The 112,820-nt window shown below is 63.8% G+C and carries 105 protein-coding genes, 1 other RNA gene and 1 pseudogene (1 of these 107 running past the window's edge); 42 read left to right on the forward strand and 65 right to left on the reverse strand.

Annotated elements, in window-relative coordinates:
- The first annotated feature begins 197 nt into the window (after positions 1-197).
- Together ACLEJP_RS20395 and ACLEJP_RS20400 are read left to right on the forward strand one after the other, a co-directional pair.
- On the forward strand, positions 198-1,451 hold the full coding sequence (locus tag ACLEJP_RS20395) for an OprD family porin (RefSeq protein WP_289130572.1): 1,254 nt from the start codon (positions 198-200) through the stop codon (positions 1,449-1,451).
- A gap of 151 nt (positions 1,452-1,602) precedes the next feature.
- Positions 1,603-2,115, forward strand: coding sequence for an Mpo1 family 2-hydroxy fatty acid dioxygenase (locus ACLEJP_RS20400; RefSeq protein WP_440809276.1), 513 nt, complete (start codon positions 1,603-1,605; stop codon positions 2,113-2,115).
- Positions 2,116-2,169: 54 nt separating this feature from the next.
- Here ACLEJP_RS20400 and pcaC read toward each other — a convergent pair whose 3' ends face one another.
- The 9 genes from pcaC to pcaR all read right to left on the reverse strand — a co-directional run bounded on the left by pcaC (position 2,170) and on the right by pcaR (position 11,761).
- Positions 2,170-2,562 (reverse strand): 4-carboxymuconolactone decarboxylase, encoded by a 393-nt coding sequence (gene pcaC / locus ACLEJP_RS20405; protein WP_047583944.1) that lies wholly within the window; start codon positions 2,560-2,562, stop codon positions 2,170-2,172.
- Positions 2,563-2,572: 10 nt separating this feature from the next.
- Positions 2,573-3,364, reverse strand: coding sequence for a 3-oxoadipate enol-lactonase (gene pcaD / locus ACLEJP_RS20410; RefSeq protein WP_440809280.1), 792 nt, complete (start codon positions 3,362-3,364; stop codon positions 2,573-2,575).
- An 11-nt stretch (positions 3,365-3,375) separates the two neighbouring features.
- The gene (locus tag ACLEJP_RS20415) at positions 3,376-4,728 is read right to left on the reverse strand and encodes a 3-carboxy-cis,cis-muconate cycloisomerase (protein ID WP_440809282.1); all 1,353 of its coding nucleotides are present in this window, start codon (positions 4,726-4,728) and stop codon (positions 3,376-3,378) included.
- Positions 4,729-4,737: 9 nt separating this feature from the next.
- The gene (locus ACLEJP_RS20420) at positions 4,738-6,027 is read right to left on the reverse strand and encodes an MFS family transporter (RefSeq protein ID WP_289130581.1); all 1,290 of its coding nucleotides are present in this window, start codon (positions 6,025-6,027) and stop codon (positions 4,738-4,740) included.
- Between the two features lie 174 nt (positions 6,028-6,201).
- On the reverse strand, positions 6,202-7,407 hold the full coding sequence (gene pcaF, locus ACLEJP_RS20425; protein WP_440809432.1) for a 3-oxoadipyl-CoA thiolase: 1,206 nt from the start codon (positions 7,405-7,407) through the stop codon (positions 6,202-6,204).
- Positions 7,404-8,183, reverse strand: a complete 780-nt coding sequence (locus tag ACLEJP_RS20430; protein WP_440809285.1) for a CoA-transferase subunit beta — start codon at positions 8,181-8,183, stop codon at positions 7,404-7,406. The genes pcaF and ACLEJP_RS20430 overlap by 4 nt, the downstream gene beginning before the upstream one ends.
- On the reverse strand, positions 8,180-9,040 hold the full coding sequence (locus tag ACLEJP_RS20435; protein WP_225779103.1) for a CoA transferase subunit A: 861 nt from the start codon (positions 9,038-9,040) through the stop codon (positions 8,180-8,182). The genes ACLEJP_RS20430 and ACLEJP_RS20435 overlap by 4 nt, the downstream gene beginning before the upstream one ends.
- Before the next feature lie 158 nt (positions 9,041-9,198).
- Entirely contained in the window at positions 9,199-10,545 is a 1,347-nt protein-coding gene (locus ACLEJP_RS20440) for an MFS transporter (protein ID WP_440809286.1), read from the reverse strand.
- Positions 10,546-10,870: 325 nt separating this feature from the next.
- Complete coding sequence (gene pcaR / locus ACLEJP_RS20445; protein WP_225779105.1) at positions 10,871-11,761, reverse strand: pca regulon transcriptional regulator PcaR; 891 nt, start codon at positions 11,759-11,761, stop codon at positions 10,871-10,873.
- 485 nt (positions 11,762-12,246) lie between these two features.
- On the opposite strand from pcaR, the gene ACLEJP_RS20450 reads away from it, so the two are divergent.
- Together ACLEJP_RS20450 and ACLEJP_RS20455 are read left to right on the forward strand one after the other, a co-directional pair.
- The gene (locus ACLEJP_RS20450; protein WP_440809288.1) at positions 12,247-12,447 is read left to right on the forward strand and encodes a hypothetical protein; all 201 of its coding nucleotides are present in this window, start codon (positions 12,247-12,249) and stop codon (positions 12,445-12,447) included.
- Positions 12,448-12,757: 310 nt separating this feature from the next.
- Positions 12,758-14,230, forward strand: coding sequence for an inorganic phosphate transporter (locus ACLEJP_RS20455; protein ID WP_289130595.1), 1,473 nt, complete (start codon positions 12,758-12,760; stop codon positions 14,228-14,230).
- A gap of 91 nt (positions 14,231-14,321) precedes the next feature.
- Here the strand turns inward: ACLEJP_RS20455 and ACLEJP_RS20460 are convergent, their stop codons facing one another.
- On the reverse strand, positions 14,322-15,797 hold the full coding sequence (locus ACLEJP_RS20460) for a helicase HerA-like domain-containing protein (protein WP_440809290.1): 1,476 nt from the start codon (positions 15,795-15,797) through the stop codon (positions 14,322-14,324).
- A gap of 166 nt (positions 15,798-15,963) precedes the next feature.
- Between ACLEJP_RS20460 and ACLEJP_RS20465 the strand changes: the two are divergent.
- From ACLEJP_RS20465 to ACLEJP_RS20485, 5 genes and pseudogenes are all read left to right on the forward strand, one after another.
- Positions 15,964-16,980: pseudogene (locus ACLEJP_RS20465) on the forward strand (HAMP domain-containing protein); the annotation flags it as partial.
- A 93-nt stretch (positions 16,981-17,073) separates the two neighbouring features.
- Positions 17,074-17,838: a methyl-accepting chemotaxis protein gene (locus tag ACLEJP_RS20470; RefSeq protein ID WP_440809435.1), complete on the forward strand. Its 765-nt coding sequence runs from the start codon at positions 17,074-17,076 to the stop codon at positions 17,836-17,838.
- Positions 17,839-18,013: 175 nt separating this feature from the next.
- Positions 18,014-19,135, forward strand: a complete 1,122-nt coding sequence (locus ACLEJP_RS20475) for a glycosyltransferase family 4 protein (RefSeq protein WP_440809293.1) — start codon at positions 18,014-18,016, stop codon at positions 19,133-19,135.
- Entirely contained in the window at positions 19,128-19,892 is a 765-nt protein-coding gene (locus ACLEJP_RS20480) for a DUF2334 domain-containing protein (protein WP_440809295.1), read from the forward strand. The genes ACLEJP_RS20475 and ACLEJP_RS20480 overlap by 8 nt, the downstream gene beginning before the upstream one ends.
- Entirely contained in the window at positions 19,889-20,881 is a 993-nt protein-coding gene (locus tag ACLEJP_RS20485) for a lysylphosphatidylglycerol synthase transmembrane domain-containing protein (RefSeq protein ID WP_440809297.1), read from the forward strand. The genes ACLEJP_RS20480 and ACLEJP_RS20485 overlap by 4 nt, the downstream gene beginning before the upstream one ends.
- A gap of 257 nt (positions 20,882-21,138) precedes the next feature.
- On the opposite strand, the gene purU is transcribed toward ACLEJP_RS20485, so the two are convergent.
- Positions 21,139-21,990, reverse strand: a complete 852-nt coding sequence (gene purU / locus ACLEJP_RS20490; RefSeq protein WP_023662871.1) for a formyltetrahydrofolate deformylase — start codon at positions 21,988-21,990, stop codon at positions 21,139-21,141.
- Between the two features lie 285 nt (positions 21,991-22,275).
- Here purU and mvaT point away from each other — a divergent pair, with 285 nt between their 5' ends.
- Positions 22,276-22,653: a histone-like nucleoid-structuring protein MvaT gene (gene mvaT, locus ACLEJP_RS20495; RefSeq protein WP_170032265.1), complete on the forward strand. Its 378-nt coding sequence runs from the start codon at positions 22,276-22,278 to the stop codon at positions 22,651-22,653.
- An 84-nt stretch (positions 22,654-22,737) separates the two neighbouring features.
- On the opposite strand, the gene sbcB is transcribed toward mvaT, so the two are convergent.
- The 3 genes from sbcB to ACLEJP_RS20510 all read right to left on the reverse strand — a co-directional run bounded on the left by sbcB (position 22,738) and on the right by ACLEJP_RS20510 (position 25,079).
- Positions 22,738-24,171 (reverse strand): exodeoxyribonuclease I, encoded by a 1,434-nt coding sequence (gene sbcB, locus ACLEJP_RS20500; RefSeq protein WP_440809299.1) that lies wholly within the window; start codon positions 24,169-24,171, stop codon positions 22,738-22,740.
- A 41-nt stretch (positions 24,172-24,212) separates the two neighbouring features.
- Complete coding sequence (locus tag ACLEJP_RS20505) at positions 24,213-24,572, reverse strand: PilZ domain-containing protein (RefSeq protein ID WP_225779114.1); 360 nt, start codon at positions 24,570-24,572, stop codon at positions 24,213-24,215.
- Between the two features lie 123 nt (positions 24,573-24,695).
- Positions 24,696-25,079 (reverse strand): tetratricopeptide repeat protein, encoded by a 384-nt coding sequence (locus ACLEJP_RS20510; protein WP_440809302.1) that lies wholly within the window; start codon positions 25,077-25,079, stop codon positions 24,696-24,698.
- A 206-nt stretch (positions 25,080-25,285) separates the two neighbouring features.
- On the opposite strand from ACLEJP_RS20510, the gene pyk reads away from it, so the two are divergent.
- Positions 25,286-26,740: a pyruvate kinase gene (pyk, locus tag ACLEJP_RS20515; RefSeq protein ID WP_289130614.1), complete on the forward strand. Its 1,455-nt coding sequence runs from the start codon at positions 25,286-25,288 to the stop codon at positions 26,738-26,740.
- A gap of 138 nt (positions 26,741-26,878) precedes the next feature.
- Here the strand turns inward: pyk and ACLEJP_RS20520 are convergent, their stop codons facing one another.
- Entirely contained in the window at positions 26,879-27,799 is a 921-nt protein-coding gene (locus ACLEJP_RS20520) for an iron-sulfur-binding ferredoxin reductase (RefSeq protein ID WP_440809305.1), read from the reverse strand.
- Between the two features lie 250 nt (positions 27,800-28,049).
- Between ACLEJP_RS20520 and ACLEJP_RS20525 the strand changes: the two genes are divergently transcribed.
- A complete protein-coding gene (locus tag ACLEJP_RS20525) occupies positions 28,050-29,573 on the forward strand; it encodes a fumarate hydratase (protein ID WP_440809307.1) in 1,524 nt (507 codons plus the stop codon).
- 121 nt (positions 29,574-29,694) lie between these two features.
- Here ACLEJP_RS20525 and ACLEJP_RS20530 read toward each other — a convergent pair whose 3' ends face one another.
- Positions 29,695-30,567 carry a carbon-nitrogen hydrolase family protein gene (locus tag ACLEJP_RS20530; protein ID WP_440809310.1) on the reverse strand — a complete coding sequence of 291 codons (873 nt, stop codon included), beginning with the start codon at positions 30,565-30,567 and terminating at the stop codon, positions 29,695-29,697.
- Entirely contained in the window at positions 30,564-31,154 is a 591-nt protein-coding gene (locus ACLEJP_RS20535; RefSeq protein ID WP_170032288.1) for a GNAT family N-acetyltransferase, read from the reverse strand. Before ACLEJP_RS20535 ends, ACLEJP_RS20530 begins: the two co-directional genes overlap by 4 nt.
- Positions 31,155-31,269: 115 nt before the next feature.
- On the opposite strand from ACLEJP_RS20535, the gene ACLEJP_RS20540 reads away from it, so the two are divergent.
- On the forward strand, positions 31,270-31,668 hold the full coding sequence (locus ACLEJP_RS20540; protein ID WP_440809312.1) for a nuclear transport factor 2 family protein: 399 nt from the start codon (positions 31,270-31,272) through the stop codon (positions 31,666-31,668).
- 132 nt (positions 31,669-31,800) lie between these two features.
- Here ACLEJP_RS20540 and ACLEJP_RS20545 read toward each other — a convergent pair whose 3' ends face one another.
- The 6 genes from ACLEJP_RS20545 to ACLEJP_RS20570 form a co-directional block, all read right to left on the reverse strand.
- The gene (locus tag ACLEJP_RS20545; protein WP_440809315.1) at positions 31,801-32,379 is read right to left on the reverse strand and encodes a DJ-1/PfpI family protein; all 579 of its coding nucleotides are present in this window, start codon (positions 32,377-32,379) and stop codon (positions 31,801-31,803) included.
- A gap of 51 nt (positions 32,380-32,430) precedes the next feature.
- Positions 32,431-33,588: a phospholipase D-like domain-containing protein gene (locus ACLEJP_RS20550; RefSeq protein WP_440809316.1), complete on the reverse strand. Its 1,158-nt coding sequence runs from the start codon at positions 33,586-33,588 to the stop codon at positions 32,431-32,433.
- Between the two features lies 1 nt (position 33,589).
- Positions 33,590-34,171, reverse strand: a complete 582-nt coding sequence (locus ACLEJP_RS20555) for a YceI family protein (RefSeq protein WP_170032296.1) — start codon at positions 34,169-34,171, stop codon at positions 33,590-33,592.
- A 44-nt stretch (positions 34,172-34,215) separates the two neighbouring features.
- Positions 34,216-34,512 (reverse strand): amidase, encoded by a 297-nt coding sequence (locus ACLEJP_RS20560; RefSeq protein ID WP_440809319.1) that lies wholly within the window; start codon positions 34,510-34,512, stop codon positions 34,216-34,218.
- Positions 34,509-35,588, reverse strand: coding sequence for a serine hydrolase domain-containing protein (locus ACLEJP_RS20565; protein WP_440809320.1), 1,080 nt, complete (start codon positions 35,586-35,588; stop codon positions 34,509-34,511). Before ACLEJP_RS20565 ends, ACLEJP_RS20560 begins: the two co-directional genes overlap by 4 nt.
- A 70-nt stretch (positions 35,589-35,658) precedes the next feature.
- Positions 35,659-36,546, reverse strand: a complete 888-nt coding sequence (locus ACLEJP_RS20570) for an acyl-CoA dehydrogenase (protein ID WP_440809322.1) — start codon at positions 36,544-36,546, stop codon at positions 35,659-35,661.
- A gap of 158 nt (positions 36,547-36,704) precedes the next feature.
- Here ACLEJP_RS20570 and olsB point away from each other — a divergent pair, with 158 nt between their 5' ends.
- Together olsB and ACLEJP_RS20580 are read left to right on the forward strand one after the other, a co-directional pair.
- On the forward strand, positions 36,705-37,460 hold the full coding sequence (gene olsB, locus ACLEJP_RS20575) for an L-ornithine N(alpha)-acyltransferase (RefSeq protein WP_440809324.1): 756 nt from the start codon (positions 36,705-36,707) through the stop codon (positions 37,458-37,460).
- A complete protein-coding gene (locus tag ACLEJP_RS20580) occupies positions 37,460-38,248 on the forward strand; it encodes a lysophospholipid acyltransferase family protein (protein WP_440809327.1) in 789 nt (262 codons plus the stop codon). The genes olsB and ACLEJP_RS20580 overlap by 1 nt, the downstream gene beginning before the upstream one ends.
- Positions 38,249-38,265: 17 nt before the next feature.
- Here ACLEJP_RS20580 and ACLEJP_RS20585 read toward each other — a convergent pair whose 3' ends face one another.
- The gene (locus tag ACLEJP_RS20585) at positions 38,266-38,892 is read right to left on the reverse strand and encodes an ACP phosphodiesterase (RefSeq protein ID WP_440809329.1); all 627 of its coding nucleotides are present in this window, start codon (positions 38,890-38,892) and stop codon (positions 38,266-38,268) included.
- A gap of 150 nt (positions 38,893-39,042) precedes the next feature.
- On the opposite strand from ACLEJP_RS20585, the gene ACLEJP_RS20590 reads away from it, so the two are divergent.
- Both ACLEJP_RS20590 and ACLEJP_RS20595 read left to right on the forward strand, forming a co-directional pair.
- Complete coding sequence (locus ACLEJP_RS20590) at positions 39,043-39,345, forward strand: ArsR/SmtB family transcription factor (RefSeq protein WP_289130647.1); 303 nt, start codon at positions 39,043-39,045, stop codon at positions 39,343-39,345.
- Positions 39,346-39,362: 17 nt separating this feature from the next.
- Entirely contained in the window at positions 39,363-40,412 is a 1,050-nt protein-coding gene (locus tag ACLEJP_RS20595) for an alkene reductase (protein WP_186685286.1), read from the forward strand.
- 122 nt (positions 40,413-40,534) lie between these two features.
- Here the strand turns inward: ACLEJP_RS20595 and ACLEJP_RS20600 are convergent, their stop codons facing one another.
- The 3 genes from ACLEJP_RS20600 to ACLEJP_RS20610 form a co-directional block, all read right to left on the reverse strand.
- Positions 40,535-41,404 carry an ATPase gene (locus ACLEJP_RS20600; protein WP_440809331.1) on the reverse strand — a complete coding sequence of 290 codons (870 nt, stop codon included), beginning with the start codon at positions 41,402-41,404 and terminating at the stop codon, positions 40,535-40,537.
- Positions 41,405-41,491: 87 nt separating this feature from the next.
- Positions 41,492-42,487, reverse strand: a complete 996-nt coding sequence (locus tag ACLEJP_RS20605) for an NAD-dependent epimerase/dehydratase family protein (RefSeq protein ID WP_440809332.1) — start codon at positions 42,485-42,487, stop codon at positions 41,492-41,494.
- Between the two features lie 49 nt (positions 42,488-42,536).
- Entirely contained in the window at positions 42,537-43,427 is an 891-nt protein-coding gene (locus tag ACLEJP_RS20610; protein WP_440809334.1) for a LysR family transcriptional regulator ArgP, read from the reverse strand.
- Positions 43,428-43,527: 100 nt separating this feature from the next.
- Between ACLEJP_RS20610 and ACLEJP_RS20615 the strand changes: the two genes are divergently transcribed.
- Both ACLEJP_RS20615 and ACLEJP_RS20620 read left to right on the forward strand, forming a co-directional pair.
- Entirely contained in the window at positions 43,528-44,127 is a 600-nt protein-coding gene (locus ACLEJP_RS20615; protein ID WP_440809336.1) for a LysE/ArgO family amino acid transporter, read from the forward strand.
- Positions 44,128-44,421: 294 nt separating this feature from the next.
- The gene (locus ACLEJP_RS20620; RefSeq protein WP_003255187.1) at positions 44,422-45,018 is read left to right on the forward strand and encodes a superoxide dismutase; all 597 of its coding nucleotides are present in this window, start codon (positions 44,422-44,424) and stop codon (positions 45,016-45,018) included.
- 118 nt (positions 45,019-45,136) lie between these two features.
- On the opposite strand, the gene ACLEJP_RS20625 is transcribed toward ACLEJP_RS20620, so the two are convergent.
- Positions 45,137-45,886, reverse strand: coding sequence for a hydroxypyruvate isomerase family protein (locus tag ACLEJP_RS20625; RefSeq protein ID WP_440809339.1), 750 nt, complete (start codon positions 45,884-45,886; stop codon positions 45,137-45,139).
- Between the two features lie 193 nt (positions 45,887-46,079).
- Between ACLEJP_RS20625 and ACLEJP_RS20630 the strand changes: the two genes are divergently transcribed.
- The 11 genes from ACLEJP_RS20630 (at position 46,080) to ACLEJP_RS20680 (ending at position 63,793) form a co-directional block, all read left to right on the forward strand.
- Positions 46,080-46,982, forward strand: coding sequence for a GntR family transcriptional regulator (locus ACLEJP_RS20630; RefSeq protein ID WP_440809341.1), 903 nt, complete (start codon positions 46,080-46,082; stop codon positions 46,980-46,982).
- A gap of 211 nt (positions 46,983-47,193) precedes the next feature.
- Positions 47,194-49,650 (forward strand): membrane-bound PQQ-dependent dehydrogenase, glucose/quinate/shikimate family, encoded by a 2,457-nt coding sequence (locus tag ACLEJP_RS20635; protein WP_440809343.1) that lies wholly within the window; start codon positions 47,194-47,196, stop codon positions 49,648-49,650.
- Positions 49,651-49,840: 190 nt separating this feature from the next.
- Positions 49,841-50,578 carry a TSUP family transporter gene (locus ACLEJP_RS20640; RefSeq protein WP_440809346.1) on the forward strand — a complete coding sequence of 246 codons (738 nt, stop codon included), beginning with the start codon at positions 49,841-49,843 and terminating at the stop codon, positions 50,576-50,578.
- A gap of 29 nt (positions 50,579-50,607) precedes the next feature.
- The gene (locus ACLEJP_RS20645) at positions 50,608-51,576 is read left to right on the forward strand and encodes a TauD/TfdA family dioxygenase (RefSeq protein ID WP_440809349.1); all 969 of its coding nucleotides are present in this window, start codon (positions 50,608-50,610) and stop codon (positions 51,574-51,576) included.
- 421 nt (positions 51,577-51,997) lie between these two features.
- Positions 51,998-54,052, forward strand: a complete 2,055-nt coding sequence (locus ACLEJP_RS20650; protein ID WP_440809351.1) for a putative bifunctional diguanylate cyclase/phosphodiesterase — start codon at positions 51,998-52,000, stop codon at positions 54,050-54,052.
- Between the two features lie 157 nt (positions 54,053-54,209).
- Entirely contained in the window at positions 54,210-55,547 is a 1,338-nt protein-coding gene (locus ACLEJP_RS20655; protein ID WP_440809354.1) for an imelysin family protein, read from the forward strand.
- Between the two features lie 196 nt (positions 55,548-55,743).
- The gene (locus ACLEJP_RS20660) at positions 55,744-57,171 is read left to right on the forward strand and encodes a di-heme oxidoreductase family protein (RefSeq protein WP_440809357.1); all 1,428 of its coding nucleotides are present in this window, start codon (positions 55,744-55,746) and stop codon (positions 57,169-57,171) included.
- Positions 57,172-57,190: 19 nt separating this feature from the next.
- Positions 57,191-58,255 (forward strand): imelysin family protein, encoded by a 1,065-nt coding sequence (locus ACLEJP_RS20665; RefSeq protein WP_440809359.1) that lies wholly within the window; start codon positions 57,191-57,193, stop codon positions 58,253-58,255.
- 2 nt (positions 58,256-58,257) lie between these two features.
- Positions 58,258-59,355, forward strand: a complete 1,098-nt coding sequence (locus tag ACLEJP_RS20670; RefSeq protein WP_440809361.1) for a DUF1513 domain-containing protein — start codon at positions 58,258-58,260, stop codon at positions 59,353-59,355.
- A gap of 232 nt (positions 59,356-59,587) precedes the next feature.
- The gene (locus tag ACLEJP_RS20675) at positions 59,588-60,736 is read left to right on the forward strand and encodes an efflux RND transporter periplasmic adaptor subunit (protein WP_440809364.1); all 1,149 of its coding nucleotides are present in this window, start codon (positions 59,588-59,590) and stop codon (positions 60,734-60,736) included.
- 12 nt (positions 60,737-60,748) lie between these two features.
- Positions 60,749-63,793, forward strand: a complete 3,045-nt coding sequence (locus ACLEJP_RS20680) for a multidrug efflux RND transporter permease subunit (protein WP_440809366.1) — start codon at positions 60,749-60,751, stop codon at positions 63,791-63,793.
- A 105-nt stretch (positions 63,794-63,898) separates the two neighbouring features.
- On the opposite strand, the gene ACLEJP_RS20685 is transcribed toward ACLEJP_RS20680, so the two are convergent.
- The 5 genes from ACLEJP_RS20685 to colR all read right to left on the reverse strand — a co-directional run bounded on the left by ACLEJP_RS20685 (position 63,899) and on the right by colR (position 67,602).
- Positions 63,899-64,132 (reverse strand): hypothetical protein, encoded by a 234-nt coding sequence (locus tag ACLEJP_RS20685; RefSeq protein ID WP_440809368.1) that lies wholly within the window; start codon positions 64,130-64,132, stop codon positions 63,899-63,901.
- A complete protein-coding gene (locus ACLEJP_RS20690; RefSeq protein ID WP_440809369.1) occupies positions 64,129-64,830 on the reverse strand; it encodes a lipopolysaccharide kinase InaA family protein in 702 nt (233 codons plus the stop codon). The genes ACLEJP_RS20685 and ACLEJP_RS20690 overlap by 4 nt, the downstream gene beginning before the upstream one ends.
- Positions 64,831-64,836: 6 nt before the next feature.
- Positions 64,837-65,520: a class I SAM-dependent methyltransferase gene (locus ACLEJP_RS20695; RefSeq protein ID WP_440809370.1), complete on the reverse strand. Its 684-nt coding sequence runs from the start codon at positions 65,518-65,520 to the stop codon at positions 64,837-64,839.
- A 107-nt stretch (positions 65,521-65,627) separates the two neighbouring features.
- Positions 65,628-66,929 carry a sensor histidine kinase gene (locus tag ACLEJP_RS20700; protein ID WP_440809373.1) on the reverse strand — a complete coding sequence of 434 codons (1,302 nt, stop codon included), beginning with the start codon at positions 66,927-66,929 and terminating at the stop codon, positions 65,628-65,630.
- Complete coding sequence (gene colR, locus ACLEJP_RS20705; RefSeq protein WP_440809374.1) at positions 66,919-67,602, reverse strand: two-component system response regulator ColR; 684 nt, start codon at positions 67,600-67,602, stop codon at positions 66,919-66,921. The genes ACLEJP_RS20700 and colR overlap by 11 nt, the downstream gene beginning before the upstream one ends.
- Positions 67,603-67,783: 181 nt before the next feature.
- On the opposite strand from colR, the gene ACLEJP_RS20710 reads away from it, so the two are divergent.
- Positions 67,784-68,512 (forward strand): phosphatase PAP2 family protein, encoded by a 729-nt coding sequence (locus tag ACLEJP_RS20710; RefSeq protein ID WP_440809375.1) that lies wholly within the window; start codon positions 67,784-67,786, stop codon positions 68,510-68,512.
- Positions 68,513-68,612: 100 nt separating this feature from the next.
- Here the strand turns inward: ACLEJP_RS20710 and groL are convergent, their stop codons facing one another.
- The 5 genes from groL to ACLEJP_RS20735 form a co-directional block, all read right to left on the reverse strand.
- Positions 68,613-70,253: a chaperonin GroEL gene (groL, locus tag ACLEJP_RS20715; protein WP_170032376.1), complete on the reverse strand. Its 1,641-nt coding sequence runs from the start codon at positions 70,251-70,253 to the stop codon at positions 68,613-68,615.
- Positions 70,254-70,302: 49 nt separating this feature from the next.
- Positions 70,303-70,596: a co-chaperone GroES gene (locus tag ACLEJP_RS20720; protein WP_003260750.1), complete on the reverse strand. Its 294-nt coding sequence runs from the start codon at positions 70,594-70,596 to the stop codon at positions 70,303-70,305.
- Positions 70,597-70,920: 324 nt separating this feature from the next.
- A complete protein-coding gene (locus ACLEJP_RS20725; protein WP_440809378.1) occupies positions 70,921-71,382 on the reverse strand; it encodes an FxsA family protein in 462 nt (153 codons plus the stop codon).
- 67 nt (positions 71,383-71,449) lie between these two features.
- Positions 71,450-72,181, reverse strand: a complete 732-nt coding sequence (locus tag ACLEJP_RS20730) for a HugZ family protein (RefSeq protein WP_440809380.1) — start codon at positions 72,179-72,181, stop codon at positions 71,450-71,452.
- 87 nt (positions 72,182-72,268) lie between these two features.
- A complete protein-coding gene (locus tag ACLEJP_RS20735; protein WP_440809381.1) occupies positions 72,269-73,279 on the reverse strand; it encodes a DUF481 domain-containing protein in 1,011 nt (336 codons plus the stop codon).
- 152 nt (positions 73,280-73,431) lie between these two features.
- Between ACLEJP_RS20735 and ACLEJP_RS20740 the strand changes: the two genes are divergently transcribed.
- Complete coding sequence (locus tag ACLEJP_RS20740) at positions 73,432-73,785, forward strand: MGMT family protein (RefSeq protein WP_440809384.1); 354 nt, start codon at positions 73,432-73,434, stop codon at positions 73,783-73,785.
- Positions 73,786-73,828: 43 nt separating this feature from the next.
- On the forward strand, positions 73,829-75,376 hold the full coding sequence (locus ACLEJP_RS20745) for an AmpG family muropeptide MFS transporter (protein WP_440809387.1): 1,548 nt from the start codon (positions 73,829-73,831) through the stop codon (positions 75,374-75,376).
- 52 nt (positions 75,377-75,428) lie between these two features.
- On the opposite strand, the gene ACLEJP_RS20750 is transcribed toward ACLEJP_RS20745, so the two are convergent.
- The 3 genes from ACLEJP_RS20750 to ACLEJP_RS20760 all read right to left on the reverse strand — a co-directional run bounded on the left by ACLEJP_RS20750 (position 75,429) and on the right by ACLEJP_RS20760 (position 78,229).
- Positions 75,429-76,673 (reverse strand): MFS transporter, encoded by a 1,245-nt coding sequence (locus tag ACLEJP_RS20750; protein ID WP_440809388.1) that lies wholly within the window; start codon positions 76,671-76,673, stop codon positions 75,429-75,431.
- 114 nt (positions 76,674-76,787) lie between these two features.
- On the reverse strand, positions 76,788-77,630 hold the full coding sequence (locus ACLEJP_RS20755; protein WP_440809391.1) for a mechanosensitive ion channel family protein: 843 nt from the start codon (positions 77,628-77,630) through the stop codon (positions 76,788-76,790).
- Positions 77,631-77,743: 113 nt separating this feature from the next.
- Positions 77,744-78,229 (reverse strand): YajQ family cyclic di-GMP-binding protein, encoded by a 486-nt coding sequence (locus ACLEJP_RS20760; RefSeq protein ID WP_054884610.1) that lies wholly within the window; start codon positions 78,227-78,229, stop codon positions 77,744-77,746.
- A 100-nt stretch (positions 78,230-78,329) separates the two neighbouring features.
- On the opposite strand from ACLEJP_RS20760, the gene ACLEJP_RS20765 reads away from it, so the two are divergent.
- From ACLEJP_RS20765 to ACLEJP_RS20775, 3 genes are read left to right on the forward strand one after another with little or no spacing between them, the layout of a single operon-like run.
- Positions 78,330-79,247 (forward strand): putative 2-dehydropantoate 2-reductase, encoded by a 918-nt coding sequence (locus ACLEJP_RS20765; protein ID WP_440809393.1) that lies wholly within the window; start codon positions 78,330-78,332, stop codon positions 79,245-79,247.
- A 38-nt stretch (positions 79,248-79,285) separates the two neighbouring features.
- A complete protein-coding gene (locus ACLEJP_RS20770; protein WP_440809396.1) occupies positions 79,286-81,316 on the forward strand; it encodes a sensor histidine kinase in 2,031 nt (676 codons plus the stop codon).
- A gap of 1 nt (position 81,317) precedes the next feature.
- Entirely contained in the window at positions 81,318-81,884 is a 567-nt protein-coding gene (locus ACLEJP_RS20775) for a cob(I)yrinic acid a,c-diamide adenosyltransferase (RefSeq protein ID WP_440809398.1), read from the forward strand.
- A 38-nt stretch (positions 81,885-81,922) separates the two neighbouring features.
- On the opposite strand, the gene ACLEJP_RS20780 is transcribed toward ACLEJP_RS20775, so the two are convergent.
- From ACLEJP_RS20780 to secA, 4 genes are all read right to left on the reverse strand, one after another.
- On the reverse strand, positions 81,923-82,867 hold the full coding sequence (locus ACLEJP_RS20780) for a Nudix family hydrolase (protein WP_440809400.1): 945 nt from the start codon (positions 82,865-82,867) through the stop codon (positions 81,923-81,925).
- The gene (locus ACLEJP_RS20785; RefSeq protein WP_225779158.1) at positions 82,864-83,496 is read right to left on the reverse strand and encodes a glutathione S-transferase family protein; all 633 of its coding nucleotides are present in this window, start codon (positions 83,494-83,496) and stop codon (positions 82,864-82,866) included. The genes ACLEJP_RS20780 and ACLEJP_RS20785 overlap by 4 nt, the downstream gene beginning before the upstream one ends.
- A gap of 137 nt (positions 83,497-83,633) precedes the next feature.
- Positions 83,634-84,851 (reverse strand): bifunctional glutamate N-acetyltransferase/amino-acid acetyltransferase ArgJ, encoded by a 1,218-nt coding sequence (gene argJ / locus ACLEJP_RS20790; RefSeq protein WP_440809403.1) that lies wholly within the window; start codon positions 84,849-84,851, stop codon positions 83,634-83,636.
- A 172-nt stretch (positions 84,852-85,023) separates the two neighbouring features.
- A complete protein-coding gene (gene secA, locus ACLEJP_RS20795) occupies positions 85,024-87,759 on the reverse strand; it encodes a preprotein translocase subunit SecA (protein WP_440809406.1) in 2,736 nt (911 codons plus the stop codon).
- A gap of 391 nt (positions 87,760-88,150) precedes the next feature.
- Here secA and ACLEJP_RS20800 point away from each other — a divergent pair, with 391 nt between their 5' ends.
- Positions 88,151-88,606: a DUF721 domain-containing protein gene (locus ACLEJP_RS20800; RefSeq protein WP_170034271.1), complete on the forward strand. Its 456-nt coding sequence runs from the start codon at positions 88,151-88,153 to the stop codon at positions 88,604-88,606.
- 191 nt (positions 88,607-88,797) lie between these two features.
- Here ACLEJP_RS20800 and lpxC read toward each other — a convergent pair whose 3' ends face one another.
- From lpxC to rsmI, 18 genes are all read right to left on the reverse strand, one after another.
- Entirely contained in the window at positions 88,798-89,709 is a 912-nt protein-coding gene (gene lpxC / locus ACLEJP_RS20805) for a UDP-3-O-acyl-N-acetylglucosamine deacetylase (RefSeq protein ID WP_112250319.1), read from the reverse strand.
- A gap of 112 nt (positions 89,710-89,821) precedes the next feature.
- The gene (gene ftsZ / locus ACLEJP_RS20810) at positions 89,822-91,018 is read right to left on the reverse strand and encodes a cell division protein FtsZ (RefSeq protein ID WP_003251871.1); all 1,197 of its coding nucleotides are present in this window, start codon (positions 91,016-91,018) and stop codon (positions 89,822-89,824) included.
- A 55-nt stretch (positions 91,019-91,073) separates the two neighbouring features.
- Positions 91,074-92,330, reverse strand: a complete 1,257-nt coding sequence (gene ftsA, locus ACLEJP_RS20815; protein WP_015271706.1) for a cell division protein FtsA — start codon at positions 92,328-92,330, stop codon at positions 91,074-91,076.
- Positions 92,331-92,344: 14 nt separating this feature from the next.
- Positions 92,345-93,214 carry a cell division protein FtsQ/DivIB gene (locus ACLEJP_RS20820; RefSeq protein ID WP_186675142.1) on the reverse strand — a complete coding sequence of 290 codons (870 nt, stop codon included), beginning with the start codon at positions 93,212-93,214 and terminating at the stop codon, positions 92,345-92,347.
- Between the two features lie 5 nt (positions 93,215-93,219).
- Complete coding sequence (locus ACLEJP_RS20825; RefSeq protein ID WP_440809409.1) at positions 93,220-94,176, reverse strand: D-alanine--D-alanine ligase; 957 nt, start codon at positions 94,174-94,176, stop codon at positions 93,220-93,222.
- Positions 94,173-95,621: a UDP-N-acetylmuramate--L-alanine ligase gene (murC, locus tag ACLEJP_RS20830; protein WP_225779162.1), complete on the reverse strand. Its 1,449-nt coding sequence runs from the start codon at positions 95,619-95,621 to the stop codon at positions 94,173-94,175. The genes ACLEJP_RS20825 and murC overlap by 4 nt, the downstream gene beginning before the upstream one ends.
- Complete coding sequence (gene murG / locus ACLEJP_RS20835; protein ID WP_440809412.1) at positions 95,614-96,693, reverse strand: undecaprenyldiphospho-muramoylpentapeptide beta-N-acetylglucosaminyltransferase; 1,080 nt, start codon at positions 96,691-96,693, stop codon at positions 95,614-95,616. The genes murC and murG overlap by 8 nt, the downstream gene beginning before the upstream one ends.
- Positions 96,683-97,897 carry a putative lipid II flippase FtsW gene (gene ftsW, locus ACLEJP_RS20840; RefSeq protein WP_440809414.1) on the reverse strand — a complete coding sequence of 405 codons (1,215 nt, stop codon included), beginning with the start codon at positions 97,895-97,897 and terminating at the stop codon, positions 96,683-96,685. The genes murG and ftsW overlap by 11 nt, the downstream gene beginning before the upstream one ends.
- Positions 97,894-99,240 (reverse strand): UDP-N-acetylmuramoyl-L-alanine--D-glutamate ligase, encoded by a 1,347-nt coding sequence (murD, locus tag ACLEJP_RS20845; RefSeq protein ID WP_440809437.1) that lies wholly within the window; start codon positions 99,238-99,240, stop codon positions 97,894-97,896. The genes ftsW and murD overlap by 4 nt, the downstream gene beginning before the upstream one ends.
- Positions 99,241-99,246: 6 nt before the next feature.
- Complete coding sequence (gene mraY / locus ACLEJP_RS20850) at positions 99,247-100,329, reverse strand: phospho-N-acetylmuramoyl-pentapeptide-transferase (RefSeq protein ID WP_440809416.1); 1,083 nt, start codon at positions 100,327-100,329, stop codon at positions 99,247-99,249.
- A complete protein-coding gene (locus ACLEJP_RS20855) occupies positions 100,329-101,696 on the reverse strand; it encodes a UDP-N-acetylmuramoyl-tripeptide--D-alanyl-D-alanine ligase (protein WP_440809419.1) in 1,368 nt (455 codons plus the stop codon). Before ACLEJP_RS20855 ends, mraY begins: the two co-directional genes overlap by 1 nt.
- Complete coding sequence (locus ACLEJP_RS20860) at positions 101,689-103,179, reverse strand: UDP-N-acetylmuramoyl-L-alanyl-D-glutamate--2,6-diaminopimelate ligase (protein ID WP_440809421.1); 1,491 nt, start codon at positions 103,177-103,179, stop codon at positions 101,689-101,691. Before ACLEJP_RS20860 ends, ACLEJP_RS20855 begins: the two co-directional genes overlap by 8 nt.
- A complete protein-coding gene (locus ACLEJP_RS20865) occupies positions 103,176-104,918 on the reverse strand; it encodes a peptidoglycan D,D-transpeptidase FtsI family protein (RefSeq protein WP_440809439.1) in 1,743 nt (580 codons plus the stop codon). Before ACLEJP_RS20865 ends, ACLEJP_RS20860 begins: the two co-directional genes overlap by 4 nt.
- A complete protein-coding gene (ftsL, locus tag ACLEJP_RS20870; protein WP_056801817.1) occupies positions 104,918-105,211 on the reverse strand; it encodes a cell division protein FtsL in 294 nt (97 codons plus the stop codon). The genes ACLEJP_RS20865 and ftsL overlap by 1 nt, the downstream gene beginning before the upstream one ends.
- Positions 105,208-106,155, reverse strand: coding sequence for a 16S rRNA (cytosine(1402)-N(4))-methyltransferase RsmH (rsmH, locus tag ACLEJP_RS20875; RefSeq protein ID WP_440809425.1), 948 nt, complete (start codon positions 106,153-106,155; stop codon positions 105,208-105,210). The genes ftsL and rsmH overlap by 4 nt, the downstream gene beginning before the upstream one ends.
- Entirely contained in the window at positions 106,152-106,607 is a 456-nt protein-coding gene (gene mraZ / locus ACLEJP_RS20880; RefSeq protein WP_029612140.1) for a division/cell wall cluster transcriptional repressor MraZ, read from the reverse strand. Before mraZ ends, rsmH begins: the two co-directional genes overlap by 4 nt.
- Before the next feature lie 307 nt (positions 106,608-106,914).
- Positions 106,915-107,274, reverse strand: an RNA gene (gene rnpB / locus ACLEJP_RS20885) — RNase P RNA component class A.
- Positions 107,275-107,341: 67 nt separating this feature from the next.
- The gene (rsmI, locus tag ACLEJP_RS20890) at positions 107,342-108,217 is read right to left on the reverse strand and encodes a 16S rRNA (cytidine(1402)-2'-O)-methyltransferase (protein WP_289130745.1); all 876 of its coding nucleotides are present in this window, start codon (positions 108,215-108,217) and stop codon (positions 107,342-107,344) included.
- A gap of 186 nt (positions 108,218-108,403) precedes the next feature.
- Here rsmI and ACLEJP_RS20895 point away from each other — a divergent pair, with 186 nt between their 5' ends.
- The 5 genes from ACLEJP_RS20895 to ACLEJP_RS20915 all read left to right on the forward strand — a co-directional run bounded on the left by ACLEJP_RS20895 (position 108,404) and on the right by ACLEJP_RS20915 (position 112,166).
- On the forward strand, positions 108,404-110,221 hold the full coding sequence (locus ACLEJP_RS20895; protein WP_440809429.1) for a penicillin-binding protein activator: 1,818 nt from the start codon (positions 108,404-108,406) through the stop codon (positions 110,219-110,221).
- Complete coding sequence (locus ACLEJP_RS20900) at positions 110,221-110,592, forward strand: YraN family protein (RefSeq protein ID WP_289130748.1); 372 nt, start codon at positions 110,221-110,223, stop codon at positions 110,590-110,592. The genes ACLEJP_RS20895 and ACLEJP_RS20900 overlap by 1 nt, the downstream gene beginning before the upstream one ends.
- 86 nt (positions 110,593-110,678) lie before the next feature.
- Positions 110,679-111,272: a phosphoheptose isomerase gene (locus tag ACLEJP_RS20905; protein WP_012274070.1), complete on the forward strand. Its 594-nt coding sequence runs from the start codon at positions 110,679-110,681 to the stop codon at positions 111,270-111,272.
- Positions 111,269-111,847 (forward strand): BON domain-containing protein, encoded by a 579-nt coding sequence (locus tag ACLEJP_RS20910; RefSeq protein ID WP_170032432.1) that lies wholly within the window; start codon positions 111,269-111,271, stop codon positions 111,845-111,847. The genes ACLEJP_RS20905 and ACLEJP_RS20910 overlap by 4 nt, the downstream gene beginning before the upstream one ends.
- Positions 111,848-111,947: 100 nt before the next feature.
- Entirely contained in the window at positions 111,948-112,166 is a 219-nt protein-coding gene (locus ACLEJP_RS20915) for a YgdI/YgdR family lipoprotein (RefSeq protein ID WP_170032434.1), read from the forward strand.
- A 49-nt stretch (positions 112,167-112,215) separates the two neighbouring features.
- Here the strand turns inward: ACLEJP_RS20915 and ACLEJP_RS20920 are convergent, their stop codons facing one another.
- Positions 112,216-112,644: a ClpXP protease specificity-enhancing factor gene (locus ACLEJP_RS20920; RefSeq protein WP_296234192.1), complete on the reverse strand. Its 429-nt coding sequence runs from the start codon at positions 112,642-112,644 to the stop codon at positions 112,216-112,218.
- Positions 112,645-112,654: 10 nt separating this feature from the next.
- Positions 112,655-112,820, reverse strand: partial view of a glutathione S-transferase N-terminal domain-containing protein gene (locus ACLEJP_RS20925; RefSeq protein ID WP_063913318.1) — the end only. 458 nt of this gene lie beyond the right edge of the window; 166 of the gene's 624 nt are visible here — the last part of the coding sequence; its start codon lies off the right edge, out of view; the stop codon is at positions 112,655-112,657.

Consider the following 112,820-nt stretch of genomic DNA (forward strand, 5'->3'; position numbering starts at 1 on the left):
CAGGAAAACAATTAACCAACCGGAACATTCCGTTCGATTATCGCCCGCTTCCGTTTGCGGCGAATTGCCTCACCCCAGCCCTACCCCGCACCATCCTCCCCACGCAACGTTGCCCCGGTTCATCCCCAAGACCCGCACCTGCAGGCCGCATCCTGCAGCACACCGGCTCGCCCATAAAAACAAGAGATCCACGACAGATGAGCACTTTGCAACCCGCACGCCAGCTGCTGCCCGGCCTGTTGGCCCTGTCCTGCGCCTTCCCGCTGTACGCCGCCGAGAGTGGCTTCATGGAGGACGCCAAGGCCACCCTCAACCTGCGCAACTTCTATATCAACCGCAACTTCGTCGACCCGGCCCACCCGCAGGCCAAGGCCGAGGAATGGACGCAGAGCTTCATCCTCGACGCCCGCTCCGGTTTCACTCAGGGTACCGTCGGTTTCGGCGTGGACGTACTGGGCCTGTACTCGGTCAAGCTCGACGGCGGCAAAGGCACCACCAACACCCACCTGTTGCCGGTGCACGACGATGGCCGCCCCGCCGATGACTTCGGCCGCCTGGGCGTGGCGCTGAAAGCCAGGCTGTCCGAAACCGAACTGAAAGTGGGTGAATGGATGCCGGTACTGCCGATCCTGCGCTCGGACGACGGCCGCTCGTTGCCACAGACCTTCCGTGGTGGCCAGCTGACCTCGAAGGAAATCGCCGGCCTGACCTTGTACGCCGGCCAGTTCCGCGGCAACAGCCCGCGCAACGATGCCAGCATGGAAGACATGTCGCTGAACGGCAAGGCGGCGTTCACCTCCGACCGCTTCAACTTTGCCGGCGGCGAGTACACCTTCAACGACAAGCGCACCATGATCGGCCTGTGGGACGCGCAGCTCAAGGACATCTACCGCCAGCAGTACCTCAACCTGGTGCACAGCCAGCCGCTGGGCGACTGGACCCTGGGCGCCAACCTGGGCTACTTCACCGGCAAGGAAGACGGCGCCGAACGCGCCGGCGAACTGGACAACCGCACCGCCTCGGCCCTGCTCTCAGCTCGCTACCAGGGCCACACCTTCTATGTCGGCCTGCAGAAGGTCAGCGGCGACAACGCCTGGATGCGGGTCAACGGCACCAGCGGCGGCACCTTGGCCAACGACAGCTACAACTCCAGCTTCGACAATGCCAAGGAGCGCTCCTGGCAGGTGCGCTACGATTTCAACTTCGCCACCGTCGGCGTACCCGGCCTGACCCTGATGAACCGCTACATCAAGGGTGACAACGTCACCGCAGGCGCCGTGGACGACGGCAAGGAATGGGCGCGGGAGACCGAACTGGCCTATGTGGTGCAGTCGGGCAGCTTCAAGGACCTGTCGCTGAAATGGCGCAACTCCACCATGCGCCGGGACTTCAGCACCAACGCGTTCGATGAGAACCGGTTGATCGTGAGTTACCCGCTGAACCTGCTTTGAACCACTGGATATGGCAGTGCAGGCCGCTGCCATTCGCCTGGCTGATGATGGTGGTGGCGGCGGTCTATCCTGAGCTATATCGGCTTGCAGCACCGGCCTCTTTGCCGGTGCCTGCAAGACACCCCGATCCGGCAAACCAGGGAGGCACACCATGAAGAACCTCGTCGACCACCTGAGCCAATACGCCAGCTACCATCGCGACCCACGCAACATCGCCACCCACTTCGTGGGCATTCCCTTGATCGTACTGGCAGTCACCATCCTGCTGTCACGCCCAGGCTGGGACGTGGCCGGCATGTGGCTTTCCCCGGCACTGCTGGGAGCGGCGGCGTCGGTATGGTTCTACCTGCGCCTGGACCTGCGCTTCGGGCTGGTGATGGGCGTGTTGCTGGGGCTGTGCCTGTGGGTCGGCCAGGTGCTGGCGGTACAGTCCACTGCACTGTGGCTTGGCAGTGGTCTGGCGGCGTTCGTGGTGGGTTGGATCATCCAGTTCGTCGGCCACTACTACGAAGGCCGCAAACCGGCATTTGTCGACGATGTCAGCGGCCTGATCATCGGGCCGCTGTTCGTGGTGGCGGAAGCGGCGTTCATGCTGGGCCTGTGCCCAGCCCTGAAGCAGGCCGTCGAGCGCAACGCCGGCCCGGTTGTGGCGCGCTCGTTGTAGAAGCGACCTTGCGTCGCGATGGGCCGCGAAGCGGCCCCAGGATTCCAGCAGGGCTCAGCTACGTGATTCCACCCCCAGCTCATCCCACACCGACTCGGCCAGGTGGAAGGTGGCATTGGCCGCCGGAATGCCGCAATAGATCGCGCTCTGCATCAGCACTTCCTTGATTTCATCGCGGGTCACGCCGTTGTTGGCTGCCGCGCGCAGATGCAGCTTCAGTTCGTCATTGCGGTTCATGCCGATCAGCATGGCGATGGTGATCAGGCTGCGTGTGTGCCGCGGCAGCCCCGGACGAGTCCAGATGTCACCCCAGGCGTGGCGGGTGATCATTTCCTGGAACTCGCCATTGAAGTCGTTGAGCTTTTCCAGGCTGCGGTCCACATGGGCATCGCCAAGCACTGCGCGGCGTACTTGCATGCCGGCGTCGTAACGTTGTTTCTCGTCCATGACGATAGCCTCAGTGAGCCAGCAGGAAGTCGAGCACGCGGCGGCTGAACGGCTCGCCGACCTCGACGTTGGACAGGTGCGCAGCCGGGAAGTCGATGTACTCGGCACCGTCGATCGCGGCCTGCATGAAGCGGCCGTGCTCCGGCGTGGTGACCACGTCTTCGGTACCGGCCACGATCAGTGTCGGCACCTGGATCCGGCCCAGTTGCTCGCGGTAGTCGGCATCGCGCACCGCCGCGCAGTTGCTGGCATAGCCTTGCGGGCTGGTCTGCGCCAGCATCTGGCATATGCGCTGGGCCTGGGCTGGCTGGGCCTTGGCAAACCCTGGGGTGAACCAGCGGGCGATGGAGGCATCGCGCAGGTCGACCATGGCCTGCTGGCCGCCCTTGAGCACGGTGTCGATCCGGCTGTTCCACACTTCGTCGTTGGCTATCTTGGCGGCGGTGTTGCACAACGTCAGGCTGCGCAGGCGCTGGCCGGCATGGATGCCCAGCCACTGGCCGATCAGGCCGCCCATCGACAGGCCGACGAAGTGCGCCTTGGCGATGTCCAGCGCGTCGAGCAGGGCCAATACGTCACGGCCCAACTGCTCGATGGTGTACGGGCCGTCAGTGACCAGTGATGCGCCGTGGCCACGGGTGTCGTAGCGTAGCACCCGCAGGTGCTGGCTCCACAGCGGGACCTGCGTATCCCACATGCCCAGGTCGGTGCCGAGCGAGTTGGACAGGACCAGCACCGGGGCGTTTTCCGGGCCATCGATCTGGTAGTTCAAAACGCCATCGGCCAGTTGCAAATGCGCCACAGCGGTCTCCTTCAGGCAGTAAAACGTTGATGTTCGGATACGGCGCGTGCCACCCAGACACGCGCTTGGCCCAGGTAATGGGCAGGGTCGAGCAAGCGGTCGAGTTCTTCGCCAGACAGTTCGGCACTGACCTGCGGTTCTTCGCCCAGCACCGCACGCAAGTGACGCCGCTCGGCCACGGCGCGCTGGCAGCATTGCTCCAGCAGGTGGTGGGCGCGGTCGCGGCCAACCCGCTGGGCGAGGACGATGCTCACCGCCTCGGCCAGCACCAGCCCCTGGGTCAGGTCGAGGTTGGTGCGCATGCGCGCGGCATCCACCTCCATGCCCTCGGCAATCACCTGGGCCTGGCGCAACGCACCGGAAACCAGGCAGCAGATCTCCGGCAGGGTTTCCCATTCGGCATGCCACAGGCCGAGGCTGCGTTCGTGCTCCTGGGGCATGGCGGCAAACAGCGTCGAGACCAGGCCCGGCACGCGGGTCGCCGCACCGATCAGCACAGCGGCACCCACCGGGTTGCGTTTGTGCGGCATGGTCGAGGAGCCACCCTTGCCTGGCGCGGAAGGCTCGAACAGCTCCCCCGCCTCGGTTTGCATCAGCAGGCTGACATCGCGGCCAAACTTGCCCAGGCTGCCAGCGACCAGGCCCAGCACTGAAGCAAACTCCACCAGGCGGTCACGCTGGGTGTGCCAGGGCTGCTCGGGCAGGCTCAGCTGAAGCTGAGCGGCCAGGGCTTCGGCTACCGGCATTGCCTTGCTGCCGAGGGCGGCCAGGCTACCCGAGGCGCCACCGAACTGCAGCACCAGCAGGCGTGGCCGCAGTTCCTGCAGGCGTTGCCGGTGACGGCTCACGGCACCCAGCACACCGGCCAGTTTCATGCCCAGGGTCACCGGCGTGGCGTGCTGCAGCCAGGTGCGTCCTACCAGCGGTGTGTCGGCGTGCTGCAAGGCCTGGCGGGACAGGGTAGCGGCCAGCCTGGCAAGGTCGGCCTCGATCAGGTCGAGGGCTGCGCGCAACTGCAGCACCAGGCCGGTATCCATCGCATCCTGGCTGGTGGCACCCAGGTGCACGTAGCGCTCGGCCTCGGGCACGCCACTGGCAATCACCTTGCCCAACGCCTTCACCAGGGGGATGGCCGAGTTGCCAGCGCTGGCAATCGCGTCGGCCAGCGCGCGCACATCGTAGCGCTCGGCGTGGCAGGCCGCCTCGATGGCCCCGACGGCGCTGTGCGGGACCAGCCCGGTCGCCGCTTCGGCACGTGCCAGCGCCGCTTCGAAATCGAGCATGCCTTGCAGCCGGCCGCGGTCGGAGAATATCTCGCGCATGGCCGGGGCGGTGAAGTAGGCGTCGAACAGTTGGTTGGTCATGCCACGTCCTTAATCATCGTGGTGCAGGTACGCCGCCTGCTTGGGCAGGCGCAGGCTGAACAGGAAAGCAATCGCCATCATCGCCGTCACGTACCAGTAGAAAGTGTTTTCCATGCCCAGGGACTTCAGGCCCAGGGCCACATATTCGGCCGAACCGCCGAACGCCGCGTTGGCCACCGCATAGGCCAGGCCCACACCCAACGCGCGCACCTGCGGCGGGAACATCTCGGCCTTCACCAGGCCGCTGATCGAGGTGTAGAAACTGACGATACACAGCGCCAGGGTAATCAGCACGAAGGCCATGAACGGGCTGCTCACGGTTTTCAACGCCATCAGCAGCGGCACCGTGAACAGTGTCCCCAGGGCGCCGAACAGCAGCATCGAATTGCGCCGGCCGATACGGTCGGAAAGCATGCCGAAGAATGGCTGCAGCACCATGAACAGGAACAGCGCACCGGTCATCACGTAGCTGGCGTTTTTTGCCGTCATGCCCGCCGTGTTGACCAGGTATTTCTGCATGTAGGTGGTGAAGGTGTAGAAGATCAGCGAACCACCGGCGGTATAGCCAAGCACGGTAATGAAGGCTGCCGCATGGTTGCTGAACAGGCCCTTGATGGTGCCGGCCTCCTTGCTCTGGCGGACTTCGGCGCTACTGGTCTCGTGCAGTGAGCGGCGCAGCATCAGCGAGATCAGCGCGGCGATGGCACCCACCACGAACGGAATGCGCCAGCCCCAGGCGCGCAGCTCGTCCTCGGTGAGCAACTGCTGCAGGATCACCACCACCAGCACCGCCAGCAACTGGCCGCCGATCAGGGTGACGTACTGGAACGAGGCGAAGAAACCGCGCTGGCCGCGCAGGGCCACTTCACTCATGTAGGTAGCGGTGGTGCCGTACTCGCCACCTACCGACAGGCCCTGGATCAGGCGGGCCAGCAACAGCAACGCCGGGGCCCAGGTGCCGATGCTGGCATAGGTGGGCAGGCAGGCGATCATCAGCGAGCCGAAGCACATCATCAGCACCGAGATCATCAGGGAGTTCTTGCGTCCATGGCGGTCCGCGAGGCGACCGAAGATCCAGCCACCGATCGGGCGCATCAGAAAGCCCGCGGCGAACACACCCGCCGTGTTCAGCAACTGCACCGTAGGGTCGTCGGAGGGAAAGAAAGCCGGGGCAAAGTAGATGGCACAGAAGGCGTAGACATAGAAGTCGAACCATTCCACCAGGTTGCCCGAGGAGGCACCAACGATAGCGAAGATGCGTTTGCTGCGTTCTTCGCCGGTGTAATAGGTTGAGGTCATGGTGAGTTCACTCCTGGAGGGTCGCAGGTAATTCTAGACACACCTGGTAACACGCTCGTTCCGCCTTGGCCTTGCGTCCAAGGTTCGGCCTCCTCGCCAACACGCCTGCCCGCACAGCAGGAGGCGTGGTCCCTGCTGTAGGAGCGGGCGTGCCCGCGAAGAGGCCGGTACAGGTCAAACCCGCTCGATGGCCAACGCCAGACCCTGCCCAACGCCCACGCACATGGTCGCCAGGCCTTTACGCCCACCGCTCTTCTCCAGCTGGTGCAGCGCCGTCAGTACCAGGCGCGCACCGCTCATGCCCAGCGGGTGGCCCAGGGCGATCGCGCCGCCGTTGGGATTCACCTGCGGCGCATCGTCGGCCACGCCAAGCTCACGCAGCACGGCCAAACCTTGGCTGGCAAAGGCTTCGTTGAGCTCGATCACATCGAAATCGTTCACTGCGATACCCAGGCGCTCGGTCAGCTTGCGCACCGCCGGCACCGGGCCGATGCCCATCACCCTCGGCGCGACACCGGCACTGGCCATGCCCAGGACCCGTGCACGTGGGGTCAGGCCGTGCTTCTGCACCGCTTCGGCCGAGGCCAGGATCAGCGCCGCAGCGCCGTCGTTCACGCCCGAAGCGTTGCCTGCGGTGACGGTCTTGTCCGGGCCGTTGACCGGCTTGAGCCGGGCCAGGGCTTCCAGGGTCGTCTCCGGGCGCAGGTGCTCATCATGCGCGACGACAGTTTCGCCTTTCTTGTGGGCGATACGCACCGGCACGATTTCTTCGGCAAAGAAACCGGCGGCCTGGGCAGCGGCGGCCTTGTGCTGGCTGCGCAGGGCGAAGGCGTCCTGGTCGGCGCGCGAAACCTGGTAATCATCAGCCACGTTGTCGGCGGTTTCCGGCATCGAATCGACACCGTACTGGCTCTTCATCAGCGGGTTGATGAAACGCCAGCCAATGGTGGTATCTTCGAGCTTCATGTTGCGCGAGTAGCCGCTCTCGGCCTTGCCCATGACGAACGGGGCACGCGACATCGACTCGACGCCGCCGGCGACCGCCAGCTCCATTTCGCCGCTGGCGATGGCGCGGAACGCGGTACCGATGGCATCCATGCCCGAAGCGCACAGGCGGTTCAGGGTGACGCCGGGGATGCTCTGCGGCAGGCCGGCCAGCAACAGGGCCATGCGTGCCACGTTGCGGTTGTCCTCACCGGCCTGGTTGGCGCAGCCGAAGAATACTTCATCCAGCTGCTCCCATTGCACGCTGGGGTTGCGCTCGATCAGCGCCTTCAGCGGCACGGCGGCCAGGTCGTCGGCACGCACGCCGGCCAGCGCGCCGCCGAAGCGGCCGATCGGGGTACGGATGGCGTCACAGATGAATACGTCGCGCATCAGGCTTCTCCTGCCACCTGGCCATGGGCCGCGGCGGTGCGGGCTTCGAGGTCGCGCAGGGCGGACAGCTCGACTGCGGTGGGTTCGGCAGTGGTCTGCACATCGTCGGCGAAGCGGATCGCCCAGCCAGTGGCGGCGATGATCTGTTCACGGCTCACCCCGGGGTGGATGGCGGTGACAACGAACTCGTTGGTGCCGGCTTCCGGCTCCATGATGCACAGGTCGGTGATGATGCCGACCGGGCCGTCGCCTGGCAGGCCAAGACGCTTGCGCGAGTCGCCGCCTTCACCGTGGCCGACCGAGGTGATGAAATCCAGCTTGTCGACGAAGGCACGCGGCGACTGCTTGAGGATGATCAACACCTGCTTGGCGGAACCGGCGATCTCCGGTGCGCCACCGGCGCCTGGCAGGCGGGTTTTCGGGGCGTGGTAGTCACCGACCACGGTGGTGTTGATATTGCCGAAGCGGTCGACCTGCGCGGCGCCCAGGAAGCCGACATCGATGCGGCCGCCTTGCAGCCAGTAGCGGAAGATCTCACCGGTCGGCACCACGGTGTCGGCGGTCTCGGCCAGCTCGCCATCGCCGATAGACAGCGGCAGCACGCTTGGCTTGGCGCCGATCGGGCCGGACTCGTAGATCAGCACCACGTCAGGCGACGAGGTCAGGCGCGCCAGGTTGGCGGCCTTGGACGGCAGGCCGATGCCGACGAAACACACAGCACCGTTGCGCAGGCGGCGGGCTGCGGCGACGGTCATCATTTCGGAAGTGGAGTAGCTCATTGTGCGGCCTCCGCAGTGCTGGCCAGCCTGGCCTTGAATTCGTTGAAATCGGCAGTGCCGCGGATGTAAGTGTCGATCCAGGCGGTGAACGTGTCGCGGTTACGCGCAATCGGGTCCCAGGCCTGGTAGAAGCGGTTGTCACGCTCGTAGTAGCCGTGGGCATAGGACGGGTGCGCGCCACCCGGCACCAGGCATACAGCGCTCAGGGCCCAGGTCGGCAGCACGCAGGCGTTCATGGGTGCTTGCAAATCGTCGACGATTTCCTCGACGGTAACGATGCAACGCTTGGCGGCCAGGGCAGCCTCCTTCTGTACACCAAGAATGCCCCACAGCAGCACGTTGCCCTTGCGGTCAGCCTTCTGCGCATGGATCACGGTCACGTCCGGGCGCACCGACGGCACCGCAGCCAGCACTTCACCGGTGAACGGGCAGGTCACGCTCTTGATCAGCGGGTTGACTTTCGGCAGGTCGGAACCGGCGTAGGCACGCAGCACCGCGAATGGCAGGCCCGAGGCACCCGCGACATAGGCGTTGGCCAGATCCGCATGGCTATGCTCTTCGATCTCGATAGCGTGCGGCCATTGCTTTTCGACGGCATCACGCAGGCGGTGCAGCGAACCGACACCCGGGTTGCCGCCCCAGGAGAAGATCAGCTTGCTGGCGCAACCGGCGCCGATCAGCTGGTCGTAGATCAGGTCCGGGGTCATGCGCACCAGGGTCAGGTCGCGCTTGCCCTGGCGGATGATTTCGTGGCCAGCGGCAGTCGGGATCAGGTGGGTGAAACCTTCCAAGGCGACGGTGTCGCCATCCTGGATGAACTGCTTCACGGCTTCGTGAAGCGAGAGAATTGCGGCCATTTGGAGACTCCTGGTCAGGATGCTTCGGTAAGCTCAGATTAAGGAGACTGGCAGGGGCCTTACAATCCGATAATCGACTATTTGGGCGATTATCGAACCAATTATTGCATCCCTACCTATCTCCTTTCGTTACCCGTACCAGCCCCTTCGCCGGCACCTCAGGTCGCGTCAGCGTGGCTTACCAGCCCTTTCACGATCACACCGACGGTCGCCAGCCCTGCCGGAACCAGCAGCGCCGTCAGCACCTGCTCGAAACTCCAGCCCAGGCCCAGCAGTGTCGCGCCACTCCAGGCCCCGAGAATCGCCCCGAAACGGCCGATACCCAGCATCCACGATACCCCCGTGGCCCGGCCCTGCGTCGGGTAGAAGCGCGCCGCCAGCGACGGCATGGCCGACTGCGCCCCGTTCACGCACATGCCGGCAACCAGGACCAGGGTAGCCAATAGCGTGATATTCCCCAGACTCTGCCCCACGGCGTAGGCGAACACCCCGGCCAGCAGGTAGAAAATACCGATCACCTTGTGCGGGTTGAAGCGGTCCATGGCCCAGCCCACACCGACGGCACTCAACACCCCGCCGAACTGGAACAGCGCGCCGATGAAGGCAGCCTGCTCCATGCTCGCACCGCTGTCGCGCATCAGCGTCGGCAGCCAACTGGTCAGCAGATAGACGATGACCAGGCCCATGAAATAGGTCAGCCACAACAGCACGGTGCCCAGGCCGTAAGTACCGGAGAAGATCACCGCAAACACGTTGCGTGCGGCCACGGCCTTTTGTTCCGGCACACTGAAGCTACCGGCCTCGGCCACTATCTGCGGCGCGATGGGCGACAGGGTCTTGCGCACCTTGTCGTTGCCACGGTTGCGCACCACCAGGAACCGCGCCGACTCCGGCAGCCAGGCCATCAGCACCAGTGCCAGCAGCAACGGCAGCACGCCACCGATGACCAACAGGCTGTGCCAGCCGTAGGCCGGGATCATCTTCGCAGAAATGAAGCCACCGCCAGCCATGCCAAGGTTGAAACCGCAGAACATGCTGGTCACCAGCAGCGACTTGAGCCGCTCGGGGGTGTATTCGGACAGCAGCGTGGTGGCGTTGGGCATACCTGCGCCAAGGCCCAGGCCGGTCAGGAAACGCAGCACCAGCAACTGGTCGACATTGGTGGCATAGGCCGATGCCAGGCTGAAGCCGCCGAACACCAGCACCGCCCCGACCAACACGCCCTTGCGGCCAAACCGATCGGCCAGCGGGCCGGAGCCCAGGGCACCGAACACCATGCCGATCAGTGCGGCACTCATGACCGGGCCGAGGCTGGCACGGTCGATCCCCCACTCCTGCGACAGGGCCGGGGCGATGAAGCCCATGGCGGCGGTGTCGAGGCCATCGAGGAAGACGATCAGGAAGCACAGCAGCACCACCCGCCATTGATAGCGGGACAGCGGCTGCTGATTGATGAACGACTGGACGTCGAGGCTTTTGCCGACGTTGGTTTGCGCTTGGTTCATTATTGTTATCCAGAATGAGGGCACAGCCAGGCCACTGCACGCGGTCAACCGGCACAGGAGGCAATCATTGGGTGAGAACGGCTTGTGTCAGCCTGGATACAACGGGACTGCGCGCGAGTACGGCCGCGCCAGCGGAGGGACAGTAGTCATGGTAAGTGCCTCTTGTATTTTTCTTGTTCGGTCAGCGCCGCCGACCGCTGCGAGAGACATTAATCAGCGGGCAGAAGTGAAGCAATTCGCCGCGAACGACACTGTGCGTTTATCGCACAGGAAACGGTTTTGCCTGTTCTCAATTTGAAAGGGGCAGCGTGCGCCCCTTGCTTGGTCAGCCAAACAACTGGTGGCAAAGGTCGCGGCTGGCGGCCAGCAGAATCGGCAGGAAGCGCTGCTCCAGCTCGCTGCGTGTCACCCGCCCGACATGGGTACTCACGTTCAACGCCGCCAACACCTGCCCCGAAGCGTCATACACCGGCACCGCTATCGAGCGCAGCCCCTGCTCCAGCTCCTGGTCTACCACGCACCAGCCCTGGGCACGCACCTGCTGGATACAGGCGAACAGCGACTCGGGGTCGTGCAAGGTACGGCTGGTTCGGGCCTTCAGGTCTGCGCGCTCCAGGTACTCGCGCAGGCTGGTATCGTCCATCGCCGCCAGCAGGATGCGCCCCATCGACGTGCAATAGGCCGGCAGGCGCCCACCCACCGACAGGTCGACCGAGATCAGCCGCTCCACCGTGGCTGAACGGGCTATATAAAGAATATCGTCACCCTCCAGGGTGGCCATGTTGGCCGCCTCGTGCAGCTGGTCACTGATACGGTCCAGGTAAGGCTGGGCGGATATCGCCAACGGCGTCGAGGACAGGTACGCATGGCCCAGCGTCAACACCTTGGGCAACAGCGAATAGGTGCGCCCGTCGGTGGTGGCATAACCCAGCTTGATCAGCGTGTGCAGGCAACGGCGTACCGCTGCCCGGGGAATTTCGGTGCGGTGGCTGATCTGGGCGATGGTCAGGTGACGCTTGCGTTCCTGGAAGGCCTGGATCACGGCCAGGCCACGCGCCAGGGAGGTCATGAAGTCCGGGTCGCCGGTGAAGGCCTGGATACGCTTGGCCGGCGATGCCACGATCGGCGGCGCCAGTGCTGTCGAGGCAGATCGCGCCTGCTCTGGAATGGCCGAGTCTGGATTGACGGAATCGTTGGCCAGCTTTTCGTCACTCATTGCATACCTCAAAAAAAACGCCTGCTCGTGCGATTATCGAACAAACGGCCGATAATCGCAATTGACCGCTGACACTTTTGCTTATACCTTTCTCAGGCCACTTGTGGCTTCTTTGGAGAGACTGGTCAGGTACCCACCGTAGAAGTCCCAGGCAACGGCCTCGCCTTTCAGGCGAGGCCGTTTTTCATTGCACAACCAGTCGAACACCTCTACCCGCTGCAGCGACGAACTTTTTCCTGTCTTGCTTTTCGAACTTGTACGACGGCAAACACTCTTGTCGGACGTATCCGTTACTTATGTCGGGAATGTCAGAGCCAGTAAATAACGGTGTTCAGCTAAATGTCGGTTGCTATAATCGACTTGGCAGGCCGCAGCGCTGCCGCGGCAACGAACCATCAGCGGTATCACGCCAGCGCGGCAACCAGGCATGCGCAAGCTGTACTGTACATGACAAACAGTGATCAAACTTAATTCAGGTAATGCATGTGACGAAAGATGAACTGCGCGCAGAACTGGAGCGCCAGGCTGAACGTTACAAGGACGTCTATGGTGGCGAAGTCACTACTTACGCCGCACAACCGGATCCGGAACGCAAACCTTGGCGCAAGCGTGCCAGCGTGCGTGACCAGGCCTTCAGCCAGGAACTGGAGCGTATGGAAAAGGAACTGCGTAGCGACAACTGCTGAACCGGATCTTGCCAGCGCATCGCCGCCCAGCCTGCCCGGGCGGGCTCGATCTTTACCGCCAGGCCGAAGATGAAATGGAATCACACAAATTTCATACAGCCGTTTGAATGGTAGCGAAGCGGATTTTTCGTAGGACTTTTAACGTTTTTCGTCGTGTTTCCCGCGTTTTGGCCGACATTTCCCTGAGCGCTGACGCCGCCGCGCACAGCATGCGCAACGTTGGAAGACTGCCATCGGTCTGTCGCAGATGCATCGATTGCCGCGGTTTTCTGGCATAATCCCGCCCCCCTATGACCGCCAGACAACCTTCATGATCGAATTATTCAGCGGACTGGATGCCTGGGTACTGGTGAGCTTGCTGCTCGCCCTGACCTTCGTACTCGCCTTCGAGTTCATCAATGGCTTTCATGACACCGCCAACGCGGTAGCCACCGTCATCTATACCAAAGCCATGCCGCCGCACCTCGCCGTGTTCTTCTCCGGCGTGTTCAACTTCCTTGGCGTTCTGCTCGGCGGTGTCGGGGTGGCCTATGCCATCGTGCACCTGCTGCCGGTAGAGCTGCTGATCAATGTGAACACCGGACACGGCCTGGCCATGGTCTTCTCGTTGCTGGCTGCGGCCATCACCTGGAACCTCGGCACCTGGTACTTCGGTATCCCGGCCTCCAGCTCGCACACACTGATCGGCTCCATTCTTGGCGTCGGCCTGGCCAACGCACTGATCAACGACATTCCGCTGGGCGACGGCGTCAACTGGCAGAAGGCGATCGACATCGCCATGTCGCTGGTGGTCTCGCCAATGGCCGGCTTTGCCGTCGCAGCCCTGGTGCTGATCGGCCTGAAGTGGTGGCGTCCGCTGTCGAAGATGCACAAGACCCCCGAGCAGCGTCGCAAGCTCGACGACAAGAAGCACCCGCCGTTCTGGAACCGCCTGGTACTGGTGGTTTCGGCCATGGGCGTGAGCTTCGTGCACGGTTCCAACGACGGCCAGAAAGGCATTGGCCTGATCATGCTGGTGCTGATCGGTATCGTCCCGGCCAAGTTCGTCCTCGACCTGAACAGCACCACCTACCAGATCGAGCGAACCCGCGACGCCACCCTGCACATGAGCCAGTTCTACCAGCGCAACGCCGCTACCCTGGGCGAGTTCCTGGCGCTGGGCAAGGCCAATGCCAGCGACCTGCCGGAGCAGTTCAGCTGCAACCCGAAGCAGACCGAACCGACCATTGCCGCGCTGCAATCTTCGCTGCAAGGCGTGACCGACTACCACAGCCTGGATGCGGAAAAGCGCGTTGAAGTGCGTCGCTACCTGCTGTGCCTGGACGACACGGCGAAAAAGGTCGGCAAACTGCCAGGCCTGGAAGCCCGTGAAAAGGCCGACCTGGAAAAGCTGCGCAAGGACCTGACCGCCACCACCGAATACGCCCCGTTCTGGGTAATCGTTGCCGTCGCCCTGGCCCTGGGCCTGGGCACCATGGTTGGCTGGAAACGCGTGGTACTGACCGTTGGCGAAAAGATCGGCAAGCAGGGCATGACCTATGCCCAGGGCATGTCGGCACAGATCACCGCAGCCTGCGCCATCGGCATGGCCAACGTGTTCGCCCTGCCGGTATCGACCACTCACGTGCTGTCGTCCGGCGTGGCTGGCACCATGGTCGCCAACAAGAGCGGCCTGCAAGGCGGCACCGTGAAGACCATCCTGCTGGCCTGGGTACTGACCCTGCCGGCGTCGATGGGCCTGGCGGCTGGCCTGTTCTGGCTGGCGTCGAAAGCCATTGGCTGAGTGACACCGCAATGAAAAAGGCGCCTGAGGGCGCCTTTTTCAATATCCGCGTAGGAGCGGGTTTACCCGCGAAGGCACCGTTACAGGCAACCTACCTTTTCCTGCCCCCCAGCAACGACCCCATCAACCCCCGCACCAACTGCCGGCCCAACTGGTTGGCCGCCTGGCGCACCGCCGACTTGATCGCCTGCCCCGCCGCACTCTGCAAAAACTCACCGGCCTTGTCGGCAAAGCTATCCTCATCCGCCTGGGGCTGTGGTGCCGGCTCTACCGGCTCGCCCTTGCGCTGGTTGAGCATTTCATAAGCCGATTCACGGTCCACCGGCTTGTCATAACGCCCAGCCAGCGGGGAAGCCGCAATCAGCGCACTACGCTCGACGGCGCTCAGCGGCCCGATACGCGACTGCGGCGGTGCAATCAACACGCGCTGCACCATCGCCGGCGTACCCTTTTCTTCCAGCGTCCCCACCAACGCTTCGCCAATGCCCAGCTCGGTCAGCACTGCCAGGGTGTCGAACGCCGGATTGGGGCGGAAACCATCTGCCACCGCGCGCAGCGACTTCTGTTCCTTGGCGGTGAACGCGCGCAGGCCATGCTGGATGCGCAGGCCCAATTGCGCCAGCACCGCATCCGGCAAATCCCCTGGCGACTGGGTGACAAAGTACACCCCAACCCCCTTGGAGCGGATCAGCCGCACCACCTGCTCCAGGCGGTCCTGCAACGCCTTGGGCGTATCGTTGAACAGCAAATGCGCTTCATCGAAGAACAACGCCAGCACCGGTTTGTCGGCATCGCCGCGCTCGGGCAACTGCTCGAACAGTTCGGCCAGCAACCACAACAGGAAGGTCGCATACACCTTGGGCGCCTCGTGCACCAGGCGGCTGGCGTCCAGCAGGTGGATGCGCCCACGGCCATCCGGGTCCGCTCGCAGCAGGTCCTCGAGCTGCAATGCCGGCTCACCGAACAGCGCCTCGGCGCCCTGCTGTTCCAGGGTAGCCAGCCTGCGCAACAGGGCCTGGGTAGAGGCCGTGGTCATCAGTGCACTGTCTTCACCGAGCAGTTGCGGGTTGTCCTTCAGGTGCGCCAGCAGCGCTTTCAGGTCCTTGAGGTCCAGCAGCAACAGGCCTTCACGGTCGGCCACCTTGAACGCGGCATACAGCGCCGCCTGCTGGCTGTCGGTCAACTCCAGCAAATTGCCCAGCAGCAGCGGCCCCATCTCGCTGAGGGTGGTGCGTAGCGGGTGCCCGGACTGCCCGGCGATGTCCCACAGGCTTACCGGGTAGGCCTGCGCCCGGTGGCCCAGCCAGGGCATGCCGGCGATGCGTTCGGCCACCTTGCCCTGCGGCGCGCCGGCAGCGCCCAGGCCGCACAGGTCGCCTTTGACATCGGCGGCGAATACCGCCACCCCCGCATCACTGAACGCCTCCGCCAGGTGCTGCAGTGTGACGGTCTTGCCGGTACCGGTGGCGCCCGCCACCAGGCCATGGCGGTTGGCCAGCCTCATCGCCTGTCCGACTGGCAAACCATCCGGGCCTGCGCCTACAACAATGGTCGAAAATTCCGACATCTCTTTAATCCTCTGCTCAAGCTTTACCTGAATTCGGCCGATACCTGTGGGTGATATTTGCCTTGATAGAGAGGGACAACCGAAAAGGGACTTTTCGGGATCTTGCACGGCTGCGATGCCTCGCGTGCAAACGCCTGATACAAACCTTAGCGGAACCGATTACGCCATGAATAAAAGCCTTCGTTTCAGCCACAAGATTCTTTTGGCCGCATCACTGATCGTGATACTTGCCTTCAGCCTTTTTACGCTCTACAACGATTACCTCCAGCGTAATGCGATCCGCGAAGACCTGGAAAGCTATCTGGCAGAAATGGGCGACTCCACTTCGAACAATATTCGCAACCTGTTCGAAGGCCGCATCAAGCTGGTGGAAAACCTCGCACAGAACATAGCCCAGGCGCCGGCCAGCTCCGACACCCTGCTGGGCCAGAATGCCCTTACTTCCAGCTTCCTCACGGTCTACGCGGGCAAGGTCGATGGCGGCTTCAGCGTGCGCCCCGATACGAAGATGCCGGACGGTTACGACCCGCGCACCCGCCCCTGGTACAAGGACGGCATGAATGCCACTGGCACCATCCTGACCGAGCCGTATATCGATATGGCCACCAACAAGATGGTCATCGGCATCATCAGCAAGATCGCCAGCAACGTCGGTGTGGTCGGTGGCGACCTGGCCCTCGACGGCCTGGTGCAGATCATCAACTCGCTGAACTTCGGCGGCATGGGCTACGCCTTCCTGGTCAACGACCAGGGCAAGATCCTGGTGCACCCGGACAAGGACCTGGTGATGAAGTCGCTGTCGGACCTATTCCCGCAGCACACGCCGAAACTGACCGGTGAGCTGACCGAAGTGCAGAGCGATGGCCAGACCCGCCTGCTGACCTTCACCCCGATCACCGGCCTGCCGTCGGCGAACTGGTACATCGGCCTGTCGGTAGACAAGGACAAGGCCTTCGCGATGCTCAGTACCTTCCGCACCTCGGCAGTGATTGCCACGCTGGTGGCGGTAGTGATCATCATCGGCCTGCTCGGCCTGCTGATCCGCGTGCTGATGCAACCGCTGCACACCATGACCCGCGCCATGGAAGACATCGCCGAGGGCGAAGGTGACCTGACCAAGCGCCTGCGTATCCACAACCACGACGAATTCGGCATCCTGGGCAGCGCTTTCAACCGTTTCGTCGAGCGTATCCACAGTTCGATCCGCGAAGTTTCCTCGGCTACCGAGCAGGTCAACGAAGTGGCCCTGCGGGTGATCAGCGCCTCCAACTCATCCATGACCAACTCTGACGAGCAGGCCAACCGCACCAACAGCGTTGCCGCAGCCATCAACGAACTGGGCGCCGCGGCCCAGGAAATTGCCGGCAACGCCGCCCAGGCTTCGCAGCACGCCAGCTCGGCGCGCCTGCTGGCCGAGGAAGGGCAGCAGGTGGTGGAGCGCAACATTGCGGCGATGAATCGCCTGTCCGACCTGATCGTCACCTCCAGCGCGCACATCGAGACGCTGAACAACAAGACCGTCAACATCGGCCAGATCCTTGAAGTGATCACCAGCATTTCCCAGCAAACCAACCTGCTGGCCCTCAACGCGGCCATCGAAGCGGCCCGTGCCGGTGAGGCCGGGCGCGGGTTTGCCGTGGTCGCTGATGAGGTACGCAACCTGGCCCACCGCACCCAGGAGTCGGCGCAGCAGGTGCAGACCATGATCGAAGAGCTGCAAGTCGGCGCCCGCGAGTCGGTCGAGACCATGGACCAAAGCCAGCGCCACAGCCAGGACAGCATGCAGATCGCCAACCAGGCCGGCGAACGCCTGGACAGCGTTACCGTGCGCATCGGCGAAATCGACGGGATGAACCAGTCGGTGGCCACCGCCACCGAAGAGCAGACCGCCGTGGTCGAAGCGATCAACATGGACATCAACGAAATCAACATGCTCAACCAGGAGGGCGTGGAGAACCTGCAGGCCACCCTGCGCGCCTGTTCCGACCTGGAGCAGCAGGCCAGCCGCCTGAAGCAGCTGGTGGGTAGCTTCCGTATCTGATCCAGGAACGCGTCGGCTTCTTCGCGGGCACGCCCGTGAAGGAGCCGACACCGCTCCCCGCCCTCCCCCCGCCCAACCCGATCGAACAAACTATCCTTCTGAAAGGTCAACTTTAAGGCGCGTCATCGCCGGCCCTTTACCGCCGGATGACAGACCCGAAGACGATCCCGGAGGGATGCTGATCGTGCACATCGCCGACATCACCATGTTCTACGCCCCCGCCAGCGGCGGCGTACGTACCTATCTTGATGCCAAACACCACCGCCTCGACGCCATCCACGGCGTGCGCCACAGCCTGCTGATACCCGGCGCCAGCGCGCAACATGCCGATGGCATCTATCAGGTGCCCGCACCGCCGCTGCCATTCGGCAACGGCTACCGCTTCCCGGTGCGCCTGGCCCCCTGGTGCAACGTACTGCGCAAGCTCAAGCCAGACCTGATCGAAGTCGGCGATCCCTACCTCACTGCCTGGGCGGCGCTGGAAGCGCGGCGCCAGCTGAACGTGCCGGTAATCGGCTTCTACCATTCCGACCTGCCGTTGCTGGTCAGCAACCGCATGGGCAACTGGTTCACACCCAACGTCGAGGCCTATGTCAGCAAGCTGTACGGCAATTTCGACCGGGTCCTGGCCCCTAGCCAGGTCATGGCCGACAAGTTGCGTCGCCTGGGCGTGCGGGACGTGCACGTGCAGCGCCTGGGCGTCGACCTGAGCACCTTCCACCCCAGCCGACGCGACCCGCAACTGCGTGCCGAACTGGGCATTGCCGATACCAGCCGCCTGCTGATCTATGCTGGCCGTGGCTCGCGGGAAAAGAACCTGCCGGTACTGCTCGACTGCATGCAGCACCTTGGCCGCCCCTACCACCTGTTGCTGGTGGGCTCGAACATGCCGGCCAACGTGCCGCAGAATGTCAGCGTGATCGACCACTTCTGCCCTGCCGCGGAAGTCGCCAGGCTGATGGCCAGCGCTGACCTGCTGGTGCATGCCGGCGACCAGGAAACCTTCGGCCTGGTCATTCTCGAAGCCATGGCCAGCGCCACGCCAGTGGTGGCCGTGCGCGCCGGTGCGTTCGGCGAGATCGTCAACGAACACTGCGGACGCCTGTGCCGACCGAACGATGGCCAGGCCATGGCGGACGCCGTGCGCGAGGCGTTCGAGGCCGGCGTACGCAAACTGGGGACACAGGCCCGCCGCCACGTCGAGCAGCATTATTCCTGGGACAACGTGGTTGCCGGCCTGCTGCAGCACTACCAGGCCGTGCTCGGCCACCAGCCGCAGGCACGCGCCCATGCTTGAGCCGTTGCCGGGTGCACGCAGCCTGATGCTGGTGTTGCACGATGTGGCCCCCGAAACCTGGCCGGACTACCAACCCTTCGTCCAGGCAGTCGACGCCATCGGCGGCGTGCCCATGACCTGGCTGGTGGTACCGGACTTTCACCAGCGCAACCCGCTGCTGCGCTCGCCCGCCTTCTGCCGCCTGCTCGAACGGCGCCTGGCACAAGGCGACGAGCTGGCCCTGCACGGCTACTACCATGCCGATGACAGCCCGCCACCGCATATGCTCCGCGAGTACTTCATGCGCCGCATCTATACCCATGAAGGCGAGTTCTATGCGCTCGACCAGCAACAGGCCCTGCAGCGCCTGCAGCACGGCCTGGCCGTGTTCGGCCAGCAGGGCTGGCCAGTGGCCGGGTTCGTCGCCCCCGCCTGGCTGATGAGCGAAGGTACACGCCAGGCCCTGCGTCAGCTGCCGCTGCGCTACACCAGCACGCCACAGCACCTGTATCGCTTGCCTGAATTCACCGCGGTCGAAGCCCCAGGCCTGGTGTGGAGTGCCCGCAGCGCCTGGCGCCGCGGCCTGTCACGGCTGGTCTGCGACTGGCAATGCCGGCGTTGGCGCGATGCCGATACCCTGCGCCTGGGCCTGCACCCGGTGGACATGCGTCATCGCAGCTCCCGCGAGTACTGGTTGAGCACCTTGCGCAAGCTCCTCGCCCAGGGCCGTGAACCGCTGACCAAGTCGGCCTGGCTGGACCGCAAGGTCGGCGCATGAACCGCCTGGCATGGCTGGGCCTGGCGCTGCTCGGCGCGGTGCTGGTGCCCGCCTTGCTCGGTGGCAGCGGGCTGCTGCCACGACTGCAGCGCTTCGACCCCAGCCTGCTGCTGACCCTGCTTGGCATGATCCTGCTGTGCTGGGTCATCAACACCGTTCGCCTGCGCCTGCTGCTCGGCCAGCAAGGTGCAAGGCTCGGGCGCCTGCGCAGCCTGGGCGTGGTGATGGCTACCGAGTTTGCCATCTGCACCACGCCCGGCGGCAGTGGCGGCCCCTTGACCCTGATGGCGCTGCTGGCGCGCGACCGCATCGGCCCGGCACGCAGCGGCGCGGTGTTCGCCATGGACCAGTTGAACGACCTGGTGTTCTTCTTCTGCGCCATGCTGGCGATTGCCGGCTACGCCCTGTTCCACAGCCTGGGGCGCAGCCAGCAAGGCATGTTGCTGGGCAGCGCGCTGCTACTGTGCACGGCCTTGGCCGCGGTGCTCGGGCTGTTGCGCTACCGGCGCACGGTGATGCGCCTGAATGGCCGGCTGTTGCGCCGCCTGGGCATCAGCCCGCGGCGCAAACGCCGCTGGGCGCGCAAACTGCTGCACTTCATCGATGCCCTGGCGCAAACCTGGCGCCTGCCGAAACGCACGCTGATCCTGGTTTTCACCCTGACCTGTGTGCATTGGGGGCTGCGCTACAGCGTGTTGTACCTGGTGTTGCAGGGGCTGGGGGTGAACCTGGCGTGGATACCCAGCTTTCTGGTGCAGATGCTGTCCCTCAGTGCCGGCCAGTTCAGCCTGCTGCCGGGCGGTGCCGGTGCCGCCGAGCTGACCTCGGCGAGCCTGCTGACGCCTCTGGTGGGCAGTTCGACCGCGGCGGCGGCGATCGTGATATGGCGGGCGGTTACCTACTACTTCTACCTGTTGGCGGGTGGCCCGGTATTCGTGTTTCTGCTGGCGCGGCCGTTGCTTGAGCGCTGGCGGCGTCAGGCGGGTTGAGCTGCTGCCAGAGCTCGGCGGCGCCAGGGAACTCGGTACCGTCGGTGTCGGCCAGGGCAGCGGGGTCGTAGCGGGCCAGGCAGCCTTCGCCGAGGGTGGGTGGGGCGGTGGCGGTGGGTTGGTTGCGCTGCCTGGTCATTGCTGTTCCCTTCAAGATTTGCCGGGGGCGCTTTGCGCCCCATCGCGACACAAGGCCGCTGCTAACAGAAATCGCGGTCCGGCATTGCGTCACGCATCCCGCAGCCAACCCGAGCCTGTCAGTCGAATACCACAGTCTTGTTGCCGTGCACCAGCACGCGGTCTTCGAGGTGATAGCGCAGGCCACGGGCCAGCACCATTTTCTCCACGTCACGGCCAAAGCGGACCATGTCATCGATGCTGTCGGCATGGCTGACCCGCACCACATCCTGCTCGATGATCGGGCCGGCATCGAGCTCCTCGGTGACGTAGTGGCAGGTCGCGCCGATCAGCTTCACCCCGCGCAGGGCAGCCTGGTGGTAGGGCTTGGCGCCGACGAACGACGGCAGGAAGCTGTGGTGGATGTTGATCACCTTCTCGGCATAGTCCTGGCACAGTTGCGGCGGCAGGATCTGCATGTAGCGAGCCAGCACCACCACGTCGGCAGCGTGCTCCTGCACCAGGCGCGACACTTCGGCGAATGCCGGAGCCTTGTCCTTGGGGTCGACCGGTACATGGAAGAACGGAATGCCGTGCCACTCGACCATGCTGCGCAGGTCGTTGTGGTTGGAAATCACGCAAGGGATCTCACAGTCCAGTTCATCGGTATGCCAGCGGTGCAGCAGGTCGGCCAGGCAATGCGATTCGCGGCTGGCCATCAGCACCACGCGTTTTTTTTGCGCCGAGTCGGTAATCCGCCAGGTCATGGAAAACTCTTCGGCAATCGGCGCAAAGGCCTCGCGGAAGGCCTCGATACCAAACGGCAGCGATTCGGCGCGAATTTCATGACGCATGAAGAACCAGCCGCTCTGCTCATCGGAGTGATGGCTGGCTTCGTTGATCCAGCCATTGTACAAGGCCAGGAAATTACTGACTTTCGCCACGATGCCAACACGGTCGGGGCAGGCGATCACCAGACGATAGGTGCGCATGAATGAGACTCCAGAACTTCGCAAAGGCGCTCATTCTAGCGGCCCGCCAGCAAAAACGCAGTATTGATCGCAACCGCCCGGGCTGGTGTATCTCACCCTGTGCCTCGCGCACGGCATCTGGCAGACAGGGCTAAATGCAGGGGTTAAATGTAAATTTTTGTTCACTTGGAGAAATGTTGTCACAGCTTAATTAACAATTGTTCGCCCAATAATATATTTACTTGAGCGTATCGCCTGTCTATTATTGGCCCCACACATTTCTGAACACGCATTAAGGAACACTCCATGTCCCTGATCAACGAGTACCGCGCCACCGAAGAGGCCATCAAGGAACTTCAGGCTCGCCTGGCCAATCTGTCGCAGGATGACAAGCTGAAGAAAGAACTGGAGTTCGAAGGCAAACTGCGCAACCTGATGGGCGAATATTCCAAGTCGCTGCGCGACGTGATTGCCCTGCTCGACCCCGATTCGAAACTGAGCAAGGCGCCGCGTGGTGCAGTCAAGACTACCGCGACCAAGCGCGCGCGCAAGGTCAAGCAATACAAGAACCCGCACAACAATGAAGTGATCGAAACCAAAGGCGGCAACCACAAGACGCTGAAAGAGTGGAAAGCCAAATGGGGTGGCGATGTGGTTGAAAGCTGGGCGACCCTGCTGGACTGATTGTCCGTCTGCGCCTGTTGCTTATCGCAGCAAGAACGCCGGCTCATTGCCGGCGTTTTTGTTTGCCTGCGTTTTCCCCGGCACTCAGCCAATGGCGAACCGTGCCTGCAACTGCTGGGCATGTTCCCGCCAGGCCTCGAGCACGCGCCGCCCCGCCTCGTCAGCCCCCGCCCAGGCCTGCTGGCGCGCCTGTTCGAAGTCGCCAAGGGTATTCGGCGCGCCCCATTTCGGGTCGCTCAGGCGCTGCTGACAGAAGCTGAACCAACGCTGCCGCTCTTCGCTGCTCAAGGTGTCGGGGAAGTTGCGCGCCCGGTAGCGGAACAACAGTTCCGGCAAGCGCGAGTCGTCGAACATCCAGTGCCCACGGCCCAACTGCGCCGGATCCAGCGCTCGAACTTGCTCGCATAGACGGCGGTCACGGTCCCCGAGAAAACCGTCATACAACTGTTGTTCCGGGTCGTCACCCGGGGCGAATTCTTCCTTGCCGTAGATGTGCTCCAGCTTGTCTTGCCATTGTGCTTGTTGCCTGGCCAGTTCTTCGCCGCGCACTTGTAACCGCGTCAAGTCCAGGCCCAGTCGTTGTTGATCGGCCGGGCGCAGAACCGATAGTGGCGCCAATACCGGGCAGCGGTTGATCTGGACCAGTTTCAACGGCACGGGTAGTTCGCCCTCGGCCAGTTGTTCATGCCGGGTATACAAGCGCTGACGCAGAACTTCAGCACTTTCCCGTAGTAAAGGTAGGGTTTCCTGATGCAAGTCGCAGACAACCAGGGCATTGCGATTATGCGGGTGCCACGCCAGTGGCAATACGACACCCAGGTAGTTGCGTGCCGCCGAAAAACGCCCGGATATATGTACCAGGGGCTGTAGCAAACGCACCTGGTCCATGACTTTATGCTTGCTGCGCAACTGGAACAGCCATTCATACAACTTTGGCTGTTTCTGGCGTATCAGACGCGCCAGGGCGATGGTGGCCCGCACGTCGGAAAGCGCTTCGTGGGCATGCCCATGGTCGATGCCATTGGCCTTGCTCAGCAGCTCAAGGCGCAGGCTGACACGCCCGTCCTGCTGCGGCCATTCGATACCGTCAGGGCGCAGGGCGTAGGCCGTGCGCACGATGTCGATAAGGTCCCAGCGACTGTTGCCGCCCTGCCATTCACGGGCATAGGGGTCAAAAAAGTTGCGGTACAGGCTGTAGCGGGTCACCTCGTCGTCAAAGCGCAGGGTGTTGTAGCCAGCGCCACAGGTGCCTGGCCGGGCCAGTTGCTCATGTACCCGGGTCATGAACTCGGCTTCGCACAGCCCTTGTTCAGCCAGCTGCTGCGGGGTGATGCCGGTTACCAGGCAGGCAGCCGGGTGCGGCAGTATGTCGTCGGAGGGCCGGCAATATAGGCTGATCGGCTCGTCGATTTCGTTGAGGTCGAAGTCGGTGCGCACGCCGGCCACTTGCAACGGCCGGTCGCAACGGGGATTGATGCCGGTGGTTTCGTAGTCGTGCCAGAAAATGCTGGAGGTCACGGGGTCGTCCTGTATCAAGGTCGACCGATTCTAGCGCAGCCTCAGACCGAAGCGTCGGCTGGAAGAAAACTGAAATAGCCACGCAACGAACCGACGAAGTCGTCGTACTCGCGGGGCGCTTGCAGCAACATGAAGCCCGAATCGTAGTGGCCGGGGGTCTGGTCTTCGCGGCACCACAGGCAACTGGCGGTCAGGTTGACGAACTGATGCCCGCCGCCGGTCAACGGCAGGCGCAACTGCAGTTCGTAGTCGGGCCCTACCAGCACAGGCAGTTGGCTGATCAGCATCAGCCCGTCTTCGGAGGCGTTGCCCAACTGGCCGATGGCCTGGCCGGTCAAGCGGTTGAACACCTTGAGGACACAAGGCAGCTGATGGCGTTCTATATGGCGCTTGTTGAACATGATCGCAGTGCAATCCGTATCCGGGTGCCAGGAATACGATGAACTGGCGGTTGTTGTAACAGCTGATTTACAGATTAGCCCAGCCCGCGCAGCAAATCCCGTGAAATGAAGCAAACCTTGGTGTTAACGCCAAGGTGCGCCCTGCACAGGGCTGGGCACGGCCGCTTCGCCGCGCAGATGGCCCAGTTTTTCCAGGGTCTGCAGGCGCGCCTGGGCGCGATAGGCATACTCGTTGCCCGGGTATTGCTGGATCAGGTACTGGTAGGTCTGCGCAGCATCCACATACAGCGCCTGGCGCTCCAGGCACTGGCCACGCAGCAGCGACACCTCGGGGTGGATGAACGGCCGCGCGCGGCTGGTGCGGTCGACCTGCGACAACTCGAGCATGACCCGCTGGCAGTCGCCACGGTCGTAGGCACGGTAGGCATTGTTCAGGTGGTGGTCCATCGACCAGCGGGTACAGCCGACGGCGCTGGCAGCCAGGGCAAAAACGATCATGGCGCGCATGGGGATCTCCTTTGATGGCAAGTATATCGGCCGGGATCGGGTTTTCTTCAGTTGCCGTGGAATCAGCGCCCGTGTCGCTCACGCTTCAGTCTGTAGCTTGCTTGCAGCTGCCCTGACCCGGAAGGTCGCAGGTAGTGCAACGGAACAATGACTACAGCGAGATTCAGGAGTAGCCTTTCGCTGCGCTTCACTATAGGAGTCTGTGCATGACCATCCGCCGTACCAAAATCGTCGCCACCCTTGGCCCCGCCAGCAATTCGCCGGAAGTGATCGAACAGCTGATCCTCGCCGGCCTGGACGTGGCACGCCTGAACTTCTCCCACGGCACCCCGGACGAGCACAAGGCCCGCGCCCGCCTGATCCGTGACATCGCCGCCAAGAACGGCCGCCATGTCGCGCTGCTGGGTGACCTGCAGGGTCCGAAGATCCGCATCGCCAAGTTCGCCAACAAGCGCATCGAATTGAAGATCGGTGACAAGTTCACCTTCTCCACCGCCCACCCGCTGACCGAAGGCAACCAGGACATCGTCGGTATCGACTACCCCGACCTGGTCAAGGACTGCGGCGTTGGCGACGAACTGCTGCTCGACGATGGCCGCGTGGTCATGCGCGTCGAAACCGCCACGGCAGATGCCCTGCACTGCGTGGTGATCATCGGCGGCCCGCTGTCGGACCACAAGGGTATCAACCGTAAAGGTGGCGGCCTGACCGCACCGGCCCTGACCGAAAAGGACAAGGCCGACATCAAGCTGGCCGCGGAAATGGACCTGGACTACCTGGCCGTGTCCTTCCCGCGTGACGCCAGCGACATGGAATATGCGCGCAAGCTGCGTGACGAAGCCGGCGGCAACGCCTGGCTGGTGGCCAAGATCGAACGCGCCGAAGCCGTTGCCGACGACGAGACCCTCGACAAGCTGATCGCCGCCTCCGACGCCGTGATGGTCGCCCGTGGTGACCTGGGCGTGGAAATCGGCGACGCCGAGCTGATCGCCATCCAGAAAAAGATCATCCAGCACGCCCGCCGCAACAACAAGGCGGTCATCGTGGCGACGCAGATGATGGAGTCGATGATCCAGAACCCGATGCCGACCCGTGCCGAAGTGTCCGACGTGGCCAACGCCGTGCTGGACAACACCGACGCGGTCATGCTGTCGGCGGAAAGTGCCGCCGGTGCCTACCCGATCGAAGCCGTCCAGGCCATGGCCCGCATCTGCCTGGGTGCCGAAAAGCACCCGACCAGCCAGAAGTCCAGCCACCGCCTGCACACCACCTTCGAGCGCTGCGACGAAAGCATCGCCCTGGCGGCCATGTACACCGCCAACCACTTCCCAGGCGTGAAGGCGATCATCGCCCTGACCGAAAGTGGCTACACCCCGCTGATCATGTCGCGCCTGCGTTCGCATGTGCCGATCTTCGCCCTGTCGCCACACCGCGCCACCCAGGCTCGCGCCTCGATGTTCCGCGGCGTGTACCCGATCGCCTTCGACCCGGCCTCGCTGCCGGCCGACAAGGTGAGCCAGGCAGCGGTCGACGAGCTGCTCAAGCGCGGCCTGGTGGAGCAAGGTGACTGGGTGATCCTGACCAAGGGCGACAGCTACCACACCATCGGTGGCACCAACGGCATGAAGATCCTCCACGTGGGTGATCCGCTGGTCGGTTGATCCGCCCCAAGGGGCCGCTTTGCGGCCCTTTCGCCGGCACGCCCGCTCCCACAGGATTCGCGCCAAGCTTGAGGTTAGTGCTGTACCTGTGGGGGCGGGCTTGCCCGCGAAAGGGCCGGCACCATCCACAAAAATGCCTCAAGCATGCTCGACGAACGCATCAGCAAACACCTGCCCCCGCGGCACCCCGGCAATGAACAGCCGCCGGGCAAACCGCTCGACACTCGCCGGCGCCCCGCACAGCAGCGCCAGCGTCTGCCGCGATGACGGCCGCAAGCCGGCCAGCACGTCCTCCAGCTGCTCCGCCAGCACCAGCTCGACCTCAACTCCTGGCAACTTCAGCAGCGGCTCTGCCAAATAGTGTCCTGACCGCTCTCGCGCCACATGCAGCAGCCGAATCTCGCCCCGATGCCCCTGCCGCAACGCTTCGCGCAGGATGCCCCACAACGGCGCCAGCCCGGTGCCCGCCGCCAGCAACCACAGCGGCCGGTCCTGCCAGTCCGGGTCGTAATGCAAGGCGCCGCCCCTGAATTCCCCCAGGCGCAACACATCCCCCGGCTGCAAACCACGGGCCTTGTCACAAAAGGCGCCAGGGCGCTGGCAGTCGATATGGAACTCGAGGAAATCGTCCTCACCCGGCAGGCTGGCCAGCGAATAGGGCCGCGCGACCGCAGCATGCCATAGCACCACATGCTGCCCGGCCTGGTAACGTACCGCTCGCTCGGGCCGCAAGCGCAAGCGCAACACATCGCCGTGCCAATCCAGTGCACAGACCTCGGCCGCTACGCCATCCTGCTGCGGGTCGAACAGCGCCACACGCAGGTTCTCGACCACCTGGCACTGGCACGCCAGGCGCCAACCCTGGGCCTGCTTGTCCAGCGCCAGGGCCTCGGGCCGGGCATCCAGCGGTTGCCCGGCCAGGCAATGCACCAGGCAGGCATGGCAGCTGCCCGCGCGGCAACTGTAGGGCACATCGAACCCGGCCTCGTTCAGGGCATCGAGCAGGTTGCTGCCGGTCGGCACCGTCCAGCGGCGCTCGCCCACGCAAAGTTCGGGCATGTTCGGTCTTTCTCCATCGGTCATGCGGCCACTGTATGCCAAGCGGGCAATGGCAGCAAAAAGGATGCCCGAGCCCTGCCGACCATGGTCCAGACCACGCGCAGGTGTTTCACACCGAGAGGCACGCTATACTGCCGCGCCTTTTTGCGTCGGCCATGCGCCGGCGCGCCTTTGCAAGGCGTTTCGACATGCTGGTCGGCACCGTCGAGCGTCTCAATGAATGTTCCCGTCTTTAAGAGGAGCGCGCTGCATGACCGTGATCAAGCAAGACGACCTGATTCAGAGCGTCGCCGACGCCCTGCAATTCATTTCGTACTACCACCCCGTCGATTTCATCCAGGCCATGCACGAGGCCTATCTGCGTGAAGAATCGCCTGCCGCGCGCGATTCCATCGCCCAGATCCTGATCAACTCGCGTATGTGCGCCACCGGCCACCGCCCGATCTGCCAGGACACCGGTATCGTCACCGTGTTCATCCGGGTGGGCATGGACGTGCGCTGGGACGGCGCCACCATGAGCGTCGACGACATGATCAACGAAGGTGTGCGTCGCGCCTACAACCTGCCTGAAAACGTGCTGCGCGCGTCGATCCTGGCCGACCCGGCCGGTGCCCGCAAGAACACCAAGGACAACACCCCGGCAGTGATCCACTACTCCATCGTCCCCGGCGACAAGGTCGAGGTCGATGTCGCAGCCAAGGGCGGCGGCTCGGAGAACAAGTCGAAGATGGCCATGCTCAACCCGTCCGACTCGATCGTCGACTGGGTGCTGAAGACCGTGCCGACCATGGGCGCTGGCTGGTGCCCGCCTGGCATGCTCGGCATCGGCATCGGCGGTACCGCCGAGAAGGCTGCGGTGATGGCCAAGGAAGTGTTGATGGAATCCATCGACATCCAGGAACTGAAAGCCCGTGGCCCGCAGAACCGTCTGGAAGAAATCCGCCTGGAGCTGTTCGAGAAGGTCAACCAGCTGGGCATCGGCGCCCAGGGCCTGGGCGGCCTGACCACCGTGCTCGACGTCAAGATCATGGATTACCCGACCCACGCGGCTTCGCTGCCGGTGTGCATGATCCCCAACTGCGCCGCCACCCGCCACGCCCACTTCGTGCTCGATGGTTCCGGCCCGGCCGAACTGGAAGCGCCATCGCTGGACGCCTACCCGGAAATCGTCTGGGAAGCCGGCCCGAGCGCCCGTCGTGTCAACCTCGACGCCATCACCCCGGAAGAAGTCGCCAGCTGGAAGCCGGGCGAGACCATCCTGCTCAACGGCAAGATGCTCACCGGCCGCGATGCCGCGCACAAGCGCATGGTCGAGATGCTCAACCGTGGCGAAGAGCTGCCAGTAGACCTGAAAGGCCGCTTCATCTACTACGTCGGCCCGGTCGACCCGGTGGGTGACGAAGTGGTAGGCCCGGCCGGCCCGACCACCGCCACCCGCATGGACAAGTTCACCCGCCAGATCCTCGAGCAGACTGGCCTGCTGGGCATGATCGGCAAGTCCGAGCGTGGCCCTGCCGCCATCGAAGCGATCAAGGACAACAAGGCCGTGTACCTGATGGCCGTCGGCGGCGCCGCCTACCTGGTGGCCCAGGCCATCCGCAAGTCGAAGGTCCTGGCCTTCGCCGAGCTGGGCATGGAAGCGATCTACGAGTTCGAGGTCAAGGACATGCCGGTGACCGTCGCCGTGGACAGCAACGGTGAGTCGGTGCACATCACTGGCCCTGCCCTGTGGCAGAGCAAGATTGCCGAGAGCCTGGCAGTCGAAGTGAAGTAAGCCTGATGTAACTGCGGCGGCTTCTTCGCGGGCTTGCCCGCTCCCACAGGTAACGCGTAGCCCTCAGGCTTGCGCTGTACCTGTGGGAGCAGGCAAGCCCGCGAAGAGGCCGCCACTGTTTTCACAGGATTCTGTCAAACTGCTCCGGCCAGTCCCTGCGGGTAAACACCTGCCCTTCCCGCCTCACCCGCCGCACTTCCTCCAGGTCCACCTCGCACAGCAGCCACTGGCTGTGCACCGGGCTCAGTTGCTCACTCAACGCCATAACGCCGTCCCCCGGCATGCCGTGATCCGGTGGCACGAACAACCCTGCCCGGCCGATATTCTCGTCCAGCGCCGGCGACCAGGCTGCCAGCCCGACCGTGGGGCTCTGCAATACGGCAATCTGGTTCTCCAGTGCCCGCGCCTGCGCGCCAATGCGCACCCGGTGGTAGCCCGCCTCGGTGTCGGTACAGCTCGGCGCCAGGATCAGGTCGGCGCCTTCCTCGGCCAGGCGCCGGGCCAGCATCGGGAATTCATTGTCGTAGCAGATCAGGATACCCAGGCGCCCCAGTTCAGTGTCGAACACCTGCAGCCCCTGGCCTGCGGCGATGTCCCACTGCTCGCGCTCGAAACGGGTCATCATCAGCTTGTCCTGATAACCCAGCACGCCCTCCGGGCCGAACAGCCAGGCACGGTTGCGGTACTGGCCGTCGCCATCCTGCACCGGCAGGCTGCCCGGCTGCAGGTAGATACCCCAGCGCCGGGCAATGCCCTCGCACAACGCCAGCCACGGCTCGACCAGCGGCTGGATACCGGCAATCGAGGCCTTCAGGTCGCCGCGCTGCCCGGCCGGCAACTGTCCGCTGAGCACCAGCCCGGCGTACTCCGGTAACAGCAGCAGGCGCGCGCCCGCCGCCGCGGCCTCGGCGCACAGGCCTTGCAGATGCGCCGCGTAGGCGTCCCAGGTTTCATGCAGCTCGATCGCGTACTGGCAGGCCGCCAGGCGGATCATATCGGCAGTTCCTTGAGCCAGAATGACATCAGTTTGTCGGAGCTTTCCGCTTCGTCCAGGTCACGCCAGGCATAGCGGGTGCGCAGCGACGGGTCGTGCAGGAAGCCACGATTACGCCAGAAGCCATGCAGGGGTTTGTAGTCTGCGGGGCGCCGAGGGTGCACGCCGGGCCGCTCCACCGCGCAGAACGCGCAGTAATCGAACTCGGCCAGTTTGTGCGCGTAGGATTCGCGCTCGATGAAAAAACGCACGCCCAGGCCCCTGCCACGGTACTCCGGCAGCACCACCGATTCACCGAAGTAGTAGACGCTGGCCGGGTCGCGCCCCTGGGCCAGGAATGGCTGCTGGAACTCGGCGCCGACATCCACCAGCGGCAGGCCGGTGGAGGCGCCGACCACCTTGCCGTCGTCCAGCGCCAGCACCACCAGGCTGCGCCCGGACCGGGCATAGGTGGCCAGGTAGTCGGCTTCGTACTCCGGGGTGCCGTCGTAAAGGTAGGGAAACTCGCGAAACACGGTCAGGCGCAGGCGAGCGAGGTCATCGATGTAAGGCGCGATAGCGGCGCCGTGCAACAGGCGTATTTCCATGCTTGGCGGTCGTTTTGTCGATGTGGATGACGCGCTCGGCTAAGCCGGGCTTGAGGGGAAACCCTATCATCCGAAGCCACGACCCGCCTTTTCCCTCAACGACAGGTATTGTTCCATGACCGCTACCGAACTGGTAAATGCGTACTACGCGGCTTTCAACGCCGGCGACATGCCGGCCTTTCTTGCCCTGCTCAGCGAAGACGTGATCCACGACGTCAACCAGGGCGAGCGGCAGATGGGCAAGGCCCGGTTTGCCGCGTTCATGGACAAGATGAACCACTGCTACCGCGAACGCCTGGCGGACATCGTGGTGATGCAGAATGCCGATGGCAGCCGGGCGGCGGCGGAATTCACCGTCCATGGCGAATACCTGGCCGCTGACGAAGGCCTGCCGCCGGCCAACGGCCAGACCTACGTGCTGCCGGCGGGGGCGTTCTTCTATATCCACTGCGGCAAGATTGCCCGGGTGACCAACTATTACAACCTCAATGACTGGCTCGAGCAGGTCGGTTGAGGGACACGGGCCCGATGGGAATGGCCCTGAGAACGGTGTGTGTGTAGTAGTAGCGGCCTTGCGCAGCCCATCGCGACGCAAGGCCACTCCTACCAGAACAGTGCCTGGCGGGAACCAGGACGCCGAGCCCGGTCAGGCGATGCGGGTGCCGAGCACCTTGAGGAACGCCGCCAGCCACGCCGGGTGGGCCGGCCAGGCGGGCGCGGTCACCAGGTTACCGTCGACATGCGCCTGGTCCACGGCGATATCGATGAAGGTGCCGCCGGCCAACCGCACCTCCGGCGCACACGCCGGATAAGCGCTGCATTCACGCCCTTCCAGCACACCGGCCGCCGCCAGCAGCTGGGCCCCGTGGCACACCGCGGCAATCGGTTTGCCAGCCTGGTCGAATGCCCGTACCAGTTCCAGCACCCGCTCATCCAGGCGCAGGTACTCCGGCGCACGGCCACCGGGAATCAGCAATGCGTCATAACCCTCGGGCCGCACCCGGACGAAATCGTAGTTCAGGGCAAAGTTGTGCCCGGGCTTTTCGCTGTAGGTCTGGTCACCCTCGAAATCATGGATGGCCGTGCGCACGGTCTGCCCCGCGACCTTTTCCGGACAAACTGCATGCACCGTATGTCCAACCATGCCCAAGGCCTGGAATGGCACCATGACCTCGTAATCTTCAACGAAGTCGCCGACCAACATGAGAATCTTCTTAGCCGTCATCGCACCCACTCCTTCGATTGCCTAGAGACAGTCACTGCACGATAGCCGGTCTCAGTCGCGACGGTCGAGCAAGTTGACCACCAGGCGATCCAGCCAGCCCCACACCCGCTGCTTCACCCTGCGCCAGAGCGGGCGCGCATGCCAATGACCGAGGTCGACCACCTCGCTCAAGGCGAAGTCACGCTCGAAGCTGGCTTGGACGGCAGCCGTCAACGGCGGGTCGAGGGCCTCGATATTGGCCTCCAGGTTGAAGCGCAGGTTCCAATGGTCGAAGTTGCACGAACCGATACTGACCCAGTCGTCGATCAGGACCATCTTCAGGTGCAGGAAACACGGCTGGTATTCGTAGATGCGCACCCCGGCGCGCAGCAGCCGGGGATAATAACGGTGCCCTGCATATCGCACCGATGGGTGGTCGGTGCGCGGGCCGGTCAGCAGCAGGCGCACATCGACACCCTTGCCAGCGGCCCGGCGCAGCGAGCGGCGCACGCTCCAGGTCGGCAGGAAGTAAGGCGTGGCCAACCACACCCGGCGCTTGCCGCTGTTGATCGCGCGCACCAGCGAATGCAGGATGTCCTGGTGCTGGCGGGCGTCGGCATAGGCCACCCGGCCCATGCCCTGGCCCTGCGCCGGGACCTTGGGCAGGCGTGGCAGGCCAAAGCCCTCGGCGGGGCGCCAGGCGGTACGGCGGTTGTTGGCGTGCCACTGGCGGTCGAACAGCAATTGCCAGTCGTTCACCACCGGCCCCTGCATCTGCACCATCACCTCGTGCCATTCACTGGTCGCCTCGCCCGGCGTCCAGAACTCATCGGTGACACCGGTGCCGCCCACCACTGCCCAGCGCTGGTCGACCAGCAGCAGCTTGCGGTGATCGCGGTACAGGTTGCGCAGGCCACGCTTCCAGCGCAGGCGGTTATACCAGCGCAGGTAAACCCCGGCATCCAGCAAGCGCTGGCGCAATGTGCTGTTGAAAGCCAGCGAACCATAGTCGTCGAACAGGCAACGCACCCGCACACCGCGAAGCGCCGCCCGTTCAAGCGCCTCGACTACCGTGTCCGCGCAGTCGCCGGCCTCGACCAGGTACAGTTCCAGGTCGACCTGGAACTCGGCGCGCGTGATCGCCAGGAGCATGCGCGGAAAGAACTCGGGCCCGTCGATCAGCAGTTCGAAGTGGTTGCCATCCCGCCAGGGGAAGACTGGCCCGGCCATGTCAGCGGGCGGTAAAGATCAGCACCGCACTCACCGGTACCGACGGGTTGATGGACTTGAGCCCAGCGAACTTGCGCAGGCGTTGCAGCCCGGGCAGCAGGCCGAAATCCTCGGCGCGCAGCACCAGCGGCTCGAGGGTCACCACCTGGAAGCGCCGCTCGTCGAGGCGGGTGGCCAGCAACAGGGCATTGTAGCTGTGGGACTGGCCATGCAAGGTCACGGTCAATGGCAGGCGCAGTTCGACCTGGGCACCATTGGCCAGGTCGTTTATCGGCCGCAGGTCCAGTTGTGCCTGCACCTTGGCCTCGGCGAAACGCTCGACCTCGAACAGATCCTCGCGCATGCGTTCGTCACGCTGGGGAATGCCGCTGCTCACCGAATCCATCTCGATGCTCAACCCGGCTGCGCCCTTGCGGTCGACCGTGCCATGCAACACCAGAAAACGATGCACTTCGGCGGTGTCACCGTTCTTGCCGGTAATGAACGACAGGCGCGACGACTCGCCATCGAGGTGCCAGTTGGCGTGGGCAGGCAGGCACAAAGCCAGCAGCAAGGCGGGTAGCAGGCGGGGCAACTTGAACATGACGGATCTCGTGAAACCAGGCCGCCAACCTTAACCGCCCGCCTTCACGGCAGCAAGCGGCAGCCCTCGCGCGGGCCTTGCCAGGCAGCCTGGTGGCGCCGCCCCAGGCCTTCGGCAGTTACCCGCCGCTGCTGGCGGTCTTCCTCCAGCAGGCTCAGCGCCAGCCATTGTTTCACGTAGCCCTGGCAATACTCCGGCTCGAACCCCATGACGAAGCGGCACGAGCAGTATTCCTTGGCCGAGTAGGCCGAAAGGATGCCGGGGAAGTCGGCCAGGGCCTGGCGCTCTTGCCAAGCCCAGTACGACAGCCCCAGCAACAGCAGCAGCCCGACCCGCTTCATGCGCCCTCCCCGGCCAGCACCGCGAGTACCCGCCTGAGCAGTTCGTCATGCTGGTAGTTGCCGTCGCGGTCATCGGCATAACGCACGATCACCAGCTTCTGCGTGGGCAGCACGTACAGCGCCTGCCCCCAATGGCCGAGGGCCGCATAGGTGTCTGCGGGTGCACTCGGCCAGGGCCGTGGCGCCCCGGCCAACGGCTGGTTGAGCCACCAGTGGCCACCGGGGTTGGCCTCGCCGGCCATGGCGTTGGCTTGGGCAAATGGTGTCCGATTGAAGGCCACCCAGGCTTCGGGCAGCAGTTGCCGGCCATGCCAGCGCCCGTCGCGCTGCATCAGCAGACCGATGCGTGCCAGGTCGCGCGCCGTAAGGTACAGGTAGGAAGAACCGACATGGATGCCGGCCTGGTCACGTTCCCACACCGCGCTAGTGATGCCCAGCGGGGTGAACAACGTGTGCCAGGGGTATTCCGGGTACTGTTCGGCGCCGAGCATGCCGCGCAGGGCGGCGGCCAGCAGATTGCTGTCGCCACTGGAATAGAGAAAGCGCTGGCCAGGGCTGGCGGCCGTGCCTCGCGCCGCGGTATAGGCCGCCATGTCCGCGCGGCCGCGGCTGTAGAGCATGGCCACCACCGACGATTTCAGCGGAGCGTATTCGTAGTCTTCCTGCCAGTCCAGACCGCTGGCCCAGTGCAGCAGGTCGGCCATGCGCACGTCGGGGTGGGCACGCATGGGCGGGTAGAAGCGGCTGACCGGGTCTTGCAGCTGGAAGCGCCCCTGGCCCTGGGCCACGCCCAGCACCGTGGCGAGCACGCTTTTGCTGACCGACCAGGTGAGGTGGGCAGTGGCTGCGGTGGTGGGCGCCGTATAGCGTTCGTGCAGGATACGACCGTCACGAATGATCAGCAGGGCGTCGGTACGAATACCGGTGCGCTCCCGGGTGGGACGGGCGGGGAAGGCGTAGGCGTCGACAGCCTGCCAGTCGCGGTTGGCGTCATCGATGGGCCAGTCGGGTTGAGGCCAGTCCTCGGCCCAGGCACACCCGGTAACCAGTGCCAGTATGATGAACAATGCCTTCATCGGATTGCCTTTTTGCGGAGGCCACTGTGCGGCCCCAGGGTTCATGCAACCACACGAATCTAGCAGCCGTTCATGACAGTCCCGCAGCTGCCCATGCCTTGTTCAAGCGCTTCTCCCGCGCTGCAGCCGCCAGCGCCATCACGCCCTGGTCGCGCTGCCACAGCTGCGCCCAATGTGCCGGCCCGGCTGCCAAGGCCGCCTCGATTTCGCCCCGTAGCGCCTGGAACTGCGCAAACAACCCACCCAGCAACAAATGGCAACCGACCGTATCGGCACACTGCCGGCTACCCTCGGCACACCCGGCCAGCAGCCCGAGCAACTGCAGGCGCAAGGCCTGCGGCCAGGCACACGCCTGGCCGACGCCATACAGCCAGGCCGTCAGGGCGGTGAGCACATACAAGTCCTCCAGCGAGCGGAACGGTTTCACATAGGCATCCCAGCCATCCCCCGCCAGCAGTTCGCACGCTGCATGCTCCAGCACCAGTCGCCCATGCCCTACCTCCGGCATCAACGGCAGGGTCGGCAGTGCTTCCAGCGTCACCCCCGGCTCGCCGGGGTAGACCACCGCCAGGTTCAACTGCGCTGGCGCACCCGGCGCCTCGCTGCGCGCCGCCACCAGCAACCACTCCGCCTCCAGGCCGGCGGTGACGAAGTCCTTGCTGCCGGTCAAGCGCAGGCCGTCCAGGCGCGTCCCCATGTCCGCCGGCCGCACGCTGCGCCGTTCGCTGGCGCACAAGGCACCGAGGCTCGGCGGAGCACTGGGCCACAGCACGCGCAAGGCGGCCTGGTAACCGACCAGGAAGGCCAGGCCCGGCGTGGCCATCGCCCGCCCGCCAAGAACCGCCAGTTCGAACGGGGCAACCGGGCCAAGGCGCTCGAGCAGCGCGGCATAGGTTTCGCCAAGGGTGCCCGCCAGCGCTTGGCGAAGCGGGTCGTTGAGTCGTTGCAACCAGGCCATGGAGCGGCTCCTTGCAGGGGGCTTTCGGCTAAGGCCGTGGGATGTCACGCAAGCATCACCAAAGCTTCACAGGGGTGACACCGCGTCTACCTAGGCTGACTTTGCACAACAAAGCCGACCGGCCGCAACCCTTCATGGCTGGCTTATGGAGACTCGTAATGACTCGGATCGCTCACGCTGGCGACAACAGCACCGAACGCCGTCTGCAAGCCGAACGCCTGGTTGGCGCCGCGGCCCTGCACGAGGCCCAGGCCCTGCGCTACAAGGTATTCAGCGCCGAATTCAAGGCGCGCCTCAAGGGTGCCGAGCACGGCCTGGACATGGATGACTACGACGTGCATTGCCGCCACATCGGTGTGCGCGACCTGAGTACCGGGGAGCTGGTCGCCACCACGCGCCTGCTCGACCACCAGGCCGCCAGCAGCCTGGGCCGCTTCTACAGTGAAGAAGAATTCAGCCTGCATGGCCTGCTGCAATTGCAGGGCCCTATCCTGGAGCTGGGACGCACCTGCGTGGCCACCGAGTACCGCAACGGCGGCACCATCGCCGTACTGTGGAGCGAACTGGCGGAAATCCTCAATGAAGGCCGCTACAGCTACCTGATGGGCTGCGCCAGCATCCCCATGCAGGATGGCGGAATACAGGCCCATGCGGTGATGCAGCGCCTGCGCGACCGCTACCTGTGCACCGAGCACCTGCGTGCCGAACCGAAAAACCCATTGCCCAAGCTGGCCCTGCCGAACAACGTGATTGCCGAAATGCCTCCCCTGCTCAAGGCCTACATGCGCCTGGGCGCGAAAATTTGCGGCGAGCCATGCTGGGACGAAGACTTCCAGGTCGCCGACGTGTTCATCCTGCTCAAGCGCGACGAACTGTGCCCACGCTATGCCCGCCACTTCAAGGCAGCGGTGTGATGCCGAAGCTGCGGGTGTTGGCCCGCCTGACGCGACTGCTGCTGGTCCTGCTGCTGGGCATGCTGCTGGCCGGTCTGATCACCCTGGGCGAGCGCCTGGGCTTCAGGCCATCGATAGAGCGCCGCCAGCGCTGGACCTGCCTGTTCATGAAACGCCTGGTCGCGGCGTTGCCATTCGACGTGCGAGTGATCGGCGCGCTACCGCAGCGGCCGATGCTGTGGGTCAGCAACCATGTGTCGTGGACCGATATCCCCTTGCTCGGCATGCTGCTGCCGCTGTCGTTCCTGTCAAAGGCCGAAGTGCGCCACTGGCCGCTGGCCGGCTGGCTGGCGGAAAAGGCCGGCACGCTGTTCATTCGCCGGGGTGGCGGTGACAGCCAGCGCCTGCGTGAACAGATCGCCGGGCAATTGGGCCTGGCCCGTCCGCTGTTGATCTTCCCCGAAGGCACCACCACCAGCGGGCGGACCCTGCGCACCTTCCATGGCCGCCTGCTGGCGGGCGCCATCGACCGTGGGGTGGCGGTACAACCGGTGGCCATCCAGTACCTGCGCCATGGTCAGGTTGACCCGATCGCACCGTTCATCGGCGAGGATGACCTGGTGTCGCACCTGCTGCGCCTGTTCGCCCAGCCGCGGAGCGAGGTGTGCATCCACTTGCTGCAGCCGATCGGCAGCGTAGGCAAGGAGCGGGCGATGCTCGCACTGCAGGCACAGCAGGCGATTCAGCTGGCATTGTTCGGCGCTGAGGAAGTTGAAGTTGTGGCGCGACGGCAAGCGCGGGCTGCCTGAGTTTCTGCTGTTCAGGACTAGTCTCTTGCAGGCTTGCCCGCGAAGAGGCCGGCACAGGCCTGGCTGCCAGACATCCGCCCCACCGCCGCGAACGCCTGCAACTGTGGATAGAATTCACGAAAATCCGCCAGCAACGGTTCATATAACCGCTCCAGCTCACCCATTACCCCCGCCATCCCCTCTGGCCGCGACAGCCTTCGGGCAATGCCGTTGAAGACCTGTTCCAGCGTGGCGAAATCACCATAAGCGCCCAGCCAGTCATCCGCCGCCATGTACGGCGCAATCCGCGCCAGCCGCCCGGGCAGCTCGGGTTCCGCCAACAGCACCCGATAAAACGCCCCAGTGAACTGCTCCAGCGGTTGCTCGGCATAATCCTGCCAATGCCGGGCCAGGCAGTGATCGAAGAACACATCCACAACGATGCCGGCAAAGCGCCGCCGCTCACGTGGAAAACGCGCCAGTGCCGCCAGCACCAACGGGTGCTGGTCGGTATAGCTGTCGATTCGACGATGCAGCCGGATGGCCGCCTCCAGTGCAGGCGGGAAGCGCCCTTCCAGCGGGCCTTTGACGAAATCGCCATACAGGCTGCCAAGCAGTTGTTGCGGCGCCGGGCCGCCCAGATGCAGGTGTGCGAGGTAGTTCATCGGCGCAGTCTAGCACCGTCAACGCCTATATCGTTATAACGCGATATAGCGATTCGCGCTCAGCTCAGAACTTCCTGGTATTTGTATATCGGTAGTTCACGATTTACATTTCGTCCTATCGCGATATACCGCTACAACGAGCCTCAACCCATGCCTCTCGATCTCGACGAAATCATAAAAGCGCTGGCCCACCCAGTCAGGCGAGAAATCCTCGGCTGGCTGAAAGCCCCGGCAACGCACTTCCCGGACCAGTACCACAGCACCGAGAACGGTGTCTGTGCCGGGCAGATCGACCAACGCTGCGGCCTGTCGCAGTCGACCGTCTCTGCCCACCTGGCCACCCTGCAGCGCGCCGGGTTGGTCAGCAGCCAGAAGATCGGCCAGTGGCACTTCTTCAAACGCAACGAAACCACCATCCAGGCGTTTCTCGAACAATTGCGCCAAACACTCTGAACAGGCAGGTAACCGTCATGACCACGCTTTTCGATCCGATCACCCTGGGCGACCTGCAATTGCCCAACCGCATCATCATGGCCCCGCTGACCCGCTGCCGCGCCGATGAAGGCCGCGTGCCCAATGCGCTGATGGCCGAGTACTACGTGCAGCGCGCCAGTGCCGGGCTGATCCTCAGCGAGGCGACTTCGGTCAGCCCCATGGGTGTCGGCTACCCGGATACTCCCGGCATCTGGAACGACGAGCAGGTACGTGGCTGGAACAATGTGACCAAGGCCGTGCATGCTGCGGGCGGGCGCATTTTCCTGCAACTGTGGCACGTTGGCCGCATCTCCCACCCTAGCTACCTGAACGGCGAACTGCCCGTGGCCCCCAGCGCAATCCAGCCCAAGGGCCATGTCAGCCTGGTACGCCCGCTCAGTGACTACCCCACCCCGCGCGCGCTGGAAACCGAAGAGATCGCCGACATCGTCGAGGCCTACCGCAGCGGTGCCGAGAATGCCAAGGCCGCCGGCTTCGATGGCGTAGAGATTCATGGTGCCAACGGCTACCTGCTCGACCAGTTCCTGCAAAGCAGCACCAACCAGCGCACCGACCGCTACGGCGGCTCGCTGGAAAACCGTGCGCGCCTGCTGCTGGAGGTAACCGACGCGGCCATCGAGGTATGGGGGGCGAGCCGTGTCGGCGTGCACCTGGCGCCACGCGCCGATGCCCATGACATGGGCGATGCCGACCGCGCCGAAACCTTCACCTATGTCGCCCGCGAGCTGGGCAAACGGGGCATTGCCTTCATCTGCTCCCGCGAGCGGGAAGCCGATGACAGCATCGGCCCGTTGATCAAGCAAGCGTTCGGCGGCCCGTACATCGTCAACGAGCGGTTCGACAAGGCCAGCGCCAATGCGGCCCTGGCCAGTGGCAAGGCGGATGCGGTGGCGTTCGGCGTGCCGTTTATCGCCAACCCGGACCTGCCGGCACGGCTGGCAGCGGATGCGCCACTGAACGAGGCGCGGCCGGAGACCTTCTATGGCAAGGGGCCGGTGGGGTATATCGACTATCCGCGGTTGTAACTGAAATCGCCGGGGCCGCTTTGCGGCCCTTTGGCGACACCAGGCCGCTCCGACAGGGGAACGCGATATCCCGTGGGAGCGGCCTGGTGTCGCGATAGGAGGCAAAACCCTCCCCTACAATGTCACGGCCGGGCGTTGATCTGCTGCTGCAGGTTCTGGATCTGGCTCTGCAAGGTATTCAGGTTGCGGGTCGTCTGCGCCCGGAAGGCATCGAACTCTTGCACCGAAGCACCACTAGCGGCGGCCGCAGCCGGACGGTTGTCGATCTGGCTCTTGAGCACCAACATGTCCTGCTCCAGGTCCTGGATAGCCGCGCTCGGGTTACCTTGCTTCTTCAGCGCCGCCACCTCGCTGCTCAGGCTCTTGAGCTGGCCATCCAGCTTGCCGCCGTCGGCCTGCGCGGCCTTCAGTGCCGCAACCTGCTCGTTCAGGCCCTTTAGCTGGGCATCCAGCCTGCCCCCGTCGACCTGGCCCGAACGCAATGCGGCCAGCTCGCCGTTCACCTGCTTCAATTGCGCCTGCAACTGGCTCTGCAGCTCGGTCACTGCCTTCTGCTGTTCCCGGGTATCGGCCAGCACCTGCTCGAGGCGCTTGCCCAGGTCACCGGTCTGCCCGGCCATCCCCTGCTGCAACTGGCGCAGCTGCAGTTTCAATGCCTCGCTACTGGTGTTGGCCCCCGACTCGCTGGCCGCGACCTTGCCGCTGATGGCCTGCAGGCGCCCGGCCGCTTCCTCGCTGATGCGGGCAAAGCTTTCCTGGGTCGCCACCAGTTGCTGTTCCATCAGGGAAATCTGCTGGAAGCTCCACCAGCCGAGGCCCGCCAAGGCGATGAACGAGGCCCCGAGCAAGGCCCAAAGCGGCGCCGTGCTGGCCCCGCGGGCGGATTTCTGGCGGCTGCGCACCACGTGCGCCGGCATCAGTTCGTCATCGTCATGGGTGCCGGCCCGCAGGGTAGGCACGTCATCGTAGTCATCATCAGCATGGTTACGCATGGATACATTCAACCGCGGTAGTCGCAAAGAGGCACGAGTATAAACCGCCAGCGCGGCACGTTGATGACCGTCGTCGACCCGCGGGCCTCATGCGCCTGGCGGCTGGTGCTGCCACCAGGCGCAGAATTCATCCAGCGCCGTCCACAGGCTGACCTTGGGCTGGTAGTCCAGGTATTGCCGGGCGCGGCTGATATCCAGGGTGAAATCGCGGCTCATCACCTGCATGCCCAGGCGCGACAGGGTTGGTTGCGGGCGCCCCGGCCATAGCAGGCAGGCCGCCTCGTTCAGCGCAGCCAGGCTGTAGGCCAGGCCGTAGGAACGGTAGCGGGTAACCTGCGGCAGCTGCATCTTGCGCATCACATAATTGACCACATCCCATAGCGGCAATGGCTGGCCGTTGCTGATGTTGTAGGCCTGGCCCAGCGCCCGGGCGTCAGCGAACAGGGCACTGGACAGCGCCTCGTTGAGGTTGTGCACGCTGGTGAAATCCACCTTGTTCAGGCCGTTGCCGATGATCGCCATGCGGCCCTTGCGCTGCATGTGCATCAGCCGCGGAAAAATACTGGCGTCGCCAGCCCCGGTGACGAAACGTGGGCGCAGCGCCAGCACCTCGAGGCCGAACTCCTGGGCGCCGAACACCTTCTGCTCGGCCAGGTACTTGGTCTGTCCATAGTGGTCGTGGAAGCGACGCGGCACCTGGTCTTCGCGGATATCCAGACGCGAGCGACCGTTGAAGTAGATCGACGGCGACGACAGGTGCACCAGGCGTCGCACGTGCTCCTTGAGGCAGCCCTCTACCACGTTCTCGGTGACCACAACGTTGCCTTGGTAGAAGTCCTGGTAGCGCCCCCAGTTGCCCACCGCGCCGGCGCAGTGCACCACGGCCTCGACGCCCTGGCAGAGGCGACGGGCCAGCTCGGCATCGCCAAGGTCGCCGGGGATGAACTGGGCGCCGCGCTTGACCAGGTGCTCGACCCCCTCCGCGCGGCGGCCGCTGACCCGCACGTCCAGGCCCTGCTCAAGGGCAAAGCGCGCAAAGCGCCCGCCAATGAAGCCGCTCGCGCCGGTGACCAGAATTCGCATGTAAGACTCCGTCTTGCCAGATTTCAGATGCAACTGACGCCAGCCGTGGCTACAAGGGCACCAGCCATTGCCGTGCGCAGTGCCGCAGATGCTCGGTCAGTTGCGCGAGCAGTTGCCCGCCGTTGCGCCAATGATGCCAGTACAACGGCACATCGATGGGGGTATCGCTGCAGATTTCCACCAATTGCCCGCCGGCCAGCTGCTCACGGGCTTGCAGTTCGGGCACCAGGCCCCAACCCAGGCCGGCTTCGGTCATGCGCAGGAAACCTTCCGAGGACGGGCACAGGTGGTGCAGAAAACCACCGTCGATGCCCAGCGATGCCAGGTAGCGGTGCTGCAGGAAGTCGTCCGGGCCGTAGACGATCGCCGGCGTACGGGCCAGGCGGCCCGCAACGAACCCCTGGGGAAAATGCCGCGCCATGAACCCGGGGCTGGCCAGCGCCCGGTAACGCATGGCCCCCAGTGGCAGGCTACGCGCGCCGGCCACCGGGCGCTCGCTGGCGCACAGGCAGGCTGCCACTTCGCCGGCACGCATGCGCTTCAGGCCCACTTCCTGGTCTTCTACCACCAGGTCGGTCAGCAGGTTGTGCTGCGCGCAAAAGTTGCCCACCGCAGCGGCCCACCAGGTGGCCAGGCTGTCGGCGTTGAGGGCGATGCGCAGGCGCTCCGGCATGCCCTCCTCGTCCAGCGCCGGCACCTGGCGTTGCAGGTCGCGTTCGAGCAGGCGCACCTGTTGCACATGGTTGAGCAACTGCCGACCGACTTCAGTCGTGCCTGGCGGTGTGGCCCGCACCAGCACCGGCTGCCCGACCCGCGCCTCGAGCAGCTTGATGCGCTGGGATATGGCCGACTGCGACAGGCCCAGCACCTGCGCGGCGCGCTCGAAACCACCCTGTTCTATCACCGCCGCGAGGGCGGCCAGCAGTTTGTAGTCGAACATCGATTTTGCTAATGCCTGATCAGCGTTATTTGTTTTTCTTATACAACCCGTTTGCGCACAATGGCCAGCATCTTTTCTCGACACTCCTGGAGCGCGGGCCATGTGGCAAAGCTATCTCAACGGCATGCTGGTGGCCTTCGGCCTGATCATGGCCATCGGCGCCCAGAACGCCTTCGTCCTCGCCCAGAGCCTGCGCCGCGAGCATCACCTGCCGGTGGCGGCCCTGTGTATTCTCTGCGACGCGGTCCTGGTGGCAGCCGGGGTGTTCGGCCTGGCCACCGTGCTGGCGCACAACCCGACCTTGCTGGCGGTCGCCCGTTGGGGCGGCGCGCTATTCCTGATCTGGTACGGGGCCAAGGCGTTGCGCAGCGCCTGCTCCCGGCAGAGCCTGCAGCACCAGCAGGGCCAAGGCGCACGCTCACGCCGCGCGGTGCTGCTCAGCGCCCTGGCGGTGACCCTGCTGAACCCGCACGTGTATCTCGACACGGTGTTGCTGATCGGCTCGCTGGGGGCCCAGCAGACCGCGCCTGGAGCCTATGTGGCCGGAGCTGCCAGCGCCTCGCTGGTGTGGTTCTCGACCTTGGCGATCGGCGCCGCCTGGCTGGCGCCGTGGCTGGCACGGCCAGCGACCTGGCGCATGCTGGACCTGATGGTCGCCGTCATGATGTTCGCGGTGGCGGCGCAGTTGGTCTTCAACTGACACCGGGTTTCATCACCTGTCTTGCACGGGCCGCGCTGCGGCCCTGGGGCGACGCAAGGCCGCCCCTACAGAGGCTTTCGCACATTCGCCTGCCTGGAAACGACCACCACCGATCGCCACCCGCCAACCGCTCTGGAACCTCTATTCCCTATCTTTGTTGCGTGGTTATGCGCCGGGGCCGGTGCTATGATCCAGCCCTTGCGTCGCAAAGAGTACAATCTCGCTGACGCTGATCGGGCCGCCCGTGATCGGCCTTGCGCAAACCGCAAACAGACCTGAATCAGGAGATCCACCATGGCTTTTGAATTGCCGCCGCTGCCGTACGCCCACGATGCCCTGCAGCCGCACATCTCCAAGGAAACCCTGGAGTATCACCACGACAAGCACCACAACACCTATGTCGTGAACCTGAACAACCTGGTCCCAGGCACCGAATTCGAAGGCAAGACCCTGGAAGAGATCGTCAAGAGCTCTTCGGGCGGCATCTTCAACAACGCCGCTCAAGTCTGGAACCACACCTTCTACTGGAACTGCCTGTCGCCAAACGGCGGTGGCCAGCCGACCGGTGCCCTGGCTGACGCCATCAACGCCGCTTTCGGTTCCTTCGACAAGTTCAAGGAAGAGTTCACCAAGACTTCAGTTGGCACCTTCGGTTCCGGCTGGGGCTGGCTGGTGAAGAAGGCCGACGGTTCCCTGGCCCTGGCCAGCACCATCGGCGCCGGCTGCCCGCTGACCAGCGGCGACACCCCGCTGCTGACCTGCGACGTCTGGGAGCACGCCTACTACATCGACTACCGCAACCTGCGTCCGAAGTACGTCGAGGCGTTCTGGAACCTGGTCAACTGGGCCTTCGTTGCCGAACAGTTCGAAGGCAAGACCTTCAAGGCCTGAGTCACTCAGCCTCGAGCAGGAAGCCCGGCTACCCCGGGCCTCTTGCCACAATCCGATGCCAGCCCCCTGGCATCGGATTTTTTTCAGGGCATTTGCCCAGGGTTGGCGCGCAAGGCGTTCATGAGACGTATCGTTCAAGCCAGCCGAGGCTATCGGCAGTAGTCCCCGCAGGCCGGTATTCACACCCGATCCACCCCGTATAGCCGCGCTGCTCCAGCGCCGCGAACAGTCCTGCAATGTCCATTTGCCCTGTCCCCGGCTGATGCCGCCCCGGGCAATCGGCCACCTGCACATGCACCGTGCGCTCGAAGAACTGCGCCAGCACATCGGCCGCATTCCCGCTCAGCACCTGTGCATGATAAAGATCAAGGACCAGCCCGACACTCGCGTGCGCCTCCAGCACCTGCTGGGCCTTGCTGAAGTCGGACAGGTAGTAACCCGGCATTTCCTGGTTGCAGATCACCTCGATCAACGGCCGCAGGCCCTGGTCTTCGAAGTACTTCACGGCATAGTCCAGGTTGCTCGCATACACCCTGCCGGCGCCCTCGTCGTGGGTTACTCCGGACATCAGGTGTACATCGGTACACGCCAATGTGCGAGCGTAGCGGACGGCCTGGCGCAAGCCGTCACGGAACTCGGCCTCCTTGCCCGCCACCGCGGCAAAGCCCTTGGAAACCCCAGCCGGTGCCGCAAACTGGACCAGTGGCAGCGCATGCTGCGCCAGTTGGTCAGCCAACAAACTCGCATCGAACGCGTAGGGTGACGGGAATTCCACCGCGCCAAATCCGGCGGCAGCGGCGGCTTCGATACGCTGCAGAAAAGGCAGTTCGTTGAACTGGAAGCCGAGGTGAGCATTGAACTTGAGCATGTGTACTGATCCATCCCGGGAAAAAACATTCGTCGATCCAAAGCCCGCGCCGCGGCTCCGGTAATGTGCTGGCCAGCCAGTGCGCCAGCTCGCTGCATGCAGATACTCACATCCTTGGTGTGTGGTATTTTCCTGCCCCCAGTCCACCCGAACCTGCCGGGTCGGCTGAAGTCAACCATTCGGAATACAGCCTGTGATCAAGAAAGACCTCGCCCTGCAGTTGGCCCCTCGCGTCATCGAGATGATCCGCGCCCGGGCGATGACGGCAGGCGAGCCATTGCGCGAGCAGACCTTCGCCCAGGCCTTCGATGTTTCCCGCTCCCCCATCCGCAGGGTATTTGCCCTGCTCGCCGAGTGGGACATCGCGGTACAGGAGCCTAATCGCGGCTATTTTCTGAAACAGGACGCCGGGCAAATCGAGGAAGCCACCGTCCCTCCCGCCTGTGACCCGTTCGAAGACTTCTACCTGCGCGTGGTGGACGACATCCTCAGCGGGGAAATCCCGACCGAATTCTTTGAAGCCCAGCTATTGCGACGCTACTCGGTACCGCGTGGGCAACTGCTCAAAGTCCTCAACCGGCTGGCAAGCGAAGCCATGGTCGAGCGCAAACCCGGGCAAGGCTGGAGCCTCAACGAATTCGTACACAACGCCCAGACCCACATCCAGAGCTACCGCTTCCGCATGGCCATCGAGCCGGCCGCACTGCGCGAGCCGGGCTACAAGGTCAACCAGGCCGCATTTGCCAAGGCCAGGCAGCAACAGCAGGCCATGCTCGACGGCCAGATCCAGACGCTGTCACGCGCACAACTGTTCGACATCGGCGCCCAGTTTCACGAAATGATCGTGCAATGTTCAGGCAACCTGTTCTTCATCGATGCCATACGCCGGCAAAACCAGCTCAGACGCTTCATGAGCTACAAAGCCAACGTCGACCGCAGCCGCCTGATGACGCAATGCCTGGAGCACCTGCACCTGCTCGACCTGATCGAGTCCGGTCGGCGCGAAGAGGCCGCTCGATTTCTGTGGAAACACCTGGACGACGTCGGCCGCCTGAAGACCCGTGAGGATGGCTTGCCGGAAAACCAGCAGGCCTGAACCCTTTCCCACACCTTCCTTTCAATAGCCGCGCGTCAAAGCAGGCATCGCAGCTTAGTCATTGCCTCCCTTTCGCACAAGATACAAAGAAGCGCTAAAAATGGACGCTCCGGTTAAATTTTGCGCCTCATATTGTATTTCATTGCAATAATAAGCAATTATGCGCGCCGCTCGGACGCACTGTGGCACCGAATCACAAGGAATGGTTGCAATGAAACAAGGAACGTTGGCCAAGCGGACTGGGGTCTCGCGCCTACTGTTCGGGGTGTATGCGATTGTGCTGGCCCTGCTTGGCCTGACACTGGCTTGTCAGGGAGGCGCGCTGGTCAGTGCCGGCGGCTCGCCTTACTACGCGATGATGGGCACCGCGTTGCTGCTGGCAGCCGTACTCATGGGCCTGAAAAAATCGCTCGGTATCTACCTGTATGGCGCAGCATCCCTGGCCACCTATGGCTGGGCGGTGTGGGAGTCCGGCTACAACGGCTGGGCGTATATCCCACGCCTGGCTTGGCTGGCCCTGCTCAGCCTGATCTTTCTGCCTTTCTGGCCACTGGTCCGTCGCGACTTCGGCAAAATCAGCAAGGCCCTGTATTTCAGCATCATGGGTATGTTGCCACTGCTGATGGTCGCCACCATCCTGGTGCCGCTGTTCTTCCCGGACACCGTGCACCTGGCCGACTCGCCCGCCATCACCGCGTATTCACAGCAACCTTTCAGCCGCAGCACGGTGACATCACCAGACGCCAACGTCGCCGCGTCGCACGACAAGAGCAACTGGACCGCCTATGCCGGCTCCAACCTCGGCAACCACTATTCTGCTGCGGCGCAGATTACCCCCGCGAACGTTTCCGGCCTGGTCAAGGCCTGGGAATACCACCATGGCGACGTCAAGCAGCCAGGCGACAAAACCAAATACCTGAACGAGGCGACCCCCATCAAGGTTGGCGACTCGCTGTATACCTGCACGCCGAAGCAAATCATCATTTCCTTGAACGCGACCACCGGCAAGGAGAACTGGCGCTACGACTCGAAGGTTGACCCGGATTACTTCGCTAACGGGGGCGCCTACTGCCGTGGCGTCTCGTACTACGAAGTGCCCAATGCCAGCGGCCTGTGCGCCAGACGTATCATCTGGGGCACCAACGACATCCGCCTGGGTGCAGTCGATGCCCTGACCGGGCAGGCCTGCCCGGACTTCGGCACGGCAGGCTTCGCCGACCTCAAGGACGGCCTGGGTACGTTCCGCAAAGGCTCCACCGGCATCACTTCTGCACCGTTGGTAATCCGCGGGGTGGTCATAACCGGTGGCAGGGTGCTGGACTCGGATGTGCGCCCGGCGCCGTCTGGCGTGGTTCGCGCCTACGACGCCGTCAGCGGCAAACAGAGGTGGGCCTGGGATCTTGGCCGCCCCGACAGCACGGCCCCTGCCGCCGCCGACCAGACCTACACGCTCAGCACGCCCAACTCATGGGCGCCGATTTCCGCCGACGACGAGCTGGGGCTGGTCTACATCACTACCGGCAACGCTGCAGGCGACTTCTATGGCGGTACCCGTACCGAACAGGAGGACAAGTACAGCTCTTCGCTGGTGGCGCTGGATGCGCTCACCGGCCAGGTAAAATGGCATTTCCAGACCGTCCATCACGACCTCTGGGACTACGACCTGAGCCCACAACCGGCGCTGATCGACTTTCCCACTGCCCACGGCCCACGGCCGGCGGTCATTCAAGCTACCAAGTCCGGCCAGTTGTTCGTCCTCGACCGCGCCACCGGCGAACCGCTGGTCGATATCGTCCAGGCTGCCGTCCCGCAAGGCACGGCTCCTGGGGACTACACCGCGGCAACCCAACCGCTGTCACCGGGCATGCCGAGCACCATGGGCCGTCCATCGAAAACGCCGGAAGTACTGAACGAAGCCAATGCCTGGGGGCTGACCCCGTTCGACCAGTTGCAATGCCGCATCGAATTCCGCCAGGCGCGTTACGAGGGGATCTTCACACCGCCAGTGGTGGGCCAGCAAAGCCTGATCTTTCCCGGCCATCATGGTGGCCTGAACTGGGGCGGGGTAATGGTGGACCTGCAGCGAGGCCTGCTGATCATCAACAACCAGCGGCTGCCGTACATGCAGGGGCTGGTTCCCCGCGAGCAGCTAGATGCGATCAATGCCAAGTCGTTCCAGGAGTCGCCAGGCAATAACCAGGGGTTCCGCGTCCAGGCCGGCCTGCCGTACGGGGCTATCAAGGATCCATGGATGTCGGCGCTGGAACAGCCGTGCATCGCGCCGCCCTGGGGGTTTATCTCCGCTATCGACCTGCGCACCCGTGAGGTGCGCTGGAGCCGCCCATTCGGCACCGGCTATGACAGCGGGCCGTTGGGTATCGCCTCGAAACTGCGCTTCGAAATCGGCACACCGAGCGATGCCACGGGCGTGGCGACCGCCGGTGGCGTGACCTTCATCGGCGCTGCCATCGACCGTTTCATGCGCGCCTACAACAGCGAAAGTGGTGAATTGCTGTGGCAAGAGCGCCTACCGGCCGGCAACCAGGCTTCGCCCCTGACCTACATGAGCGAAGGGCGCCAGTACGTGGTTGCCGTGGTTGGCGGGCATGACCGGATTCCAACCAAGCTGGGTGACAGCATCATTGCCTGGGCGCTGCCGGAAAAATAGCGCCCCCCTGCATGAAGGCGCTGCTCGGCACTGAGGGCCAGGCGCCGCCCTAGCCGTTTTCAACCTCACATCGACAACCGATGGCGCGCCATGCGCCGTCGGGTGGCCGCGTGCGCGCCACAAACAGCGACGAACAGTTGCGCTACCCAAGCGCCCGCTTTGAATTCATGCCAATCAGACAGGAGTAACAATGTTTGAACTATCCGCTGGCCTCTATGTTTTGGTGGGCGTCAGCTTTCTGACTTCGTTGATGACGGCCGCGATTGGCGTAGGAGGTGGGATTGGCCTGTTGGCGGTGATGCCACAGTTCCTGCCTATCTCTGCCGTGGTGCCGGTCCATGGCCTGATCCAGATGGTCAGTAATGGCAGCCGCTTCGCCTTCGATTACAAGCACGCGAAAATCGAGATTCTCCCGCGCTATGTCATCGGCTGCCTTACCGGCGCGGCCATTGGTTATTTCTTCATCGGCCACTTTCCGGAAAAGTACCTGTCGTTGATTCTCGGCGTGTTCATACTGGCCATTACCTGGACGCGATTAGTCGCTTCGCTTGGCTTCGTCCTGAAAAACTTCGCCATCGTTGGTTTCCTGCAAACTTTCCTATCACTGTTTGTGGCCGTGACCGGGCTTATTTCCCAACCGATCCTGATGAAGATGAACATCAACAAGGATCAGGTCATCGTCACGCATGCCATGCAAATGAGCGTATTGCACGGCCTGAAAGTGGCAGCCTTCGTCGTTGCCGGCTTTGCCTTCATGGACTATGCCCAGTTGATCATCATCATGATCACGGCCTCCACCGCCGGCTCCTACCTGGGCGGTTTTCTTCGCGACCGGATATCGCAACGTGTTGGCGCCATCTTGCTGAAAGCCGGGGTGACGTTCTTCGGTTTGAAAATGATTGTTGACCATTTTATTCAGCACACCTGAAGTTCAACCATTCAAACAAGGAGTTTGAAATGATCGCGCGTAAAAAGTTTGATTCCACGGACCTCCAGGGAATTTCGACTTTTCTTCATGAGCATGGATATTGCGTAATTGCGCCCGAGGACGATTCAGTTGAGACGTTTCGCGCGGTGGCAGGCAGGTTCGGCCTGATCCAGTTTCACACCAAATCCGACGAGACGGGCGTGGTTGGCGGTGGCGATCCGATCAACAAGGACTGGCAAGCGTTCCGGGACGATTACCACGGCGAGCTGTCGAGCGACTTCCATCCGCATACGGATGGCTCGTTCCTCAACGGCATGGCCTATGTCGATGGGGTCGCCAAGAAGATTACCCCGCCCAAATACGTCATTCTGCAGTGCGTCTCCAGGCCGCAATTTGGCGGCGACAACTTCCTGGTGGATGGGCAGCGTATTTACAATGACCTGCTGCTGAATCGCCCCGACATCCTGAAAATCCTGATGACCAGTGGCAGTGTCACTTACTGCCGCGACGACTTGCTGTCGATCGATTGCTCGGTTTTCGAGAAAGTCAACGAAGACACACTGCGTATTCGCTACCGTTATGACAGTACTGCCTTCAGCCCAGCATGGGCGAGTGCCGCTTTCCAGTATATACAGGACAACTATTCAAGCCACCCGGATTACATCACCGACATTAGCCTGGCGCCCGGCGAAATCCTGGTCATGGATAACTTGCGAGTCCTGCATGCACGCCACCAGTTCACTGACGGTAACCTGAAAAGGAAAGTCCGCCGCCTGTGGATTGCCGATGACACCAGCATGGTCTTCAAGAACATCCTCAACCAGTCACCGCTGCGCCGCGCCATGTTGCCGTTCCAGAAATACAATATAGCCGCCGCCGAGAACGCGCCGACGTTCATCGATTACAGTTGCGGTATCCGCTTTCAGTCAGATATGTTCCTGACTCAACCTCATGCCGCACTCGAGCGCTGGCCGGCCAGTAGTAGCAACTGCGAATAACCTTTCCCCCGCCCTGCCCCGCAACAGCCTGATAACGCTTTCATCCGCAGTGCCTGCCTGATGGCGGATGCTGTGCGCGTCTGCATGCGTAGCCGGGTATTACTTTTTATTGCGGGGAACCGCCGTTTCTCCAGCGGCGTGGCAAACCAGGTCCGCTCCACAGGCCCTCTGAGCGAGGCGTGTGCCACGCCTGTGGCAGCGGCCTCGCCAGCCAAGCAACCCGCCCGCTTGTCACCTGCGCTTGCCCCGCAAAACGCTTGCTCAGCCCGCATACCGCGCTAACATCAAACCTCTGGAAGATTGATACAGCGCATTCAAGTTGCGGGGTAAGGCAACCGATACACTGCTCATGGTCGGCCGGTAGTGTATCGTCATCGTTGATGGCAAAATGATGCCATGCGCATGGATTAAGGAAACCCCATTGAAGCTGGAATTGCGGAACAGCTTGTCGGTCAAGTTGCTCAGGGTCGTGCTGCTGTCGGCGCTGGCGGTCGGCGTCGTGCTCAGCTGTGCGCAAATCATCTACGACACCTACAAGACTCGCCAGGCTGTGAACAACGATGCCCAGCGCATCCTCGACATGTTCCGCGATCCTTCGACCCAGGCGGTGTACAGCCTCGACCGTGAAATGGGCATGCAGGTGATGGAAGGCCTGTTCCAGGATGAGTCGGTGCGCATGGCCTCCATCGGCCACCCCAACGAAACCATGCTGGCAGAAAAGTCCCGTCCGTTGCGGGACACGGCCATGCGCTGGCTGACTGACCTGATCCTCGGCCAGGAACGCACCTACACCACGCAACTGGTCGGCCGCGGCCCCTACAGCGAATACTACGGCGACCTGAACATCACCCTCGACACCTCGTCCTACGGCGAGGACTTCCTGATAAACGCCGTGATCATCTTCATTTCCGGCGTACTACGGGCGCTGGCCATGGGCATGGTGCTGTATCTCGTCTACCACTGGTTGTTGACCAAGCCACTGTCGAAGATCATCGAGCACCTCACCCAGATCAACCCCGACCGCCCCAGCCAGCACCAGTTGCCACTGCTCAAGGGCCACGAAAAGAACGAACTGGGCCTGTGGGTGAATACCGCCAACCAGTTACTGGCCTCGATCGAGCGCAACACCCACTTGCGCCACGAGGCCGAAAACAGCCTGCAACGCATGGCCCAGTACGACTTCCTCACTGGCCTGCCCAACCGCCAGCAACTGCAGCAGCAACTGGACAAGATCCTCATCGACGGTGGCCGCCTGCAACACCGGGTAGCGGTGCTGTGCCTGGGCCTCGACGACTTCAAGGGCATCAACGAACAGTTCAGCTACCAGGTCGGTGACCAGTTGCTGCTGGCCCTGGCCGATCGCCTGCGCGCCCACAGTAGCCGCCTTGGCGCCCTGGCACGGCTGGGCGGCGACCAGTTCGCCCTGGTACAGGCCAATATCGAACAACCCTACGAGGCGGCGGAACTGGCGCAAAGCATTCTCGATGACCTGGAAGTGCCGTTCGATCTCGACCACCACCGACAGATCCGCCTGCGCGCCACCATCGGCATCACCCTGTTCCCGGAAGACGGCGACAGCACCGAGAAACTGCTGCAGAAAGCCGAACAGACCATGACCTTGGCCAAGGCCCGGTCGCGTAACCGCTACCAGTTCTATATCGCCAGCGTCGACAGCGAGATGCGCCGCCGCCGCGAGCTGGAGAAAGACCTGCGCGAAGCCCTGCCGCGCAACCAGCTGTACCTGGTGTACCAACCACAGGTCAGCTACCGCGACCACCGGGTGGTCGGTGTCGAGGCGTTGCTGCGCTGGCAGCACCCGGAGCTGGGCATGGTGCCGCCGGACCAGTTCATTCCCCTGGCCGAACAGAATGGCAGCATCATCGCCATCGGCGAGTGGGTGCTCGACCAGGCCTGCCGACAACTGCGCGAATGGCACGACATGGGCTTCAGCGACCTGCGCATGGCTGTCAACCTGTCCACCGTGCAACTGCACCACAATGAGCTGCCGCGGGTGGTCAACAACCTGCTGCAGGCCTACCGCCTGCCCCCGCGCAGCCTGGAGCTGGAGGTGACCGAAACCGGCCTGATGGAAGACATCAGCACCGCCGCCCAGCACCTGCTGAGCCTGCGCCGCTCCGGGGCGCTGATTGCCATCGACGACTTCGGCACCGGCTACTCGTCGCTCAGCTACCTGAAATCGCTGCCGCTGGACAAGATCAAGATCGACAAGAGCTTCGTCCAGGACCTGCTGGACGACGATGACGACGCCACCATCGTTCGCGCAATCATCCAGCTGGGCAAGAGCCTGGGCATGCAGGTGATTGCCGAAGGCGTGGAAACCGTCGAACAGGAGACTTACATCATTGCCCAGGGTTGCCATGAGGGCCAGGGCTACCACTACAGCAAGCCGTTGTCGGCCCGGGAGCTGACCAACTTCCTCAAACAGGCGCAGCGCAACCAGGTGTCGATGACCTGACATCACCCCGGCAGCCGCTGGGCTTGGCTGCCGCCTGCATAATTTGCATAGCGCCCCTTTACAGCAAATGCAAATCTTTCGCATGATGTTGTCGTTTCGCGTGCCACGGCGCACGGTCTCCCCCTTGGTCCAACCACACGACGCAGGAAAACCAACAATGATTCGAATGCCTCTGGCCTCCGCCAGTCTGCTGGCCATTGCCATCGCTCTCGCCGGTTGCGGTGAAGGCAAGGACGACAAGGCCGCCGCGCCGCAAGCTCAGGCACCGGCTGCCGCCAGCTCCACCGCTGCAGCGCCCGGGGCTGTCGACGAGGCTGCCGGCAAAGCCGTAGTCAAGCATTACGCCGAGCTGGTGTATGCCGTGTACAGCGACTCCCTGAGCACCGCCAAGACCCTGCAGAGCGCTGTCGACGCGTTTCTGGCCAAGCCCAACGACGAAACCCTGAAGGCCGCCCGGGACGCCTGGGTCGCCTCGCGCGTCCCGTACCTGCAGAGCGAAGTCTTCCGCTTCGGCAACACCATCATCGACGACTGGGAAGGCCAGGTGAACGCCTGGCCGCTGGATGAAGGCCTGATCGACTACGTCGACAAGAGCTACGAGCATGCCCTGGGCAACCCGGCAGCCAGCGCCAACATCATCGCCAACAGCGAGATCCAGGTCGGCGAAGAGAAGATCGACGTCAAGCAGATCACCCCCGAGAAACTTGCCAGCCTGAACGAGCTGGGCGGTTCCGAAGCCAACGTCGCTACCGGCTACCACGCCATCGAGTTCCTGCTCTGGGGCCAGGACCTGAACGGCACCGGCCCGGGCGCAGGCAACCGTCCGGCCTCGGACTACCTGGAAGGCAAGGGCGCCACCGGCGGCCACAACGACCGCCGTCGCGCCTACCTGAAAGCGGTCACCGACCTGCTGGTCAAGGACCTCGAAGAAATGGTCGGCAACTGGGCGCCGAACGTTGCCGACAACTACCGCGCCAAGCTGGAGGCCGAGCCGGTCAACGACGGCCTGCGCAAGATGCTGTTCGGCATGGGCAGCCTGTCGCTGGGCGAACTGGCGGGCGAGCGCATGAAGGTTTCGCTGGAAGCCAACTCGCCGGAAGACGAGCACGATTGCTTCAGCGACAACACCCACTACTCGCACTTCTACGACGCCAAGGGCATCCGCAACGTCTACCTGGGCGAGTACACCCGCCCGGACGGCAGCAAGGTGACCGGCCCAAGCCTGTCGTCGCTGGTGGCCAAGGTCGACCCGGCCGCCGACGCCACCCTCAAGGCCGACCTGGAAGCCACCGAAGCCAAGATCCAGGTGATCGTCGACCACGCCCTCAAGGGCGAGCACTACGACCAGCTGATCGCCGCCGACAACGCTGCCGGCAACCAGATCGTGCGTGATGCCATCGCCGCCCTGGTCAAGCAGACCGGTGCGATCGAACAGGCTGCGGGCAAGCTGGGTATTGCCAACCTGAACCCGGATACTGCGGATCACGAATTCTGATCCCGCTGTAGCGGTTCTGAAAAGGCGGCCCGAAGGCCGCCTTTTCTTTGCAAGCCGCATGCCCCTGCAGAAACCGGACAGGCCGGCCTGGCCAACTGACAGCGATTTCATCCAGCAATTGCAAATTGCTCTTATTCAAACTTCTCCACCCTGCTAAGCTTGCACGCCGGTTTTTCGCTCACGCCCAGGATTCTCGATGTCCTCGTCGCTGTTTCGACTCTCTCCCCTGCTGCTGGCCTTTGCCCTCGCCGCCTGTGACGACGCCCCGCGTTTCACCCAGGCCGAGCCCGGCGAAGCGTTGTCAGCTGGCGCAGCGACCGTGCAGCGCAATGACCGCAACGCCTATTCCCTGCCCTCGGCCAACCTCTCGCCCGAGCGGCGCCTGGATTTCGCCGTGGGCAACAGTTTCTTCCGCAACCCGTGGGTGATCGCCCCGTCCACCACCACGGCACGTGACGGCCTGGGCCCACTGTTCAACACCAATGCCTGCCAGAATTGCCACGTGCGCGACGGCCGCGGCCACCCGCCAGAGCCAGGCGACAGCAACGCAGTGTCGATGCTGGTGCGCCTGTCGATCCCCGACCAGCCCTACCTGGCCAAGGTGGTCGAGCGCCTCGGGGTGGTGCCGGAGCCGGTCTATGGCACCCAGTTACAGGACATGGCCATCCCCGGCGTGGCACCGGAAGGCAAGGTACGGGTCAGCTATACCCAGGAAACACTGACGTTCAAGGATGGCTACCAGGTCGAGCTGCGCAAGCCGGCCCTGCAGATCACCCAGCTCGGCTATGGCGTGATGCACCCCGACACGCGTTTTTCCGCGCGGGTGGCACCGCCGATGATCGGCCTGGGCCTGCTCGAAGCCATCCCCGAAGCCGACCTGCTGGCCAACGAAGACCCGGACGACCGCAACCACGACGGTATCCGCGGGCGCGCCAACCGGGTATGGGACGACGCCCTGGGCAAGACCGTGGTCGGCCGCTTCGGCTGGAAGGCCGGGCAGCCCAACGTCAACCAGCAGAACGTGCACGCCTTTGCCGGCGACATGGGCCTGACCACCACCCTGCAACCCAACGACGATTGCACCCCGGCCCAGGCCGCCTGCCTGGCCGCCCCCAATGGCAACGGTGCCGATGGCGAGAAGGAGGTCAGCGACAACATCCTGCGCCTGGTCACCTTCTACACGCGCAACCTGGCCGTGCCGGCGCGCCGTGACGTGGGCACGCCAGAGGTACTGGCAGGCAAGAACCTGTTCTACCAGGCCGGCTGCCAGGGCTGCCACACACCGCAGTTCACCACCGCCGCCAATGCTGCCGAGCCGGAGCTGGCCAACCAGCTGATTCGCCCCTACAGCGACCTGCTGCTGCATGACATGGGGCCTGGCCTGGCCGACGATCGCACCGAGTTCGCCGCCAACGGCCAGGACTGGCGTACCCCGCCATTGTGGGGCATCGGCCTGAGCGAAACGGTCAGCGGCCACAGCCAGTTCCTGCACGATGGCCGCGCCCGCAACCTGCTCGAAGCTGTGCTCTGGCACGGCGGCGAAGCCGAGGCAGCGCGCAATGTCGTGCTCACTTTCGATGCCGGGCAGCGCGCCGCGTTGCTGGCTTTCCTGAACTCACTTTGAAACGCGCATAGGAGCCGGCATGTTCCGACCCAAACTGTTGTTCACCAGCCTCGCCGCACTCGCCCTCGGTGCCTGCTCGCCGCAGGACCCGCAAGCCGTGACCTCCGCTGCGATTGCCAAGCAGGTGATCCTGCCCACCTACAGCCGCTGGGTCGAAGCCGACCGCATGCTGGCCGCCAGCGCCCTGGCCTATTGCGAAGGCAAGGAAAGCCTGGACAAGGCCCGTGCCGACTTCCTCAACGCGCAAAAGGCCTGGGCCGAGCTGCAACCGCTGCTGGTCGGCCCGCTGGCCGAAGGTAATCGCGCCTGGCAGGTACAGTTCTGGCCCGACAAGAAGAACCTGGTCGGCCGCCAGGTCGAGCAACTGGTCAGCGCCGACACCCCCGTCGATGCCGCGGCCCTGGGCAAGGCCAGCGTCGTGGTGCGTGGCCTCTCGGCCTACGAGTACATCCTGTTCGACAGCAAGCCGGACATCGCCACGGCCGAGCAGAAGGCCCGCTACTGCCCGCTGCTGGTGGCCATCGGTGAACACCAGAAGGCGCTGGCCGAAGATATCCTCAAGAGCTGGAACAGCACCGACGGCATGCTGTCGCAGATGACCAAGTTCCCCAACCAGCGCTATGCCGACTCGCATGAGGCGATTGCCGACCTGCTGCGTGCCCAGGTCACTGCCCTGGACAGCCTGAAGAAGAAACTCGGCGCGCCGATGGGCCGCCAGAGCAAGGGCATCCCGCAGCCGCTGCAGGCCGAAGCCTGGCGCAGCCACAACTCGCTGAACAGCCTGCAGGCCAGCCTCAAGGCCGCCGAAGCGGTGTGGGTCGGGGTCGACAACCAGGGCCTGCGCGGCCTGCTGTCCAGCGACCAGAAAGCCCTGGCGGACAAGATCGACGATGCCTACGCGAGCGCGCTCAAGCTGCTGGCCGACAACCACAAGACCCTGGGTGAACTGCTGGCCGACGACGCCGGCCAGCAAACCCTCAACCAGATCTACGACAGCCTCAACGTCGTCCACCGCCTGCACGAAGGCGACCTGGCCAAGGCGTTGAACATCCAGCTGGGCTTCAATGCCAACGACGGTGACTGATCATGCTGCGACGCCAGGCCCTCAAACTCGGTAGCGTATTGCTCAGCGCCCTCACCCTGGGCGGCTGGAGCCTGTTCCGCAACAAAGGCAGCGAACCGCTGCTGCTGTCGGCGCGTGACGACGGCGACGGCAAGCACTACGCGGTCGGGTTCCGCCTGGACGGCACCCAGGTGTTCAGTACCCAGGTCGCCCAGCGTTGCCATGCCATCATCCATCACCCGCAACTGCCGATAGCCCTTTTCGTCGCCCGCCGCCCCGGTACCGAAAGCTACCTGGTCGACCTGCGCGACGGGCGCCTGTTGCAAACCGTCCACTCGCAACCGAACCGGCATTTCTACGGTCATGCGGTGGTGCACAAGAGTGGCGAATGGCTGTACGCCACCGAGAACGACACCACCGACCCGGGGCGCGGCGTACTCGGCGTGTACCGTTTCGAGGGCGAGCGCCTGGTACACAGCGGCGAACTGCCGACCCACGGCATCGGCCCGCACGAGCTGGCCTGGCTGCCGGACGGCGAGACACTGGTGGTGGCCAACGGCGGTATCCGCACCGAAGCCGAAAGCCGGGTGGAGATGAACCTCGACGCCATGCAGCCGAGCCTGGTGCTGATGCAGCGCGACGGCACCCTGCTGAGCAAGGAAACCCTGGCCCAGCAGATGAACAGCGTGCGCCACCTGGCCGTGGGCAGCGACGGCACCATCGCCGCCTGCCAGCAATTCATGGGCGCTGCCGACGAAACCGCCGAGCTACTGGCGATCAAGCGTCCCGGCGAGCCATTCAAGGCCTTCCCGGTGCCGGAGCGGCAGTTGCAGGCGATGGCCCAGTACACCGCCAGTGTCGCCATCCACAGCGAGTTGCGCCTGGTCGCGCTGACCGCGCCACGGGCCAACCGCCTGTTCATCTGGGACCTGGACACCGCCGCGGTGCGGCTGGACGCACCGATGCCTGATTGCGCCGGGGTTGGCGCTGTCCAGGACGGTTTTGTGGTTACCTCCGGGCAGGGCCGTTGCCGCTTCTACGATTGCCGCAAGGCCGAACTGGTCGGGCAACCGCTGAACCTGCCGTCCGGTTTCTGGGATAACCATCTGCATCTGGTCTGATTTTCCTGCTGCCTGCACCGGCCTCTTCGCGGGCACGCCCGCTCCCACAGGGCCCGCGTAACCCGCTGACTGCGCGGTTCCTGTGGAAGCGGGCGTGCCCGCGAAGAGGCCAGCACAGGCATTTCACTCCCCGTCCCGCAAAAAACAGTCAATAATTCTCCCATCCACGTGGGCAGGAACGCCCGTTGTCGTGTCCCAACGAATAACAATTGCATCCAAGGAAACGGACCTTATGCTGCGCCGCCGCATGCTCATCATGTTGGCCGTGGTTCTGCTGATCGTGTTGGCCTTGGGAGGCTACAAAGCCTTCTCGATCTACCAGCAGATCCAGATGTTCACTGCCCCACGGCCACCCATCACCGTGGCAGCCGCCCTGGCCGAGCAGCGCCCGTGGCAAGAGCGCCTGCCTGCCGTTGGCAGCCTCAAGGCATTCCAGGGTGTGGAACTGAGCCTGGAGGTGGAAGGCATCGTCAAGGCCCTGCACTTCGACTCCGGCCAGCAGGTCAAGGCCGGGCAACTGCTGCTGCAACTCAATGACGACCAGGAAACCGCCTTGCTCGGCACCGCCCTGGCCGACCTCGGCCTGGCCAAGGTCGATTTCGGCCGCGGCAGCCAGCTGGTCGGTGACGCAGCCATCTCCCGCGGCGAGTTCGATCGCCTCACCGCCCAGTACCGGCGCAACCAGGCACTGGTCGAGCAACTCAAGGCAGCGAAGACCAAGAAGAGCATCAGTGCCCCGTTCAGCGGCACGATCGGCATTCGCCAGGTGGATGTCGGTGACTACCTGGCCGCCGGCACGGTGATCGCCACCCTGCAGGACCTGTCCAGCCTCTACGTCGACTTCAACGTGCCGGAACAGGCCCTGCCGCGCCTGAACGTGGGCCAGCAGGTGCTGGTGCAGGTACCGGCCTACCCCGGCCAGACCTTCCCCGCCAGCCTGAGCGCGATCAACCCCAAGGTCGATGAAGCCACGCGCAACCTGCTGGTGCGCGCGACCATGGCCAACCCGGACGGCAAGCTGCTGCCAGGCATGTTCGCCAGCCTGCTGATCCTGCTGCCCAACCCGCAGCCGCAAGTGGTAGTGCCGGAGAGCGCCATTACCTACACCCTGTACGGCAACTCGGTGTACGTCGCCACGCCGAAAAAGGACAAGGACGGCAAGCCGCTGAACGACGACAAGGGCCAGCCGCAGCTCACCGCCGAGCAGCGCACGGTGCAGACCGGCGAGCGCCGTGACGGTGTGGTGGTGGTCAGCCAGGGCCTGCAGGCCGGGGATCAGGTGGTCACCGCCGGGCAACTGAAACTGACCCCGGGGGCCGCGATCCGTATCGGCGAGGACCAAGCCCTCAAGCCCGCAGCGGGCGCGACGGGCAAGGATTGACAGGAGGCTGGCATGGCATTCACCGACCCGTTCATCCGCCGCCCGGTGCTGGCCAGCGTGGTCAGCTTGCTGATCCTGTTGCTGGGCTTCCAGGCCTGGAGCAAGCTGCAGATCCGCCAGTACCCGCAAATGGAAAACGCCCTGATCACGGTCACTACCGCCTACCCCGGTGCCAACGCCGAAACCATCCAGGGCTACATCACCCAGCCGTTGCAGCAAAGCCTGGCCAGCGCCGAAGGCATCGACTACATGACCTCGGTGAGCCGGCAGAACTTCTCGATCATTTCCATCTACGCGCGCATCGGCGCCGACAGCGACCGGTTGTTCACCGAGCTGCTGGCCAAGGCCAACGAGGTGCGCAACAAGCTGCCCCAGGATGCCGAGGACCCGGTCCTGAGCAAGGAAGCCGCCGATGCTTCGGCACTGATGTACATCAGCTTCTACAGCAAGGACATGAGCAACCCGCAAATTACCGACTACCTGTCGCGGGTCATCCAGCCCAAGCTGGCCACCCTGCCGGGCATGGCCGAGGCGGAGATTCTCGGCAACCAGGTGTTCGCCATGCGCATCTGGCTCGACCCGGTGAAACTGGCAGGCTACGGCCTGTCGGCCAGCGACGTGACCACTGCCGTGCGCCGCTACAACTTCCTTTCCGCAGCTGGCGAGGTGAAGGGCGAGTACGTGGTCACCAGCATCAACGCCAGCACCGAGCTGAAGTCGGCCGAGGCCTTCGCTGCCCTGCCGGTCAAGACCAGCGGTGACAGCCGTGTGCTGCTCGGCGATGTGGCGCGGGTCGAGATGGGCGCGGAAAACTACGACACGGTCAGCTCGTTCGACGGCACCCCGTCGGTGTACATCGGCATCAAGGCCACCCCGGCGGCCAACCCGCTGGACGTGATCAAGGAAGTGCGGCGCATCATGCCCGAGCTGGAAAGCCAGCTGCCCTCGGCGTTGAAGGTATCGATCGCCTACGACGCCACGCTGTTCATCCAGGCCTCCATCGACGAAGTGATCAAGACCCTCGGCGAAGCGGTGCTGATCGTCATCGTGGTGGTGTTCCTGTTCCTCGGTGCCCTGCGTTCAGTGCTGATCCCGGTGGTGACCATTCCGCTGTCGATGATCGGCGTGCTGTTTTTCATGCAGATGATGGGTTACTCGCTCAACCTGCTGACGCTGCTGGCCATGGTGCTGGCCATCGGCCTGGTGGTGGATGATGCGATAGTCGTGGTGGAGAACATCCACCGGCACATGGAAGAGGGCAAGTCGCCGTTCGATGCCGCCCTCGAGGGTGCCCGCGAAATCGCCATGCCCGTGGTGTCGATGACCATCACCCTGGCTGCGGTATACGCGCCGATCGGTTTCCTTACCGGGCTCACCGGCGCACTGTTCAAGGAATTTGCCCTGACCCTGGCCGGTGCGGTGATCATCTCCGGCATCGTTGCCCTGACCCTGTCGCCGATGATGTGTGCCCTGCTGTTGCGTCAGGAGCACAACCCCAGCGGCCTGGCGCACCGCCTGGACGTGCTGTTCGAACGCCTGAAAACGCGTTACCAACGCCTGCTGCACGCCACCCTCGACAGCCGTCCGGTGGTACTGGTATTCGCCGTGATCATCCTGTGCCTGATCCCGGTGTTGCTGAAATTCACCCAGAACGAACTGGCGCCCAACGAGGACCAGGGGGTGATCTTCATGATGAGCAGCTCGCCGCAAACGGCCAACCTGGATTACCTCAACGCCTATACCGACACGTTCACCCCGCTGTTCAAGAGCTTCCCCGAGTACTACTCGTCGTTCCAGATCAACGGCTTCAACGGCGTGCAGACCGGCATCGGTGGCTTCCTGCTCAAACCCTGGAACGAGCGCGAGCGCACGCAAATGGAATTGCTGCCGCTGGTGCAGGCCAAGCTCGAGGAAATCGGTGGCCTGCAGGTCTTCGGCTTCAACCTGCCATCGCTGCCCGGTACTGGCGAAGGCTTGCCGTTCCAGTTCGTGATCAACAGCGCCGGTGACTACCCTGCGCTGCTGGAAGTCGCCCAGCGTATCAAGGCCCGCGCCCAGGCGTCCGGCAAGTTCGCCTTCCTCGACATCGACCTGGCGTTCGACAAACCCGAGGTGGTGGTGGATATCGACCGAGCCAAGGCGGCGCAGATGGGGGTATCCATGGATACCCTCGGCGGCACCCTGGCAACCTTGCTGGGCGAAGGGGAAATCAACCGCTTCACCCTCGAAGGCCGCAGCTACAAGGTAATTGCCCAGGTTGAAAGGCCCTACCGCGACAACCCAGGCTGGCTGAACAACTACTACGTGAAGAACGACCAGGGCCAGCTGTTGCCCCTGTCGACGCTGATTACCCTCCGCGACCGCGCTCGCCCGCGCCAGCTCAACCAGTTCCAGCAACTGAACTCGGCGATCATCCAGGGGGTGCCGATGGTCAGCCTCGGCGAGGCGCTGCAGACCGTGCAGGGCATCGCCCGCGAGGAGGCCCCGGAAGGCTTCGCCTTCGACTATGCCGGGGTGGCTCGCCAATACGTTCAGGAAGGTAGCGCACTCTGGGTAACCTTCGGCCTGGCGTTGGCGATCATCTTCCTGGTGCTGGCGGCGCAGTTCGAAAGTTTCCGCGACCCGCTGGTGATCCTGGTGACGGTACCGTTGTCGATCTGCGGCGCGTTGCTGCCGTTGTTCCTCGGTGTCTCAAGCATGAACATCTACACCCAGGTCGGGCTGGTGACGCTGATCGGCCTGATCAGCAAGCATGGCATCCTGATCGTCGAGTTCGCCAACCAGTTGCGCGAGGAACAGGGCCTGAGCGTGCGTGAGGCGATCGAAGAGGCGGCGGCGATTCGCCTGCGGCCGGTGCTGATGACCACCGCAGCGATGGTGTTTGGCATGGTGCCGTTGATTCTGGCGACCGGGGCGGGGGCGGTCAGCCGTTTTGACATTGGCACGGTGATTGCCACCGGCATGTCGATCGGCACGCTGTTCACCCTGTTCGTGTTGCCTTGCATCTACACCTTGCTGGCGCACAAGGAAGTGGCCAGGGAGACAGCGGTGGCTTGAACCGGCTTGTTCGCGGGCAACCCCGCGCATCGGCCGGCAAGGCACAGGCAAAAATGCAGAGGCCCCGCAATCGCGAGGCCTCTGCATTTCCATCTGGCACCGGGTTCAACCAAACGGCCGCAACCCTTGGCGCATGCCGAACAGGAACAACAGCAAGTCCTGATCCGGCGCGACCTTGGCCTGCTGCTGCGGTTTCACTTCCCGCGGCAACGCGCACTGGTCGGCCATATCGGCTCTGCTGAACACTGTCGGCCTCGGCTCTTCCCACGCAGCCACCGCCACGGTGGTCACCGCCAGGCCAGCTACCAGGAACAAAGCTCGAGCTATTTCTAGTTTCATTGCCCTAACCCTTTGACAGCGCTGCCAAACGCCATCTGGTAAAAGTAGAGCAAGGTTTGCCATTCCGCGTCGTTCAACGACGAATGGCGGCGCAGCTGGCGCAAGTCATTGCCCGCCGCACGCTGGCAACTGATACGTCGCCGGCACTTTTCCAGGTCCAGCAGCGCGACCTCGACCCGGGCCTGCTCACCTTCGCCAATCACCTTGATGAAGACATGCTTGCCATACAGGCAGCCGTGCTGCCAGTGGCCCAGGTGCATGCGCGCCAGGTTGTCGGCCAGGTCCTTGAGCATGCGCTCGTGCACCACCTGTGGATAACGTTCGCGGGCACCTTCGGCATGCCAGGTATCGAGTTCGACGAAGCCGTCGAGTGCTTCGCTTACCAGCAGCGCACGCCATTGATGATCGGCATCACGCTCGGCACCACAGAAGACGATGCGCGGCACGCGCACGCCCAACTGCTCGAAACTGTTCAACGCATCGAGTTCGCGCAACACGGTCGGCCGGCCGAAAGGGTGCAGCAGGCTACGATAGATGTGCCCGACCTGGCGCTTGGCATACAGCAGCTTGCCATTGGCATCGTTCAGGCGTTGCACGCCACTCTCGCCACCGCGGCGCTGGTTTGGCTCCTCGACCCACTCGCCCTGCTGGCGCCAGTAAAAATCGAACCGCGACTCCCCTTTCCGGGCTACAGCCATCAAACACTACCCCTTACGCAATACATAGACCCGCCACATGGCATAGAACGGCAGGAAGTCGAGGCGTTCCTGGATTCTGAAGCCGGCGGCCCTGAATTCTTGTTCCACCGTTTCGGCCGGTAACACGAAACGGTTCTGGTAATTGTCCTGCCCGGCTTTGCGAGCGTTGCGGCGTTGCTCCAGCTTCTTCCGCCGCCAGGCCTTGAAGTTGCCATCCACCCACAATGACAGGATCACACTATCACGGCTAACCCGCTGAAATTCCGAAAGAATGGTCTTTCTGTGGGCAGCTTCGCCAATGTGATGGAAAAGCCGCATGCAGAAGATGCTGTCCACCGAATTGTCCGGCAGGTCGATGGCAAACGCCGAAGTTTGCAAGGGACGTACCCGCGCCACCACCTCTGGCGGTTGTGCTGCACAGGCTGTCTCGATCATCGCCTCGGAGTTGTCGGCGCCAATGATCACCCTGTTGGGTTTTTCTGCCAGCAACGGCCAGAAGCGGCCAGCGCCGCATGGCAGGTCGAGGACCAGGCCAGGCTCACCTGCCAATGCCAGGGCGCGACGCGCCAGTTGCTCATCTCGTTTGTGGGAAAGGCGTCGCGCCAAGCCATCCTGGTGCTTGAGAAAGTACTCACGGGCGTGCTGTTTGTCGTACTTCTCGGAAAATTCGAGCTTGATGGGACTACGCATTGGGCATCTCCTGACTCCATTCCGCCCACATTAGGCAAGCGAGCGTAGGAATCAGGTCATACCCATGTGAAAAAAACGTCATATGGCGAGGGCGCTGTTACAAAGCTTTACTCCGCCGGGTCGCCCTTGGTCGCGGTATTGCTCAGGTCGACGTGGAACCGGCAACCATGCGGCAAGGTAGACGTCAGCGTGACCTGCCAACCCTGGTCGTCGCAGATTCGCTGCACCAGCGACAGGCCCAGGCCGAGGCCCTCGCCACGCCGTTCATCACCGCGCACGAACGGCCGGAACATGGCCTCGCGCTGCTCTTCGGGAATGCCCACGCCACTGTCTTCGACACTGAATCCGTTGGCCTCGAGGCTCAGGCGGATATAGCCGCTGTCGGTATAGTGCGCGGCATTGCGCAACAGGTTGCCCATCACCGATTGCAGGAAGGTAGCGTTGTACAGCACCGGGCTGGCACTGACGCGGCCGTCGAAATACAAGGCCAGGCCCTTCTGCTCGATGGTGTCACGCCACACACCGACCAGTTCGTCTGCCACTTCCCGCAAGGTGGCGCGCGAGGCCACCGCGCCCTCGTCGCGCTGTGCGCGGGCCAGCATCAGGAAGGTCTTGACCAGCTCCCGCATCTCCTCCGTAGCCCTTGCCACACGCTCCACCTGGCTGCGCGAGCGGGCATCGAGGTTGGGGTTTTCCATCAGCAGTTCGCATGATGTGGCCAGCACCATCAAGGGCGTGCGAAGTTCGTGGCTGACGTCGCTGGTGAACAGCCTTTCCCGGGTCAATGCGTCACGCAGGCGGCCCAAGGTATCGTCGAATGCTACCGCCAGCTGGCCGACTTCGTCCGCCGCATAGTCCGGCGCCAGCGGCGGCGCCAGGCCCAGCAACTGGTCACGATGGCGCACCTGCCGCGCCAGGCGGATCACCGGCGCCATCACCCGGCGTGCCAGCAGCCAGCCGAGGATCACTGCCAGCACCAGGCTGAGCACGAAGCCCACCACCACTACCGCAAACAGCAGGCGCTCACGTTCTTCGAAGTCGCTCTGGTCCTGCAGCAGGACATAGCGGCGGCCATCGACGATCTCGACCATGGCGTGGTACGACAGCTGGTCGCGGAATACCTCGTGAAAGCCCCGGTCGAGGTGGCGCAGGTCCTTGGGCAGCTCGAAGTCGTCACGCCCGCCGCTGAAGTAGAACAACTGGTCGGGGCGCGGCCGGTGGCTCCAGTCGCTGACACTGTCCATGCGCAGCAAGCGCTGCAGGTCACCGCCCAGTACCGAGGAAATCAGCCGCTCCTCGACCAGGTGCACAGTACCGACGATGCCAAAGGCGAAGGCCCCGGCCACCAGCGCGCTCATCAGGGCGAAGGCGATGATGATGCGCTGGGCAAGGCTTTGCTTAAACTCCATCGCGGCCCTCGGCGAGGCGGTAGCCGACGCCATGGACGGTGTGCAGCAGCGGTTTTTCGAACGGTTTGTCGATTACCTGGCGCAACTGGTGCACGTGGCTGCGCAGGCTGTCGCTGTCAGGGCAGTCGTCGCCCCACAGGGCTTCTTCGAGTACTTCGCGGCGCAACACGTGCGGGCTCTTCTGCATCAACACCGCAAGCAGCTTGAGGCCGACCGGGTTGAGCTTGAGCATGCGGCCCTGACGAGTGACTTCAAGGGTATCGAGGTCGTAGCTGAGGTCAGCTACCTGCAGGGTGCGGCGCCCGCCGCCCTGGGCACGGCGCAGCACCGCTTCGATGCGTGCGGCCAGCTCCGACAGGGCAAAGGGTTTCAGTAGGTAATCGTCGGCCCCGGAGCGGAAGCCTTGCAGGCGGTCATCCAGCTGGTCGCGGGCAGTGAGCATGATCACCGGCGTGTCGCGGCGGGCGTCTTCACGCAGGCGCTTGCACAGGGTGTAGCCATCAATGCCGGGCAGCATGATATCGAGCACGATCAGGTCGTAGTGTTCGGTGGCGGCCAGGTGCAGGCCGGACAGGCCATCCTGGGCGCAGTCTACGGTGTAGCCCTTCATGCCCAGGTAATCGGCCAGGTTGGCCAGGATATCGCGGTTGTCTTCAACCAAAAGAATGCGCATCGGTTTCTCCTGTGCGGCGCTTCTCGCTGTGGCGCGGCAGGCGCAGCTTAAGGCCTATGCCTGCAGGGTGCCAGCCCCGGGCGAAATTCATCGGACTTGACGGTTTTTTCACCGATCCTTCACGGACACAGGATAGCGGGCAGCCGACAATGCCCGATCTTTTTCGCCTCCTGGAGCCGTCATGCAGCAAGCTACCCGCCCCCGCCCGATCAATTTCTGGCTTTACCTGGGCATTCCCCTGGCGACCGCATTGGGCTTGATCCTGCTGGAACTGACCTCGGTCGACATGGACATCGCCAAGTTGTTCTTCGACCCCGCGGCGGGCCAGTTCATCGGCCGCCACAGCTATTTGCTGGAGAACATCCTGCATGACCGGGTCAAGCAGGGGGTGATCCTGCTTGGGGTGCTGTCGCTGCTGACCTTTGCCGCAAGCTTCTTCTGGAAGCGCCTGTTCGGCTGGCGCCGCGAGCTGGGTTGCCTGGTGCTGGCGCTGGGCCTGTCAACGGCGTTCGTCACGCCGCTGAAGAAGGTGACCCAGGTGCAATGCCCGTGGAGCCTGACCCAGTTCGGCGGCAGCGAAACCTACAGCAAGCTGCTGGAACCACGCCCGGCTACCGACAAACCCGGGCTGTGCTGGCCGGGCGGGCATGCGGCGACCGGGTTCTGCCTGTTCGGACTGTTCTTCATGCTGCGGGACCGCAAACCGCGCCTTGCGCGGGCAGCATTGGCACTGGCTTTCGTGGCCGGGTCGGTACTGTCGCTGGGGCGGATGATGCAAGGGGCGCATTTCCTGTCACACAACGTCTGGACGGCGGTGTTCTGCTGGTTGATCGGGTTCGGCTCGTACTACCTGGTTCTGTATCGGCGGGGAATGGCTGAGGTACCTGCCGCCGAGCGTAGCGTCGCCTGACCCAGGGGCCACCTTGCGGCCCCAAAGACCCCGACAGGAAAACAAAAAACCCCGGTTCTCGCGAACCGGGGTTTTTGATGGTGCAGGGGGTAAGGCTGGCTTACATCATGCCGCCCATGCCACCCATGCCGCCCATGTCAGGCATGCCAGCAGCTGGCTTGTCTTCCGGCAGGTCGGCAACCATGGCTTCGGTGGTGATCATCAGACCGCCGATCGAAGCAGCAGCTTGCAGCGCCGAGCGGGTGACCTTGGCTGGGTCCAGGATACCCATCTCGATCATGTCGCCGTATTCGCCGGTAGCAGCGTTGTAACCGAAGTTACCCGAACCTTGCTTGACCTTGTCAGCGACAACGCTTGGCTCGTCGCCGGCGTTGGCAGTGATCTGGCGCAGCGGCGCTTCGACAGCGCGACGCAGCAGGGCGATACCGACGTTCTGGTCTTCGTTGTCGCCTTTGAGGTTGGCAATGGCCGCCAGCGAGCGCACCAGGGCCACACCACCGCCAGGCACCACGCCTTCTTCAACGGCTGCACGGGTAGCGTGCAGGGCGTCTTCAACGCGGGCTTTCTTCTCTTTCATTTCAACTTCGGTGCCGGCACCAACCTTGATCACGGCAACACCACCGGCCAGTTTGGCCAGGCGCTCTTGCAGCTTCTCACGGTCGTAGTCCGAGGAAGTTTCTTCGATCTGGGCACGGATCTGCTTGACGCGTGCTTCGATCTCGCCGTCGGCACCAGCGCCGTCGATGATGGTGGTGTTTTCCTTGGACAGGATGACGCGCTTGGCGTTACCCAGGTGCTCCAGGGTAGCGGTTTCCAGGGACAGGCCGATTTCTTCGGAGATGACCTGGCCGCCGGTCAGGACGGCGATGTCCTGCAGCATGGCCTTGCGGCGGTCGCCGAAGCCCGGTGCCTTGACCGCAGCAACCTTGACGATGCCGCGCATGTTGTTGACCACCAGGGTGGCCAGCGCTTCGCCTTCGACGTCCTCGGCAACGATCAGCAGTGGGCGGCCGGCCTTGGCAACGGCTTCCAGCACTGGCAGCAGCTCACGGATGTTGGAGATCTTCTTGTCAACCAGCAGCAGCAGCGGGCCTTCCAGCTCGGCAACCATGGTGTCCGGCTTGTTGACGAAGTACGGCGACAGGTAGCCACGGTCGAACTGCATGCCTTCCACGACGGACAGTTCGTTTTCCAGGCCCGAGCCTTCCTCAACGGTGATCACGCCTTCTTTACCGACTTTTTCCATGGCTTCGGCGATGATTTCACCGATGGAGCTGTCGGAGTTGGCGGAGATGGTACCGACCTGAGCGATGGCCTTGGAGTCGGCGCATGGCTTGGACAGGTTCTTCAGTTCGGCGACGACGGCAGCAGTGGCCTTGTCGATACCGCGCTTCAGGTCCATCGGGTTCATGCCGGCAGCGACGGCCTTCAGGCCTTCGTTGACGATGGCCTGGGCCAGGACGGTAGCGGTGGTGGTGCCGTCACCGGCAGCGTCGTTGGCCTTGGAAGCAACTTCCTTGACCAGCTGGGCGCCCATGTTCTCGAAGGCGTCCTTCAGCTCGATTTCCTTGGCGACGGAAACGCCGTCCTTGGTGATGGTCGGCGCGCCGAAGCTCTTGGCCAGGACCACGTTGCGGCCTTTCGGGCCGAGGGTGGCTTTTACGGCGTCAGCCAGAACGTTGACACCAACGAGCATTTTCTTACGGGCGGAATCACCAAATTTTACGTCTTTAGCAGCCATGATCGTTTAATCCTTTGGAATTCTTTGGAGTAACGGGAAGTCGGGGAAATCAGCCTTCGATGACGGCGAGGATTTCGTTCTCGGCCATGACCAGCAGGTCTTCGCCATCGACTTTCACGGTGTTGCTGCCCGAGTAAGGGCCGAAAACCACTTTGTCACCCACTTTCACTGCCAACGCGCGCACTTCGCCGTTGTCCAGGATGCGACCGGTGCCGACGGCGACTACTTCGCCGCGGTTTGGCTTTTCAGCGGCCGAACCCGGCAGGACGATACCGCCAGCGGTTTTCGATTCTTCTTCGCTGCGACGGATAACGACGCGGTCATGCAGAGGACGAAGCTTCATTGTCGATCTCTCCCAAATTGTGGTTTTCATCGGCCGGTGTCGACACCGGCGGGTTGATGCTGTCCGGCGTAGCCGGAAGGCCGCTCGCGCTGGGCGAACCGCCTGAGTCATGTCTGGTGTTGCCACCAGAAACCTTGCGGTGACCACATACATGAGGCCGTCATATTCAATTACAAGGCTTGCTTCAGAAATTTTTTCATCAGCCTGAAAAGCCTGGGGCCGCTTCGCAGCCCTATCGCGACACCAGGCCGCGCCTACAGGGGCTTGCGAACTCCGTAGGTGCGGCCTGGTGTCGCGACAGGGGCGCGAAGCGGCCCCCGGCTATTACTTGTCGCGGCGCTCGTACTCGCCTTCGATCACATTCGGACGGTGGCCGCCATCACGCGGCTGCGCCTGGAACGGGTCGTCCTGGAATGCCCGCTGGCGCATGGCCTGGGCCTCGGCACGCTCACGCATCTTGCGGGCGGCCAGGTGACGGGTGAATGGCAGCAGGCACAGCACGCCCAGCACGTCGCTGATGAAACCGGGCAGCAACAGCAGGCCACCCCCGACGGCGAGCATCAGGCCCTGGAACATGTCTTCGGCGGGCAGTTCGCCACGCTGCAGGCTTTCCCGGGCGCGCAGCGCGGTGGCCAGCCCGGCCACGCGCATCACCAGCACACCCAGCGCGGAACCGGCGATGATCAACAGCAGCGCCGGGAAGAAACCGATGGCGGCGCTGACCTTCACGAAGACGAACAGCTCCAGCACGGGAAACAGGAGAAACAACAGTAGAAAAGCACGCATCAAAGCATTCCTCGTCGGAAGAGAACCTTCCTGTAAGACCCACAGATGGATGCGTGCGCTCGGCTTTTCAAGCCTCGGCCTTGGTCACAGCCGGCCATTGGTCGGCGCGCGCCAGCAAAACCAGGGCTTCGCGGACTTGTGTCGGCGTATTGCAAGTATTGGGAAAAGGCAACCAGTGCACTGCCTGACCGATACGCAGGTGCATGCCTTCGCTGTCCACACCGACCAGTTGCGCTGGCGCATGGCGTGGCAAATCGGTCAGTTCGACATAGTGGGCAATCGCCTTGGCATGGTCACTGTTCATATGCTCGACCATGCTTGCCTCGGCCTTGCCGGCGAACGGGTTGGCCAGGGTCACCTGGTCAAGCCAGTGGATCGCACCAAAGCCGCCGATGTAACGGTGGCGTACAGGTTGCAGCACCCAGAAGTCGAAGTCGTGAGCCTTGTGGTAGTTGGCGGCGTCCGGGAAATAGCGGTAGTAGCGTTCGGCGGCGGCGTCGATGGCAGCCTCGTCTACCAGCTTGTGCGCTTCGGCCATTACCGTCAGGCGCCCTACGGCTTGCACGTCCTCGGCCTCACGCTCACCGACCAGCAGCGAGCACTTGGGATCGTTCTGCAGGTTGTGGGTATGCTGGGCGATGCGGCTGATGAGGATCAGCGGGTGGCCCTGGGCGTCCAGGCAGTACGGCACGACCGAGCCGAACGGGTAACCGGGCATCGACCGCGAATGGGTCGAGAGCACCCCGCGGTATTCCTTGAGCAGCAGTTCCCGGGCGGGGCGGATGGCGGCGATACTCACTGAGCGGGCTCCTGGCGGCAGACTGGGTGGCCACACGATAGCATTTTCAGGTCCGCTGCCAATGGGGTTGCTGCACCCCCCGACGGGTTACCAGGTAACGCCAAACCCAGCGGTATAGCGGGTCTTGTCCAGGTCACTCTCACGCGTACCAGTGATGATGTCTTTCTCTGCCTTGAGGTTGAGCGAGGCCCACTCGGTCACCTTGTAGCGCAGGCCAACCTCGGCATCCAGCGCGTAGTCGGCCACCCCGCCCAGCGGCTTGGCGAACTCGCCGTTGGTGAACAGCTGCACGTTCTTGCCGATCAGGTAGCGGGTGTAGTCCCACTTCAGCGCAGCCGAATAGAAGTTGTCCTTGGCCCCGTCCTGGTATTCGAAGTCGGTGCGGTTGATCAGCGAACCCAGCGAGAACGCGCCCAGTTCATCATCCCAGAACTGGTAACCCGGGCCGGTACCCACGGTGCGCTGGCGGGCGAGGTCTTCGACGTGGTCGCGCTTGTATTCCATGCGCCCTTGCCAGAACCATTTCTCGGTGAGGAAGCGGTCCAGGGCGTACTCGGCGCTCCAGTTGTCGGTGGTGGTGACGTCGTCCTTGGTCTCGCGGTTGTATTCGCCTTCGGCGTTGTGCCGCCAGCGACCGTGGCGGGCGCTGGTCTTGAAGCCGACGTCATAGTCGTCGGTATCGTTCTCGGCACGCTTGTAGTCCAGCGCCACGTCGACGTTGCCCTTCCACACGAAGTCCTCGACCAGCGGCTTGGGCTTGATGATCTGCTCGATGCTGGCCAGCTCGACGGTCTTCGGCGCTTCACCGTTGGCCAAGGTCACCTTGCCAGGCTCGGCAGCCTTCAGCGACTTGGCTCGCTCACCGCTGTAGGAGTCCTGCTTGACCAGCAGTTCCTGGTCACTCTCCAGGGTCTGGACTTCTTTCCAGTCCAGGGCGATGGAACCGCCATACGGGGTTTCCAGCAGCAGCTTGCCACCATCGAAGACTTTGATCTTGCCGCTGAGGCGGTCACCGTTCTTCATCCACACGGTGTCGGCGAACACCGGCGAGGCGCACAGGGAGACAGCAAGCAGGCACAACAAGGATCTAGAATACATAAACGCACTACGGGTTCGATTTGACGAAAAAAGCCGGGCATTATCCAGATACCGACGACCAGAGCAAGGACAGACCGGAAGCATGCCGTTGAGTTCAACTCTCATTTGCCGAACCGTTGGTCCGGTTTCATCTGCAGCCCAGGGGAAGCCTGATGCCTGTTGCCCATGAGCACGTCCTCGACAACGCCGAGGGCCGACGAACGGCGCTATATTCGGTACTGGGCCAGGTGCCGGCCGGCAAGGTGGTGAGCTATGGCCAGCTGGCCGAGCTGGCGGGCCTTGGCCGGGCGGCCCGCTGGGTCGGACGCACCCTCGGACAGCTGCCTGCGGACACCCGTCTGCCCTGGCACCGGGTGCTCGGCGCCGGCGGCAGGCTGAGCCTGGCATTGGGTACCCCGTCGGGGGATGAACAACGGGCGCGGCTGCGCGCGGAGGGTGTGAATGTAACCAACAATCGTGTGGATATGACGCGCCATGGCTGGCGCCCGATGGAGCACAGCGGTTAGAGTGCGCGCTTTGTTTTCGCAAACTTGAGGCAGATGTTGGCCCATGCCCCGTAAAACCTGGCGCGCTGCGCTTGCTGCCTATGCCAGCCCGTCAACCTTGGTACTTTTGCTGCTCGGTTTCGCCGCCGGCCTGCCCTACATGCTGGTGTTCTCCACCCTCTCGGTGTGGTTGCGCGAAGCAGGCGTAGCCCGCGAAACCATTGGTTACGCCAGCCTGATCGGCCTGGCCTACGCCTTCAAGTGGGTGTGGTCGCCGCTGCTCGACCAATGGCGCCTGCCCCTGCTCGGCAGCCTGGGGCGCCGTCGGTCCTGGCTGTTGCTGTCACAATCGCTGGTGGTGATCGGGCTGGTCGGCATGAGCCTGTGCGACCCACAGCAGCACCTGTCCTGGCTGATTGCCCTGGCGGTACTGGTAGCCTTCGCTTCGGCGACCCAGGACATCGCCGTCGACGCCTACCGCCTGGAAATCGCCGATGACCAGCGCCAGGCCGCGCTCGCCGCCAGCTACATGGCCGGCTACCGGGTAGCGGCGCTGCTGGCGACGGCAGGCGCCCTGTTCTTCGCCGAGTGGTTCGGCTCCACTGGCTTCAGCTATTTGCACAAGGCCTGGGCCGGCACCTACGTGATGTTCGCGGTGATGATGCTGCCCGCAGTGTTCACCACCCTGATCATGCGCGAGCCGCCCGTCCCCATGCGGACCCAGCTGTCGGCAGCACGCTATGGGCTGGCGCACCAGCTGGCCTCGGTGTTCGTACTGATCATTCTGCTGGTGTCGGTACCGGCCAGCTTCACCCAGATGTTCAATACCGGCTGGTCCAGCGTCATCTCCGGGGATGCCACGCCCCTGGACCTGCTGCTGGAAGACCGCGCCTTCCTGCGCCTGATTCTCTATGTGCTGCTGACCTGGGCCTGCCTGTCGAGCCTGGGCCGTCGCGGCCTGGCCCCGGTACTGACGCCGGTGAACGACTTCATTGCCCGCTACCGCTGGCAGGCCCTGCTGCTGCTCGGCCTGATCGCCACCTATCGCATGTCGGACACGGTAATGGGCGTGATGGCCAACGTGTTCTATATCGACATGGGCTTCACCAAGGACCAGATCGCCAGTGTCAGCAAGATCTTCGGCCTGATCATGACCTTGGTCGGCGCCGGGGTTGGCGGCCTGCTGATCGTGCGCTTCGGCATCATGCCGATCCTGTTCATCGGCGGCGCGGCCTCGGCAGCTACCAATATCCTGTTCCTGATGCTGGCCGACATGGGCCCGAACCTGCAGATGCTGGTGGTGACCATTTCGCTGGACAACTTCAGCTCCGGGCTGGCCACCTCGGCCTTCGTCGCCTACCTGTCGAGCCTGACCAACCTGAAGTTCTCGGCGACCCAGTACGCGTTGCTCAGCTCGATCATGCTGCTGTTGCCGCGCCTGATCGGCGGCTATTCAGGGGTCATGGTGGAGAAGTTCGGTTACCACGACTTCTTCCTGATCACCGCCTTGCTGGGCGTGCCGACGCTGATCCTGATCGCCCTGCAGTGGCGCCAGGAGGTCGGGCCGGGCAAACCGGTGGCAGCGGAACACTCAGCAGCCGAACGGCCCTGAGAGACCGCCTGAACCGGCTTGTTCGCAAACGGGCCGGTTCAGGCAAGAACGATCACTCGGCAACAGCCCCTTCCCCAGGACGCTGCCCCACCACGAACCACAACGGCCACAGCGCCAGCGCCCCTGCCACACCTGCCGCCAGGGCGAAATGTAGCAAACTCGCCCCGGCACCCATCATCGCCAGCAGTGCGCCACCCAGCCCCAGCAGGGCGATGGTGATCATCCCCAGCATGGCCGAGACCAGGCCCTTGCTCTGTTCGCTGGCGAACAGTGTCATGCGGTACAGCACCGCATTGGCCACGCCCAGCCCCAGCGCATACAGCGACATGCCCGCCACCACACTGGTCACGCTCGGCCGGTACCAGGTCGCCAGCACCATCAGGCCCAGGCCAGCCAGATACGGCCACAGCGCGCCACGCACCAGGGACGGTAGCGGGTAGCGCTCGGCGATACGGTTGATGATCAGGTTGCCCAGGATCAGCCCGCCAAATACCGGCAGTTGCCACAAGGCGTATTCCAGGGTGCTCAGCCCTTCATCGTGGATCAGCAGCACTGGCGACAGGCCAATCCAGGCAATCAACGGCAGGCCGACCAGGCCCAGCGCCGCGCTGCCAGCGACAAAACGCCGGTTGACCAGCAACTGGCCATAGCCGGCCAGCAGCGGCAACAGGTGAATCGGCGTGAATGCCAGGCGCGAACCGTCCCGGCGCTCCACCCCCAGGGTTTCCGGCATCAGCCGGTACAGCAACAGCCAGGCCAGGACCGCGCCCACGGCAAAGGCCACGAACAGCCAGCGCCAATCCAGCCACTGCAGCATCAAGGTACCTACCAGCGGCCCGAGCAGGGGCGACAGCAAGGCGATATTGGCCAACAGCGCCATCATGCGCACGGCGTCTGCCTCGCTGAAGGCTTCGTTCAAGGCCGGGTAGCTGACCGTGACCACAAAGCCCAGGCCAATGCCCTGCAGCAGGCGCAACAGGTTGAACAGGCCGATGTTGTCGACCCAGAAGGTTGCCAGGCAGGCAAGACCGAAGCAGGCGCAGCCGGTCAGCAGTAGCGGGCGCCGGCCATAGCGGTCGGCCAGCGGGCCGATCAGCCACTGCAGTACCCCCCCACCCAGCAGGTACAGGTTGAGCGCGTGGGGAATATATTCGGGGCTGGCGTTCAGGTCGCCGACCACCACCGGCATGGCCGGCATGACCGCATCGCTGGCCAGGTAGGTGAGCAGCTCGAACAGGGCCAGGGTAAGGCCGAACAGCAAGGCGCGCAGGGGGGTGATGTACAGCAGTGGTTTCATGATGGCGTATCGGGTGTGGCAGGTGGGTCAGGCTGTATGCCAGAAATGCCGGGATATTGCTGTGAACAAGTGTAAAAAACCGGGGCAGCTGTGCTGCCCCGGCTTCACACGGTATTACTGCGCTGCAGTCTCCTGCACCACACGAATCACCCGCTGCGGGAACGGAATGTCGATCCCTTCGGCCTTCAACCGGTCGCGCGCATGCTCGTTGAGCATGAACATCACGTCCCAGTAATCAGCGGTCTTGGTCCACAGCCGCAACGACACGGTAATGGCACTGTCGCCCAGGGTGGCGACCACCGCCTGCGGCGCCGGGTCTGGCAGCACGCGCGGGTCCTGCGCCAGCTCCAGCAACACGTTGCGCGCCTTCTGCAGGTCGGCCTCGTAATCCACGCCCACATCGAACACCACCTTGCGCGTCGGCTGGCGGTTGGTGTTGGTGATGATGCCGTTGGACAGGCTGCCGTTAGGCATGATCACGGTCTTGTTGTCACCGGTGCGCAGCACGGTGTGGAAGATCTGGATGCTGTCGACGGTACCGGCCACGCCCTGCGCCTCGATCCAGTCGCCGATGCGGAACGGGCGGAACATCAGAATCAGCACGCCACCGGCGAAGTTCGCCAGGCTGCCTTGCAAGGCCAGGCCGATGGCCAGGCCGGCAGCACCGATGGCGGCGACGAACGAGGTGGTCTCGATACCGATCATCGACGCCACGCTGACCAGCAGCAGCACCTTCAGTACGATGTTCGACAGGGTACTGATGAACCCTTGCAACGCCAGGTCGGCGTTGCGCAGGCCGACCAGCGTGCCCAGGCGGGCGCTGACCTTGTTGATGATCCACCAGCCGACCGCCAGGGTCAGCAATGCCAGCAGCACACGGCTGCCGTATTCCATGATCAAGGGAATCCAGGTCTGCGATTGGCGGACCAGCTGATCGACTTCAGCGTTCAAATCCATATTCATCTCCTGATGCCGAGCGGCAAGTACACGGTAGAACAGGCCGCGCAGGTTTGCGCAGCCCAGGGCCCATGGACATCATTTCGCCATGAGGGTTCCGGTTGGCCCCTGCATCAGTCGCGGAAGTTGTTGAACTGCAGCGGCATGTCGAATTCCTTGGTGCGCAGCAGGGCAATGGCTTCCTGCAGGTCGTCGCGCTTCTTGCCGGTAACACGCACCTGCTCACCCTGGATGGCGGCCTGGACCTTGAGCTTGCCGTCCTTGATGGTGGCGACGATCTTCTTCGCCAGGTCCTTGTCGATGCCTTCGCGGAACTTGGCTTCCTGTTTCTTTTCCTTGCCCGAGGCGTACGGGTCCTTGGTTTCCAGGCACTTCACGTCGATCTTGCGCTTGACCAGCGCCAGGCGCAGGATTTCCAGCATCGCTTCGAGCTGGAACTCTTCCTCGGCGGTGAGCACCACGGTCTGCTCCTTGTCCTTGAACTCGAAGCTGCCCTTGCCCTTGAGGTCGTAGCGGCGGTCCAGGTCCTTGATGGCGTTGTCGACCGCGTTCTGCACTTCGTGCTTGTCCAGTTCCGATACCACGTCGAACGAAGGCATGGTTGTTCTCCCAAAATAAAAGCGCGCTCGGGCTGAAGATGGAGCGCGCTGGGTTTGACGGTTAAAATGCGGGCTCATTATAACGGGTTGCGAAACGCATATGAGCAGCACCTGGCATATTCTCGGCGCCGGTAGCCTGGGCAGCCTGTGGGCCTGCCGCCTGGCGCGCGCAGGCAAGGCAGTGCGCCTGATCCTGCGCGACGGGCAACGCTTGCAGGCCTACCAGCAGGCCGGCGGCCTGACCTTGGTGGAACAGGACCAGCAACGCCACTACGCCATCCCTGCCGAAACCGCGCAGGCCCATGGCCCGATCCACCGCCTGCTGGTGGCCTGCAAGGCCTACGACGCCGCCCCGGCGATAGCCGGCGTGGCAGCGCGGCTGGCCGACGACGCCGAGGTCGTACTGTTGCAGAATGGCCTGGGCAGCCAGGACGAGGTGGCCGACCTGGTGCCGCGCGCGCGCTGCATCTTCGCCTCCAGCACCGAAGGTGCGTTTCGCGAGGGCGACTGGCAGGTACGCTTTGCCGGCCACGGTTTCAACTGGCTGGGCGACCCGCGCAACCCCGCGGCCCCGGCCTGGTTCGATGACCTGCACGAAGCCGGCATCCCCGCCGAATGGACGGTGGATATCCTCACCCGCCTGTGGCGCAAACTGGCGCTCAATTGCGCCATCAACCCGCTGACCGTGCTGCATGACTGCCAGAACGGCGGGCTGCTCGGGCACCTGGGCGATGTGGACAAAGTGTGCGCCGAGCTGGCCCAGTTGCTGCGCCACTGCGGCCAGCCGCAGGCAGCGGTCGAACTGAACGAAGAGGTCCAGCGGGTGATCGTCGCCACCGCAGCCAACTACTCTTCCATGTACCAGGACGTTCGCGCCGGCCGCCGCACCGAGGTGCATTACCTGCTCGGCCACGCCTGCCGCGTCGCCGGCCGTCATGGCCTGCAACTGCCGGCGCTGGAACGCCTGCAGCAGCGCCTGGTCGATAACCTGCGTGTGCGTGGCTTGCCCTGCGACTGACGCGGCCCCTTCAACCGGATAAGGACATTGCCTCGCCCATGACCTTGCGCCAACGCCTGGAAAACCTCCCGGTCGGGCAGAAGCTGCTGGCAGCCCTGCTGGTATTGCTGGTGACCATCTTGCTGGTGGCCAACCTCACCTTCATCAGCGCCGCCTACTGGATCACCCAGGAGAGCATGGCGCCACAGGCACTGCACACCATCGGCCGGCTGGTGGCCAACCCGCAGCTGGCCGCCCGCGCCGGCGACAACCCGGACGCCGCCAGCGCCCTGCTCAAGGAGCTGGACAGCTACACGCCGCTGCGTGCCGCCGCCGTCTACGGTGGCGACGGCCGCATGCTGGCGCAACTGCAGCATGGCGAGCCGCTGGCCCTGCCCAAGCGGTTTCGCAACATCGATGGCTGGCGCCTGATGGAGTTTCGCAGCACCCAGCTGATCCGCATGCCACGCGAGGCCAACCCGCCGGCCCACCTGTTGCTGGTAGCCAGCAGTGAGCTGCCTACCGCCTTCTACACCGGCACCCTCAGCGCCAGCCTGGCCATCCTGGTGTTCAGCGTCCTGCTGTGGATCTTCATTGCCCGGCAGATCAAACGCCTGATCACCCAGCCGATCAACCAGCTTGAGGAACTCAGCCGCCAGGTCACCCGCGAAGAAAGCTACGCCCTGCGTGCCCAGCGCGGTAACGACGACGAAATCGGCAGCCTCGCCGAAGCGTTCAACACCATGCTTTCACGCATCGAAGCGCGCGAACAGCAGCTCAAGCGCACCCGCGACGAGTTCCAGGAAGCCTATGACCAGGCCCAGGGCCTGGCCGAGGAAACCCGTCATACCAACCGCAAGCTGGAGCTGGAAGTCCAGGTGCGCAGCAAGATCGAGAAGAAGCTCACCGGTTTCCAGAACTACCTCAACAGCATCATCGACTCGATGCCCTCGGCGCTGATCGCCCTCGACGAGCAGCTCTACGTGACCCAGTGGAACCACGAAGCCACGGTACTTTCCGGCACGCCGCTGGACGAGGCGCTGAACCAGCCGATCTTCATTGCCTTCGAACCGCTCAAGCCGTTCCTGCCGCAACTGAAGGAAACCGTGGAAAAGCACCGGGTGGCGAAGATCGAGCGGGTCACCTGGCCCAAGGGCGACGACCTGCGCCACTATGCCCTGACCTTCTACCCACTGACCGGTGGCGGTGGCCGTGGCGTGGTCATCCGCATCGACGACATCACCCAGCGCCTGTCGCTGGAAGAAATGATGGTGCAATCGGAGAAAATGCTGTCGGTCGGCGGCCTGGCCGCCGGCATGGCCCACGAGATCAACAACCCGCTGGGCGCGATCCTGCATAACGTGCAGAACATCCGCCGGCGCCTGTCGCCAGAGCTGCCGCGTAACCTCGAACAGGCCGAAGAGCTGGGCATCGACCTGGCTACGGTCAACCGCTACCTGGACAGCCGCGATGTACCGCAATTGCTTGACGGCATCCAGCAGGCCGGCGCCCGGGCGGCGAAAATCGTCACCCACATGCTCAGCTTCAGCCGCCGCAGCAACCGCCAGCTGGCGCCGTGCGACCTGCCGGCACTGATCGACCAGGCGGTGGAGATTGCCGGCAACGACTTCGACCTGGCGATCGGCTTCGATTTCAAGGGCACGGCCATCGTGCGCCAGTTCGACCCGGAACTGGGCCCGGTGCCATGCACCGCCAACGAACTGGAGCAGGTGCTGCTCAACCTGTTGAAGAACGCCGCCCAGGCCATCCACCAGCGGCCACGGCCGAGCGAGCCCGGGCGCATCACCCTGCGCACCCGGCTGAACCCGCCGTGGGCGGAAATCCAGGTCGAGGACAACGGCGTCGGCATGCCCGAGGGGGTGCGCAAGCGTACCTTCGAGCCGTTCTTCACCACCAAGGAGATCGGCCAGGGCACGGGGCTGGGCCTGTCGGTTTCGTACTTCATCATCACCAACAACCACAAGGGGCAGATGGAAGTGCAGTCCACGCCCGGCCAGGGCACCTGCTTCACCCTGCGCCTGCCCCTTGTCCAGCCGGCCACGCTGGCACCGGCTACAACGGAGGCATGACATGGGCTATCGCCTGTCGAAGATCTACACACGCACTGGCGACAAGGGCGAGACCGGCTTGGGCGATGGGCGCCGGGTACCCAAGGACCACCCGCGGATCGAGGCGATCGGCGAGGTGGATAGCCTGAACAGCCAGTTGGGATTGCTGCTGGCAGGGCTGGCCGAGCAAGGGCTGGATGAAGTGAGCAAGGTACTCGCGCCCTGCCAACACCGCTTGTTCGACCTCGGCGGTGAGCTGGCCATGCCCAGCTACCAGGCGCTGGACCTGGCCGAGGTGGAGCGCCTGGAAGCCGCGATCGATGTGTGGAATGAAGAACTGGGGCCGCTGAAGAACTTCATCTTGCCCAGTGGCTCGGCGCTGGTGGCGCAGGCACATGTATGCCGCAGCCTGGCGCGCAGTGCCGAGCGGCGCTGCCAGCATCTGAATGCCATGGAGCCACTGGCGGGGGTTGGCTTGGCATACATCAACCGGCTATCCGATCTGCTGTTCGTGGCGGCGCGGATCATCGGGCGGCGGCAGGGGCTTGCCGAGGTGTTGTGGCAGCCAGCTGCCAAGTCTGAAGGCTGAGATTTTGGGGCTGCTGTGCAGCCCCGGTTACCGGAGACTCAAATTTCCGGCCACAACGCCCGGATTCCGGCCACACCCTGTGCCCCGGCAGCCCAGGCCTGCTCCCGCTCACCTGGCCCGACGCCACCCAGCAGATAGACCGGCTTGTTGAACCCGGCGATCATCCGTTGCGCTTCGTCCCACCCCAGCGGCACGGCGTCAGGGTGAGTCTGGGTCGCCTGCACCGGCGACAAGGTCACGAAATCCACCCCCATCTGCTCCGCCAGCGCCAGTTCTTCGGCGCTATGGCAGGAGGCCGCCAGCCAACGCTCCCGGGGGAATGGCCGGCCATTCGGCGCATACTTGCGCAATTGTGCGGCGGTCAGGTGCCAACCCGCCGAGGGGAAGTCCCCCAGCCATTCCAGCGGCCCCTTGAGCATCAGCTGTGCCTTGCCCGCGCACAGCCCGACCGCGTCCACCGCCACGTCGCGGTACTTGGGGTCATACATGTCCGGGGCGCGCAACTGGATCAGGCGTATACCGTTGGCCACGGCCTTCTGGATACCCTTGAGCAGCTGCGGCACTTCCAGGCCATCCGGGGTGATCAGGTACTGGTCCGGCAGGCGTGCGGCGGCAACGATCGGCTTGTTGGCCTCGGGGAATTCATATTGCGGCAGATCGCGCGGGGCAACCCACGCCAGCGGCTGGCCCTCCGCGCCATGCGGTTCACCGGTAAACGCCTCGACTTCGCGAACGTCCAGCAGCACCTGCTTGTCCGGGTAATCGTGGCTGACCTTGATCAGCGCGCGCGAACGGCTTACCTCGATGCCCAGCTCTTCGCGCAGCTCACGGGCCAGCGCTGCTTCGACGCCCTCGCCCTCCTCCACCTTGCCACCGGGGAACTCCCACAGGCCACCCTGGTGCTGGGTATCGGCACGGCGCGCGATCAGGATGCGGCCATCGCTACCGCGAATGACGGCTGCTACAACATGAATCCGTTTCACCCTTCACGCTCCGCCAGGCCAGCCCGCTGCCAGGCCTGGAAGGCCGGCCATTGATAAATGGTCTCGATATAGGCCGCCGCCTCGGCCGGCACTTCCACGCGGTAGGTGCGCAGGCGCACGGCCACCGGGGCGAAGAAGGCATCGGCCAGGCTCGGCTTGCCGAACAGGAACGGGCCGCTTTCCTTGGCCACCAGGCGGCATTCGGACCACAGCGCAACGATGCGGTCGATATCGATTTGTACCTCCAGCGGCACGCTGTCCAGCGCCTGGTCGCGCGACAGGTCGAACGGCATGGCACTGCGCAGGGCGAGGAAGCCGCCATGCATCTGCGCGCAGGCCGAGCGGGCCTGGGCCCGGGCGGCTACGTCGGCAGGCCATAGCTGGGCCTCGGGGTGGCGTTCGTTGAGGTATTCGGCGATGGCCAGCGAGTCGGCGATCACCCCGTGCTCGGTCTTCAGCAGCGGCACCTTGCCGGTGGCGGAGAAGGCCAGGATGCGCTGCCGGGTGTCAGGCTGGTTGAGTTTGATCAGGGTTTCTTCGTAGGGCACGCCAGCCAGTTCGAGGGCCAGCGCGCCGCGCAGCGACCAGGAGGAATACAGCTTGTCGCCGATGATCAGTTGATAGCTCATGGTTCGGCTCCATGGATCTGGGGGTTTTGGGTTGTCTTGCAGCCCTTGCGCAGATAAATCCGCTTCCTACAACGGCCGCAGAGCCCCTGCAGGAGCGGATTTATCCGCAAAAGGGCCGCAAAGCGGCCCCATTTGAATCAGGTACGGTATTCGGCGTTGATCTTCACGTACTCGTGGGACAGGTCGGTGGTCCAGATGGTTTCGCTGCACTGGCCGCGACCCAGTTCGATGCGGATGGTGATTTCTTCCTGGGCCATGACCTTGGCGCCCTGGTCTTCGGTGTAGCTCGGGCTGCGCCCGCCTTTGCTGGCGATGCAGACGTTGTCCAGGTACACGTCGATCAGGTTCACATCCAGCTCCGGCACGCCGGCACGGCCGACGGCGGCAAGGATGCGGCCCCAGTTCGGGTCGGAGGCGAACAGCGCAGTCTTGATCAGCGGCGAGTGGGCCACGGCGTAACCGACATCCAGGCATTCCTGGTGGTTGCCGCCGCCGTTGACCTGCACGGTCACGAACTTGGTGGCACCTTCGCCGTCACGGACGATGGCCTGGGCCACTTCCATGCACACTTCGAACACGGCTTTCTTCAGCGCTTCGAACAGTGCGCCGCTGGCTTCGGTGACTTCCGGCAGGTTGGCCTTGCCAGTGGCAATCAGCATGCAGCAGTCGTTGGTCGAGGTATCGCCATCGATGGTGATGCGGTTGAACGACTTGTTGGCGCCGTCGAGGATCAGGTCCTTGAGCACCGCCGGGGCAACCTTGGCGTCAGTGGCGATGTAGCCGAGCATGGTGGCCATGTTCGGGCGGATCATGCCGGCACCCTTGCTGATGCCGGTCACGGTAACGGTCACGCCATCGTGCTGGAACTGGCGGCTGGCGCCCTTGGGCAGGGTGTCGGTGGTCATGATGCCGGCGGCGGCTTCAGCCCAGTGGTTTTCCGACAGGTTGTCGAGGGCGGCCTGCAGCGCGCCTTCGATCTTTTCCACCGGCAGCGGTTCGCCGATCACGCCGGTGGAGAATGGCAGTACCGACTCGGCCGGTACGCCGGCCAGTTCGGCAAGCTTGGCGCAGGTGCGCTCGGCAGCGGCCAGGCCTGGCGCGCCGGTACCGGCGTTGGCGTTGCCGGTGTTGGTCAGCAGGTAGCGCACGGTGCCCTGGACACGCTGCTTGGACAGGATCACTGGCGCTGCGCAGAAGGCATTGAGGGTGAATACACCCGCCACGCTGGAACCTTCGGCACAGCGCATGACCACCACATCCTTGCGCCCCGGGCGCTTGATACCGGCAGAAGCGATACCGAGTTCAAAACCCGGAACCGGGTGCAAGGTGGGCAAAGGACCAAGACCAACAGCCATTAGAGCGCTCCTAGAAAATACGGTTGATATCGAAAAGCGGGGCCGCTTCGCGCCCCATCGCGACACAAGGCCGCTCCCACATAGGACGGCGCAGCGTTGCGGCTGTGCGCCATCCCTGTGGGAGCGGCCTTGTGTCGCGACAGGGCCGCAACGCGGCCCCATTCAGGTCAGATCACTCGATCTGCCCGTGGCAATGCTTGAACTTCTTGCCCGAACCACACCAGCACGGCTCGTTGCGGCCCAGCTTCTGGTCGTTGCGTACCGGCGCCGAGGCAACCGCCACTTCGGCGCCCTCTTCATTCAGTTGCTCGCTTTCCAGGCCCGGGGCAGCGGCGTGCTGGAACTGCATGCGGCTGGCCAGTTCCTCGGCTTCGCGACGCAGGCGGGCTTCCTCTTCGGCCGGGTCTTCGCGGCGCACCTGAACGTGCGACAGCACGCGGATGGTGTCGCGCTTGATCGACTCGAGCAGCTCCTGGAACAGGCTGAAGGATTCGCGCTTGTACTCCTGCTTCGGGTTCTTCTGCGCATAACCACGCAGGTGGATACCGTGACGCAGGTGGTCCATGGTCGACAAGTGGTCTTTCCACAGGTCGTCCAGCACACGCAGCAGAATCTGCTTCTCGAAGGTGCGCAGGGCCTCGATACCGGCCTGGTCTTCCTTCTCGGTGTACGCAGTGGTGATCTCGTTCAGCAGCTTCTCGCGCAGGGTCTCTTCGTAGAGGTGATCGTCCTCGTCGAGCCACTGCTGGATCGGCAGCTTGATGGCGAAATCGCTGGCCAGCGAAGCTTCCAGGCCGGCCACGTCCCACTGCTCGGGCAGCGACTGCGGCGGAATGTGCTGGCTGATGGTGGCGTCGAGGACTTCCTTGCGGAATTCGACGATGGTGTCGCCGATATTCTCGGCGGCCAGCAGGCTGTTGCGCATGTGGTAGATCACCTTGCGCTGCTCGTTGGCCACGTCGTCGTATTCGAGCAATTGCTTGCGGATATCGAAGTTGCGACCTTCGACCTTGCGCTGAGCCTTCTCGATGGCGTTGGTGACCATGCGGTGTTCAATCGCCTCACCCGACTGCATGCCCAGCGCCTTCATGAAGTTCTTCACCCGGTCAGAGGCGAAGATACGCATCAGGCTGTCTTCCAGCGACAGGTAGAAGCGGCTGGAACCCGGGTCACCCTGACGGCCGGAACGGCCACGCAACTGGTTGTCGATGCGGCGCGACTCGTGACGCTCGGAGGCGATCACATGCAGGCCACCCGACTCGATCACCTGCTGGTGACGCTTCTGCCAGTCGGCCTTGATCTGGGCGATCTGCTCGGCGGTGGGGTTTTCCAGGGCGGCCACTTCGGCCTCCCAGTTACCGCCCAGCAGAATGTCGGTACCACGGCCGGCCATGTTGGTGGCGATGGTCAACGCACCTGGCGCACCCGCCTGGGCGATGATCTCGGCTTCCTTCTCGTGATACTTGGCGTTGAGCACCTTGTGCTCGATACCTTCCTTTTTCAGGAGGTTGGACATGTGCTCCGACGTTTCGATGGTCGCCGTACCGACCAGCACCGGGCGGCCCTGCTTCATGCTTTCCTTGATGTCGGCGATGATCGCGGCGTATTTCTCGTCGGCAGTCAGGTACACCAGGTCGTTGAAGTCCTTGCGCGCCAACGGCTTGTTCGGCGGAATGACCATCACGTTGAGGCCATAGATCGACTGGAACTCGAACGCTTCGGTGTCGGCGGTGCCGGTCATGCCGGACAGCTTGGTGTACAGGCGGAAGTAGTTCTGGAAAGTGGTCGAAGCCAGGGTCTGGCTTTCGGCCTGGATGTTCAGGTTCTCTTTGGCTTCGATGGCCTGGTGCAGGCCTTCGGACAGACGACGGCCCGGCATGGTACGCCCGGTGTGCTCGTCGATCAGCAGAACCTGGCCGTCCTGGACGATGTATTCGATGTTGCGGTGGAACAGCTTGTGCGCACGCAGGCCGGCATAGACGTGGGTGAGCAGGCTCAGGTTGTGCGCCGAGTAGAGGCTCTCGCCCTCGGCCAGCAGGCCGGCCTGGGTGAGCATCTCTTCGATGAACTGGTGACCGGCTTCGTTCAGCTCGACCTGGCGGCTCTTCTCGTCGATGGTGAAGTGGCCTTCCTGGGTGACCTGGCCTTCCACTTCCTCGATATGCTGCTTCAGGCGCGGAATCAGGCGGTTGATCTCGATGTACAGCTTGGAGCTGTCCTCGGCCTGGCCGGAGATGATCAGCGGGGTACGCGCTTCGTCGATGAGGATGGAGTCCACTTCGTCGATCACGGCGAAGTTCAGTTCACGCTGGAACTTCTCTTCCTGGCTGAACGCCATGTTGTCGCGCAGGTAGTCGAAACCGAATTCGTTGTTGGTGCCGTAGGTGATGTCGGCCGCGTAGGCCGCGCGCTTTTCTTCCGGCGGCTGGAAGGCCGAAACGATGCCCACGGACAGGCCGAGGAACTCGTACAGGGGGCGCATCCAGTTGGCGTCACGGCGGGCCAGGTAGTCGTTGACGGTGACCACGTGCACGCCCTTGCCGGACAATGCGTTGAGGTACACGGCCAGGGTACCGACCAAGGTCTTGCCTTCACCGGTACGCATTTCTGCGATCATGCCCTCGTGCAGGGTCATGCCGCCGATCAGCTGCACGTCGAAGTGGCGCATGCCCATCACGCGCTTGCCGGCCTCACGGGCCACGGCGAAGGCTTCCGGCAGCAACTGGTCCAGTGTCTCGCCTTTGGCCAGGCGCTCCTTGAACTCTGCGGTCTTGCCCCGCAGTTGCTCGTCGGAGAGGGCCACCATCTTCTCTTCGAGAGCATTGACGATGTTCACCGTCTTGAGCATGCGTTTCACTTCACGCTCGTTCTTGCTTCCAAAAAGTTTCTTTAACAAAGGCGCAAACATATCGGCAGGATCTTCCACACGTAGGGATGGAGGGCGGCCCCATGAGTCGCCCGTGCAGCCCTGAGGCCGCATGCGAACGAGCATTCTACCCGGAAACGATGGTGAGGAAAGTGGTGGATTGCCACGATGCTTGTACAGCGTTTTGGCGGGGGCTGGTTTTAGATAGGGGCATTTTCCCCGAGTTCAAGGTTCGGCAAGATGAAAGGTGTCGAGAATGACTCTTGGCTTGTATAGCCTGAACCGGCCTCTTCGCGGGCTTGCCCGCTCCCACAGGCATTACATGACACTCGAGCTCTGTGGTGATCCTGTGGGAGCGGGCAAGCCCGCGAAGAGGCCGGTTCAGGCCATAGAGATGTTAGACTGCGGACCATGTAACCTCATGCGTACCCCCATGGCCTACAAACCCTCCCCCGCCCAGCCGCCCTCGGCCCTGCTGCGCCAGGTGCGCCCGCTGCGCCTGCTGCTGAACCAGGCCGAACGCCTGGAGCACCTGCAACGCCTGCTGGAAAGCCAGCTGCAACCAGCCGCACGCGAGCATTGCCATGTCGCGTCGTGGCGCGATGGCACGTTGTTGCTGGTAGTCACCGACGGCCATTGGGCGACCCGCCTGCGCTACCAGCAAAAACGCCTGATGTCGGCGTTACAGGGCATGGAGGCATTCGCCAACCTCAGGCGCATCCTGTACAAGGTCCAACCCCCGCTGGTGCCAGCCAAGCGTGGTGGCCATGCTGCGGAACTGTCCAATAATGCAGCCGAAAGCCTGCGCGATACCGCCGAGGGCATCACTGACCCCAAGCTGCGCGCAGCGCTGGAAAGGCTGGCAGCTCACGCCCAGGACAAGCGCTGATACCCTTCGGGACTGCTGCGCAGTCCATTCGCGGGCACGCCCGCTCCCACAGGTCCTGCGCCGCTCCAGAGGCGGTGAGCACCCTCTGGGAGCGGGCGTGCCCGCGAATGGCCGGACCTGCCGGGCAAAATGCGCCAGCCATAAAAAAGGCCACCCGAAGGTGGCCTTAATGAACTAGAGAGTGTTCGAACTTACACGGCCGCAACAGGGCGCATGTACGAGATCGGTGCCGTGCTGGCATCTTCGAAAGTGACCACTTCCCAGGCATCGGTTTCGGCAATCAGCTTGCGCAACAGCTGGTTGTTCAGCGCGTGGCCGGACTTGAAGCCCTTGAACTCGCCGATCAGGCTGTTGCCCAGCAGATAGAGGTCGCCGATGGCGTCGAGGATCTTGTGCTTGACGAATTCGTCTTCGTAACGAAGGCCGTCTTCGTTGAGCACGCCGTCCTCATCGACCACGATGGCGTTCTCGACACTGCCACCCAGCGCAAGGTTGTGCTTGCGCAGGTATTCGATGTCACGCATGAAACCGAAAGTACGCGCGCGGCTGACTTCCTTCACGAACGAGGTGCTGGAAAAGTCGACGCTGGCGCTCTGGGTCCGGTTGCGAAGCACCGGGTGATCGAAGTCGATCTCGAAGCTCACCTTGAACCCGTCGAAAGGCAGGAAAGTGGCGCGCTTGTCGCCCTCTTCCACGGTAACCTCGCGCAGGATGCGGATGAACTTCTTGGCTGCGTCCTGTTCTTCCAGGCCGGCAGACTGAATCAGGAATACAAAGGGTCCGGCGCTGCCATCCATGATCGGCACTTCCGAGGCGGAGAGCTCGACGTAGGCGTTATCGATGCCCAGGCCCGCCATGGCGGAGAGCAGGTGCTCGACCGTATCGACCTTGACGTCACCGTTGACCAGCGTCGTCGACATGGTTGTCTCGCCGACGTTGGCCGCGCGCGCCGGGATTTCGACCACAGGGTCGAGGTCGGCGCGGCGGAAGACGATGCCGGTGTCAACAGGTGCAGGCTTGAGGGTCAGGTAAACCTTCTCCCCGGAGTGCAGACCGACACCTGTGGCACGGATGGTATTCTTCAGGGTGCGTTGTTTAATCATGGCATTGGCCGCTTCAGCGCAAATTGCGAACAGGTATCAACAAAGGCTGGGGATGATAACAGACCCAACCTTTGATGAATACCAATCACCTTTATACCCCTGATAAATTCCATTAATCAGCCTGGCGACGCAGGAATGCCGGGATATCGAGGTAGTCCAGGTCATCCTGCGGGTTGAGTTTAGCCGCTGCAGCAGCGCCTGCATGGGCCTGGTTGCGCATCACGGTCGGGCGCTCCAGGTCGCGGTAGTTGACCGCAGGCTGCTCCTGGCGAACCGGCGCCGGGTTCGATGCTTCATACGCCTGCTGGGCAGTCTGCAGGGTGTTGTCGACCACCTTCACAGGCTTCTCGATGCGCGCGCCCAGGCCAGTGGCCACTACGGTCACGTGCAGCTCGTCACGCATGTCCGGGTCGATCACGGTGCCGACCTTGACCATGGCGTGGTCGGAGGCGAAGGCTTCGATGATGCTACCCACATCGGAGTATTCACCCAGCGACAGGTCCGGGCCGGCGGTGATGTTGACCAGGATGCCGCGCGCGCCCTGCAGGTTGACGTCCTCCAGCAGCGGGTTGCGGATGGCCGCTTCGGTCGCTTCACGCGCACGGTTCGGGCCGCTGGCGCAGCCGGTACCCATCATGGCCATGCCCATTTCACCCATCACGGTGCGCACGTCGGCGAAGTCGACGTTGATCATGCCCGGGCGCTTGATGATGTCGGAAATACCGCGCACCGCACCGGCGAGTACGTCGTCAGCCTTGGCGAAGGCGGACAGCAGGCTGGCATCCTTGCCCAGGATGGTCAGCAGCTTCTCGTTCGGGATGGTGATCAGCGAGTCGACGCTTTCGGCCAGCATGCGGATGCCTTCATCGGCGATCTGCATGCGCTTGCGGCCTTCGAACGGGAACGGACGGGTCACCACGGCAACGGTGAGAATGCCCATTTCCTTGGCCACTTCGGCGATGATCGGCGCAGCACCGGTACCGGTACCGCCGCCCATGCCAGTGGTGATGAACACCATGTTGGTGCCCTGCAGCACTTCAGCGATGCGCTCACGGTCTTCCAGCGCGGCCTGGCGGCCGACTTCCGGATTGGCACCGGCACCCAGGCCCTTGGTCACGCCAGTGCCCAATTGCAGGATGGTGCGCGCGCCGATGTTTTTCAGCGCCTGGGCATCGGTGTTGGCGCAGATGAATTCCACGCCTTCGATGCTGCTCTTGACCATGTGGTTGACGGCGTTGCCGCCACCACCGCCAACGCCGATCACCTTGATGACCGGGCTTTGCGGGACGTTGTCTACGAGCTCGAACATTTTCCCTCTCCTTACAGTTCTCTAGTTGTCGCGCCTACCACTACTGCTTTGAAACTTAGAAGTTGCCCTGGACCCAGCGCTTGAAGCGTTCAAGCACCGGGGCCTTCGGTTCATCGCCATAGCTGTTGTTGCTGCTGTTACCGGTCAGGGGCAGGTCTTCGGTCTGCTTCTGCAGGCCGTAGGTGAGCAAGCCCACGCCGGTGGAATAGATCGGGTTGCGAACCACGTCGCTCAGCCCCCGAACGCTGTGCGGCACGCCCAGGCGTACCGGCATGTGGAAGATTTCCTCTGCCAGTTCCACGGCGCCTTCCATCTTCGCGGTGCCGCCGGTAAGGACGATGCCGGCCGGCACCAGGTCCTCGTAACCGCTGCGGCGCAGCTCGGCCTGGATCAGGGTGAAGAGCTCGTCGTAACGCGGCTCCACCACCTCGGCCAGGGCCTGGCGCGACAGCTCGCGCGGTGGTCGGTCGCCCACGCTCGGCACCTTGATGGTCTCGCCGGCACCGGCCAGCTTGGCCAGGGCGCAGGCGTAGCGGATCTTGATTTCTTCGGCGTACTGGGTCGGCGTGCGCAGGGCCATGGCGATGTCGTTGGTCACCTGGTCGCCAGCGATCGGGATTACCGCGGTGTGACGAATCGCGCCCTCGGTGAAGATGGCGATATCGGTGGTGCCGCCGCCGATGTCCACCAGGCACACGCCCAGCTCTTTTTCATCGTCGGTCAGCACCGAGTAGGCCGAGGCCAGCTGCTCGAGGATGATGTCGTCGATTTCCAGGCCACAGCGGCGTACGCATTTCTCGATGTTCTGCGCCGCGTTGACCGCGCAGGTGACCACATGGACCTTGGCTTCCAGACGCACGCCAGACATGCCCAGCGGCTCGCGCACGCCTTCCTGGTTGTCGATCACGTAGTCCTGCGGCAGGGTGTGCAGCACCCGCTGGTCGGCCGGGATGGCGACGGCCTGGGCGGCATCGAGCACGCGTTCGAGGTCAGCCAGGCTGACTTCGCGGTCGCGGATGGCGACGATGCCGTGGGAGTTCAGGCTGCGGATGTGGTTGCCAGCCACGCCGACGAACGCCGAGTGGATGCGGCAGCCGGCCATCAGCTGCGCTTCTTCGACAGCGCGCTGGATCGACTGCACGGTGGACTCGATGTTAACCACCACGCCTTTTTTCAGGCCGCGGGACGGATGGGTACCGATCCCGACGATTTCCAGGGTGCCGTCCTCGCCCACTTCGCCCACCAGCGCCACCACCTTGGAGGTGCCGATGTCCAGCCCGACGATCATTTTGCCGCTATGCGCGTTTGCCATGGTCCTGCCTCTCTCTAATTCTTCGCAACGGCGGGTTGGGCCGTCGTCGGTGCAATCGGTTCCCGCCATCCAACGGCAAGTCCGTTGGCGTATCGCAGATCGATGCGGGCGATGTTGGTGATCTGCTCTTTAAGGGTCTTGTCGTAAATGGCAATGAAACGGCGCATCTTCTCCACCAGATGGTCGCGCCCCAGCAGCAGCTCGATACCCGGCCCGGCGCTGCTCGCACCGGTGGTCAGGAACCAGCTGCCTCGCTCGCGCAGCTCCAGGCGAGCGATGGAAAAGCCCAAGGGGCGCAGCATCTGGCTCAATACCTGATACTGCTGCATGACTTGTTGCTGCGCACGCTGCGGCCCGGCCAGCTGCGGCAGGTGTTCATAGTTGGCCAGTTCGCGCGGGGTGAAGGCCTGGCCCTGGTTGTTGAGCAAGGCTTCGTCCCCCCAGCGTGCTACCGGCAACTGTTCTTCCAGGTGGATCACCACCTCGTCGGGCCACACCCGGCGCACTTCGGCATGGGCGATCCACGGCATCTGCTCGAGCTCGGCACGCATCGCCGGCAGGTCGACACTGAAGAAGCTCGCCGCGACGTACGGCGCAATACGTTGTTGCACCGACTGCTGGCTGATGTAGCTGAGGTCGCCCTGCACGTCGATCTTGGTGATCGGCCGGTCGGCGTACGGCATCAGCCGAATGGCGCCTTCATAGGCGCCAAAGCCGGCGGCCACCAGCACCACCGGCCACAGCAGGCGCTTCAGCCCGCCCAGGCTAGGCCGCGGCAGGCGCGCCGATACGGGCTCGTCGGCCACCAGCCGGCTGGCACCACGCGGCACCGGCTTGCTACGGCCGGTAACGGGTTGCTGCTGACGTATCATCGCGCCTTGCATGATGGTTAACCTCGCGTCGCCACGCTTTCGGCCAGGATCGCCAGCACCAGTTGCTGGAAGTCCAGGCCGGCCGCGCGAGCCGCCATGGGCACCAGGCTATGGTCGGTCATGCCGGGTGCGGTGTTGACTTCGAGCAGCCAGAACCGGCCCTGCTCGTCCTGCATCACGTCCAGCCGCCCCCAGCCTTCGATGCCGATGGCATCGCAGGCGCGCGCGGTCAGGTCGATCAGTTCCTGTTCCTTGACACTGTCCAGGCCGCATGGAATGCGGTACTGGGTATCGTTGGCGATGTACTTGGCGTCGTAGTCGTAGAACACGTGCGGCGTACCCAGGGCGATCGGCGGCAACACCTGGCCGCGCAACACCGCGACGGTGAACTCCGGGCCGTGAATCCATTGCTCGACCAGGACTTGCGAATCGTACTTGGCGGCATCTTTCCAGGCGGCGATCAGCTCTTCCACGCTGTTCACCTTGGCCATGCCGATACTCGAACCTTCATGGGCCGGTTTGACGATCAATGGGAAGCCCAGTTCAGTGCCGGCGGCAACGCAATCGTGTTCGCTGCCCAGCACCGCGTGGCGCGGGGTTGGAATACCCAGGCTCTGCCACACCTGCTTGGTGCGCAGCTTGTCCATGGCCAGCGCCGAGGCAAGGATGCCACTGCCGGTGTAAGGGATGCCCAGGCACTCGAGCAGGCCTTGCATGCTGCCGTCTTCACCGCCACGGCCGTGGAGGATGATGAAGGCGCGGTCGATCTGCTCGCTTTGCAGGCGCGCGAGCAGGTCGTCACCCACGTCGATGGCGACGACGTCGACACCGGCAGTGGTCAGCGCGTCGATCACCGCGGCGCCGGACTTCAGCGACACTTCACGCTCGGCACTCTTGCCGCCGTACAGCACCGCGACGCGCCCGAACGCCTTGACGTCCAGGGTCGAGTGCAGTTTTTCGTAGGCGCTGGTCATTTCGACTTCTCCTGCTTGGCGCCTGCGAACAGCGGGCTTTTCATCAATTGCGGGGCCAGCCCGCCGACATCACCGGCACCCTGGCAGATCAGGATGTCGCCAGCGCGCAGCAGTGGCTTGACCAGCGGCGCCAGCTCGACGCCACGTTCGATGTAGATCGGGTCCAGCTTGCCGCGCTGGCGGATGCTGTGGCACAGCTGGCGGCTGTCGGCTCCGGGAATCGGCTCTTCGCCCGCTGGGTAGACTTCCATCAGCAGCAGCACGTTGGCATCGCCCAGCACCTGGACGAAATCGTCGTACAGGTCGCGGGTGCGGCTGTAGCGGTGCGGCTGGTAGACGATCACCAGGCGGCGGCTTGGCCAGCCACCGCGCACGGCCTTGATCACCGCCGCCACTTCGGTGGGGTGGTGGCCGTAGTCGTCGACCAGCATCACGCTGCCGCCTTCGACCGGCAGTTCGCCGTACACCTGGAAGCGCCGACCGACGCCCTGGAAGCCGGACAGGCCCTGGACGATGGCCTCGTCGGTGATGCCTTCGTCAGTGGCGATGGCGATGGTGGCCAAGGCATTGAGGACGTTGTGGTTGCCGGGCATGTTCACCGACACTTCCAGCGGCTCGCGGTCACGCCGCAGCACGGTGAAATGGGTCTGCATGCCCTGCTGGCGCACGTTGATGGCGCGTACGTCGGCTTCTTCGCTGAAGCCGTAGGTCACGGTCGGGCGCTTGACCTGCGGCAGGATCTCACGCACCACCGGGTCGTCCAGGCACATCACGGCCAGGCCGTAGAACGGCAGGTTGTGAAGGAACTCGACGAAGGTTTTCTTCAGCTTGTTGAAGTCGCCTTCGTAGGTCGCCATGTGGTCGGCGTCGATGTTGGTGACCACCGCCACCATCGGCTGCAGGTGCAGGAAGCTGGCGTCGCTTTCGTCTGCTTCGGCGATCAGGTAGCGGCTGGTGCCCAGCTGGGCATTGGTCCCGGCAGCCGTCAGGCGGCCACCGATGACGAAGGTCGGGTCCAGGCCGCCGGCGGCGAATACCGAGGCCAGCAGGCTGGTGGTGGTGGTCTTGCCATGGGTACCGGCAACGGCCACGCCATGGCGGTAACGCATGAGCTCGGCGAGCATCTCGGCACGCGGCACCACCGGAATGCGCCGTTCCAGCGCGGTGGCGACTTCCGGGTTGGCCGGGTTGATCGCGCTGGACACCACCAGCACGTCGGCGGTGGCGGCATTCTCGGCGCGGTGCCCGACGAAGATCTCGGCGCCGAACGATTCCAGACGCTCGGTCACCGGCGACGCCTTCAGGTCGGAACCGGACACTTCATAGCCCAGGTTCAGCAACACTTCGGCGATGCCGCACATGCCCACACCGCCAATACCGACGAAGTGAATACGGCGGATGCGGCCCATTTTCGGCTGGGGCATGGCTTTCTGGCTCTCAACCATGGGCCACCTCCAGGCAGATATCGACCACGGTGCTGGTTGCAGCAGGTTTGGCCAGGCGCCGCGCGGTGCCTGCCATGACGTTGAGTTTCTCGGGTTGCATCAGCACCTCGTTCAGGCGTTCAGCGAGCTGCGCTGCGCCAGTTGTCGCTTGTGGCATCAGGAAGGCAGCACCTTCCCGGGCCAGATATTGGGCGTTGTGGGTCTGGTGGTCGTCGATGGCGTGGGGCAACGGCACCAGCACCGAAGGCAGGCCTGCTGCCGCCAGTTCGCTGACGGTCAGCGCACCGGCCCGGCACACCACCATGTCGGCCCAGCCATAGGCCTGGGCCATGTCCTTGATGAAGGGCTCTACCTGAGCCTCGACACCGGCCTCGCGGTAACGCTCGGCGGTAAGCGGTGCATGTTGCTTGCCGGCCTGGTGGAACACCTCTGGCCGCAGCGCAGCGGGCACTTCGGACAGGGCCTTAGGCAACAATTTGTTCAATGGTTCCGCACCCAGGCTGCCACCGAGCACCAGCAGGCGGGCGCGGCGCTCGGCCAGCGGCGCGCGTTGCGCGTCCATGAACAGCTCCGGGCGCACCGGGTTGCCGGTGGTGCGGCGTTTGTCGCTGGCCTCGAAGGTGTCCGGGAAAGCTTCGCAGACCCGCGCCGAGAGTGGCACCAGCAACCGATTGGCGGTACCGGCACGGGCATTCTGTTCGTGGATCACCAGCGGCACACCGCACAGCCGCGCGGCCACGCCGCCGGGGCCGGTGACGTAGCCGCCAAAGCCCAGCACGCACACCGGCTCGAGCTGGCGGATGATGCGCCGTGCCTGCAGCACGGCCTTGACCAGGGTGAACGGCGCCTTGAGCAACGACAGCTTGCCCTTGCCGCGCAGGCCGCTGACCTGGATCAGGTGCAACGGCAGGCCAGCCTGGGGCACCAGCTCGTTCTCGATACCACGCGGGGTGCCCAGCCAGTGCACGCTGTAACCGCGAGCCTGGAACTCACGGGCGCAGGCCAGTGCCGGGAACACGTGGCCCCCGGTGCCGCCAGCCATGATCAGTACGTTCTTGCCGTCAGCGGCCATGACTGGTCTCCTCGGCAAAATCGCTTTCGCTGAATTCGTGCTCCTCGCTACCCAGGTGCGTGCGGCTTTCCCACTCGATGCGCAGCAACAGGCCCACGCAGGCACAGCAGATCACCAGCGAGCTGCCGCCGTAACTGAGGAACGGCAGGGTCAGGCCCTTGGTCGGCAGCAGGCCGACATTCACGCCGATGTTGATCAGAAACTGGCCAATCCACAGGAAGGCCAGCCCGAATGCGACATAGGCGGCAAAGAACTGCTTGGCCTTTTCGGCCCACAGGCCGATGTACAGTGCCCGCACGGTAACGAACACGAACAGGGCGATGGTCAGCAGCGAACCGACCACTCCGAGCTCCTCGGCGAGGACCGAGAACACGAAGTCGGTGTGCGCTTCCGGCAGGTAGAACTGCTTCTGCACGCTGTTGCCCAGGCCAACGCCCAGCCACTCGCCACGGCCGAAGGCAATCAGCGCCTGGGTCAGCTGGTAGCCCGAGCCGAACTGATCCGACCACGGGTCGGTAAAGGTGATCAGGCGCGCCATGCGGTAAGGCTGCGCCTGTACCAGGACGAACACCGCCACCACCGCCAGCACCACCATCAGGCTGAAGCGGAACAGCCCGACACCGCCAAGGAACAGCATGGCCGCCGCCGCGCCCATCATCACCACGGTGGCGCCGAAGTCCGGCTCCATCAGCAGCAGGGCAGCCATGGGCAGCAGCACGATGAACGGTTTGAAGAAGCCCATCCAGGTTTCACGCACTTCGGTCTGCCGACGTACCAGGTAGCCGGCCAGGTACACGACCACGAACACCTTGGCAATTTCCGAAGGCTGCACGTTGAAGAAGCTGAAACCGATCCAGCGCATGGAACCGTTCACTTCACGACCGATACCCGGTACCAGCACCAGCACCAGCAAGCCGAAGGCGCCCAGCAGCATCGTGAAGCCCATGCGCTGCCAGGTGGCGATCGGCACCATCATGGTCGCGCCACAGGCCACCAGGCCAAGGAACACGTACACCAGGTGGCGGAACATGTGATACAGCGGATTGCCCGACTGCACCGCTGCCACTTCCGAAGAGGCCGAGGTGATCATCACCAGGCCCAGGCCCAGCAATGCCAGGCAGCCGGCAAGCATCGGGAAGTCCAGGTCGATGCCCCGACCGCTGATCAGCGGCGACGGGTACGGCTTGAGGATGCCGAAGATCATGCAAGGCCTCCTGCTGCCTGGGCGAACAGGCGCCCGCGTTCTTCGAAGTTGCGGAACATGTCGAGGCTGGCGCAGGCCGGCGACAGCAGCACGGCATCGCCGGCCTGGGCCAGTTCTGCGCATCGCTGCACGGCCTCGTCGAGCGTCCCGACCCGCACCAGCGGCACGCCATCGCCAAGGGCTTGGGCCAGGCGCTCGGCGTCACGGCCAAGCAGGACCACGGCGCGGCAGAAGCGCTGGACCGGCTCGCGCAGGGCGGCGAAATCGGCACCCTTGCCATCACCACCGGCAATCAGCACCAGCTTGCCCTCGATATCGGCGCCCAGGCCTTCGATGGCGGCCAGGGCGGCACCGACGTTGGTGGCCTTGGAATCGTCGTACCAGTTCACCCCGTTGCGCTCGCGTACCCACTGGCAACGGTGCGCCAGGCCGGTGAACTCGCGCAAGGCTTCGAGCATGGGTTCGAACGACAGGCCGGCAGCATGCCCCAGGGCCAGCGCCGCCAGCGCGTTGCTCTGGTTGTGGGCGCCACGAATCTTCAGCTCACGCACGGGCATCAGCAGCTGGAACTCGAATGCCAGGTATTTCTCGCCGTCGACTTCACGCAGGCCAAAGGCCTTGAAGTCCGGCTGGTTGAGACCGAAGGTCCAGCATGGACGGCCTTCAACCGGCAGCGGCCGGCTCAGCGCGTCCTGGCGGTTGACCACGACCTGGCGCGCCCCACGGAAGATCCGGTGCTTGGCCAGGTGGTAGGCCGGCAGGCCGCTGTAGCGGTCCATGTGGTCTTCGCTGATGTTCAGCACGGTCGCCACTTCAGCGTTGAGCTGGTCGGTGGTTTCCAGCTGGAAGCTGGACAGTTCCAGCACGTACAGCTCGACGTCGTCGGCCAGCAGGTCCAGCGCCGGGGTACCGAGGTTGCCGCCAACCGCGACGCGCTTGCCGGCCTTGGCGGCCATGTCGCCGACCAGGGTGGTCACGGTGCTCTTGGCATTCGAACCACTGATGGCAATGATCGGCGCCTTGGCATGGCGGGCGAACAGTTCGATGTCACCTGACAGCTTCACGCCACGCGCCGCCGCCTGCTGCAGCGCCGGGGTGGCCAGGGCCAGGCCGGGGCTCACGTACAGCTCGTTGGCGCGGCACAGGAAGTCCACGTCCAGCTCACCACAGCGCACTTCCACCTGCGGGTAATCACGGCGCAGGGTATCCAGTTCCGGCGGTTGCTCGCGAGTGTCGGCGACCGCAAAGGCAATGCCCCGGCTCGCCAGGAAGCGAACCAGGGACATGCCGCTCTTGCCGAGGCCGACAACGATGCGGAATTGGTCGGAAGCGATCAGAGACACGCTCATCTACCTCAGTTTCAGGGTTGCAAGGCCGATCAGCACCAGGATCACGGTGATGATCCAGAAGCGGACGATCACCCGTGGCTCCGGCCAGCCCTTGAGTTCAAAGTGGTGGTGGATCGGCGCCATGCGGAACACGCGTTTGCCGGTCAGCTTGAAGGAGGTGACCTGGATCACCACCGACAGGGTTTCCATGACGAACACACCGCCCATGATGAACAGCACGATTTCCTGGCGGACGATCACGGCGATGGTGCCCAGCGCGGCGCCCAGCGCCAGTGCGCCGACGTCACCCATGAACACCTGGGCCGGGTAGGTGTTGAACCACAGGAAGCCCAGGCCGGCACCGATCAGGGCGCCGCAGAACACGATCAGCTCGCCGGAGCCCGGCACATAGGGGATCAGCAGGTATTCGGCGAACTTCACGTTACCCGACAGGTAGCAGAAGATGCCCAGGGCGCCGCCGACCATCACCGTCGGCATGATCGCCAGGCCGTCGAGGCCGTCGGTGAGGTTGACCGCGTTGCTCGAGCCGACGATGACGAAGTAGGTCAGCACGACGAAGCCGATGCCCAGTGGAATGGTGACGTCCTTGATGAACGGCAGGATCAGCGTGGTCTCGACGCTGGTCGGCGCGGTCTTGTACAGGAACACGGCCGCAGCCAGGCCAAACACCGACTGCCAGAAATACTTCCAGCGGCTTGGCAGGCCCCGCGAATTCTTCTCGATCACCTTGCGGTAGTCGTCGACCCAGCCGATGGCACCGAAGGCCAGGGTCACGATCAGCACCACCCACACGTAACGGTTGGTCAGGTCGGCCCACAGCAGGGTGCTGACGGCAATGGCGGACAGGATCAGCGCGCCACCCATGGTCGGGGTGCCGGATTTGGACAGGTGCGATTGCGGGCCGTCGTTACGTACGGCCTGGCCGATCTGGCGGATTTGCAGGGTACGGATCATCCACGGCCCCAGCCACAGCGCCAGCGACAACGCGGTCAGTACACCAAGGATCCCGCGCAGGGACAGGTACTGGAAGACCGCGAAGCCTTTGTGGAACTGTTGCAGATACTCGGCCAACAGCAGCAGCATTAATGTTTCTCCCCGCTGGCACCGCACAATGCCGCCACGACGTTTTCCATCGCAGCGCTGCGCGAGCCCTTGATCAAGATAGTGGTGTCGCTGGCATTCTCGGCACTAACTGCGTCGATCAGCTCAGCTTGAGTAGCGAAATGGTGCCCATTGGCGCCGAACGCTTCCACTGCATGGGCCATGTTGAGCCCCACTGCATAAAGTGCGTCGACCTTGCCTTGCGCGTAAGCGCCCACCTGACGGTGGCCTTCTTCCGCCCATTGCCCCAGTTCGCCGATATCTCCAAGCACCAGAACGGTGCGCCCGGAAAAGCCGGCGAGTATATCAATGGCTGCGCACATGGAGGTGGGATTTGCGTTGTAACTGTCGTCGATCACCCGCACGCCGTTCGCTGCGATCTGCGCTACGGTACGGCCCTTGACGGGTTGCACGGCAGCCAGACCAGCGGCGATACCGCTCAGGCTCAGACCAACGGCATGCGCTGCAGCGGCAGCGGCCAGGGCGTTGCTGACGTTGTGCGTGCCCAGCAGGTTCAGCTGCACCGGCACGCTGCCGTCAGGCCCGTGCAAGGTGAACGACGGGCAACCACGGGCGTCACGACCGATGTCGCTGGCGTGGAAGTCGGCCTGCGGGTTGTCCAGGGCAAAGCTGACAATACGGTGGTTGCCGGCGCGCTTGCGCCAGATATCGAACGCCTTGTCCGCCAGGTTGAGGATGGCAGTACCGCCCTCGCCCAGGCCTTCGAGGATCTCGCCCTTGGCTTCGACGATCTTCTCCGGGCCGCCGAACTCGCCGACGTGGGCGGTACCGGCATTGTTGATGATGACCACCTGCGGCTGGGTCAGGCCGACGGTGTAGCGGATCTCGCCAATCCGCGAAGCGCCCAGTTCGATCACTGCGGCGCTGTGCTCGGGGGCAATTTCCAGCAGGGTCAGCGGCGCGCCGAGGTCGTTGTTGAGGTTGCCGCGAGTGGCGTGTACCAGGCCACGGGTACGCAGGATGCTGGCCAGCATCTCTTTGACCGTGGTCTTGCCGCTGGAGCCGGTAATGGCCACCACCGGCTTGTCGAAGGCTGCACGGTTCAGCGCGCCAAGCTGGCCGAGGGCCAGGCGGCAGTCGGCGACCAGCAGCTGCGGCAGGTCGACCTCGGTCACTTCGCGTTCGACCAACGCCGCCACGGCGCCCTTGGCCTTCACATCGGCCAGGTAGTCATGGCCATCGAAACGCGGGCCAGCCAGGGCGACGAACAACTGCCCGGCGCTGACACTACGGCTGTCGATACTGACGCCGCTGAACGTCGCGTCTGTACCTATCTGCTGACCACCCAGTGCTGTGGTCAGCTGGCTGAGTGACATCGGCTTAAGCATGTGGCGCCTCCCAGGCTGCAAGTGCCTTCTCGGCTTCGATCAGGTCGGAGAACGCATGGCGCTGGCCATCGATCTCCTGGTAATCCTCGTGCCCCTTGCCCGCCAGCACGAGCACGTCGTTGGCCGCCGCCGTGGCGATCAGGTGCGCGATGGCTTCGCCACGGCCGGCAATGAACTCGACCGCGCCTGGCTTGGCAAAACCGGGACGGATGTCGTCGAAGATGCGCAGCGGGTCTTCGCTGCGCGGGTTGTCATCGGTGACCAGTACACGATCGGCCAGGCGCTCGGCCACTTCGGCCATCAGCGGGCGCTTGCCGCGGTCACGGTCACCACCGCAGCCGAACAGGCACAGCAGCTTGCCGTGGGCGTGCGGGCGCAGGGCTTCAAGCACTTTCTCCAGGGCGTCCGGCGTGTGCGCGTAGTCGACCACCACCAGCGGCTTGTCACCACCGCCCAGGCGTTGCATGCGGCCTACCGGCCCCTGCAGTTGCGGGGTGACTTCGAGGATTTCGTCCAGCGCATAGTCCAGCGCCAGCAGGGTGGCCACGGCGGCGAGCATGTTGCTGAGGTTGAAGCGGCCCAGCAGCTGGCTGCGCAAGGTACGCTCGCCCTGGGCAGTCACCAGGGTGGCCCGCACGCCATCGTCACTGAACAGCGCTTCCCGGCAGAACAGCGAGGCGCCCGGGTTTTCCAGGCTGTAACTGAGCAAGCGGGTCTCGATATGGTCGAAACTCGGCCGCCGGGCAAAGTCGTCGGCCAGCCGGCGACCGAAGGCGTCGTCCAGGTTGACCACCTGGCAGCGCAGGTTTGGCCAGGCGAACAATTTGGCCTTGGCGGCCTCGTAGGCTTCCATGCTGCCGTGGTAATCGAGGTGGTCGCGGGACAGGTTGGTCATCACCGCGATGTCGAACTCCAGCGCGGCGACACGGCCCTGCTCCAGGGCATGGGAGGACACTTCCATGGCCACCGCCTTGGCGCCAGCCTTTTTCAGGTCGTTGAGCGTCGACTGCACGGCGATCGGGTCCGGCGTGGTCAGGCGACCGCTCTGCAATTCACCGTAGAAGCCGGTACCCAGGGTGCCGATCAGGCCGCATCGCTGGCCGAGCAGGTCAAGGGCCTGGGCCACCAGCTGGGTGACGCTGGTCTTGCCGTTGGTGCCGGTCACGCCCACCAGGTCCAGCTGGCGGCTCGGTTCGCCATAGAAGCGACCGGCGATATCCGACAGCTGGGCGATCAGGCCTTTGACCGGGATCAGCGGCACCTCGGTCAGCGGCAGCACGTTGGCGCCCTGCTCTTCGTAGGCCACGGCGGCAGCGCCACGGGCCAGGGCATCGGCGATATGCTCGCGGCCATCAACCTTGGCCCCGGGCACAGCCAGGAACAGGTCACCCGGGCGCACGTTGCGGCTGTCCAGGGTCAGTTCACGGATCAGCGGGTCACGGCTGGCGTGGGCGAAAAGCTTGCTCAATGGCATTGTCATCATCCACGCCCTCCCTTGGCGGCTGCTGCGGCAGTGACTTGCGGTTGTTCGACAGGGGCTGGTGGCGGCAGGTTGTCCGGCGGCACGTTCATCAGGCGCAGGGTGCCGGACATGACCTTGCTGAACACCGGCGCCGAAACCAGGCCACCGAAGTAGCCGCCCTTGCCCGGCTCATCGATGACCACGACGATCGCGTAGCGCGGGTCGCTCATCGGCCCGAAGCCGGCGAACAGCGAGCGGTAGGCGTTCTCGGTGTAACCCTTGGAACCCACGGTCGCCTTGCGCGCGGTACCGGACTTGCCGGCCACGTGGTAGAACGGCACCTGGGCGCGGAACACGCCGCGCGGCGCTTCGATCACCTGCTGCAGCATGCCCTGGATGGTTTCGGCGGTTTCCTTCGGAATGGCCTGCACCGCTTCCGGTGCCTTGTCGACCTTGAGGATCGACAGCGGCACCATCTTGCCGTCGTTGGCCAGCGCCGCGTAGGCATGCACCAGTTGCAGGGCGGTTACCGACACGCCATAGCCATAGGACAGGGTCGCGGTCTCGGCCTTGCGCCATTCGCGGTGGTTGGGCAGGTTGCCGACGCGTTCGCCAGGGAAGCCAAGGCCGGTGTACTGGCCCAGGCCGACCTGCGACATGACCCGGTAGATGGCCTCGCCACCGATGTCGAAGGCGATCTTGCTCATGCCGACGTTACTGGAGTTGATCAGGATGCCGGTCAGGTCGAGGATCGGCCCCTCGCTCTTGGACACGTCCTTGATCGTGTAGCGACCGATCTGCAGGCTGCCCGGGTACACCTCGACCTTGTCGGTCGGTTTCCAGCGGCCACTCTGCAGCGCCGCGCTCATGGAAATCGGCTTGACCGTGGAGCCCGGTTCGAACACGTCGATGATCGCCCGGTTACGCATGGCGGCCGGGAACATGCTGCGGCGGTTGTTAGGGTTGTAGGTCGGCTGGTTGACCATGGCCAGGACCTCGCCGGTCTTGACGTCCATGATCACCAGGCTGCCGGCCTTGGCGTCCTGCTCGGCAATGGCATTGCGCAATTCACGGGTAGCCAGGTACTGCAGGCGCAGGTCTATCGACAACGCCAAGGTCTTTCCGGCCTTGGCGTTCTTGGTTACCTGGATGTCCTTGATCAGCCGGCCGCGCCGGTCCTTGATCACCTGCCGTTTGCCGGGCACTCCGGCCAGCCACTCGTCATAGGCCAGCTCCACCCCTTCACGACCGTGGTCGTCGAGGTCGGTGAAGCCAACCATATGGGCAGTGACATCACCGGCCGGATAGAAGCGGCGGAACTCTTCAAGGCCGTATACGCCCGGTACCTTCAGGTCGAGCACGTGCTGGCCTTGTTCCGGGGTCAGACCCCGGACCAGGTAGATGAATTCTTTGCTGGCCTGCTGGGTCAGGCGCTCGGTCAGTTGTTGCGGATTCTGGCCCAATGCAGCGGCCAGCTGTGGCCAGCGATCCTTGGAGGCCTGCATTTCCTTGGGGTTGGCCCACAGGGTGGTGACCGGAGTACTGACCGCCAGTGGCTCGCCGTTACGGTCGGTGATCAGGCCGCGGTGTGCCGGGATGGGAATATGACGCAGGCTGCGTGCATCGCCCTGGCCCTTGAGGAAGTCACGGTCGACCACCTGCAGGTCGATGATGCGCCAGCAGATGGCACCGACCATGATTGCCAGCAAGCCGATCACCACGCGGAAGCGCCACGGGTACAGTGCGCCTTCGAGCTTCATCATGGCGCCACCATCCGTACTTCGTCAGCGGAGGGCACGCGCATCTTCAGCTGCTCGGAAGCCAGGCTTTCGATACGGCTGGCAGCCGTCCAGGTGCTTTGCTCGAGGATCAGCCGGCCCCACTCGGCCTGCGCCTTGTCGCGCTCGTTCAGTTCGCCGTACAGGGTATTGAGCAGCTGACGGTTCCAGTGCGCGCTGTAGGACACGGCGATGGCCGAAACCAGCACGGCAACGAACAGCAGAAGCATCAGGAAGCTTCCGCCTGGCAAGGGCTTGGCAAACAACCTGCTCACCGCAGCTTCTCCGCCACCCGCATGACAGCGCTGCGCGCCCGCGGGTTGGCCTTGAGCTCGGCGTCGGAGGCGAACTGCGCCTTGCCGATGAGCCGGATTTTCGGTTCGAAGACCTTGTGCTGTACCGGCAGGTTGCGCGGCAGGTTGTCAGCCTCGCCCTTGGCCAGCTTGCGCATGAACAGTTTGACGATGCGGTCTTCCAGCGAATGGAAGCTGATCACCGCCAGGCGGCCGCCCACTTCCAGCGCATCGATCGCGGCCTCCAGGCCCGTCTCGAGGTCACCGAGTTCGTTATTGACGTGAATGCGCAGGCCCTGGAATGCACGGGTCGCCGGGTTCTTGCCCTTCTCCCAGGCCGGGTTGGCCACTTTCAGCACTTCGGCGAGATCGCCGGTGCGGGTGAACGGCTGCTGTTCGCGGCGCAGCACCACGGCGCGAGCCATGCGCTTGGCGAAACGTTCTTCGCCGTATTCCTTGAAGACCCGGGCAATTTCTTCTTCAGGTGCCGTGGCGATGAACTCGGCGGCGCTGATGCCCTGGTCCGGGTTCATGCGCATGTCCAGCGGGCCATCATTGAGGAAGCTGAAGCCGCGCTCGGGGTCATCCAGCTGCGGCGAGGACACGCCCAGGTCCAGCAACACGCCGCTGACCTTGCCATGCAGGCCGCGCTCGGCCACCTCCGCGCCCAGCTCGGCAAAGCTGCGCTGCACAATGACAAAGCGGCCGTCTTCGGCCGCCAGCGCTTGCCCGGTGGCAATCGCCTGTGGATCCTTGTCGAACCCCAGCAGCCGCCCTTGCGGCCCGAGCTTGCTGAGAATCAGCCGGCTGTGTCCGCCACGGCCGAAGGTGCCGTCCAGATAGCAACCGTCGGCGCGCAGGGCCAATGCCTCGACAGCCTCGTCGAGCAGGACGGTAATGTGGTTGAAGCCGCTATCTATGGTCACAGGATCAGGTCACGCAATTCGTCGGGCATGGCGCCCGGTTGTTGAATAGCTGCAAGGTCGGCTGCCGAAACCGCGTTCCAGGCATCTTCATCCCACAGCTGGAATTTGTTCAGTTGCCCCACCAGCATCGCCTTCTTGTCGAGCCTGGCGTACTCACGCAAACGGGGCGGCACCAGGAAACGCCCGCTGCCATCGAGCTCCAGGTCAACCGCGTTACCGATCAGCAAACGCTGCAGGCGGCGGTTTTCCTCACGCAACGATGGCAAGGCACGCAACTTGGCTTCTATCTGTTCCCACTCATCGAGGGGATAAACACACAAGCAGGGGTCAACGGCGTCGATGGTCACGATCAGCTGACCATTGCAACGCGAATCGAGCTCGTCACGGTACCGGCTCGGCATGGCGAGACGTCCCTTGGCATCGAGGCTGACGGCGTTGGCTCCGCGGAACACGGCTGCGATTCCCCACAATGTTATCTTTTTTGTGCCAGAAAACCCACTTCATCCCACTTTCTGCCACTTGCGCACACTATAGGAATCCGCCCGCAGCACCGTCAAGGCACGTTCGGAAGGAAAAGCCTTACAGGACCGAGATTTAGCGCATTAAAGGAAGGGGGAAGGACTGCCGAGGAGAAAAAAACACATGAAAAATCAAACCCACACGAGCCGATGGAGTTCGAAGTTAAAGTAATTTATGAAGAGTAAGATCTTTTCGGTATTACCAGAGAGCATCTGCTATCGAATCAAGCAGGGAAGGAAGGTGGAGAGTCGATCTGTAAGCCGGGTTTTGTCGAGGACAGTCATTCCTCTACGACGGCCATCGCTGGACGCCTCTAGCAACCTACCCGGTTCCGACGCGGGCCACGCCTGATGGAACCCTATTTGGTCTTGCTCCGAGTGGGGTTTACCTAGCCACGTACTGTTGCCAGCCGTGCGGTGCGCTCTTACCGCACCTTTTCACCCTTACCGGCACCGAAGTGCTTAGGCGGTTATTTTCTGTGGCACTTTCCGTAGGCTCGCGCCTCCCAGGCGTTACCTGGCACTCTGCCCTATGGAGCCCGGACTTTCCTCCCCCTGTTCTTGCGGAACAAAAACAGGCAGCGACTGTCCGATCGACTCTCCGCCGTCAAGATTAACGGCACGCGCGCCCAAGAACAAGCAATACCGGCAGCTATATCATCGTGCCACTACTCAGCCTTCTGCTTTTCCAGGGCAAATTGGTACAGCAGGTTCTTGCGCACACCGGTAATTTCCGCAGCCAGCGCTGCCGCCCGCTTGAGCGGCAACTCGGCCAGCAGCAGCCCGAGCACGCGCTGCGCCTCGCTACTGATCGCCTGCTCACCCTCCGGCGCGCTCCAGCCACCGACCAGCACCACGCACTCGCCGCGCTGCTGGTTGCTGTCGCCGGCCACGAACGCCCGCAGTTCGGCCAGGGGCAAGCCCTTGAGCGTCTCGAAGGTCTTGGTCAGCTCGCGCGCCAGCAACGCCGGGCGTTCACCACCGAATACCGCCTCCATGTCCTCGAGGCATTCCAGGATACGGTGCGGGGCCTCATAGAAGATCAGCGTGCGCGGTTCTTCCTTTACCTGCTCCAGGCGCGCCCGGCGCCCTGCCGCCTTGGCCGGCAGGAAGCCTTCGAAGATGAAGCGGTCCGACGGCAGGCCGGCGGCCGACAATGCGGCGATCAGCGCGCAGGCGCCCGGTACCGGCACCACGTTGACCCCTGCCGCGCGCGCCTGGCGCACCAGATGGTAGCCGGGGTCGGAAATCAGCGGCGTGCCCGCATCGGAAACCAGCGCCACATTCTCGCCGGCCAGCAACTTGGCGAGAAAACGCCCGCCCTCGTCGCGCTCGTTGTGCTCATGGCAGGCGGCCAGCGGCGTGTCGATGCCGAAGTGCTGCAGCAGGCGAATCGAATGACGGGTATCTTCGGCCGCGATCAGGGCCACGTCCGCCAGCACTTTCAGCGCCCGGGCGCTCATGTCGTCGAGGTTGCCGATGGGGGTTGCGACCACATACAGCGTCCCCACGGTGGATTTCGAAGCCCCTGCCACATCAGTCACTGCGTACACCTGTCGTCCGGATCAAAGCCGCCATTGTAGCCCGAGCGCCTGCAACAGGGCGCAAAGAACTTCGCCGGCGAGCGGTGGCTGGGCGCCTATAGTGAAGGATCGACACGGCAACATCGCGCCCCGGCCAACGCTTGGGTACAATTGCCGGCCACCTTGATCGAGTAACAGGACCTTTACATGATCGCTTGCCTGCGGCTGTTCACAGCCCTCTGCCTTGCTGCCCTGCTGGCAGCCTGCGCCAGCTCGCCCTCATCCAGCCTGGGCGAACTGCCACGCACCCCGGACGCCAGCATCGAGCAACTGCTCGAGAAGGCCGCTTCCAGCAAGTCCGCGGAAGAAGCAGCCCTGCTGCGCCTGAGCGCGGCGGACCTGGCCTACAAGCAGAAGGACTTCCCGCGCGCCGCACGCATCCTCGAGCAGGTGCCGCTGGACACGCTCAAGCCGGCCCAGCAGGTGTTTGCCAGCACCCTCGGCGCCGAGCTGGCCATGAGCCGCAACCAGCCCAAGGCCGCCCTGGCAGCCCTGGCCCACCCCAGCCTGCAGCGCGTCGCCGAGCTGCCGGAAGAACAGCAAGTGCGCACCTACAGCGTGCACGCCGCCGCCCTCGAAGCCGACGGCCAGGCCCTGGCCGCCGCGCAGCAGCGCGTGCTGCTGGCACCCCTGCTCAGCGGCCAGGCTGCCAGCGCCAACCACGACGCCATCTGGGCCCTGGTCGCCTCGCTGCCGGCAGAGCAACTGCAGCAGCCCGCTAATGACCAGACCCTGGCCGGCTGGGCCAGCCTGGCCTTGGCGGTAAAAAGCGCCGGCACCCTGGAGCAGCAACAGGCCGCTATCGACGCCTGGGTCAAGCAGCACCCGGGCCACCCAGCCACGCAACAACTGCCACTGGCACTGACCAAGCTCAAGGAGCTGGCCAGCCAGCCGCTGACCAAGATCGCCCTGCTGCTGCCCCAGGACGGCCCGCTGGCCGGTGTCGCCCGCGCCCTGCGTGACGGTTTCATGGCCGCGCACTTCCAGGCCCAGCAAGCCGGCCAGCCGGCACCGGCGGTGCAGGTGTTCGACAGCTCGCGCATCGGCTCGCTCGACGATTTCTACCGCCAGGCCCAGGCCGCTGGTGTACAACTGGTCATCGGCCCGCTGGAAAAGCCGCTGGTCAAGCAACTGGCCAGCAAACCGCAACTGCCGATCACCACCCTGGCGCTGAACTACGCCGACGCCGGGCAAAAGGCACCGCCGCAGCTGTTCCAGTTCGGCCTGGCTGCCGAAGACGAAGCCCGCGAAGTGGCGCGCCGCGCCCGTGCCGATGGCATGCAGCGCGCCGTGGCCCTGGTGCCGAGTGGCGAATGGGGTGACCGCGTCCTGGCCGCCTTCCGCCAGGAGTGGGAAGGCAATGGCGGCAACCTGCTTGCTGCCGAGCGCATCGCCCAACCAGTCGCATTGGCCCAGCAGATTGCCGACCTGTTCCAGCTGCGCCAGAGCGAAGGCCGCGCGAAGAGCCTGCAGAGCACGGTCGGTGGCAGCATTGCCGCACAGCCGTCGCGCCGCCAGGACATCGACTTCATCTTCCTCGCCTCGACCCCGCAACAGGCGCAGCAGATCAAGCCGACGCTGAACTTCCAGTACGCCGGTGACGTGCCGGTCTACGCCACCTCGAACCTGTACAGCGCCAGTGGCGACGTCAACCAGTACAACGACATGAACGGCATCCGCTTCTGCGAAACGCCGTGGCTGCTGGACACCAGCAACAGCCTGCGCCAGCAGGTGGTACAGCAATGGCCACAGGCTGCCGGCAGCCTGGGCCGCCTGTATGCCATGGGCGTCGATGCCTATAGCCTGGCGCCGCGCCTGGGCCAGCTGAAAGCGCTGCCGGACAACCGGGTGATGGGCCTTTCGGGCAGCCTGAGCATCAACGCCAGCCAGCGGGTCGAGCGCCAGTTGCCCTGGGCCGAGTTCGCCAGTGGCCAGGTCAAGCGCCTGCCTGACACCCCGCGCTGATGGCCGCTGCGTCGCCCACCCGTGCCGGCCAGGCCGCAGAAACCCAGGCCCTTGAATACCTTCAAGGGCAGGGTCTGCAACTGCTGGCGCGCAACTGGCGATGCAAAGGCGGTGAGCTTGATCTGGTCATGCTCGACGCCGATACAGTAGTATTCGTCGAAGTCCGCTACCGGTTGCACGCGGGCTTCGGTGGCGCCCTCGGCAGTATCGACGGGCGCAAGCAGAAACGGTTGGTGCTCGCCGCCAGCCTGTTCCTGCAGCAGGAGGCCCACTGGGGCAACCAGCCCTGCCGCTTCGATGTAGTCGCCCTGCAGGGTAGCCACCACGCAGGCACGCCGCTGCAATGGCTGAAAAACGCCTTCGAATGCTGAACCCACTTCGATTTTTTTGCTCTATGTTTCGCGGGCTGGTCCTTGTTGCGCGTCGCGCCGGCCACCGCCCTACTTAAGGTCACCAGATGGACATGCAATCCCGAATTCGCCGGCTGTTCCAGGCCAGCATCGATACCAAGCAACAGGCAATGGACATCCTGGCACCGCACATCGAGCAGGCCAGCCTGGTCATGGTCAACGCGCTGCTCAACGAGGGCAAGATGCTCGCTTGCGGGAACGGCGGCTCGGCCGGTGATGCCCAGCACTTTTCCTCGGAGCTGCTCAACCGTTTCGAGCGCGAGCGCCCGAGCCTGCCGGCTATCGCGCTGACTACCGACAGCTCGACCCTGACCTCGATTGCCAACGACTACAGCTATAACGAGGTCTTTTCCAAGCAGATCCGCGCCCTCGGCCAGCCCGGCGACGTTCTGCTGGCAATCTCTACCAGCGGCAACTCGGCCAACGTGATCCAGGCGATCCAGGCCGCACATGACCGCGAAATGATTGTCGTAGCTTTGACTGGCCGCGACGGCGGCGGCATGGCTTCGCTGCTGCTGCCTGAAGACGTGGAAATCCGCGTACCTTCGACGGTTACCGCGCGTATCCAGGAAGTCCACCTGCTGGCGATCCACTGCCTGTGCGACCTGATCGACAGCCAACTGTTCGGGAGTGAAGAATGACCCCTATGCGCCTCGGCCTGATGGCCTTGACCCTGTGCCTGAGCATTACCGGTTGCAGCTCGGTACTGACCTCTACCCGCAATTCGCCGATTGAAGATGATCGCGGCACGCGCACCATCGGCAGCAAGATCGACGACTCCTTGATCGAAACCAAGGCGGCAGTCAACATCGCCAAGGCCAGCCCTGACCTGGACAAGGGCTCGCACATCGTCGTCACCAGCTACAACGGCATCGTCCTGCTGGCCGGCCAGACACCACGCGCCGACCTCAAGAGCCTCGCCGAGCAAACCGCCAGCCAGGTGCAGCGGGTGAAGAAAGTGCACAACGAGCTGCAGGTCATGCAGCCCTCCTCCATCCTGGCGCGCAACAATGACGCCTGGCTGACCACCAAGATCAAGGCCCAGATGCTGACCGACAATGCCGTGCCCAGCTCGCGCATCAAGGTCATTACCGAAAACGGTATCGTCTACCTGCTCGGCTTGGTCACCCAGCAGGAGGCCAACTCGGCCACCGCCGTGGTGCAGGGCGTGTCGGGCGTGCAGAAGATCGTCAAGCTGTTCGAGTACATCGACTGATTCATTGCCTGCCATGGCCCTGTCGTTGGCAAGCCGGCGAACAGGGCCATGGCAGGCAACAACCCTGCTCCACCCCTTTCAGATACCCAGGAAACACCGCATGAAAAAGCTGCTGCTGCCCGCCTTGCTGATCGGCACCTTCGCCACCCTGGCCGGCTGCTCAACCCCTAGCCAGATCACCCTCAACGACGGCCGTGAGATCCAGACGGTCGACGTACCGGAGTACGACGCCGATACCGGTTTCTACGAGTTCCAGCAACTCGACGGCAAGCGCACCCGCATCAACAAGGATCAGGTTCGCACCATCAGCGACCTGTAATCCAATATTGGCGGCAAAAAAAGGCGACCTGGACAGGTCGCCTTTTTCGTTACTTGACCACTTTGAGGCTTGGCCGGCCGCTCGGGCGCGGTGGCTGCCCGCCACCTTCCGGTGGGCCGTCATCATCCGGCTGCACGTCATCCTCGTCGTCGAGCATGTCATCCTGCGACGGCTCCAGCTCGAAGACCATGCCTTGGCCATTCTCCCGGGCATAGATTCCCAGGATGGCGCCAGACGGCACGAACAGCGAATGGGACACGCCACTGAAACGGCCTTCGAAGCTGACAGCGTCGTTGTCCATGTGCAGGTTGCGCACGGCGTTCGGTGAGATATTCAGGACAATCTGGCCATCACTGGCGAAACCGTCCGGCACCTGGACCTTTGGGTATTCGGCGTTTACCAGCATATGGGGGGTGCAATCGTTGTCGACGATCCACTCGTACAGTGCTCGAACCAGATAGGGGCGACTGGAGTTCATCAACGGCTCCTTAAAGCTTGCGCATTTCACGTTCTACGGAGGACAGGCTCGCCTGGAAAGGCTCGCGGGCGAACTGCCGCTCCATGTAATCCAGCAACGGCTTGGCTTGCCGCGGCAACTCGATACCCAAAACCGGCAAACGCCAGAGTATGGGCAGTAGACAACAATCGACCAGG

The sequence above is a fragment of the Pseudomonas sp. SMV7 genome (assembly GCF_052041995.1).
Classification (GTDB): Bacteria; Pseudomonadota; Gammaproteobacteria; order Pseudomonadales; family Pseudomonadaceae; genus Aquipseudomonas.

What these genes read in the sequence shown, in the direction of transcription:
- ACLEJP_RS20770 (WP_440809396.1), top strand. Translation starts at nt 79,286, where the DNA reads ATGACCTTGCGCCAACGCCTGGAAAACCTCCCGGTCGGGCAGAAGCTG.
- ACLEJP_RS20635 (WP_440809343.1), top strand. Translation starts at nt 47,194, where the DNA reads ATGAAACAAGGAACGTTGGCCAAGCGGACTGGGGTCTCGCGCCTACTG.
- ACLEJP_RS20560 (WP_440809319.1), bottom strand. Translation starts at nt 34,512, where the DNA reads ATGAAGCGGGTCGGGCTGCTGCTGTTGCTGGGGCTGTCGTACTGGGCT.
- ACLEJP_RS20760 (WP_054884610.1), bottom strand. Translation starts at nt 78,229, where the DNA reads ATGCCTTCGTTCGACGTGGTATCGGAACTGGACAAGCACGAAGTGCAG.
- ACLEJP_RS20920 (WP_296234192.1), bottom strand. Translation starts at nt 112,644, where the DNA reads ATGAACTCCAGTCGCCCCTATCTGGTTCGAGCACTGTACGAGTGGATC.
- ACLEJP_RS20505 (WP_225779114.1), bottom strand. Translation starts at nt 24,572, where the DNA reads ATGTTCAACAAGCGCCATATAGAACGCCATCAGCTGCCTTGTGTCCTC.
- ACLEJP_RS20645 (WP_440809349.1), top strand. Translation starts at nt 50,608, where the DNA reads ATGATCGCGCGTAAAAAGTTTGATTCCACGGACCTCCAGGGAATTTCG.
- murG (WP_440809412.1), bottom strand. Translation starts at nt 96,693, where the DNA reads ATGGCCGCTGACGGCAAGAACGTACTGATCATGGCTGGCGGCACCGGG.
- ACLEJP_RS20440 (WP_440809286.1), bottom strand. Translation starts at nt 10,545, where the DNA reads ATGAACCAAGCGCAAACCAACGTCGGCAAAAGCCTCGACGTCCAGTCG.
- olsB (WP_440809324.1), top strand. Translation starts at nt 36,705, where the DNA reads ATGACTCGGATCGCTCACGCTGGCGACAACAGCACCGAACGCCGTCTG.
- ACLEJP_RS20855 (WP_440809419.1), bottom strand. Translation starts at nt 101,696, where the DNA reads ATGCTTAAGCCGATGTCACTCAGCCAGCTGACCACAGCACTGGGTGGT.
- pcaC (WP_047583944.1), bottom strand. Translation starts at nt 2,562, where the DNA reads ATGGACGAGAAACAACGTTACGACGCCGGCATGCAAGTACGCCGCGCA.
- ACLEJP_RS20685 (WP_440809368.1), bottom strand. Translation starts at nt 64,132, where the DNA reads ATGAAACTAGAAATAGCTCGAGCTTTGTTCCTGGTAGCTGGCCTGGCG.
- ACLEJP_RS20900 (WP_289130748.1), top strand. Translation starts at nt 110,221, where the DNA reads ATGGCCGCTGCGTCGCCCACCCGTGCCGGCCAGGCCGCAGAAACCCAG.
- ACLEJP_RS20480 (WP_440809295.1), top strand. Translation starts at nt 19,128, where the DNA reads ATGCTTGAGCCGTTGCCGGGTGCACGCAGCCTGATGCTGGTGTTGCAC.
- ACLEJP_RS20550 (WP_440809316.1), bottom strand. Translation starts at nt 33,588, where the DNA reads ATGGCCGGGCCAGTCTTCCCCTGGCGGGATGGCAACCACTTCGAACTG.
- ACLEJP_RS20860 (WP_440809421.1), bottom strand. Translation starts at nt 103,179, where the DNA reads ATGATGACAATGCCATTGAGCAAGCTTTTCGCCCACGCCAGCCGTGAC.
- ACLEJP_RS20605 (WP_440809332.1), bottom strand. Translation starts at nt 42,487, where the DNA reads ATGCGAATTCTGGTCACCGGCGCGAGCGGCTTCATTGGCGGGCGCTTT.
- pcaR (WP_225779105.1), bottom strand. Translation starts at nt 11,761, where the DNA reads ATGAGTGACGAAAAGCTGGCCAACGATTCCGTCAATCCAGACTCGGCC.
- ACLEJP_RS20565 (WP_440809320.1), bottom strand. Translation starts at nt 35,588, where the DNA reads ATGAAGGCATTGTTCATCATACTGGCACTGGTTACCGGGTGTGCCTGG.
- ACLEJP_RS20825 (WP_440809409.1), bottom strand. Translation starts at nt 94,176, where the DNA reads ATGACCAGCGCCTACGAAAAACTGCACTCGACCCTGGACGTCAAGGCG.
- ACLEJP_RS20615 (WP_440809336.1), top strand. Translation starts at nt 43,528, where the DNA reads ATGTGGCAAAGCTATCTCAACGGCATGCTGGTGGCCTTCGGCCTGATC.
- ACLEJP_RS20800 (WP_170034271.1), top strand. Translation starts at nt 88,151, where the DNA reads ATGGCCTACAAACCCTCCCCCGCCCAGCCGCCCTCGGCCCTGCTGCGC.
- mraY (WP_440809416.1), bottom strand. Translation starts at nt 100,329, where the DNA reads ATGCTGCTGCTGTTGGCCGAGTATCTGCAACAGTTCCACAAAGGCTTC.
- ACLEJP_RS20470 (WP_440809435.1), top strand. Translation starts at nt 17,074, where the DNA reads ATGACCAACTCTGACGAGCAGGCCAACCGCACCAACAGCGTTGCCGCA.
- ACLEJP_RS20710 (WP_440809375.1), top strand. Translation starts at nt 67,784, where the DNA reads ATGCAGCAAGCTACCCGCCCCCGCCCGATCAATTTCTGGCTTTACCTG.
- ACLEJP_RS20745 (WP_440809387.1), top strand. Translation starts at nt 73,829, where the DNA reads ATGCCCCGTAAAACCTGGCGCGCTGCGCTTGCTGCCTATGCCAGCCCG.
- ACLEJP_RS20610 (WP_440809334.1), bottom strand. Translation starts at nt 43,427, where the DNA reads ATGTTCGACTACAAACTGCTGGCCGCCCTCGCGGCGGTGATAGAACAG.
- ACLEJP_RS20435 (WP_225779103.1), bottom strand. Translation starts at nt 9,040, where the DNA reads ATGGCCGCAATTCTCTCGCTTCACGAAGCCGTGAAGCAGTTCATCCAG.
- ACLEJP_RS20520 (WP_440809305.1), bottom strand. Translation starts at nt 27,799, where the DNA reads ATGCCCGAACTTTGCGTGGGCGAGCGCCGCTGGACGGTGCCGACCGGC.
- murC (WP_225779162.1), bottom strand. Translation starts at nt 95,621, where the DNA reads ATGGTTGAGAGCCAGAAAGCCATGCCCCAGCCGAAAATGGGCCGCATC.
- ACLEJP_RS20555 (WP_170032296.1), bottom strand. Translation starts at nt 34,171, where the DNA reads ATGTTCAAGTTGCCCCGCCTGCTACCCGCCTTGCTGCTGGCTTTGTGC.
- ACLEJP_RS20540 (WP_440809312.1), top strand. Translation starts at nt 31,270, where the DNA reads ATGACCGCTACCGAACTGGTAAATGCGTACTACGCGGCTTTCAACGCC.
- ACLEJP_RS20660 (WP_440809357.1), top strand. Translation starts at nt 55,744, where the DNA reads ATGTCCTCGTCGCTGTTTCGACTCTCTCCCCTGCTGCTGGCCTTTGCC.
- ACLEJP_RS20585 (WP_440809329.1), bottom strand. Translation starts at nt 38,892, where the DNA reads ATGAACTACCTCGCACACCTGCATCTGGGCGGCCCGGCGCCGCAACAA.
- mvaT (WP_170032265.1), top strand. Translation starts at nt 22,276, where the DNA reads ATGTCCCTGATCAACGAGTACCGCGCCACCGAAGAGGCCATCAAGGAA.
- ACLEJP_RS20775 (WP_440809398.1), top strand. Translation starts at nt 81,318, where the DNA reads ATGGGCTATCGCCTGTCGAAGATCTACACACGCACTGGCGACAAGGGC.
- ACLEJP_RS20720 (WP_003260750.1), bottom strand. Translation starts at nt 70,596, where the DNA reads ATGAAGCTTCGTCCTCTGCATGACCGCGTCGTTATCCGTCGCAGCGAA.
- ACLEJP_RS20895 (WP_440809429.1), top strand. Translation starts at nt 108,404, where the DNA reads ATGATCGCTTGCCTGCGGCTGTTCACAGCCCTCTGCCTTGCTGCCCTG.
- argJ (WP_440809403.1), bottom strand. Translation starts at nt 84,851, where the DNA reads ATGGCTGTTGGTCTTGGTCCTTTGCCCACCTTGCACCCGGTTCCGGGT.
- ACLEJP_RS20785 (WP_225779158.1), bottom strand. Translation starts at nt 83,496, where the DNA reads ATGAGCTATCAACTGATCATCGGCGACAAGCTGTATTCCTCCTGGTCG.
- ACLEJP_RS20595 (WP_186685286.1), top strand. Translation starts at nt 39,363, where the DNA reads ATGACCACGCTTTTCGATCCGATCACCCTGGGCGACCTGCAATTGCCC.
- ACLEJP_RS20460 (WP_440809290.1), bottom strand. Translation starts at nt 15,797, where the DNA reads ATGTCGGAATTTTCGACCATTGTTGTAGGCGCAGGCCCGGATGGTTTG.
- ACLEJP_RS20570 (WP_440809322.1), bottom strand. Translation starts at nt 36,546, where the DNA reads ATGGCCTGGTTGCAACGACTCAACGACCCGCTTCGCCAAGCGCTGGCG.
- ACLEJP_RS20530 (WP_440809310.1), bottom strand. Translation starts at nt 30,567, where the DNA reads ATGATCCGCCTGGCGGCCTGCCAGTACGCGATCGAGCTGCATGAAACC.
- ACLEJP_RS20665 (WP_440809359.1), top strand. Translation starts at nt 57,191, where the DNA reads ATGTTCCGACCCAAACTGTTGTTCACCAGCCTCGCCGCACTCGCCCTC.
- ACLEJP_RS20675 (WP_440809364.1), top strand. Translation starts at nt 59,588, where the DNA reads ATGCTGCGCCGCCGCATGCTCATCATGTTGGCCGTGGTTCTGCTGATC.
- ftsZ (WP_003251871.1), bottom strand. Translation starts at nt 91,018, where the DNA reads ATGTTCGAGCTCGTAGACAACGTCCCGCAAAGCCCGGTCATCAAGGTG.
- ACLEJP_RS20455 (WP_289130595.1), top strand. Translation starts at nt 12,758, where the DNA reads ATGATCGAATTATTCAGCGGACTGGATGCCTGGGTACTGGTGAGCTTG.
- ACLEJP_RS20680 (WP_440809366.1), top strand. Translation starts at nt 60,749, where the DNA reads ATGGCATTCACCGACCCGTTCATCCGCCGCCCGGTGCTGGCCAGCGTG.
- ACLEJP_RS20740 (WP_440809384.1), top strand. Translation starts at nt 73,432, where the DNA reads ATGCCTGTTGCCCATGAGCACGTCCTCGACAACGCCGAGGGCCGACGA.
- ACLEJP_RS20420 (WP_289130581.1), bottom strand. Translation starts at nt 6,027, where the DNA reads ATGACCTCAACCTATTACACCGGCGAAGAACGCAGCAAACGCATCTTC.
- ACLEJP_RS20535 (WP_170032288.1), bottom strand. Translation starts at nt 31,154, where the DNA reads ATGGAAATACGCCTGTTGCACGGCGCCGCTATCGCGCCTTACATCGAT.
- ACLEJP_RS20590 (WP_289130647.1), top strand. Translation starts at nt 39,043, where the DNA reads ATGCCTCTCGATCTCGACGAAATCATAAAAGCGCTGGCCCACCCAGTC.
- ACLEJP_RS20735 (WP_440809381.1), bottom strand. Translation starts at nt 73,279, where the DNA reads ATGTATTCTAGATCCTTGTTGTGCCTGCTTGCTGTCTCCCTGTGCGCC.
- purU (WP_023662871.1), bottom strand. Translation starts at nt 21,990, where the DNA reads ATGCGCACCTATCGTCTGGTGATCGCCTGCCCCGACCGTGTTGGCATC.
- ACLEJP_RS20640 (WP_440809346.1), top strand. Translation starts at nt 49,841, where the DNA reads ATGTTTGAACTATCCGCTGGCCTCTATGTTTTGGTGGGCGTCAGCTTT.
- ACLEJP_RS20700 (WP_440809373.1), bottom strand. Translation starts at nt 66,929, where the DNA reads ATGGAGTTTAAGCAAAGCCTTGCCCAGCGCATCATCATCGCCTTCGCC.
- ACLEJP_RS20600 (WP_440809331.1), bottom strand. Translation starts at nt 41,404, where the DNA reads ATGCGTAACCATGCTGATGATGACTACGATGACGTGCCTACCCTGCGG.
- ACLEJP_RS20915 (WP_170032434.1), top strand. Translation starts at nt 111,948, where the DNA reads ATGAAAAAGCTGCTGCTGCCCGCCTTGCTGATCGGCACCTTCGCCACC.
- ACLEJP_RS20820 (WP_186675142.1), bottom strand. Translation starts at nt 93,214, where the DNA reads ATGCAAGGCGCGATGATACGTCAGCAGCAACCCGTTACCGGCCGTAGC.
- colR (WP_440809374.1), bottom strand. Translation starts at nt 67,602, where the DNA reads ATGCGCATTCTTTTGGTTGAAGACAACCGCGATATCCTGGCCAACCTG.
- ftsA (WP_015271706.1), bottom strand. Translation starts at nt 92,330, where the DNA reads ATGGCAAACGCGCATAGCGGCAAAATGATCGTCGGGCTGGACATCGGC.
- secA (WP_440809406.1), bottom strand. Translation starts at nt 87,759, where the DNA reads ATGTTTGCGCCTTTGTTAAAGAAACTTTTTGGAAGCAAGAACGAGCGT.
- ACLEJP_RS20620 (WP_003255187.1), top strand. Translation starts at nt 44,422, where the DNA reads ATGGCTTTTGAATTGCCGCCGCTGCCGTACGCCCACGATGCCCTGCAG.
- ACLEJP_RS20625 (WP_440809339.1), bottom strand. Translation starts at nt 45,886, where the DNA reads ATGCTCAAGTTCAATGCTCACCTCGGCTTCCAGTTCAACGAACTGCCT.
- ACLEJP_RS20910 (WP_170032432.1), top strand. Translation starts at nt 111,269, where the DNA reads ATGACCCCTATGCGCCTCGGCCTGATGGCCTTGACCCTGTGCCTGAGC.
- ACLEJP_RS20485 (WP_440809297.1), top strand. Translation starts at nt 19,889, where the DNA reads ATGAACCGCCTGGCATGGCTGGGCCTGGCGCTGCTCGGCGCGGTGCTG.
- ACLEJP_RS20400 (WP_440809276.1), top strand. Translation starts at nt 1,603, where the DNA reads ATGAAGAACCTCGTCGACCACCTGAGCCAATACGCCAGCTACCATCGC.
- ACLEJP_RS20725 (WP_440809378.1), bottom strand. Translation starts at nt 71,382, where the DNA reads ATGCGTGCTTTTCTACTGTTGTTTCTCCTGTTTCCCGTGCTGGAGCTG.
- pyk (WP_289130614.1), top strand. Translation starts at nt 25,286, where the DNA reads ATGACCATCCGCCGTACCAAAATCGTCGCCACCCTTGGCCCCGCCAGC.
- ACLEJP_RS20430 (WP_440809285.1), bottom strand. Translation starts at nt 8,183, where the DNA reads ATGAGCTACTCCACTTCCGAAATGATGACCGTCGCCGCAGCCCGCCGC.
- ACLEJP_RS20580 (WP_440809327.1), top strand. Translation starts at nt 37,460, where the DNA reads ATGCCGAAGCTGCGGGTGTTGGCCCGCCTGACGCGACTGCTGCTGGTC.
- ACLEJP_RS20525 (WP_440809307.1), top strand. Translation starts at nt 28,050, where the DNA reads ATGACCGTGATCAAGCAAGACGACCTGATTCAGAGCGTCGCCGACGCC.
- ACLEJP_RS20510 (WP_440809302.1), bottom strand. Translation starts at nt 25,079, where the DNA reads ATGCGCGCCATGATCGTTTTTGCCCTGGCTGCCAGCGCCGTCGGCTGT.
- ACLEJP_RS20395 (WP_289130572.1), top strand. Translation starts at nt 198, where the DNA reads ATGAGCACTTTGCAACCCGCACGCCAGCTGCTGCCCGGCCTGTTGGCC.
- ACLEJP_RS20905 (WP_012274070.1), top strand. Translation starts at nt 110,679, where the DNA reads ATGGACATGCAATCCCGAATTCGCCGGCTGTTCCAGGCCAGCATCGAT.
- ACLEJP_RS20475 (WP_440809293.1), top strand. Translation starts at nt 18,014, where the DNA reads ATGCTGATCGTGCACATCGCCGACATCACCATGTTCTACGCCCCCGCC.
- ftsW (WP_440809414.1), bottom strand. Translation starts at nt 97,897, where the DNA reads ATGATCTTCGGCATCCTCAAGCCGTACCCGTCGCCGCTGATCAGCGGT.
- ACLEJP_RS20755 (WP_440809391.1), bottom strand. Translation starts at nt 77,630, where the DNA reads ATGGATTTGAACGCTGAAGTCGATCAGCTGGTCCGCCAATCGCAGACC.
- groL (WP_170032376.1), bottom strand. Translation starts at nt 70,253, where the DNA reads ATGGCTGCTAAAGACGTAAAATTTGGTGATTCCGCCCGTAAGAAAATG.
- ACLEJP_RS20415 (WP_440809282.1), bottom strand. Translation starts at nt 4,728, where the DNA reads ATGACCAACCAACTGTTCGACGCCTACTTCACCGCCCCGGCCATGCGC.
- ACLEJP_RS20690 (WP_440809369.1), bottom strand. Translation starts at nt 64,830, where the DNA reads ATGGCTGTAGCCCGGAAAGGGGAGTCGCGGTTCGATTTTTACTGGCGC.
- ACLEJP_RS20750 (WP_440809388.1), bottom strand. Translation starts at nt 76,673, where the DNA reads ATGAAACCACTGCTGTACATCACCCCCCTGCGCGCCTTGCTGTTCGGC.
- ACLEJP_RS20865 (WP_440809439.1), bottom strand. Translation starts at nt 104,918, where the DNA reads ATGAAGCTCGAAGGCGCACTGTACCCGTGGCGCTTCCGCGTGGTGATC.
- ACLEJP_RS20695 (WP_440809370.1), bottom strand. Translation starts at nt 65,520, where the DNA reads ATGCGTAGTCCCATCAAGCTCGAATTTTCCGAGAAGTACGACAAACAG.
- ACLEJP_RS20655 (WP_440809354.1), top strand. Translation starts at nt 54,210, where the DNA reads ATGATTCGAATGCCTCTGGCCTCCGCCAGTCTGCTGGCCATTGCCATC.
- lpxC (WP_112250319.1), bottom strand. Translation starts at nt 89,709, where the DNA reads ATGATTAAACAACGCACCCTGAAGAATACCATCCGTGCCACAGGTGTC.
- ACLEJP_RS20670 (WP_440809361.1), top strand. Translation starts at nt 58,258, where the DNA reads ATGCTGCGACGCCAGGCCCTCAAACTCGGTAGCGTATTGCTCAGCGCC.
- ACLEJP_RS20545 (WP_440809315.1), bottom strand. Translation starts at nt 32,379, where the DNA reads ATGACGGCTAAGAAGATTCTCATGTTGGTCGGCGACTTCGTTGAAGAT.
- ACLEJP_RS20765 (WP_440809393.1), top strand. Translation starts at nt 78,330, where the DNA reads ATGAGCAGCACCTGGCATATTCTCGGCGCCGGTAGCCTGGGCAGCCTG.